This window comes from Ruegeria sp. HKCCD7181, assembly GCF_057221055.1.
Genome location: NZ_JBWVBC010000001.1, coordinates 566323 through 681665 on the forward strand (window position 1 = coordinate 566323; position 115343 = coordinate 681665).

Consider the following 115343-nt stretch of genomic DNA (forward strand, 5'->3'; position numbering starts at 1 on the left):
CTGCCGCCTTTGAAACCGATGGCCAGCAACAAGTACAACGACATGAATTTCACCGCTCCACCGGGAATCGACAGATCGCTACGCGCAAAGGCTGCTAGCAGCCCAAGAGCAAAAAACAATATAGTCGGCACCAGCAGATTACTGGAAAGCGTCTCGATAACCCCTGGCATTACAGGCTCCTGTTCCCTCGTTCCGGGCTAGGTGCCTTGCAAAATCGAACTCAACAAATACTATCTTGCTAAGATTTGGTTAGGTTGAAACTATAGATATGCGGCCCACTCTGCGTCAGTTGGAATACATCGTCACTGTCAGCCGCCTTGGACGCTTTAGCCTGGCCGCAGAGGTGCTGAATGTCAGCCAGCCCAGCCTGTCAGCCCAGATTGCGACCGTGGAACAAGAGCTTGGCGTCCGAATATTCGATCGCAACCGGGGCGGCGTTCACGTGACGGCGAGAGGCGAGGACTTCATCGCGCGTGCGCAAAAAATCCTGGCGGACGTGAAAGACCTGCGCCATGCCATGACCAGCGAGACACCGGTCGGCGGGCGCCTTCGTTTGGGTGTATTGCCCTCAATCGGACCCTATTTGCTTCCGCAAGTGATCAAAGAGGTGCACCAGATGCGCCCCGGCCTCCGCATCATCGTTCGGGAAGAAAACACCCGCGATCTGGAGCTGGGCCTGAAGTCAGGCCGCTTTGACTTGATCCTGTCGACTCCCGAGGATCACCCTAACACGATGCAACAGCGGCTGTTTAACGAAACCCTTTGGGTTGCCGTGGCCGTGGATGACATACTGGCAAGCGATCTGCAGGGGGCTACGGCTGCCGATCTCAAAAACCGATTGTTCCTGACACTGGACCAGAGCCACCGCCTGTCCCGTATCGTATATGCGCTTGCTGCGGAATGCGGCGGTGTGGTTTCGGACGAATATGAAGGCACAACTCTGGATTCCATTGTTTTGATGGCGGCCTCGGGCGTGGGGGTGGCTGTACTGCCCGATCTCTATGCGCGCAGGCAGGGTTTCTACCGGGATGAGGTGCGTCTGCGTCCTTTGAGCATAACTAACGCCAATCGCGATATTGCGTTGCTCGCTCGTCGAACAGAAAGTCCCTTACCGGGTCAGGCGGTTCTGACGAACTCGTTGCGTGCGGTCGCCAAGGCAATGGGGCTATCAGTCATCAACAAATAAAAAAAGCCCGCGCAAACCGGCGCGGGCTTACAGTTGCCACAGGGAGATTATTACCAGTCCATCGTGCCTTTTTCAGCAAAGGACTCGACAAGAAAATCAATGAATGCCCGTACCTTGGGTTGCGTAAAGCGGCCCGGCGGGTACACGGCGTAAATGCCCTGAACCTCATCCGGCAGCGACGGCATCGCGTCCACGACCAGACCGGATTTCAACGCGTCTGCATAAAGATAACTTGGCAGATGCGCGATCCCCAGGCCCGAGATAGCTGCATTCAGCAACGACTGCCCGTCATTGACACTCAGCCAGCCGGCAGTGCGCACCTGCCGCTTTTCACCGGACGGCGCGGTCAGCTTCCAGACACTGCCCGAAGACTGGCTGGAATAATGCAGCAGCTTGTGCTCGTTCAGATCATCAATCTTCTGAGGGCGGCCGAATTGCTCGATATATTTCGGCGCCGCGACCATGCGTTTTACGGTCTCGGTCAGTTTGCGCGCGCGTAGGGTGCTGTCTTCCAGCTCGCCAATACGGACGGCAACGTCAAATCCTTCGGAAATCAGCTCCACATAGCGGTTATTCAGCACCATGTTCACTGTAATGTCGGGGTAAGACGTCAGAAACTCTGAGAGAACCGGAGACAAGTGGTTTACGCCAAAATCCGTCGCGACACTGATCCGCAACAAACCCGACGGTGCAGATTGCATCGAAGTCACCAACGCGTCCGCTTCGCCTGCGTCATTGAGAACGCGTCGGGCGCGATCATAATAGGCCAAGCCAATCTCGGTTGGTGAAACCCGGCGCGTCGTCCGGTTCAGCAGCCGTGCACCCAATCGTGCCTCAAGGCTCGATACGTGCTTCGACACTGCCGATTTGGAAATGCCCATTTTTTTGGCCGCGTCGGTGAACCCCCCCTGGTCCACCACGTTGGAAAAGGCCTCCATTTCGGTTAGTCGATCCATTCTCGTACCCCAGGTCTTCTATTGGTTGTCTCACTATTGCGCTCAATCTGGGCGAGAACGGGGCAGACATGGGATAATATCAGGGTTTTGATTTGGATCGTCTTCAACTGGGAAACGTGGAAACGGTGGTTTCCAAAACGCCTATCGACCTTGTGAGGCACGGTTTTCCGGATTTCTGTTCAACTGTGCTATGCTGAGAATGGCAAATTTGTGACCTGGGAGGAGATCATGAAAGCCTTTTTATTAGCCGTCTTTTTTAGTCTGACCGCCACTTTTGTCTGGGCCGGCGGTGAAACACCGTCAAACTCCGACGCAAAGGTCTATTTCGCGAATCTGTCAGACGGGGACACGGTAACCTCGCCTGTCACTGTGGTTTTTGGACTCAGCGGAATGGGCGTTGCGCCTGCGGGAACTGAAAAGGAAAACACCGGCCACCACCATCTGCTGGTCGACCGCCCGCCTCTGGGCGAGGGTGAAGATGGCGCCGATGAGCTGGCCTATGGCTTGCCATCAGATGACAATCATCTGCATTTCGGCGGTGGGCAGACCGAGGTGACATTGGACCTGCCGCCCGGCGAGCACACATTGCAGCTGGTTCTGGGCGACGCCGGACACGTGCCGCATACGACGCCGATTGTGTCCGAGGTGATTACGATTACTGTGGAATAGGTGCCCAGCGGGCGATTGTTGCCCAAGCCCCAACATTCCGACAGTGTTTACATTCCCCGGTGGATGGGGAACCTTGCAGGCAACTGTTCTTTGAGGGGCGTGCATGTCGCTGGAGTTCTTTCTCACATCGTTGATTGTCGTGCTTTTGCCTGGTACCGGCGTGATTTACACTTTGGCCGTCGGCCTCGGGCGTGGGTTCCGGGCAAGTCTTGCTGCCGCCGCTGGGTGTACACTTGGGATCGTGCCCGCTGCTGTCGCCAGCATCGTCGGCCTCGCAGCGTTGCTGCATACCAGCGCGCTCGCCTTTCAGTTCATCAAGTATCTTGGCGTGCTCTACCTGTTTTATATGGCCTGGGGCATTGTAAAGGATGGCGGGGCGATGGAGGTCAACGCCGAGAAAACGAGCAAGGGGTATTTCAGAATCGCAGTGACCGGAACTTTGATCAACGTCCTGAACCCGAAACTTTCGTTGTTCTTTCTGGCTTTCCTGCCCCAGTTTTTGCCCGCTGACACGATGCATGCAGGGCTCGAGCTGGTAAAACTTGCCCTTGCTTTCATGGCCATGACCTTTGTTGTTTTCATCGGGTACGGCGCGTGCGCTGCCCTTGCCCGGGACTACGTCATTCATCGCCCATCCGTCATGGCGTGGATCAAGCGTTGCTTTGCTACGGTTTTCGGAGCGCTGGGCGTCAAGCTGGCGTTGTCAGATTAACCCTTACTCGAACACGCCAAATTGTGCGTTTCATAGGTCTGCAGCCAGCCGCGTCCCTTGATCGATCGCCCTTTTCGCGTCCAGCTCAGCAGCAATATCCGCGCCGCCAATCACGTGCGGCGTGACCCCGCGTTCGATCAGGGCATCCGCAAGGCTGCGTTCAGACACTTGACCAGAGCACAGCACTATCGAATCTGCCGCGATCATAGTCGGGTCTGCGCGCTCTTCTCCAAAACTGATATGCAGACCTTCGTCGTTGATACGCTCGTAATTCACTCCGCCAACGAAATTGACGTTCTTCATCTTCAGCGTAGCACGGTGAATCCAGCCCGTGGTCTTGCCCAGCCCCTTGCCGTGCGCCTGTTTCTTGCGTTGTAGCAGCGTGACTTGACGGGCAGGGGCGGCAGGTTGCGGGCCTTCGGGGGCCAAGCCGGACCGATGTTCTTCGGGATCAGTCACGCCCCATTCCTTCATCCAAAGCGGCAAATCGGTTGTCGCGCTGTGCCCGTTTTCCAGCAGGTATTCTGACACGTCGAACCCGATACCCCCGGCTCCGATCACGGCAACGGACTCGCCAACCTCGACCTTGTCGCGAAGCACATCGACATAGCTGAGCACATTGTCCCGATCCTGCCCCGGAATTTCCGGGTCGCGTGGGCTCACGCCAGTGGCAATGACAACCTCGTCAAAGCCCGCTAAGTCATCTGCGTTGACGTTCCGGTTTAGCTCAAGTTTGACGCCAAGATCGACGATCATTGTGCGATACCAGTCGACCAGCCCCCAGAACTCTTCCTTTCCAGGGATTTGTTTGGCCATGTTCAGCTGCCCACCGATATCACTGGCACGGTCGAAAAGTGTCACGTCGTGACCGCGCTGAGCGGCCGTCATGGCGGTCGACAAACCGGCAGGGCCAGCGCCAACTATGGCAATTTTCTTGGCGATCTCAGCCTTAGCGATCACCAATTCGGTCTCGTTGCAGGCGCGCGGGTTCACCAGGCACGTCGTCAGCTTGCCGCTGAATGTGTGATCCAGGCAGGCCTGATTGCAGGCAATACAGGGCGCTATTTTTGCGGCCTCGTCCGCCTCGGCCTTTGCCACGAAGTCTGCATCCGCCAACATCGGCCGTGCCAGCGACACCATGTCGGCGCAGCCGGTCGACAAGACCTCTTCGGCGACTTCAGGCGCGTTGATACGATTCGAAGTGATGATCGGAATAGACACCTTGCCCATCAGCTTCTTGGTCACCCAGGCAAAGGCTGCGCGCGGCACGCTGGTGGCAATGGTCGGAATCCGCGCCTCGTGCCACCCGATGCCGGTGTTGATAATGGTCGCACCCGCTTTTTCGATCCGTTGAGCCAGTTCAACAACCTCGTCATGCGTCGATCCATTTGGCACGAGGTCAATCATCGACAGGCGGTAGATGATGATGAAGTCGGTGCCCACGGCTTCACGTGTGCGGCGCACGACCTCAATGGGCAGACGCATGCGGTTTTCGTAAGACCCGCCCCAGTGATCGGTGCGCTTGTTGGTATGGGTCACAAGGAACTGGTTGAGGAAGTACCCCTCGGACCCCATGATCTCAACCCCGTCATATCCCGCATTCTGCGCCAGAACTGCGGCATTCACGATATCGCTGATCTGTTTTTCAATGCCCTCTTCGTCCAGCTCATTCGGTGGGAAGGGAGAGATCGGCGATTTCACCGGGCTGGGTGCGACGCATTTCGGGCCGTAGGCATAGCGTCCTGCGTGCAGGATCTGCATGGCGATCTTGCCGCCCGCGTTGTGCACCCGGTCGGTCACGATGGAATGGTTCGCCACGTCCTTTTCTGTTGTCATCATCGCCGCCCCCGGCAAAACTGAGCCTTCAAGGTTCGGCCCGATGCCGCCCGTCACCATCAGCGCGACGCCACCGCGCGCCCGGTCAGCATAGAATTCGGCCACCCGGTTCCAGTCACCGGTTTCTTCCAGCCCGGTATGCATTGAACCCATCAGGACGCGGTTCTTCAAAGTGGTAAAGCCCAGGTCCAGCGGGGCCAGCATGTTTGGGTACGCAGTCATGGCGGAACTCTCCCTCCCGAATTTGGGTGTTAGATTGACGTTCGCGTCAACATTGTCACGCGAAACCTAACGTCATCCCCTTTGCGTTCGGTGCAACGCTTGCTACAGACGCTGCAAAGCATGTTCACGAGGCCGCGCATGACCCCTGAAGAGATCGCCAAACTGCCATATCGTCCCTGCGTCGGGTTGATGCTGATGAATACCGACGGCAAGATTTTTGTCGGCATGCGCAATGACGGCCCCAAAGATGCGTGGCAGATGCCTCAGGGTGGTGTCGACAAGGGCGAAGACGCACGCGATGCAGCCCTGCGCGAGTTGTGGGAAGAGACCGGGGTGACCTCGGATCTGGTTGAGATTGTTGCCGAGACCGAGGGCTGGCTGCCCTATGATCTGCCGCATGATATCGTGCCGAAGATCTGGAAAGGCCGCTATCGTGGGCAGGAACAGAAATGGTATCTGATGCGGTTCAGCGGGCGGGATGATCAGATCAACATTCAGACGGACCACCCGGAGTTTGTTCAGTGGAAATGGCAGGACCCGACGCGGTTGGTTGACGAAATCGTTCCTTTCAAGCGAGAGGTTTATGAGCAGGTGGTCGAGGCATTTTCAGCATATCTGAAGGCGTAGGTCGCCTGAGGCCCAATTCCCTTTACAGCGTCAGACCAATCGCCTGATTGATCTCAATGCCCTTATTTATCGCATGATAGGTGGGAAACGGCGCGCGGCCTGACATATCAAAGTCGCGGCGCAGCCACGCCTGTTCTTCTAACTGGTGCAGCGATTTCGACAGCGCACGGTCGGTAATCGTAATCAGGTCCGATTTGAGGGTTGAGAATCGCCGGGGCGTTTCTGTCAGTGCCAAAATCGGCAGAGTCCAATTGCGTCGTACCAAGGTGAACTCAGAGACATCCGGAACTGCACGGACAATCCTGCTGGCCAGTTCGGCTGCTTCGATCCCGTCACGGGTCAGCCGAAATTCCGGACGTAGCGGATGGCCGTGACCCGGGTTCCGCTCAAGAAGCCCAAGATCGACAAGGTGTTCCAAGCTTGATGCAAAGGCTGTCCGGCTTGCGCCGGTCGCCGCAAGCAACGGGGCTTGCCGCCCTGGAACACGCGCATGCAGCGCCGCAAGTATACTCAGAGACCAAGCACGGGAGGTGAGCTTGACAAGTGTCTTAATGTCCATAAAGTATAGTTACTATATTTTAAAACTAAAGGAAAGCGCATGCCACTTGTTTCATTGGAAAACACCATTACGCTAGCAATCTCTGTGCGCGATCGCCACGCCAGTGCCGATTGGTATACCGACAAACTCGGGTTCGAACTTATCCACCACATTGATGAAGCCGGTTGGAGTGAGATGCACACTAAGACTGCGGGCGTAACCCTTGGACTTGGTGAACAGGCGGAACCGGCGCCGGGCAATACCGTTCCGGTATTCGGTATAGCAGATATCGAAACCGCGCGCGGCGCACTTGAAACGGCAGGTGTCAGTTTCGATGGCGCAACCGAAACCATCGAAGGGATGGTCAGCACCGCGACCTTCTATGATCCGGATGGCAACGCGCTGATGTTGGCTCAGGACCTGACGGGGGCAGGCTGACCCGCCCCACAGACTTCAATGTCCAGCGGTCAAAGCAACCCTTCGGCCCGCAGCAACTCCAGCATATTCGCTTCGGGCCTCGGGCCGATATGGCTGATGACCTCGCGGGCGCAGACATTACCTATACGTGCGCACGTTTCGTAATCGCGGCCAGTGGCCATCCCGAACAGGAACCCGGCAGCGAACTGATCGCCCGCACCTGTCGCATCGACCGGCACGACCTTTTCGACCGGTACGTCGATGCGGGTGCCTTCGTTCAATACGGTCACACCATCGCCCGACCGCGTGCAAACAACCAGAGGGCAGATCGCGGCAGTCTTGGCCAGCGCCTCTTCCAGATTGTCGGTCTCGAACAGCGATTTGATTTCCGCCTCATTGCCAATGACGAAATCCAGTTCGTTCTCGATCAGCAACAAAAAGTCGACGCGATGCCGTTCAACGCAGAACGGATCGGAAATAGCGATACCTGTTTTGCCGCCGCCCTTGTGGCAGTCGCGTGCGGCCTCAAGGAACGCGGCCTTTCCCTTCTCTTTGTCGAACAGATAGCCCTCAAGAAACATGATCTGGCTGTTGCCGGCCACGTCGCTGGATACGTCGGCAGACGACAGTTCCGAGGAAATCCCCAGATAGGTGTTCATCGACCGCTCACCATCTGGTGAGACGAAGATCATCGAACGCGAGGTGGGCAACTCGCCGCCGGGGACTGGCGGGTTGACGAAATCCACACCGTCCTCGTTCATGGCGTCGGCATAGAAGCGCCCCAGAGCGTCGTCATGCACACGACCGATAAAGGCCGCGTCCAGCCCCAGCGCACCTGCGCCGGCAATCGTGTTTGCGACTGAACCACCGGGAGTTTGAACGCGGCCTTCCATCGCCCCGTACAACACTTCGCCCCGATCCCGCTCGATCAGCTGCATGATGCCTTTTTCGATGCCCATCAGTTCCAGAAAGTTGTCGTCGGCTTGCGAGATGACATCCACAACGGCATTTCCGATGCCGACAAGCTGGTAGGTTTTCATAGGTTCTTGTCCTCAAATTCGCAGAGATCGCGGATGATACAGGTTCCGCACAGCGGTTTACGCGCTTTGCAGTGATAGCGGCCATGCAGGATCAGCCAGTGATGTGCATGCAGCTGAAAGTCGGTTGGAATGTTGTCTTCGATGGCGCGCTCAACTGCGTCGACGTTCTTTCCAGGGCAAATACCCGAGCGGTTGCCGACGCGAAAGATGTGGGTATCCACAGCCTGCGCCGGGTAGCGCCACCACATGTTCAGAACGACATTCGCGGTTTTGCGCCCCACGCCGGGCAGCGATTGCAGCGCCGCGCGTGAGTTCGGCACTTCACCGTCGTAGTCTTCAACCAGAATACGGCTTAGCTTGATCACGTTCTTGGCCTTCTGGCGGAACAGACCGATGGTCTTGATATGTTCGATCAGGCCCTCTTCGCCCAAATCCAACATCTTTTGCGGCGTGTCGGCGATCTTGAATAATGCGCGCGTGGCCTTGTTCACCCCCGCATCTGTCGCCTGAGCTGACAGAGCGACGGCAACGACGAGGGTATAGACGTTCACATGCTCCAGTTCGCCCTTGGGTTCCGGGTCAGCCTCGTGAAAGCGGTTAAAGATCTCGCGGATCGTGTGATAATCGAGTTGTTTTGCCATCCGGGCCTTAATGCCGTGCAGTGGTGCAGGCCGCAATTGAAAACGGCATGCAAAACATCAGGAGTGTTCCTTTCGATACTGTTTCGCAAGCTCTACTGCGGCAATTTCTGCAGGGGCCTCGTTACCTTTTGCGATAAAGCTTGCCACATACAACCCATTTGCGGTGTCCGGAAAATGGGCGACAAGATTGGCTGAGAACGGGCCGCACCCAGCGTGGCCGACGATCCGTCCCACATGCTCTGCGCGACCAATCATCAAACCCGATCCATATCCGGTCTTGCTCCAGATTCGGTCGGGAATTGCCGATCCTTCCATCGACAGCGTCTGCATTTGAAGCCTACTCGCCTCGGACAGAACTTCGCCCGCTAACACTGCCTGCAACAGTCGCAACGCATCCGATGCAGTGCCCATCAGGCAGCCGTGATAGACCCAACCCGGATGGTAACCGCGCGCATCCCATTCTAACCGATCAAAATCCTCGTGCGTCTCTGCTATGTGCGCTTGTAATCCCAAAGGAGCGCAAATTTGGCGTTGCATAATTTCAGGTAGCGAGGCGCCGTGCAGACGTTCCAGGAACTGGCGCAGAAGCAGATAACCAATGTTCGAATACAACCAGTTCTCTCCGGGTGTATAGGCGAGCTTCCGGTAATTGGTCTCAGCCAGCAACCTTTTTACGGACCAGGGCTCTTCACCCGCCGCCACGGCCTCACTATAGGACGGAAGCGGGCCGTAGTCCCATAGCCCGGCACGATGCTGCATCAATTGGCGCAACGAAAACGGGTAGTCTTCGTAAGGCGCGTCCGGGTCGCAAAGGTGCTGTTCTTCTGCCTGCAATACCAGTGCAGCTATGGCGGTTTTGGTGAAGCTCCACCAAGGGAACAAGGACTGACCGCCTTCGTCCAGAAGTAATGTGCCTGTGCGATCCATAGCTGCGGAAACAATCACGTTTGGTCCTGACTTGTTCGACTGCCGGTCCGAACGTAGGTCAGAAGGATCACGAAGTGAACGCGGATGCGCAAGTTTCGGGTCGCTCTGATGCGCCTTGACCGGCTATGATCAAATCAACATCGAATGAGGTGCGACATGAATGTCCAGAACACAGAGACCGGTTATCATTATAACGTCATGCGACGCGCGATAGAGCTTATTGATCAAGGCGGCGAAACCCTCAGCCTGGATGAGTTGGCCCGCCAGATGGATATGAGTCCGGCGCATTTTCAGCGGCTTTTTTCGCGCTGGACCGGCGTGTCGCCGAAGCGCTACCAGCAGTATCTGACGCTTGGCCACGCCAAGTCGCTGCTGCGGGAGCGTTTCACCACATTGGAAACCGCCCATAATGTCGGCCTGTCCGGCAGCGGTCGCCTGCACGATCTGTTCCTGAAATGGGAATCCATGAGCCCCGGCGAATATGCCCGCAAAGGCGAAGGCCTGACGGTTTACTGGGGTTGGTTCGAAAGCCCATTTGGTCCAGCGCTGGTCATGGGTACCGACAAAGGCATCTGCGGCATGGCTTTTGGCGCCGAAACCGGCGAGGAAGAGGCGATGGAAGATATGCTTTCGCGTTGGCCCAAGGCGGAGTTCGTCGAAGATCCGATGCGCCTGCGCCCGTGGGTCCTCAGCGCTTTTGGCGCGGCCAGCGACCGGCTGAATCCCACGCCGCTTTATCTGATTGGCTCACCTTTGCAGATCAAAGTGTGGGAGGCGTTGATGCATATCCCTTCGGGTCAGGTCACTACCTATTCCGAAATCGCGCAACGCGTGGATGCCCCGCAAGCGGTAAGAGCTGTGGGCACTGCGGTAGGGCGCAACCCGGTCAGTTGGCTGATCCCGTGCCACCGCGCCCTGCGCAAGTCCGGAGGGTTGGGCGGTTATCATTGGGGCCTGCCGGTCAAGCGCGCAATGCTGGCTTATGAGGCGGCGCAGGCAGACGCCTGATTGACAGCGCTTGTTGCCAGAGCCCATTAAGACGGCAGGTTCGGGTCTCCTGCCGTTCGCGGCCTCAGGTCTTGGTGAAACCCGGTAGATTGAACATCTGTTGCCCTTTTCCGGCGCGCGGATGGCAATGCGAACTCCGTCCTGATCTCGCGCTCGTTGAAGGAAACGAGGAACAGTATGACACGATCCAAAACCGTAGCGCCGGTTGAAGAGCTGAAAGCACAAGCCAGGCGTCTGCGGGAACACTTGCAAGGAACCGGTGTCGCGCTAACGCACAGCGCCGCATTGGAGATGCTGGCCCGTCAGCATGGCGTGCGAGACTGGAATACGCTGCACGCGATGGCTGGAAGCCGGATGCAATTGCGTGTCGGGGATCGGGTTGAAGGGCGGTACTTGGGCCAGCCCTTTAGGGCGGAAATCCGTGGTTTGACCACGCTGGGTGACGGTGCACAGCGCCGGATCACCCTTCAATTCGACACAGCGGTCGACGTGGTCCAATTCGACAGCTTTTCCTCATTCCGTCGCCGCGTCACCGGCGATATTGGCTGGGATGGCCGATCTCGGAGGCACACTTCAGATGGAGTGCCGCAGTTGATAGTCCGACCTGACTAAGCAAAAAAGGGCGAGGCATCGGTATTGCTTCGCCCAAACTGTACGAGCCGTCGGGGTTATTCCGGGGCCCAGCCTCCCACGGCTTTGACTTCAAGGAAATCCTCCAGACCCCACACGCCACCTTCGCGCCCGTTTCCAGACTGTTTCATCCCACCAAAGGGTGAACCCGCGCTGCGGGACTGGCCGTTCATTTCAACCATGCCCGACCGCAATACCCGCGCCAAGCGGTTAGCGCGGTCGCCATCCTGAGTCTGGACATAATTGGTCAGGCCGTAGGGCGTGTCATTGGCGATCTCGACGGCCTCTTCTTCGGTATCGAAAGGGATCATGGTCAGGACGGGCCCAAAGATCTCCTCGCGCGCGATTGTCATCTGGTTGTTGGCATCTGCGAAGATCGTCGGGCGGACGTAATAGCCTTTGTTCAGACCTTCAGGTCGTCCGGTGCCGCCTGCAACCAGACGGGCGCCCTCATCAATACCTTTTTGGATCAGCTCCTGAATCTTGGTCCACTGCACCTCGTTCACAACGGGCCCGATGTGACGGCCTTCATCCAGCGCGCCGCCAACGGTAAGCTTGCCCGCCACCTCGGCTGCAGTCTCAACCGCCTGGTCATAAATCGGCCGCTGCACCAGCATGCGGCTGGGGGCATTACAGCTTTGGCCTGTGTTGTTCATCATGTGCAGAATGCCGCGTTTAACCGCCTTTTCATCCGCATCCGCAAAGACCACATTTGCACCCTTGCCACCTAACTCCAGATGCACTTTTTTCAGTGTGTCTGCTGCGTTTTTCGAGATCGCAGTCCCGGCGCGGGTCGAGCCGGTGAAGCTGACCATATCCACATCCGGGTGGCAGGACAATTGAGAGCCGACACCGACACCATCACCGTTGACCAGGTTGAATACGCCCGCAGGAAAACCTGCTTCGTCCATCATCTCGGCAAAGATCATCGCGTTCAGCGGGCTCTGCTCCGAAGGTTTCAGCACCATGGTGCATCCGGCAATTGCTGCCGCACCGACCTTGAGCGTGACCTGGTTCATCGGCCAGTTCCATGGGGTGATCAGAGCAGCAACGCCGACGGCCTCATAGATGATCCGATCATTTGGCGCGTGCTCGCCCAAGGGACGTTCGAACTGAAAGCTCTTCGCTGCCTGGATGAAACTCTTGAGATGCCAGATTCCTGCACCGACTTGCTGGGTACGGGACATGTCGATGGGCGCGCCCATTTCCAATGACATGGCCTGCGCCAGATCCTCTCCACGGCTTTTGTAGATGTCGACCAGCTTTTCGACCAGTGCAATGCGCTCTTCTACCGGTGTCGCCATCCAGCCGGGCAAGGCAGCTTTGGCTGCGGCCACAGCGGCGTTAGTGTCTGCTTCGGACCCAAGGGAAATTGTGGCGCAGGGTTCTTCGGTCGACGGGTTGATCACATCGAAATCGTTAGTCGCCGACGGGGCGACCCATTCGCCGTTGATATAGAAATTGCGTTTTTCGATCATGGTTTCCTCCGGATCAGAATTTATTCGACCGGTCGGTCGGTTTTAAGGGCACTCTGTCACCCCGAGGCCAGTGGGGCAAGCACAATTAATAATTTGATCAAATTATTGAAGCAACCAAAATATCGGCTACTTCCACTTGAATAGTTTAACCTGAGCGCAAAGTGTTTAGGTTTATGGCAACCGACTCGGTTCAAACACAGGAGAGGAGATGCCCCATGGGTTTGCGCATCAATGACACCGTCCCGAATTTCACTGCCGAAACGGATCAGGGAACCGTCCAGTTTCACGACTGGATCGGCGACAGCTGGGCCATCCTGTTCTCGCACCCCAAGGATTTCACCCCGGTCTGCACCACCGAATTTTCGGCGGTTGCACAGCTGAACGACGAATGGGCTGCACGCAACACCAAGGTGATGGGTGTTTCTGTGGATGGCGTTGAAGACCACAAGAAGTGGAAGAAAGACATCGAAGCTTATGGCAATGCCAACCCGGGCTTTCCGATTATCGCAGACGATGGTCTGGCGGTATCCAAGGCTTTCGACATGTTGCCGGCCGAGGCGTATATGCCCGATGGCCGCACCCCCGCCGACAGCGCCACCGTACGGTCGGTCTTTATCATTGGGCCGGACAAACAGTTAAAGCTGTCGATGACTTACCCGATGACAGTAGGGCGGAATTTCGCAGAAATCCTGCGTGCGCTGGACGGCTTGCAGATGAGCGCCAAGGGCGTGGCAACTCCAGCCAACTGGGTGCCGGGCGAGGATGTGATTATCCCGCCGACCGTTTCTAACGAAGACGCCAAGGCCAAGTTTGGTGAGTTCGAGACGATCTTTCCCTATTTGCGTAAGACCAAGGCACCCTCGTAAGACCTTGCGCTGCCAGGGGGCTGTCTGCCTCCTGGCGTGTAGCCGACTAATTCTCTAATTGATTGTTCCGCCAGCTGAGGCAGGCGGGATTGTCGGCAGGGTTGGGGCATGTCCCCGCGGCCATGGCGCGGGGACATGCAGAGGGGCGGCGAAACCGGAGAAAACACCCACCCCTTAAGGGTCAGAAGCTGTAGCGCAGGCCGAAATTCAGGCTGAACGTGTCCAGATCATCTTCGACCGTTCCGGTGGAGGCGCCGTTTGGCGCAAAACGTTGGCTCGAGACGTCGAATGCGCGTGAATAGCGTGCGTCGACGGTGAACGCGGTGGTTGAATTGATGTCATAGGCAACCCCAGCGATCAGCTGAGCCGCGAAATTGGTATCACTGTCATCCAACGCGACACCCGGGCCGTAAACGAAGTCGAGATCCGAATATGTCGCGCCCAGGCCAAACCCGGCATAGGGGGTAAAGGCGCCGTTGCCTTTGAAGTCGAACAGCACATTGGCAAACAGCGAGGTCTGGCTGACATCACCCGAGACATTGCCCTCGGAGCCCGGCCCGTTGCCGCTGAAGTTCACGCTATCCACATCGTTGTCACGATAGGACAGTTCCAGTTCGAGCCGCGTGCCGATCGCGTCGCTGGACCATTGAGGGATTTCCCTGCCCACGGCTACACCCAGACCGAAGCCCGCATCAAAATCGGTATCGACCGTTTGGGTCGCTCCGCCGATACTGCCCGAGAAATCGGTGTCCTGAAGTTGGCTGTATCCGAGAAAACCCTGGATATAAGCCCCGTCAGTCAGGCTTTGCGCGGCCAGAGCCGAGGCGCTTAGGCTCAGGGCAGTAGAGGTGAGAATGAGACGGGTAATCATGATCAGGTCCTTTGTTCCGCAAGATGCATGGCGAACATGTGGTCGAGCGGAGAGCAAAGGGAAGGCACCGGAACTTCACTTCGCGTAACAGGTCTTTTGACTGTTGTGAGTGAATAATTCAGACCGTCAGAATTGAAGCAATCAGTGACGTTCAGCGTGCGGGGATGGGCTTAGGGAACTGCTCCGATTCCTGCAGGCGTGACCTTGGTTTCACCGGCCGGACCCTATCGTAAGCTATATGAAACACATAGGTGTAAATCGTGTAGGTCAGGGTCAGGCCGACGTTTAAGGCCAAGGCCGACCCAAGAGAATGACCGCCGACGTACATCAGCAATGGGCAGGTGATCAGGACAGCTGTGACCTCGTGCAGAGTGGCGTGAACAAGGCGAAGCCTATGTGGGCGCTTGCAGGCCAAGCGGCAGGTTTTCACCTTTTCTATTACGTCAAATAAGGTGTTGAAAATTGGCGACCAAATCAGGATCACAATAGACAGCAACGTGATTGTTGCCAAACCATGAGACACCGAAGTGCCTGTTACATAGACATAAAGAGGGGAAACAAAGGCTATACCAATCAACTCGAAACTACCGGTTTGGATAACACGTTCCTTGAGTGACCTTACCGCCATATGCAAACCCTGGAAAATATCGGATAGGAAAAAGCCGTTCTTCAATCGGCGCCGAGGAAATGGTTCAAAATAAATCAATTCGCGCATTTCAGCGCTCGGGGGCACATTTGCACATTGCAGTTAAGTTGAATGTGAAGTCGCACACATATGCGCGTAGCTGGTAAGTTGCAGATCGGACAGGTTTAAGCTGTTATTAAAAAACAAAAAAACCCCGGCCTGAACCGGGGTCTTTCTTTTTTGGGAAGTTGGTAAGGCAGATTACTCTGCGCTTTCCTCTTTCTTTTCTTTCTTCTCGGGAACGATCTCTTCGCCGGTTTCCTGATCGACGACTTTCATCGACAGGCGGACCTTGCCACGGTCGTCAAAGCCCAGCAGCTTGACCTTCACTTCCTGACCTTCCTTCAGAACATCCGAAGGATGGTTCAGGCGGCGGTTTTCGATCTGGGACACGTGGACCAGACCATCGCGCTTGCCAAAGAAGTTCACGAAGGCACCGAAGTCGACGATCTTGACCACTTTACCGGTGTAGACCTGACCTTCTTCTGGTTCTGCCACGATCGAATAGATCATGTCATAGGCCTTCTTGATCGATTCACCGTCTGGCGATGCGATCTTGATCACGCCGTCGTCGTTTATGTCGACCTTGGCACCTGAGGTTTCCACAATCTCGCGGATGACCTTGCCGCCCGAACCGATCACTTCACGGATCTTGTCGGTCGGGATGTTCATGGTCTCGATGCGCGGGGCGTGGACCGAGAATTCGTTGGTCTCGGACAGGGCTTTGCCCATCTCCCCCAGAATGTGCATCCGGCCGTCCTTGGCTTGCGCCAGGGCTTTCTCCATGATCTCGGGCGTGATGCCCGCAACCTTGATGTCCATCTGCAGCGAGGTGATGCCGTTTTCGGTACCCGCAACCTTGAAGTCCATGTCGCCCAGGTGGTCTTCGTCACCCAGAATGTCCGACAGGATGGCATAGTCGCCGTCATCTTCCAGGATCAGACCCATGGCCACACCGGCAACCGGTGCTTTCAGCGGAACGCCTGCATCCATCATCGACAGAGAGCCGCCGCAGACCGACGCCATCGAGCTGGAGCCGTTGGATTCGGTGATCTCCGACACGATACGGATCGTGTAGGGGAAGTCGGTCGCCGCAGGCAGAACCGCCTGCAGGGCGCGCCATGCCAGCTTGCCGTGGCCGATCTCACGACGGCCCGGGCCACCAACGCGGCCAACTTCACCAACCGAATACGGAGGGAAGTTGTAGTGCAGCAGGAAGTTCGATTTGAAGTTGCCGTGCAGCGCGTCGATGAATTGCTCATCGTCGCCGGTGCCCAGCGTGGTCACGGCCAGCGCCTGCGTTTCACCACGGGTGAACAGAGCCGAACCATGGGTCCGCGGCAGCATCGAGGTTTCTGCAACGATCGAACGGATATCGGTGGTCGAACGACCGTCGATCCGCTTGCCGCCTTTGACAACGTCGCCACGCAGGATGCCTGCTTCCAGCTTTTTCATCGCCGAACCCAGGTTGCCGTCTTCCAGCTGTTCCTCGGTCAACGCTTCCTTAATCGCTTCACGGGCAGCGGCAACAGCGGCGGTGCGCTCTTGCTTGTCGGTGATCGCGAAGGCGGCGCGCATCTGCTCTTCACCGGCGGCCTTTACGGCAGCGGACAGCTCGGAGTAATCCGGGGCTTGGAAATCGAACGGCTCTTTCGCGGCTTCTTCGGCCAGCGAGATGATCAGGTCGATGACCGGCTGAATCTGCTCATGCGCAAAGTTCACCGCGCCCAGCATTTCCGCTTCGGACAGCTCGTAGGCTTCCGATTCAACCATCATCACGGCGTCTTTGGTGCCGGCAACAACCAGGTCCAGACGCTGCTCGGGGTTCAGGCGCAGGTCCTGCATGTCGTCCACGGTCGGGTTCAGAATGTATTCGCCATCCTCGAAACCAACACGGGCACCAGCGATCGGGCCACGGAATGGCGCACCAGAAATGGTCAGCGCAGCCGAGGCAGCGATCATCGCAACGATGTCGGGATCGTTGACCAGATCGTGGCTCAGCACGGTGCACATCACCAGAACTTCGTTTTTGAAGCCGTCAACGAACAGCGGGCGGATCGGACGGTCGATCAGACGCGCGGTCAGCGTCTCTTTCTCGGTCGGGCGCGCCTCGCGCTTGAAGAAGCCACCCGGAACCTTACCGGCGGCATAGTATTTTTCCTGATAGTGGACGGTCAGCGGGAAAAAGTCCTGACCCGGTTTTTGCGCCCGTGCAAAGGTCACGTTTGCCATGACGCTGGTCTCACCCAGCGTGGCAATCACGCTGCCGTCGGCCTGACGGGCAACCTTGCCGGTTTCCAGTGTGAGCGTTTCTTCGCCCCACTGCATAGATTTCTTTGTTACATCAAACATATGCGTATCCTAGATGGGAGCACTCCCGCCCCTGCGGGTCTCCCGTTTGCATGGCGGCCCCATTGCCGCCGATCCCATTTTTACTTTCGTCTGAGTGCCGGGATCAGGGCACAACGTCTCAGATATCGCGCGCATACATGAGATTGGGTCCAAAGGAAAGCGAAACCGCACCGGGCGGGCAGCATGTGCAGCCATCTGCCACCGCCCGCGCCGAACCAGATGATCCCGGTGAAGCTCAACGGTAAATGGACACCCAGGTATGCTCACGAACCTGTGCACCCGGCCGGGCAGCTGGCCATTGATCCCTCGGATCATGGGTTGATCGTGATCGACGGGCTGATGCCGGCGTCCGAGGGCTGTTAAATTCCAAAAGATGAATGAATTTTGCGAATTTTTGATTGCGGTGTAAGCTCTTAGGACAAGACAAACGGTCGAATTGACGGGAAACGCGCCAAGGGATAACCGAATATTTTGCCGTCCACCGACCGAAGACCTTGGCGTTTGCACGCAGCAAACTGAGGGAAAGTCGAATGGCACAATCCAAGAAAATGCTGGATCCGGATCCCCGGATTTATGATTTTGAGACTGAATATGAGCTGGGGCAGGATAACGTCCGGCCATTTGGTTTGGATATTCACAATCCTGTCTTTCTGATCTCGAGCATTGTGATCTTTGCGTTCGTCCTTTTGGCACTTGCAAACCAAGAGGCTGCCGCAACCCTGTTTGGCTGGCTAAGACCTTGGCTTACCAGCACATTTGACTGGTTTTTGGTCCTTTCCGTAGATGCAATCACCTTGTTTTGTCTGGTCCTGATCATCCTGCCTGTCGGCAAGGTCCGGATCGGTGGCAAAGATGCCCAGCCGGACTATTCCTATGCTGGGTGGATTGCGATGATGTTCGCCGCCGGTATTGGCATCGGGCTGCTGTTCTTTGGCGTGATGGAGCCGGTCTATTACAACTTTGCTGAAGACGGTAACGCAGTCCCGCTGGGCATTGATATCGCGGTGCCAGGCAATGAATATGCCGGTGTTGTCGGCACCATCCATCATTGGGGGCTTGAGGGTTGGGCGGTTTATGCCGCAGTGGGCCTCAGCCTTGCGATCTTCAGCTATAACCTTGGCTTGCCGCTGACTCTGCGATCCGCTTTCTACCCGATACTGGGTGAACGCGTCTGGGGTTGGTGGGGCCATCTCATCGACACGCTGGCCGTCTTTGCCACGTTGTTTGGCCTGACCACATCGCTGGGTCTGGGCGCGCAACAGGTTGCGGCGGGGCTGAACGAGGTGTTCGGCATCGAATCCAGCCCGACTGTTGTCGTATTGTTGATCATCGGTATCACCCTGATCGCCTTGGGCTCGGTCCTGCTTGGCATGGATGCGGGCGTCAAACGGCTAAGTGAGATCAACATGATCATGGCCGTGGGGCTGTTTCTGTTTGTGATAGCGGTTACTGGTGTCGGCACCGCCATATCGCGGTATTTTAACGTGATGACCGATTATGTACTGCACCTGCCGGCGCTCTCGAACCCATTCGGACGTGAAGACACCAGCTACTTCCATGGCTGGACGACTTTCTACTGGGCCTGGTGGATCGCTTGGTCGCCCTTTGTGGGCATGTTCATCGCCCGCATCTCCAAGGGTCGTACGGTACGCGAATTCGTCATCTGTGCGCTACTGGCCCCCACAGCGGTCTGCGCCCTGTGGATGTCGACTTTTGGTGGTGCCGCAATCGACATGCTGAACGCAGGCGGAGCTGAAGGTGTCCGCGCCACGGTAATCGATAGTTACGCCCCCGAAGGCGCGTTGTTTGGCTTCCTGAAAGAGCTGCCTCTCTACGGTATCGTGGCTCCGATCGCGTTGGTCCTAATCGTGGTGTTCTTTGTCACTTCGTCCGACTCGGGTTCGCTTGTGATCGACACGATTACCGCAGGCGGCAAGATGGACGCGCCGGTAGTCCAGCGCGTGTTCTGGTGTACGCTTGAAGGTCTTGTCGCCATCGCATTGCTGCTTGGCGGCGGGCTGAGCGCACTACAGGGGGCGGCTGTGTCCACCGGCATCCCGTTCACACTGGTTGTTCTGATCATGTGCTATTGCCTGTGGCTGGCGCTGAAATCTGAACGGTCGAAGATGTAGTCGAACGTCCCAATAACACGAAACGCCCGCCGAATGGCGGGCGTTTTATTCGAAGGGGCGATCAGGCCAGTAACTCTGCTTCTGAATCCTCAATAAACGCGTAGGAATGCGTATTTATATCGCCGCTCCAACGCCAGAGTGCCACAAAGCCCTCTGGACCTGTGCGAAAGGCATGAGGCATCAGGCTGGGATGGTGGATCATGTCGCCCGGCTCGCGCATCCGGATGTCGTCTCCTGCGGTCCAGAGTGCGCGGCCTGCGATGACAGCATAGGTTTCATCAGCATCATGAAGGTGAAGCGGATAATAGCTGTTGGGGCGCATATACACCAATCCAAGCCGAACATCGGGTGCCGGAATTGGGCCTTCCGGCCCCATCAGGGTCGCGACACTGATCATCGCGGCAACGCCTGCTTCGGTGTTGCCTTCCACAGGGTTGGAGCCCCAGGGCAGCAGTGATTGTGAGCCAAGAACTGCGGCTGCGGCAGGATGGCGGCTGTTGGCAAGGACGGCACGAATACCATCATCCATGAGGCATGGGCAGATCGTGTCGAATGTGCCGCTTGGTGGTGTTTTCAGAAGGGTCCTGGCCGTATGTGGACCCATCGGATCATCCTCGGCTTGGTATACGCCTGATATTGCCTGCCGCATTTTCTGAAAAAGACTGTTGTGAACCATGGGGCTGCGCACTCCTGTGACACCCCCATCTGACGGTTCAATATGCGAGAATCTGCCACTAAAACGACTGAGGCAAGTCGGAATCGTGCCTAGTAGAATGCAAGCCGGCTTGTCCGCCCAATCTTACAAGCGTTCAATTCTGGTAGCGACACGAAGACCGCTGCGTTCAGAGACGGGAAAACAGATACGCCCGCCAAAATGGCGGGCGTGATAATCAAGCTAAGCTGGATCGAAAATCCGAAAAACGACCAAAGGTCGCTTAGCGGCGGATCCCCAGCTTTTTGATCAGGTCCTGGTAACGCGCTTCTTCTTTGCCTTTCAGGTAGTCCAGCAGCTTGCGGCGCTGGGCAACCATTTTCAGCAGACCGCGACGACCGTGGTTGTCTTTCTTGTGGGTCTTGAAGTGCTCGGTCAGGGTGTTGATGCGCGAGGTCAGGATTGCAACCTGGACTTCAGGCGAACCGGTGTCGCCTTCTTTGGTTGCGAATTCTTTCATGACTTGTGCTTTATCAGCGGCAGTAATCGACATCGGGGTCTCCTTCGAAGGTTAGAGTTAATGGCGCAGGCCGGGATGTCGTCCAGCACAGGCCCATGGAGAAATCCGCACCGATTCCGACGCGGATGGGCGCGTATAAGCGCTTTCACAGGAAATGGCAAAAGGTTTCTGGCGGTTCAGACGGTCGCAGCGTATTGTGTCAGATGTGCTTCGGTCACAAGCTGGATGTCCTGCTCCGTCAACCCTTCGGCGCGGTAGAGTTGCGCAACGTCTTGACCATTGATCTTGACCCGTGTCAGGTCCTCGTTGTCCGGGTCGGTTTCGATGGTTATCTCTGGGTCATCCTGATTGTCCCACGTGACCAGCAGTTTATCCTGGCCGACCTGAAAATCCATTATTGTCACGCTTTGCTCTGCGTCCGAGGAGCTCAGGACAAATTCATCCGCACCATCGCCGCCCTGCAAGGCATCATCCCCGTCCCCGCCAAGCAAAACGTCGTCATCCTGACCGCCGTAAAGCTCGTCGTCGCCGGTCCCGCCAATCAGTTCGTCTTCACCGAAATGCCCATACAGGAAATCGTCTCCGGTTCCGCCGTCCAAGGTATCATCGCCGTCCTCGCCATGCAGTACATCCGCCCCTGCGTCGCCCGAAATATCGTCTGACCCGTCACCGCCGTGAAGCACGTCGTCTCCGAAGCCGCCATCGATACGGTCATCGCCGCCAAATCCGTTGATCTGATCGTTTCCGTCCTGACCTGTGATTTCATCAGAGCCGTCGTCCCCAGCGATGACCAGATGCCCGTCAAATTCCGAGATGACCTCGCCAGAGCCAGGAGATTTGGTGTCGACCTGAGTTGGTTCGTCGATATTTTCGCCATCATCCAGCAGGTTGCCCTGCGGGATGTCCTCGGCCCCGGTTTCGTCGATCCGGTCCTCCTCCTCCTCGTCGTCGGAAAAGAAAACGTCGCCCATCGCGTAAGCGGCGCCACCGATGGCGGCCAATCCAAACAATCCAACCAGAAACATGGGAGTCCTCCGAAAGCACACTGCTCCGAGTTTGAAATATCCCATGCATTCAGAGGGTTGGTCAAAGCCAAGCTGAGGTCGTGGTTAACCCTTTGTCACCCGGACCAGGGTTTGGGCTGTTGCGTATACGCGATGTATAGCGGGTGTTTTGGATGTCCGTCCTTGGTCAGCCCCAGATGGTACAGGGGGTGACCGGTCCCGCGCAACAACTGCTCCACGGCTGGCCCGCGCTCCAGATGTGCACCGTGGGTGCCCCAGCCTGCGATGACCTGATCGGCCCAATCGACACCTGACAGGATGGCGGCGTCGTTTTCCGGCCCCACCGGATCGGCGGCGGCGCGCATCTTGCGCGGATCGGTGTCGCGCCAGGCAAAGATGTTGGTCACCTGAAATGCCCCGAACCCCAGCGTCCGCGCACGACGTTCGCAGCGTTCGACGGTCGGGTCGTTCTGCACCTCGGTCGCCGTCGACGGGTTCAGCATCACGAACAGGGCCTTGCGCCCGTCAGAGTCCCAGATGCGGGTCAAGCTATAGCGATACTTCTCGCAATCGGAATAAACGGCGGTCGAGGGCGCGTCGCCCTTGGTGTGGGAACGGGTGATCATGCCCATCGCCTAGCACGGCTCTCAGTCGACGAACACCCGGCTGGGGTGCAATTCGCCGGATTTATAGATACCCACGGCCACGGCCCTGCCATTCAGCGATGCCCAGGCTTCATCCCCGTATTCGACGTCCGACGCCAGAACCATGCCAGGGTTGCCGTTGCGCAGGCGGGTGGCGCCTTCAGGTGTGCATTTTAGTTCGGGCAGGTCGTTCAGACCAGTTTCCAACGGATGCAGATACTCATCCAAGGCAGTTGTTTTGGCCATCTCATCGATCTGTTCGATGCTCAGCCCGTCTTCGGCCTCGAACGGGCCCGACCAGATGCGGCGGAGTTCTTTCACGTGGCCATGGCATCCCAACGCCGCACCCAAATCGCGGGCGATAGAGCGGACATAGCCACCTTTGCCACACGTCATCTCCAGCACGACGTGATCCTCGTCGGGGCGGTCGACCAGAACTAGTTCCTCAACCCAAAGCGGGCGGGCGGACAGTTCTACTTCTTCGCCGTCACGGGCCAACTTATAGGCGCGCTGGCCGTCGATCTTCACGGCCGAGAACTTCGGGGGCACCTGCGTGATTTCGCCAATGAAGGGCGTCAGGGCGTGTTTAATGTCGTCGTCGGCTGGGCGCGCTGCGCTTTCGGCGATCACTTCGCCTTCAGCGTCGTCAGTATTGGTGGCCTGACCCAGCCGGACAGTGAAGGTATAGGCCTTGAGTGCATCAGTGATGTAGGGAACGGTTTTCGTCGCCTCACCCAAAGCCACGGCCAGAACGCCGGTCGCTTCGGGATCCAGCGTGCCCGCATGGCCGGCTTTTTTGGCGTCCATCGCCCAACGCACTTTGTTGACCACAGCAGTCGAGGTCATGCCCGCTGGCTTGTCCACCACCAGCCAACCGGAAATGTCGCGACCCTTGCGTTTGCGTCCCATACTGCACCTTGAATCTTGTCGAGGCGCGCGACCTAACGGATCGGTCGGGCGCTGTCAATTTAGCATGAAGAGGTCTGTTGTCAGGGAATATCCTGCACCACGCCCACGATCGGCCCGAGAGAAAACCCCACATCTGACCGATTGCTCGCCCGGTCATACATGCGAGAGATGTTACCGTCGAAGAACAGTGCGTTCGGGGTATTCAGCACGTCCCGGAACAGGCTGCCGAATTCGTGAAAGGTGACGTAATCTTCCGAGATCGCGAACACGACGCGCGTTCCGTCGTCGCTGGTCCCAACTCCGTTGCGGATATAAAGCGAGGTCGAATCGGGCAGGAAGCGTGGGTGCAACTCTCCATCAACCACCAACATCGGGCCGGATTGCGTGGCGAAACGGCAATCGGGGCCCTGATCGACATAGTCCAGAGTTTCGAACACATCGGCACGCCCGTCACGGATGCAGAACACACCGTTGGGCAGCAGGCCAAAGTTGCCGGGGCCGGCATTGGGGATCACGCGCATGACCTCCTCGCCCTCTTCGACATAGTGGCCGACGGGCGAGCGGTCGTCATGATACATGCCGCCGTTCATGGCAAAGGACAGCTGTTTGCCATCTGGGGCCAGCGCCTCATTCACCGAAGAAAAGTGGCCAAGTACTTCGCCATCTTCGCCGTGTAGAAACAGACGCAGGTCTTCTTCGGCAGCATCCACTTCGCAGATGGTGTACCGCTTATCCGCGTGGGTCAGTTTTTCGCAAGTGACCGCAGAGGCTTGCACGGCCCAAAGAACCGCGCCCAGAATGACAAGCGTACGGATCACTCGTCCAGATCGCGGCGCACCGCGTCCTGACCGAACATCCGGCGGGTATCATCCAGACGGTCGAACGTGTCATCCAGACGGAACCGCAGATCGGGTGAGAATTTCAGGCCGACCTTCTTGCCGACCATGCGCCGCAACTCGCCCTTGTTGCGGGCCAGCAGTGCGATCACATCCTCTTGCCCCTTGCCGCCCAAAGGCAGCACATAGGCAGTCGCGATCTTCAGATCGGGCGAGGTGCGCACCTCGCCCACAGTGATCGACATGCGGTTCAGGTCGGGGTCGTGGACATCTCCGCGCGCCAGAACTTCGGACAGAGTGCGGCGGATCAGTTCGCCGACGCGCAGCTGTCGTTGGGACGGGCCGGGGCCATCGTGGAATTTGTTCTTTGCCATAAACCCCGATCTAAGGGCAAAGCAGGGCTTTGCCAAGCGGGCGCGAACCGGGTAGGAGGCTTTGAGCCGAATTGAGGAAAAGGACCAGCGCAATGACCCATATTCCGGGGATCGTGATTACAGGGGCTTCGGGCCGCATGGGGCAGATGCTGATCAAGACCGTCACCGACAGCGATCAGGCGCGTCTGGTTGGTGTGGTCGAGCGTAAGGGTCACGATTGGATCGGTCAGGATGTGGGCGAAGCGATGGGCGGTCAGGCGCTTGGGGTCAAAGTCACCGATGACCCGTTGGAGGCGTTTGCTCAGGCGCAGGCGGTGATCGATTTCACTGCACCCGAGGCAACGCTGGAATTTGCCGCCCTGGCCGCGCAGGCACGCTGTGTGCACGTGATCGGCACGACCGGAATGACGGATGAGCAAATCGCAGCGCTGGAACCGGCCGCGCGCCATGCGGTGATTGTCCGCGCCGGCAATATGAGCCTCGGCGTGAACCTGCTTGTGCAATTGACCAAAAAGGTTGCCGCCGCGCTGGACGAGGATTTTGATATCGAAGTGATCGAGACGCACCATCACCACAAAGTCGACGCACCCTCGGGCACGGCGCTGATGTTGGGTGAGGCTGCCGCCGAAGGGCGGGGCGTCAAGCTGGCGGACGCCTCTGATCGGGGTCGCGACGGTATCACTGGTGCGCGTAAACGCGGTGACATCGGATTCCATGCGGTGCGCGGCGGAGACGTTGTCGGTGAGCATGACGTGCTGTTCGCCGCTCCTGGCGAGCGGATCGTGCTGCGCCATCTGGCCTCGGACCGTGCAATCTTTGCACGCGGGGCGCTGAAGGCAGCGTTGTGGGGGCAGGGCAAGGCGCCGGGGCAGTATGATATGGTGGACGTCCTCGGCCTTTGATGTGTGCGAATGATGGACGCCCTCCTCAATGGCGTTAAGATTCCGCCATGTGGAAATCGAAATCGGGCATCCTGACACCGCTTCTGCTGGTACTGTTTTACCTGACCCTACTGCCATTCATGCTGAACGCGTTTCACATGATTGGCGTGGGTCTGGGCACCGATACAGCACTTCCGAGTTATCTGTTTGTGAAAGGCGAAACCGTCGGGAACTGGGCGATGGTGCTTCACATTCTCGCCGGATCGGTTCTGGTCGCGCTGGTGCCTCTGCAACTGGTTCGAAGGCTCCGGCTGAAATACATTCGTTTTCACCGGGCACTCGGCAGGATGCTGATCGCATTGGCACTGATCACCGGGTTGGCGGGGATGACTTATATACCGCTGCGCGGAACGATCGGTGGGCCGGTCATGTCGGCGGCATTTTTCTTGTACGGCGTTCTGTTGTTCTGGTCTGCGCTGATGGTCGCGCGGATGGCCATCTCAAAAGACCGAGAGGGACACTGGGCTTGGGGCCTGCGGCTGTTCTGGCTGGCGCTCGGTTCGTGGCTGTATCGGGTTCACTATACGCTCTGGTACATTTTGACCGGCGGCCTTTGGTCGAACCCGGAATTTACAGGGGCCTTTGATCTGGTTCAGAATTTTGCGTTCTTTGTGCCGTATCTTCTGATTGCCCAGATCTGGATCGGCATGCGCAGGTGCACGCATCAAGGAACACTTGTTCAACCGGGCTGAGCATCCGAGTATGACGAAATCAAAAGTCTATCGCGATCCCTTTTTTCTCCCAATCGCCGTAGCGCGCCGGATCAGGGCCATCACGCCCACCCAGTTCCTTGGGCATTTCTTTAGTCTCGGCTTCGGCTTTGCGGCGGCGCTCTTCCGCCTCGGCCAAAGCGCGCTGGGCCGCGGGAGGCAGGTCTTTGCGTGTATCGCTCATGACTTCGGGTTCCTTTCCGTGCAGGTGCTTGATATACGCCCCCGTCCGCCAATGACAATGCGGGCAGAGGTCACACAAAGGCAATACAATGTCGGACAACCCAACAGCCGCGCGGCGCAGCGCCATCTATCTGCTGGATCAGATTTTGGGCGAGGGGCGTTTGCTGTCCGAATGCCTTGCCGCAGGAGCTTTGGATAGGCTGGACCCCGAGGATCGCGCGCGGGCGCAGCGATTGACGCTTGAAACGTTGCGCGGGTTGGAGCGGGCAGATCGACTGGTTGGCAATCACCTGAACCGCACTCCCGCCCTAACGGTGCACAACGCATTGCGTCTGGGGGCGGTCGAGCTGTGCCATGGTGCAGCGGCGCATGGTGTGGTTAATGCAATGGTCGAGATTGTCGGAAGGTCACGCAAGCACGCGCGGTTGAAGGGTCTGGTCAACGCTGTGTTGCGCAAGGTGGCCGCGGAAGGCCCCGATGCCTGGCCCAAAATGCGCGTGCCGCGCCTGCCGGAATGGCTGCGCGAACCGCTTGTCATGGCCTGGGGCGATGAAGCCGTCAAGGGCATGGAACTGGCGCATTTCGACGGGGCGCCGTTGGATTTGACTGTAAAGACGGATGCCGTCGCGCCCGACGGAGACCTGTTGCCAACCGGATCGGTTCGGATGCACGGCGCAGGCCAGGTCTCGGCCCTTCCCGGCTATAAGGAAGGCGCATGGTGGGTGCAGGACGCCGCGGCGGCATTGCCCGTGCGCATACTGGCGCCCAAAGCCGGTGAAAATGTACTGGACCTGTGTGCAGCTCCCGGCGGCAAGACGCTGCAACTGGCCGCCGCCGGGGCCAAAGTCTCGGCATTGGACATATCTGAAGGGCGTATTGAGCGCGTCCGCGAAAACCTCGCCCGCACCGGATTATCCGCAGAGGTGATCGTGGGCGATGCGCTGGAGCATCAGGGTCAGTATGACGCGATCCTGCTGGATGCACCCTGTTCCGCCACCGGGACCATTCGGCGCCACTCCGATCTGCCTTTTGCCAAGGACGGGTCCGAATTTGGCGAATTGATCGAGTTACAGACCCGTATGCTAGGCCACGCATGGTCCTTGCTGAAGCCCGGTGGGCGGCTGGTCTATTGCACCTGCTCGCTTTTGCCGGATGAAGGCGAAGTACAGATCGATGAGGCTCTGGCCTTGTACCCGGACATGCACGTGGACCGGGATGCCGCGATGGTAGCAGGTGTCGAGCCCGAGTGGATATCCGAGGAAGGCGGCCTGCGCCTGCGACCGGATTACTGGCCGGACCGGGGTGGAATGGACGGGTTCTATATCGCCTGCCTGAACAAATCCGCCTAAGGGTACTCTTTTCGATGACTTGACGTTCAGACCTGTCTATCGTTGGTTCAGGCGCCGACAGAGCGTCGGGGGCAGAGTAACGAGCGTCATGTCACAGTCAGACACCATGGCAAACCGGTGGGTGCGGTTTCAAAATCGTCTTTATGCGCGGCTTGCTCAGCGGCGCAAGGCGGTGGCCGGGTTTGTTGGTCAGCCGGAACCACGCACCGTTGGTTCGTTCGCGCGTGGACGGCAGCTGGTGGCCGGAAACTTGCTGTTTGCCGGTTATCTGGTCGAGGCTGAAGACACCGCCCTTTGGGATGTGACCGCCCCCAGTGCAGATTTTGACGACGAACGCCACGGATTTGCATGGCTGGACGATCTGGCCGCAGTTGGTGACATGCGCGCGCGGGAGAAGGCGCAGCGCTGGGTCTGGGGGTGGATCGAGGCGCATGGACGGGGTCACGGCCCTGGCTGGGCGCCGGACCTGACAGGTCGAAGGGTCATGCGCTGGACCAATCACGCACTATTTCTGCTGCGCGGCGCGGACGAGGCGCAAAGCGAGGCATTCTTCCGTTCTCTGGCACAACAGACGTGGTTTCTGTCGAAGCGCTGGTCTGCGGCGACGCCGGGTCTGCCAAGATTTGAAGCGTTGGCCGGTCTTGTGCAGGCCGGACTGGCTCTGGAGGGGTTGGAGCGGATGGCCGAGCCAGCCTTACGTGCGCTAGCGCGAGAATGCGTTCGGCATGTTGACGCTCAGGGTGGCATTCCCACACGCAACCCTGAAGAGTTGCTAGAAGTCTTTACCTTGTTGTCATGGACTTCTGCCGCGCTCAGCGAAATTGGCCGTGGGACACCTGCCGCGCAGACCGAGGCGATCAAACGTATTGCTCCGACTCTGCGAAAACTTCGCCACGCGGATGGTGCTTTGGCCCGGTTCCATGGTGGCGGGCGCGGCCTCGAAGGGCGTCTGGATCAGGCTCTGGCGCAAAGCGGCGTCAAACCGCATCCAACCACTGGCCTGTCCATGGGGTTTGCGCGTTTGGCCGCCGCGCGCACCACGGTGATCGTGGATGCAAGCGCGCCGCCTACCGGCGCGGCTTCGTACAACGCGCATGCCTCGACGCTGGCGTTCGAGCTGACTTCGGGGCGGCGACCGCTGATCGTGAACTGTGGATCGGGGGTCAGTTTTGGACAGGACTGGCGACGCGCAGGACGGGCGACGCCGTCGCATTCCACCCTGTGCGTGGATGGTTATTCCAGCGCTCGTCTGACCGGACCCATCAAAGGCACCTCTTACGAGGCTATGGTTGATGCCCCGAAAAACGTCCCGGTCGAATCCGAGCAGGCATTCGAGGGAGAACGGTTGATGGTCGGTCACGACGGCTATGTCCGAGTGTTCGGCCTGACCCACGCCCGCACATTCGAGCTGCGCTTTGACGGTCGTGAACTGGTGGGCGAGGACATTCTGCTGACCACGACCGACAAGTCCAAAAAGCAATTTGATCGCGCCATGGATGCTGCAAGCCTGAATGGCATCCCCTTTGACATCCGGTTTCACTTGCATCCGGACGTGGACGCTGCGTTGGATTTGGGCGGTACGGCGGTGTCCATGGCGCTCAAAAGCGGAGAAATCTGGGTGTTTCGTCATGATAACGTGGGAAAATTGTCAGTTGAGCCAAGCGTTTATCTGGAAAAAGGGCGTTTAAAGCCACGCGCGACAAAACAGATCGTTCTATCTGGCCGCGCAATGGAGTATGCGACGCGCATCCGGTGGACGCTGAGCAAGGCACAGGATACAGCCTATGCCGTGCGCGACCTGCACCGGGACGAGCCCGATTTCGACTGACGCCAAAAGGACCTTTGGACCCATGACCGACCTTCACCCCGTGCGCCGCGCGTTGCTTTCCGTTTCCGACAAGACCGGGCTGATCGAGCTGGGAAAGGCGCTGGCCGAGCGCGGGGTCGAGCTGTTGTCCACCGGTGGTACTGCCAGGACGCTGCGCGATGCGGGTCTGGGCGTAAAGGATGTCAGTGAAGTGACTGGCTTTCCCGAAATGATGGATGGTCGGGTCAAGACGCTGCACCCGATGGTTCACGGGGGCCTGTTGGCTCTGCGCGACAACGATACACACGTGGCCGCGATGACCGAGCATGGCATCGGCGCGATCGACCTGCTGGTCGTGAATCTCTACCCATTCGAGGCCACCGTGGCCAAAGGTGCGGATTATGACGAATGTGTCGAGAACATCGACATCGGCGGCCCTGCGATGATCCGGGCTGCGGCCAAGAACCATGCCTTCGTCAACGTGGTCGTGGATGTTGAAGATTACGACAAGCTGCTGGGCGATATGGATCAGCATGGCGGCGCGACCTGTCCTAAATTCCGTCGTAAGCTGGCGCAAAAAGCCTATGCTCGCACCGCCGCCTATGACACCGCCGTGTCGAACTGGCTGGCCGATGCGCTGGAGCTTGCAGCGCCCAAGCGCCGCGCCTTCGCCGGCGAGCTGAAGCAGACCCTGCGCTATGGCGAAAACAGCCATCAGCAGGCAGCATTCTACACTGATGGTACCAACCGTCCGGGCGTGGCGACCGCTGTGCAGCATCAGGGCAAGGAACTGAGCTACAACAATATCAACGACACCGATGCGGCCTTTGAACTGGCCGCCGAGTTCGATCCCACCGATGGTGCCGCCTGTGTAATTATCAAGCACGCCAACCCGTGCGGCGTGGCCAAAGGTGCAACTCTGCTCGAGGCCTACAAGGCCGCGTTCGATTGTGATCGCACTTCGGCCTTTGGGGGGATCGTGGCGTTGAACCAGCCGCTTGACGCTGAAACCGCGCAGGAGATTACAGGTATCTTCACCGAGGTTGTGATCGCCCCCGGCGCGTCGGATGAGGCCAAAGCGATATTTGCCGCCAAGAAGAACCTGCGCCTGCTGACGACTGAAGGACTGCCTGATGTCACCGCAGGCGGCAAGACCGTGCGCCAGGTTGCAGGTGGTCTGCTGGTTCAAGACAAAGATAACGGCTTTGTCGGTATGGATGACCTGAAGGTCGTGACCAAAAAGGCTCCATCCGATGAACAGATGCGCGATCTGCTGTTCGCCTGGAAAGTTGCCAAGCACGTCAAATCCAATGCCATCGTCTACGTCAAGGACGGCGCGACTGTGGGTGTGGGCGCAGGCCAGATGAGCCGTGTTGACTCGGCTCTGATTGCCGCGAAGAAAGCTGAACGTATGGCTGACGTACTCGGCCTGCCGCAACCGTTGACGATTGGCTCGGCAGTAGCTTCTGATGCGTTCTTCCCTTTCCCCGACGGGTTGATGGAGGCTGCCGAAGCCGGTGCCACCTGCGTGATCCAGCCCGGTGGTTCGATGCGTGACGACGAAGTGATTGCGGCCGCCGACGAAGCAGGGTTGGCCATGGTCTTCACCGGCATGCGGCACTTCCGGCACTGATGCGGTATCGCATGCTCCTGTGGGCCGGTCTGGCGGCATTGCTGATCGACCAGATCAGCAAGTACCTGACCGTCCATGTTATGCGTGTGGCCGATCATCCCGGAGGAATCGACATACTGCCGCCCTTGGTTGTTTTCAAATACGGAGAGAATCGCGGCATCAATTTCGGCCTTTTTCAGGGTAATACCGAGGCCGCCCGTTGGGTGTTGATTGGGATATCTGTTGCCATCTGTATCGGTGTGCTGATTTGGCTTGGCCGTACGGTACCTAGTAAATTCATGCTGTTCTGCGGTGGGCTACTGATCGGCGGTGCACTGGGAAACGTGGTAGACCGGGTTCTTTACGGTTATGTTTTGGATTTCCTCAACATGTCTTGCTGCGGTATCGACAACCCGTTCGTGTTCAATCTGGCCGACGTGTTCATATTTGCGGGCGCCCTGGGCCTAGTGCTGTTCGACGGCAAAAAGCACTCGTGACGCGCCGGATGATATGCGATAAAAGCGCCTGAAACTGGCTGGAGACCATAATGCGGATGCCGCGCGCCATACTTGCCCTGACACTTGCTGCCGCGGTTGCTGGCTGCTCTGACATCGGTTTGCGCAATCTTCAGCCGCCGGGGCCAGGACCTGATGAGTTTTCGGTTCTGCCGGTCAAGCCGCTGACCCAACCCAAGGATTATGCCTTTCTGCCCGCACCAACACCGGGCGGTGGAAACCTGACCGATCCCAACCCGCAGGCCGATGCTGTCGTTGCTTTGGGTGGCAATGCCTCTGCGCTGAACCCAAATTCGGCGATTCCCTCTTCTGATGCGGCTCTTGTGACGGCATCCAGTCGCTATGGCGTGCCGGCTAATACTCGGCAGGTGACCGCGCAGGAAGATGCGGAATTCCGCAAACGCAAGCAGCGCTTCACCCGTCTGCGCCTGTTCCCAGTCGACCGTTATTCGCAGGCTTACAAGGGCGAGGCGCTCAATGCCAACCTGCAGAACGAAGCGGCGCGCAGGCAAGGGCTCGAGACACCTTCGGCACCGCCGGTGGAATGAATTCTTCTTAACTTTCCGTCATCGGTCTTGAACCCGCGCGGCGCCACCGTAGTTTGAACACCATAAAACGAAACGGAGGACGCCCCATGGTTCGGGCCCTTGCATTGTCGGCTGCCCTATTTGCTGCCACCCCTCTCTTGGCCAGTGAAGGGCACGAGGCGGTTACGACGTTCACATTGGATAACGGCATGGATGTCGTTGTGGTCGAAGATCATCGTGCGCCCGTTGTGCAGCACATGGTCTGGTACCGGGCGGGCTCGGCGGATGAACCCATCGGGTCGTCCGGAGTGGCGCATTTCCTGGAACACCTGTTGTTCAAGGGCACAGACACACTGGCGCCCGGCGAGTTTTCCGCCACTGTTGCGGCCAATGGCGGCAACGACAACGCGTTCACCTCTTATGACTACACTGCCTATTTCCAGCGCGTCGCCGCCGACCGGCTTGAACTGATGATGCGGATGGAGGCAGACCGGATGCGCAATATCCGCCTGTCCGAAGAGGATATCGCCACCGAACGGGACGTAATCCTGGAAGAGCGTAACCAGCGCACCGAAAACAACCCACGTGCCCTGTTCGGCGAACAAATGAGTGCGTCGCAGTATCTCAATCATCGCTACGGCGTCCCGATCATCGGCTGGAAGCATGAGATGGAAGAGCTGGATATGGAGGACGCGCTGTCGTTCTATCAAATCCATTATTCCCCGAACAATGCCATTCTGGTTGTCACCGGCGATGTCGACCCCGAAGAGGTTCGCGCACTGGCCGATCAGTATTACGGTGTGATCCCGGCCAACCCAGATTTGCCGGAACGGGTGCGGTCGCAAGAACCGCCGCAAACCGCCGAGCGCCGTCTGACTTTCAAAGACCCTCGGGTCGCGCAGCCCTATGTTCAGCGCAGCTATCTGGCGCCGGAACGCGACGCGGGTGCACAGGAAAAGGCCGCCGCGTTGTATTTGCTGGCCGAATTGCTCGGCGGCAGCACGACGTCCTACCTGAATGAAAAACTGCAGCTTGAGCAGCAGAAGGCTGTCTATGCCGGCTCGTTCTACCGTGGTGTCTCGCTGGACGATACGACCTTTGACCTGATCGTGGTTCCGGCAGAGGGCGTGTCCCTGCAGGAGGCCGAGGAGGCAATGGATCAGGCCGTTGCCGATTTCATTGCCGAAGGTGTGAACGAGGAAGACCTGGACCGGATCAAGATGCAGCTGCGTGCAGCCCAGACCTATGCGCGCGACAATGTGGACGGGATCGGCAATCGCTATGGGCGGGCGCTGACCAGCGGGCTTACGGTCGAGGACGTGCAAGCCTGGCCTGATATTCTGCAGGCCGTGACCGGAGATGAGATCATTGCCGCGGCGCGTGATGTCCTGCAACCCGAAGCATCTGTAACCGGGTGGTTGATGCGCGACGATGAGGTGACGCAATGAAACGGTTTTTCGCATCTCTGATCGTCTGTCTCATCGCTCTGCCTGCTTGGGCAGAGATAAAAATCGAAGAGGTCACTTCACCTGGCGGCATTACGGCTTGGCTGGTCGAGGATCACTCGATCCCCTTCACTGCGCTGGAGTTGCGGTTCCGCGGCGGCACTTCGCTGGACGATCCGGACAGCCGTGGTGCCGTTTATCTGATGAGCGGTCTGATCGAGGAAGGTGCTGGGGACATGGATGCGCGCACCTATGCGCGCGAGCTGGAATCTCTGGCAGCATCGTTCAAATACCGTGCCACCGATGACTCGGTTGCCATATCTGCGCAATTTCTGACCGAAAACCGTGATGATGTGATTGACCTGTTGCGGACCACGATCCACGAGCCACGCTTTGATCAGGATGCGATCGACCGGGTGCGCGCGCAGATTCTGTCGGGTTTGCGTTCGGATCAGACCGATCCGAACGATATAGCAGGGCGCAGCTTTGCTAAGATGGCCTACGGTGACCACCCATACGGGTCCGAAGGCAAGGGAACGATCGAAAGCGTTTCGGCGCTGACCCGGGAGGAAATCATAGCCGCCTATGACGGCGTCTTTGCCAAAGATCGCCTGTATGTGGGTGCCGTGGGTGACATCACCGCTGAAGAGCTTGGTGCGTTGCTAGATAAGCTGCTGGCGGATTTACCCGAGACCGGAAAACCAACGCCCGAAAGGGCGGATGTGAACATTCCCGGTGGCGTCAGCGTGGTGGAGTTCGACACTCCGCAATCTGTGGCCCTGTTTGCCCAGAAAGGCATTGATCGGGACGATCCCGACTTCTTTGCCGCCTACCTTCTGAATCACATTCTTGGTGGTGGTGGCTTCGAAAGCCGCCTGATGCAGGAAGTGCGTGAGAAGCGTGGCCTTACCTACGGTGTATCGACCTTTCTTGTGCCCAAGGATCTGGCCTCGGTTTATTTGGGCTCGGTGTCTTCGGCCAACGACCGGATTGCCGATGCGGTGGATGTGATCCGCGATGAATGGGCCCGCGCGGCAACCGAAGGTGTGACCCAGAAAGAGCTGGACGACGCCAAGACCTATCTGACCGGTGCCTACCCGCTGCGCTTTGATGGGAATGGGCAGATCGCCGGGATAATGGTCGGGATGCAGATGGAGGATTTGCCGATCGACTATATCGCCACGCGCAACGATCAGGTGAATGCTGTGACCCTGGAAGATGTGAACCGCGTTGCAGCCGAACTGCTGGACCCCGACGGTCTGCATTTCACCGTCGTCGGGAAACCCGTTGGATTAGACGGTTGATCGTTATTGAGCGATAACACCAAACACGGCCCCGCCCGGCGGGTGGGCCGATGCCTGCCCAGGTAAAACGCGCAGATTTGGCAATTTCAGGCGTTACTGGCTGTGTTCTGAAATCAGCCCAGGAACTGGCCTTTAGTCATGTTACCGTTTTTGCCCTAATTGCCTTTGCAGTTTGCGAGTAAACAATTCCCTCAGTCCGGCTCTCATTGTCGACAAGCTGAGTGCTGCTGTTCACGTAAATTATCTGAGAGAATCGCCCAATTCGCCTGAATCTATTGTTCTTCAAGGGATATGCCCTCAAAGCGGCAATTCAGTGGGTGTCGGGCCTAGTGACATATGAATTTGCCATTGCTAAGACTGAAATCACTTTTGAAAAGGGACCTAATTAATGAAAATTGAAGAAACCGCATTACCGGGCGTTATCGTTCTCACGCCGAAGCGGTTTTCTGACGCACGGGGTTTTTTCAGCGAAAGCTGGAACAAGAAAACGCTGGCCGATTTAGGAATTGAATTGGATTTTCTACAGGACAACCACTCATTGTCGGTAGAGAAGGGCACCTTGCGCGGACTACATTTTCAGGCTCCGCCGCATGCTCAGGATAAACTGTTGCGCTGCGGGCGTGGGCGGTTACTGGATGTGGCCGTGGACGTCCGAAAGGGCTCACCTACTTTCGGGAAATGGGTCAGTGTTGAATTATCCGCGGAAAACGGGCGTCAGCTGCTGGTGCCAAAAGGCTTCCTGCACGGGTTCCTGACGCAGGAACCGAACACTGAGCTCTGCTATAAGTGTTCCGATTATTATGCGCCAGAGTGTGACAGCGTGGTACGCTGGGACAGTTGCGGTGTTGATTGGGGTCTGACAGGTAACCCGATCCTGTCCGAAAAGGATGTCAACGCCCCGGTTTTCGCTGAGTTTGACAGCCCCTTCGTCTGGGAGGGCCCGACGTGAAGCTTCTGGTGACCGGAGGGGCTGGATTTATAGGGTCAGCTGTGGTGCGTCAGGCCATTGGCGAAGGGCATCAGGTCATCAATCTGGACGCACTGACCTATGCTGCCTGTCTGGACAACGTGGCAAGTGTTTCGGGTTCTCCGGGCTATACATTTGTCGAGGCTGATATCTGTGATCGTCCCGCAATGGACCGTGCCTTTGCTCAGCATCGGCCGGACGCGGTGATGCACCTTGCCGCGGAATCTCATGTAGACCGTTCAATCGACGGACCCGGGGCATTTGTTGAGACCAACGTCACCGGCACCTATACACTACTTGAAGCGGCGCGCGCGTATTGGCGGTCTCAGGGACAGCCTGATGACTTCCGTTTTCACCACATATCCACTGATGAGGTGTTCGGCTCGCTTGCCGAAAACGGCGTGTTCACCGAGGAAACACCATACGATCCGCGCTCGCCCTATTCCGCGTCCAAAGCGGCTAGCGACCATCTGGTGCGCGCCTGGCACGAGACTTATGGGTTGCCGGTTGTGCTGTCCAATTGTTCGAATAACTATGGACCTTACCACTTCCCGGAAAAACTCATCCCCGTTGTAATCCTGAATGCGTTGGCCGGTCAGCCGATCCCTGTCTACGGCAAGGGCGAGAATGTTCGCGACTGGCTGTATGTCGAGGATCACGCGGACGCGCTGCTGACAGTATTGCGGAAGGGTCAGGTTGGAAGGTCCTATAATATCGGCGGCGAGAATGAGGCCCGCAATATCGACCTTGTGCGGACGATCTGTGCAATTCTCGACGATAAACGCCCTAAGGATCGACCGTATTCCGAGCAAATAACGTTCGTAGCTGACCGCCCGGGCCACGATCTGCGTTACGCGATCGACCCGACGCGCATTCGCACCGAGCTTGGATGGCGCCCGTCTGTTACGCTGGAAGAAGGCTTGGAAAAGACAGTACAGTGGTATCTGGACAATGAAAGCTGGTGGCGCACCCTACAAAACCGGCATGGTGTTGGAGAGCGGTTGGGAGTGAGGGCGTGATCCTTGTATTCGGCAAGACAGGCCAGGTGGGGCAAGAGTTGGCAGACCATCCCGGCGTCTTGTGTCTGGATCGGGCAGCGGCGGACTTGTCGCGACCCTCGACCTGCGCGGAGGCTATTCAACGGCATCGGCCTACCGCAGTGATCAACGCCGCTGCTTTCACAGCCGTGGATCGGGCCGAGGACCAAGAAGCAGAAGCTACCGTTACAAACGGTGATGCACCTGGTGCCATGGCCAGCACCTGCGCTGAACTGGGCATCCCGATGGTTCAGATTTCCACCGACTACGTGTTTGATGGCAGCGAAAACACTGGGTGGCTGCCTGGAGATGCAACCGCGCCCTTGGGGGCCTATGGCCGCTCTAAACTGAAAGGCGAGCAGGCTGTGTTGGAACAAGGTGGGTGTTACGCGATATTGCGGACCTCCTGGGTTGTTTCGTCTCATGGGAAGAACTTCATCAAAACGATGCTGCGGTTGAGCAAAGAGCGGGATGAGCTGACAGTAGTGTCCGATCAGATCGGCGGACCCACCCCGGCGAGGGATATTGCAATGGCCTGTGTGGCAATCGCGAACCAGCTTATCGCGGACCCCGGGAAAACAGGCATCTACCACTATTCCGGCACACCAGAGATCAGTTGGGCCGATTTCGCGCGTGAGATTTTTATGCGAACCGGAATGGACTGTCGTGTTACGGACATTCTGACACGTGACTATCCGACGCCAGCCCGGCGGCCGCTGAATTCACGTTTGGATTGCAGTTCCTCCGAAAAGGTTTTTGGTTTGGACCGCCCGGATTGGCGGCCTGGTTTAACGAGTATTTTAAGAGATTTGGGAGAGATCTGATGACAGGTCGCAAGGGGATCATTCTGGCCGGCGGCAGCGGGACACGTTTGTACCCGATCACCATGGGGCTGTCCAAACAGCTGCTGCCGATTTACGACAAGCCAATGATCTATTACCCGCTGAGCGTGCTGATGCTGGCAGGGATTCGCGAGATCTGCATCATCACGACGCCGCAGGATCAGTATCAGTTCCAGCAAACACTGGGGAACGGATCGCAATGGGGGGTCGAGCTCAGCTATCAGGTGCAACCCAGCCCGGATGGTCTGGCACAGGCCTATATTCTGGCCGAAGAGTTTCTGGACGGTGCGCCATCGGCGATGATCCTTGGAGACAACATCTTCTTCGGTCACGGGTTACCACAGCTGATGTCGGCAGCGGATGAGAAACCAACTGGGGGAACCGTTTTCGGGTATCACGTTGCCGACCCTGAACGCTATGGCGTGGTCGCTTTCGACGAAGAGGGCAGGGCGCGGGAGATCATCGAAAAACCTGCTGTGCCGCCCTCCAGATATGCAGTGACCGGTCTCTATTTTCTGGATGCTACGGCTTCGGAACGGGCGCGCGCTGTAGAACCTTCAGCGCGTGGAGAGCTTGAGATTACCGAGTTGCTGCAATCCTATCTTCAGGAAGGGTTGTTGCAGGTAGAAACCATGGGGCGGGGATATGCGTGGCTGGACACTGGCACCCATGCTTCGCTTTTGGATGCCGGCAACTTTGTCCGTACTCTGGAAGAACGCCAGGGGCTTCAGACTGGCTGCCCGGAAGAGATCGCGTACCAACAGGGATGGATCAGTCGCGAAGCGTTGAGCCAAGAAGCCGAGAAGTTTGCAAAGAATGGGTACGGGGCCTATTTGACTGGTCTTCTGAACTAGAGAACTGGCCAATCGACCTGTTTGCATTGCACTGGCTCAGCGACCTGAACGCACCTCTTAACCGCAAGCAAAAGTTCATGCCTTGCCCTTGTCCTAGGCTGTCGGATTTTCGCGCGAATTGACCCGAGCGGACACACTGGGTAGCGCCCGGTTTCTGTTTGGTACATAATTTACATTATTTTCTTTGAGCAGGGTCAGCACCGTGAAACGGACTGGTCCGGAATTGTTGTATTGATGGTGGGTTTGTTGGTGAAAGATAGGGCTCGGACCGAGCAAAGTGTGGATCAGGATTTTGCGGACCCGCAGCAAAACCCTTATCGTCAGGCCATAAGAGCGATGCGCCCTACATTGGGTCTTGTGGGCTTGCTCAGCGCCCTTATCAACATCCTGATGTTAACGGGCCCGGTTTATTTGGTTCTGGTTTATGATCGTGTTTTGCCCAGCGGGTCAGTTTCGACCCTGAAACAGCTCTTTCTGATTGTGGTGATCCTTTTCACCTTACTGGGCCTATTCGAATTGCTGCGGTCCAGACTGTTGTCGCGAGCCAGCTTCAAACTTGATGAAAACCTGCGTGAGAAGATATGCGATTTCTGGCTCGTGAGCGCCATTGACGAGAAGACCTTTCCGAACAGCCCGCTGCGCGATCTCGAGATCGTTCGAAGCTTTGTCAGCGGTCCGGCGATCCTGGGTTTGTTCGATCTGCCCTGGATTCCCATCTTCCTGGTGGTTGTCTTTTGGATACACCCCTGGCTGGGCATGCTGACCGTTCTTGGCGCCCTGATCGTGGTTGCCGCGGCGCTTTTCAATCGTTTCTCGACCCGAGATTCCATTAAAGGGGCTGCCCAAACTGACGAAGTCGAAAGGGCATTTCTTCAACGCACGTGGCGCAACGCCGATATGGTTACGGGCTTGGGAATAAAGCAAAGCGTAGTTCGGCATTGGTCGACTTTGCGCAAGGCCAGTCTTTTCCATGTGCGCGCGGGGGCTGAAAGGTCAGAGTATTTTGCAGCGTTTTCGAAGTCCTTCAGGTTGCTGCTGCAATCGGCGCTTTTAACGGTCGGCGCGTATTTGGCGATCATTCAAGAGATTTCGCTTGGCACGATAATTGCTGCCTCGATCCTGGCCGGACGTGCGTTGGCTCCGATGGATCAGGTCATAGGTCAATGGCGCTCGATCGGACGGGCGACAGAGGCTCATAAACGCTTGTGTGACACGCTTGATCGGTTCGTAGAGCAACCATCTGCGACAGATCTGGGGATACCTGAGGCCAGGATCGTTGTGCAGAACCTGAGCAAGACTGCGCCTGAAGGCTGCCCGCACTCAACGAGACCTCGTATCCTGGATCAGATCGAGTTTTCCCTCGGGCCCGGCGACGGTTTGGTCGTGATTGGCAAGAGTGGTGCGGGAAAGTCCAGTTTGGCGAAATTGCTGGTTGGGGTATGGCAACCGGATACTGGCGACATACAGATGGATGGGCAGGCAGTCGACAAATGGCAATCCAGTGCGTTGGGGCACCATATCGGGTATTTGCCGCAACAGGTGGATATGTTGCCGGGAACAATTGCTCAGAACATCTCGGGCTTTCGTACGAACGCAAATGAAGAAGACATTGCAGAGGCGGCCCGTATTGCCGGGGTGCATGATCTTGTCCTGGAAATGGCTGATGGCTTTGCAACCCAAATCGGAACCTCTGCGCAGCCGCTGTCAGGCGGGCAAATCCAAGGGTTGGGATTGGCGCGCGCCGTTTACGGTATGCCAAAACTCGTTGTACTGGACGAACCGAATTCGAATTTGGATGTCGATGGTAATGATGCCCTTGTCGCGGCGATAAGGAAACTGCGCGCCCGTGGATGTGTCGTAGTCATCATGGCGCATCGCCCAAACGTCATTGAAGCCGCGAACAAGGTTCTACTGTTGCATGAAGGCCGGATGGTTCGGATGGGCAGCAAGGTTGATGTTCTCGGAGGGGCGCATGCAAGATCGAAAGGTGGCGCAACTGTGAAAACCAAAAGGGGTGTACCTGCGCAGCCATTTTCCATGCGATCGGTTGATATGACCGGGGACTGATTGCATGAAGCGGACCATGCCCCGTAGCAGGAGTTCTGTGCGATTGCTGGGCCAATAAAACGGCAGTTCGAATTAAAAGAACCTCTGTCATGGGTGCCATGCCGATTCCTCTGGACTGCCAGAAATGGAATCGATCAGCGAGCCGGATAAAAAATGTTTGGTTGCAGCGCGCCAGGCTGATTCCACCTTAGGAAGATTCGTGGGATTGTTTCTTGTCGTGGGGCCAATCTTGTGGCGGAACCCTGCCGATTGGTCTCTATTTTGTTAAAATAAGCGGTTACGATAAGCAACTAGCCACCGATCATTCACAATATCGGCTCCTTTCTGCCGTAATCCGCCGAATAATCATCACCCATGATGCACTTTGTTTCCAAGCCGCATAACCATTCAGTGGGGCTGGAAATCCGAGCAGGAGCTAAGGACGGATGACTGTTTATAACGTAAGTACCGCGGCAGAACTCACTGCTGCGTTAGGAAGTGCAAGCGGCGGGGATGAAATCCGCCTGGCTAGCGGAGACTACGGGAGTTTGAACTTGAACACTCAGTTCAACTCCGAGGTTCGGATCGTATCAGATGATCCGAGCAAACCCGCGAGCTTTTCATCAATGAACCTAAATGGAGCGTCGAACCTCACCTTTGATGGGGTGACCTTCGACTATACCTTTAATCAGGGCGACAAGATCTGGGATACACCCTTTCAGATCAACAACAGCTCTAACATTGCCATAGTGAACTCGACATTCGATGGGGATGTCGCAAGCGGTTTGACTGTGGAGGACAATGGGTACGGTGCCGCCAAGGGCTTAACTGTCAATGGTTCAAGCGGTATCACCTTGGCCGGAAACGAAATTTTCGATTTCTGGAAAGGTGTCCATTTCACGGACAGTAAGAACCTTAACATTCAGAACAACGAGCTGCATTCACTGCGCTCTGACGGCATGAACTTTGTCGATGTACAAGGCGTTCTGATCGAAAAGAACTATATTCACGATTTCGAGGCATCCCCCACCTCGGGCGATCATCGCGATATGATTCAGTTCTGGACCAACAACACAACCGAGGCGACCTCGGATGTGATCATCCGGGACAATACATTCGATGTTGGGCAAAGCGCCTGGACCCAGACAATTTTCATGCGGAACATTGAAGCGGAAAAGGGGAATACGGCCCTTTACTACCAAAATGTTACTATTGAAAACAACGTGATCTACAATTCGCATCCCCATGGGATCACTGTCGGGGAAACCAACGGTCTTGTTGTCAGCAATAACACTCTGGCATTCGCGGATGGGGATACCAGTTTTGTGGATGCAAGGGCTGCTATTGCGCCGCCACAGATCAACATCGCCTCTGGCTCTACGAATGTGACCATCGATCAGAACGTCACGTCCAAGATCAACGGGTACGGTGGTCAATCTGGTTGGAACGTTCAAAACAATGCGCTTGTTCAAAACACCAATCCGAATGGCGCGGGCTATTACGGGGATGTGTTCACGGACCAATCGTTGAACGCTTCGACACCGTATCACGACTATGTTGTGGAGCCGGGCAGCATCATCGATCAGTTGAACGCTGGTGCGTCGTTGGCTCACCCCGAGGATAGTCAGGCGTCAAACACGACGCCTACGCCGACACCAACACCGCCGACAACACCCACTGTCCCGGTGACGGACCCGACACCAACGGACCCGACACCAACGGACCCGACACCAACGGATCCGATACCAACGGATCCAGATCCAACGGACACGGCGACGACCGACCCGGTTCCGACGGATCCGGACCCAACGCCGGTTGATCCTGCAACGCCGCCTTCCGGTACTGCTGGAATCGACGTTAACAAGATCGACACCTTCGTCATGGACTTTGATGCTTTGGCGGCGTCGAACGCCTTGAAAGGTGATGCCAGTGTTATCACAACGGCATCTGGTGATCAGGCGCTGTATCTTGATGGTTCTAACGACAAAGCGTTTTTGGGACGACTGAAAGAGTTCGAAAACTCTGATCAGCTGTCGTTCTCGATCGATTTCCAGCGCGACTCAGCAGATGGCGCAACGGAAAAACTGCTCTGGAACCACAAGAAAATTGGCGTCTCGCTGGTTGGTGACGGCCTGGAAATCCAGGTTGGGAACAACGACAAAAAGTTCCATGACGGATTTATTCTGGAGGACCTTGGCCTGAATGACACGGATCAGCATCAACTGACCGTGATTATCGATGCCGATACGGATCGACTTCAGGTCTTTGTCGATGGCCAAATGGTGCTGGACGATCAGAGCCTCGATCTGGACATCGTCGGTGCCGGCGGACGTGAATGGGGATGGTCCGTGGGTCCAATGTGGGGCAACGGATTTGATGGGGAAATACATGATTTCCGCATCGATGACGAAGCCGATTTCTATGACCAACCGGTTATCGTTGACGATACCATGGCCGTGTTCGGTTGATTACAAAGAGCGCTGGTTTTCCAGCGCTCTTTTTCTTTTGCAGGATGCGGAACGATAGGGCGGTATTCGCGGAAATTATTTCCAGCCATTCATCAATGATTTAGCGATTTAACAAACTTACAGACTAGGTGCGGGAAATCCTGACAAGCACGCTGAAAACCTGCATATAAGGGTTGGTTATCTTGTGTTAGTAAATTTGGATGAGTGCAACAGTGACACAGTCGGATCACAGCGGATCCCCTCGGGTTTCCATTATTGTCATCAGCTACAATACCCGCGAAATGACATTGGAATGTCTGCGCTCCGTTCGGGATCAAACGCAGGTTCCGTACGAGTTGATTGTCGTTGATAACGCTTCAACAGATGGATCGGCACAAGCTATTGCCGACGAGTTTCCGGATATCCAGTTGATGGCTGAGTCCGACAATCACGGATTTGCGCTGGCCAACAATCTTGCCGCGATGAAGGCGAATGGCGAGTATCTTCTGTTGCTCAATCCAGATACGGTTGTTTTGGACCACGCGATCAACCACTTGCTGGAGTTTGCAGATGAACGCCCGGAAGCCAGAATCTGGGGTGGTAAAACGTTTTATGGCGATTTGTCTCTCAACCCGACTAATGCCTGGAACCGTATGACGCTTTGGGGCGTCATTAGTCAGGCGCTGGGCTTTTCAAGTCTGTTTCGAAAAAGCAGCCTGTTCAATCCCGAAGCGATTCCGGGCTGGGATCGCGACAGCGAGTACGAGGTCGATATCGTAACGGGGTGTTTCTTCCTTATCAAACGGGCTTTCTGGGAAGAGCTGGGCGGCTTTGATAAGGCATACTTCATGTACGGAGAAGAGGCCGATCTGTGCCTGCGCGCCCGTGCGAAAGGAGCGCGGCCGCGAATTACGCCAGAAGCCAAGATAATCCACTATGCCGGGGCATCTGAAAAGGTGCGTTCGGACAAGATGGTGAGGCTCTTGCGTGCCAAAATGACGCTTATCATGCATCATTTCCCGAAATGGCAGCGGAAAATTGGTCAAGCCGTATTTCGCCTTTGGCCGTGGTCGCGTATGGTCGGGTTAAGTATTTTGCGACGGCCGGAGGCCGCTGATGTCTGGCGCGAAATCTGGCATAGGCGCCGGGAATGGCAGGACGGATACTGACGCGCAGAAAAAAGATCATTTGATAGATGTCTGTAACGCACCTTGAAAGATCCTATCTGAGGCCAGAGAAAGCGAAGGCCGGGAACCGCCTCAACTTTCTGATCATTGTCTTTCTGGCCAGCCTGCTTGTCCCCCTCACGATCGAGTTGGGGCAATTCAAACTATTGGCCTACCGGGTCGCAGTGCTGCTTCTGTTTATACCGGCGATCTGGGCCTGGGCCAGGGGGGACGCCGGGCGACGTACTCTGGCTGACTATCTCATGATCTTGCTGGCCATATGGGTGGCCATCGCGATTATTGCTGTTCATGGCATAGGCGTAGTTTGGCAGGGGGCAGGCATTCACACGGCCGAACTTCTGGGTTCCTATATGCTTGGCCGGGCTTTTATAAGAACCCCGGAGCAATTCAAGAAAGTCACGAAAATACTTGCTTTCGGGTTTATTCTGCTGTTGCCCTTTGCCCTTATCGAAGCTCTGACTTCCGAGAATGTTCTGCTGCGACTGTGGAGCTACGTCGGCCAGGCATTTCCAGATGTCGATCATGAACAACGTTTGGGATTTGATCGTGTCCAAGGCCCGTTCGAACATCCAATACACTTTGGCGTTTATGGCGGCGCTCTGATCGGTATGACTTATTATGTCGTCTCATACGGCACCAGTGTTTGGGGACGCATCTGGAGAACGGCGTTGGTCAGCGGCACCGCCTTCTTTTCGTTGTCCTCAGGACCGCTGGCGGCGATGACAGCTCAAATGTGTCTCATTGGCTGGGACGTTGTCCTGAAACGCCATAAGAACCGTTGGTGGTGGTTGGCCGCACTGGTTACCATAATGTACATCGCAATCGACATCCTCTCGAACCGGACCCCGGTCGAAGTATTCATCAGTTACTTCGCACTAAACGCTCAGACCGGCTATGGGCGCATCCTGATCCTTCAATATGGAATGCAAAACGCCTTTGCCAATCCCATCTTCGGAATTGGTTTCAATGACTGGGTGCGTCCTGCCTGGATGACGGACAGCGTTGACATGTTCTGGATTTATTACGCGATGGTGAGCGGATTGCCAGCGGGCGTTTTCCTTCTGGGATCCTTTTTGGCCATGGTAATTTCGGTAATCCGGCGCCCTTTCACCGACGTACGCATACGTCAATACCGGATGGGTTGGCTGGTTACGATGTTTGGCCTATTTATGGCGGGTTGGATGGTCCATTTCTGGAAAGTCCCATTCGTGCTGTTTTGCTTCCTGCTCGGGACTGGTGGATGGTTCCTTAGCTATCAGCCGAAGGAGGATAATTCTGACGCTGCAAGGGCAGACGACCAAAAGCGCAGGCTTCACTACACCAGATTCCCTGTCAGATCCGGCCGTCGATCCCAGCCGTCAGAGTAATGCCACTGCTGCATATTGTTGCCGCGCTTGCGCGGATTGGATGTGAGATTTCCCTCGATACCCGTGCGGTCGTTATCTGAGAAAAACATCTTTACGCTGGCATGATCCAGAATCGAAATGCCCGTCATAAAGCTGGGGTGCACGCGTTTCCTCAGGCGAGGCGGGCGATCATCTGATCATTCGGAATATTGGGTAAACACTCGTCGTGCGACATAGTTCCGCAAGTCCTTCATGGTTGCCCAGCAACAGACCAGCAAAATACTGGCGCCCGCAAATGTCCAAAACAAAGAGAATCCGCTGAGAGTTGCTTCCAACACTGGCGTCGCTGCCAGTAGCAGGAAAGCAGCGCAAATAGGTATCGCCATTGGCCGCAGAGGTAAATCAAGCCGGTTGCGCACCAAAATCAGCGACGTCGCGAAACCTAGCACCTCTCCGGTTGTGGCGATTACAATGATCACCAACAGATCGGCGCCCTGAATGGCCGCGTACCAGGACAGAGGCAAGGATAGCGCCCGGAATGCATTGGCAAACATGGCGTTGGTCGTCCGCCCTTTGGCCAGGGCAACTGTGGCGCTTCCGGTTTTGAAAACGCGTACGGCTTGCAGGATCGCGAGCGGGACGAGGTAAGGGATCAACGGGGTGTACTTGTCGCCCAAGACAAATGTGACAAAGACCGCCCCCAATACCAGAATGATGCCTGCAGGCAGCAGACCGTTCATAAGGCTGGCCTGCATGGTCGCATAGGCCAAGTGGCCAAATTTGTCATCTTCACTTTTTACAGCAGACAGTTGAGGTAGGAAAAAGCTCTGGGTACTTTTCGCCAGGATCAGAGTGGGCGTAAGTGTCAGAGTGAAGCCCATCGCAAAGATAGCCAGATCCGCCATCCCCATCTCTCGACCCACGACCACTTTCTCACCTTCAAATACAAGAACGAGAAGGACGTTGTTGATCAGCAATGGCCACCCAAAATTTAGGGCATGGCGGATTCTTTGCCCCTCAAGTCGAAGCTTGTAGCGGCGCTCGGCCATCAAATGCGAAAGAGCAACCGTAGTTACACCCTGCAAAAGCACAGCATACAGCATCACGCGATAGTCGCCGAGTTGCTTAAACAAAGGCCACACAATCAAAACAGACAGAAAGGCTGGAAGCGACGTGCTTAGTACCAGTGGCTTGAAGATCTGACGGCGCTGCAACCTGTAGATATCGAAATGAGTGAAGCCATTCAGCAGGGGAATGAGTGCCAGAACTTGATAAGCCCACGCAACTTCAGGAATACCGAGAAATTGCGCAATGGGATGAGCGAGAACGAATAGCAACGCGGCTGAAATAACGGCTCGCAGGGCCTGAAAGCCCTGTAGGCCCGCCTGCAAGTCCTCGTCGTTTCCGTCTTTGTCCTGAATGATCAGCTGCTGGAGCCCTAGATTGGATGCAAGCTCGACAATGGCCATGCTGATCGCGAAAGTAGCTGCAATACCATAGTCTTCAACACTGACAAGGCGAGCGACCAAAAGGTTGCGCGCGAAAGTCATCGCAGAGCCGAACGCGTTTCCGGACAGTATCAACAGAGCGGATTTGAACATGTCGCGGAATTCCAGAAAGTCGCGCTACTCTATAACCAAAAAACGATAAACCGCTCCTTCAGTCACCTATACTCTATATGATCGCCTTTTTTTAGGCGATCATAATTGCGTGTCGACCCTGGGCGAGCCCCAAACCCCCACTGATCTGTGAACAATACCCCGCGTTAGCGCTGAACAACGAATAGTCGGTCCAGGGTCACGAAGATTTCGTTGGACTGGGCGGTACCGACACCTTCTTCGAAGCGATGTCTGTACTCGTAGCCAGCTGAAATGCTCCAATCCTCTGTCAGAGACCGCGTATAGGCGGCGCGGAACGTGGTGTTGTCAGTATTTGTCACCGCTTGTGTTGGCGGTCCAGCATTGTCTACCGCGGCGTAGGCAACCGTGAAGTCGAGGAACGAAATCGAGTTGATAGTTGCCAGATACCCTAATGACGCTCTGGTCACGCGGATATCATCACCTTGCGAGTCGTTCCGGAAGTCTCGTGATAGCGAAGCATTAAACACGTGCCTGGGGAGGGCATAAGTGTAAGCAAGCGAGTAAATAGGATCGACATCCCCTGTCGCCCCTTTTGACGCACCCAGGGACACGTCAAGTGAACCGCGGGGAAGGAGCATTGAGCGCGAAACAACCGCATTTGTCCGGCGGCCTGTGATTGCCAAATCAGAATCGAAACCGATCGCGGCAGACCCGTTATTCAGAACTCGGGTGAGTGTTGCCCCATAAACCGCCCCATCTTCCCTTCGCGCAGGCAAAATTGCTTCAGTTTCATTGACTTCCTTGTACCCAAGGAAAGCCGCCAAGCTGGTGGCCGCGTCAATCTCATGGGTCAGGTCAAAGATAACTGTGTTTTCTTCGCGCTCTTCCTGAATGGACTGGTCACCATCGTAGTCCAGGTACACATAGCCCAGCCGACCGTTGGTAACTGGAGAAAAGACAAAAGTCGCAAAGATATTTGAGCGGAACGTATTGTTGTCGAACAGACCGGGATCGGTGGTGTCTTTGTACTGTTCATCAAAATACTGCAGGTCGAAACCAAAGCCGAAAGGATCGTTGATACCCGTTTCATACAAGATATTTGCGGTGCTGGTCGTGCGCGTACCGTCGTCGATGATCAAGCTTTGCGAGTTGATTTGGTCCAGTTCGCGAAGTGGGTCGTCGAAGTTCAGGTCAACCTGACGAACGCGGAGATCGCCGGAGAAGCGGCTGTTCCCGACGTCACGGGTGTAAGCAAGGAAAGCATTCGGATCGTCGAATTCGACGGTTTCCGTGCGGCCGGGAACTTCACCCAGTCGAAGAATGCCGGACAGATCCAATTGCAGAGTGTCGATCTGCGTTTCTTTCAAAAGCCCGAAAGACAGAGTGGTATCCAGTATGATCGTGTCCCCCGGGGGGGTCGTGTCCAGACCGAAGTTGTCATTTGCGCGTAGTGCCGAGCTAATCCCATACGTCAAAGTCAGCCCACCGGGGGCTGACTGTGTACCTGGAGCTGACTGGCCTGTTGCTGTAGTTGCCGATGCAAGTGCAGTCGTTGCTGCCAGCACCGCAGTCAGATACTGTTTTTTGTTCACCTTGGCCCCCTGCTCTTGGGCAATGGTTATTCGAGATGGTTATTCGAAGAGTTTACGTTGCGGGATCACGATAACGTCACCTGCCTGAAGTGCAACATTACCGGTATTGGTATAGTAATTGTAGTTATAGACGTTGCTTCCACGACGCAGTTGGATGCGTTTCCCTGCTGCAAACCGGGTCAAACCGCCCGCTTCGGCAATGGCCTGCAGGATTGTTGCGTTGCTGGATACGAGAATCTTGCCGGGAATGGTGACTTCACCAGTAATGAAAATGTCCCGACCGTTCACAATGCCCGTTTGCAAAGTTGGCGTCGCCAGAGCGCCTACGGATACGAATACCGTTGGTGGTGCTGCAAAGTTTGGCGCCAGACGACTGGTCAGAGTGCCACGCAGTTCGCCGACGGAAGCCCCGGCAGCTGGAATGGATCCGACAATCGGAAGGTTGATCGACCCATCAGGCAATACCAAGGCTTGGCGGTTGAGGCTGGCATCCTCGAGAACTTCGATCTGCAAAATGTCGCCGGGCTTGATCCGGTATCCTTGCGCAGAAGCGTCAGATGTCATCAGGCCTGTGGCCATCAACATAGTGATGACAAGGCTGCAAAGGAGTTTTTTCATAACGTCTCCCCCGGGTGTTGAAGGTTTTGTAAGCTTAACCCTAAGTTGGGCTATGTGAAGAATATTTTCGTAGTCTAGACGAGACATGAGGCAAAAATACGGCTCGTTGTTTAGTGTGCTACGTCGTCCTTGCGTGTTTCGCCGACCCTCCCTTTGTCGGCATCCAGACTGGCTGGCTTTCTTTTCAGAGGCGACATGACGGGCGACTTGCCCGGTCAGTGCCCGGTGCATCGCAAGACAGCACCAACGGTTTTGAACAGTATCAGCAGGTCATTCTTGAAGGACAACGTTTCGCAGTAGCGCGTGTCAAAGTTTGCTCTGTCGGCAAAAGTCGTTTCATTTCGATCTGAAACTTGCCACAGGCCGGTTATGCCAGGACGCATCTCGTAATATGCGCGATCGGGATACAGAGCCTTTTGGCTGACCATCATCGGGCGCGGGCCAATCAGCGACATATCTCCTCGCAGAACGTTCCACAGCTGGGGCAACTCATCCAGCGAAGACCGGCGCATGAAGTGTCCAATGGACGTAATGCGCGGATCGTCCTTCAGTTTCTGCGTGCTATCCCACTCCACGCTGGCAGAAGGGTTATCTGCCAGGTAACGCTCCAGCCGATCATCGGCGTCGTTAACCATTGTACGGATTTTGAACATGGTGAAGGTGACGCCGTTACGGCCGACTCTGGACTGCCTGTAGAACGGCGCAGCCCCGTCACGCGACGCGATCAGCGCCAGCACGGCGATCAACGGAACCGCGATCGGAATTGTCAGAAGGATGAATGCGATATCCAGCGCTCGCTTGAGGTAGTCTCGATAGAATCGCGCGGATGTGCGTGGGCGGACCTGCTTCGCGCGAACATGCCGATGAGAGGCAATATCCTTGGCAGCGTCGAAGTTTTGCATATGTGTTGCCATTACCAACTTTACTCCAAGCACTTGAGCACACAGCACGCTCAGGCTTTACTCGTTACTTGATCGACAAACGATCACTCTCAAAAAAGTACCAAACTGATCTTGCTTTGTATTGTCCGCTTTTCCGCAAGAATGTCGCCATAATTTTCACCCATTTCTAAAAAAAATTTCCGGAACCTCATTAAGCAGCTGATAAATAAGGTATTGTTACCGCAAAATGCAGGTGTCTTCAAGTCGAGATTGTTTCTCGGCTGAATGTAATTGTGTTCGGCGCTGTTCATTGATGCGCCGGGAGGGGACTCAGGGCCCGTTTCGAAGCAAGGGCTGAATCTAACGTGATCGCATCCTTGGATACTTTTCGCTGATATCTGTCGTGCCACGTCCGCTGTTTAACCTTCAGATTTTCCCCAAGATCTCCGAGTGAGGCCGAGGTTGAGTTCATTCTGTCCACGCAACTGGTTTAGCGGCACTTGGCAACAGAAAATTAACGACTCTGGCTCATTGGTGAGGGATCGTGAAAGAAGGCGCCCAGCAATTTGACCGCAAGCGGGTGATGTGAGCTTGCTGGCTCACGCGTGGAAGAATTGGGTGCCAGAAAGTTGCGGGCCTTCTCAAATCTTGTTGCAGAGGGCCGCGCCAGCTGTGGCATGAGCGACGTGGACCCAGGGCCGTGAGTCATCGGTCGACGATCTTTGACGCGCATGTTGTCTAAATGCGTGCAAAATTCTCAGGTGAAACCGCAAAGGCGAAACCTGGCTTCAACTGAAATCTCTTTTTGGCAGGGTTTCCACTCGCTCGGTGAATCTTGAGTTGAAAAAATGCCCGCTCTGGTATTGTTTCCATTTCTGACTATATTTCAGTCAATGCCTAGGTATTGAACGGAAATCGAGCATCAACCGCCTGACAATTTGCATCAATAAACTGAATCAGCCAGAAAGCTGATCTAGGGCACGGTTCCAGCGGGTCTTTGGTTATGCTTGTTAGACATTCATGCTATGTTTTTCTGTAGGTTTGGTTGTGTTCGGAGAAAGTCGACATCACAAGATGAGTTCCGATGAGTTGTATACAAGGTTTTTCGGACTGAATGAGCGGCCCTTTACGCTGGTTCCGGATCCGAGCTTTCTGTATTGGTCCGCGCAGCACAAACGAGCGTTTTCGGTTCTGGAGTTCGGAATTATGTCGCGGTCGCCGATCACGCTTGTGACCGGGGAAATCGGCGCCGGAAAAACGACATTGGTGCAGAAACTTCTTTCGCGAGTGGATGACGAACAGGTAACGATCGGCCTGATTTCCAACGCCCAAGGTGGGCGTGGAGAGTTGTTGCAATGGGTGCTGAATGCGCTTTCTTTGCCGTTCGATGCCGAAGAAAGCTATGTAGCGATGTTTCAGCGCTTTCAGGAGTTCATGATCAGCGAATACGCAGCCGGACGGCGCGTCGTTCTTATCATTGACGAGGCACAGAATCTTTCTGCCGAGGGGCTGGAAGAACTGCGGATGCTAACCAATATTAACAGCAACAAAGATGAGCTCATTCAATTGATTCTGGTGGGTCAGCCCGAACTCAGGGATATGGTCTTGTCACCGTCCATGCGCCAGCTGGCTCAGCGTGTCGCCGCCAGCTTCCATCTGGATCGTATGGATGAGAAAACGGTGATTGGATACATCTCGCATCGCCTTGTCGCGGCTGGCGGCACTGGCAAAGAGTTCACTTCTGGTGCGTGCAAGGCCATCTATCAGGCAACGCAGGGTGTGCCCCGGCTTGTAAATCAGCTCTGCGAGTTCGCGATGATGTATGCCTGGAGCGATGAGGCCAAGGTCGTGTCGCTGAGAGTAGTCAAATCCGTTCTCAAGGACGGTGTCTTTTTTGGCGGGCTGTCGTTGGAGCAAGGCAAAGACAACAGCGACCTGCTGTTTCTTCACTCGAGCGATCGCGTGATGCCGGAGGGCAGGACAGGTTAATGCCACATTTGGGTGTTACCGAAATTACTGAGTAAGAGGTTCTGAGACAAGTGTTGGACGTGCGGTACTATTTATCTCTGTTTTTGCGGCGGCTGCCGATTTTTCTGATTGTGGCGGTACTGATTTCCGCTGTGGCGATCACACTAGCTCAGACCTTGCCGCCGTCCTACGTATCGGCTGCCCGCCTTGCAGTGGAACGTCCTAAAATTGACGATCCGTCTGCGCAGTTGGCGCCAGAACTGGCGCAACTACAGATTGCGCAGGGCAAGCTGATGACTCGGGCCAATCTGCTGACGATTGCCGATGTCGTTCGTCCGATGCCTGATCAGGACGTAAAAAGCCCGGATGAAATCGAAGACTGGATGCGCAGCCATACAACACTTTGGAGCCGGGCGCGTCGGGGCGAAGCAACATTCCTGGACATAAGCTTCGAAGCTCGCGACCCGGAGCACGCGGCATGGGTGCTTGAGGAATATCTGGAAATCCTTGCGCAGATCGGGGCCGACGAAGGCATTCAAAACGCCGCACAAAAGCTTCAGTTCTACGAGCGTCTTGAAGCAGATCTGCGTCAAAAGCTGGCGGATCAGAATGCGCGTATACTGGACTTCAAAAGCAACAATCTGGAAGCCCTGCCGGAAAGCCTTGATACAAGGCTGAATCAACAGCGCAATCTGCAGGATCGGCTGGCGCAATACGATCGCGATCAGTCAGTGCTGTTAGATCAGCGCGTGCGCTTGATCCAGATATTTGAATCTACGGGGCAAGTCGCCGGGACACCCGCCGGGCCAAATCTGACTCCCGAGCAGCAACAGCTACGAGTCTTGCGGTCTCAGCTTAACGACGCCATGGCGCTGTATTCCAGCGAACATCCCCAGGTGAAAGTTCTGGAAGCCAAGATCAGGCAGCTGGAACAAGTGGTTCGGCTACAGCCGACTCCGCAGACGAAACCCGGTACGACCGGAAACCCGCTGCTTGACTCACAGTTGGCTGACATTGATGCGCGCGTCGCCGACATCGAGCGTCAAAAGTCGGATGCCCAGATTCAGCTTGCAACCGTGACTACAACAATTGAGCAAACTCCCATTAACGCGATCAAACTGGAAGAATTGACGCTGGAACGGGACAATATTCAGGCTCAGTATTCCGATGTGCGGGCCAAGCTTGCCGACGCTGCAGCCAGTAAAGAGATCATCGCAGGCAATCAGGGGCAGCGCGTGGTCGTGATCGAGCCGCCTTCGATACCGGATTACCCCAGTAAGCCCAACCGGCTGATCATTGCGGCTGGCGGAACACTTATGGGCATAATGACCGGGTTTGCCATGGTTGTCCTGTTGATGATCGTCGATCAGTCCATTCACCGTCCGCAGGATTTGGTAACCCGCCTGAATGTAACACCTTTAGCGACCATCCCCAACATCGTGACTGCAGCGGATCGCGTTCGCGCACGGATACGCGGGATGGCCTGGTTTACGGCAGTAGTAATCGTGGTATCAGCATTGGTCTATGCAGTTCATGTTTATTATCAACCGCTTGACGAAATGTTCCTTCCGTTCATCGAAAAGATGGGTTTCGCGTGATGGGTGTAATTTGGGTATTGGTGCGAAAGGACGGATAGATGGAAAAGCTACAAGCCGCCATTGAGAAGGCCCGGATACAGCGCCAGGAAAATCAGGCCCCCGTCACCGGCAAGGAAGAGGTTCCGCAATCGGCCAATAAGCCTGTCGCAGCTTTGCTTGAGAACAGCGAGTCGGCCTGGGATCTGTTGGCGGAAGCAGATCTCAACCCCAGGATTTTGCGCAAAAACAGAATGGTTTCGTATTCCGGCGGAAAGGATGCGGGGCCCTACGACATGTTGCGTACACGCATTTTGCAACAGGCCCAAAACCATGGTTGGAAGCGGGTGGCGCTTGTGTCTCCTCACAGTGGGTGCGGAAAGTCCACGACTGCGGCCAACCTGATTTTCAGCTTTGGGCGGCAGCAGGATTTGCGGACCATGGTTCTGGACTGCGATTTACGTCGTACCAGCCTGGGCAAACACCTCGGGTTACAGGTCGATCACAACATGAAGTCCGTCTTTGAGGGTAAAGTGAACTTTGCCGAACATGGGCTGCGCATCGGTGATAATGTGGCCATCGGGATCAATGACGGGCCTGTCGGAAACTCGGCGGAAGTTCTGCAGTCCCAGCTTACGACCAAGGTTCTGGATGAAATCGAGAAGACCTATAAACCGGACATTATGCTGTTCGATATGCCGCCGCTTTTGGTAAGTGACGACAATTTCGCCTTTTTGAAAAATGTGGATTGCGCCTTGCTGCTGGTTGAAGCGGGGAAAACAACGGTTAAGCAGGTAGATGTGACGGAACGCCATTTGGCGGAATTGACCAATGTAATGGGCGTTATTTTGAACAAATGTCATTATAGCGAAAGCCCATATGGATACTGATCGGACCGAAATAGATCTGGCGGTCATCGTACCGCATTACAACGACGTGGCGCGTTTGAACCGGTGTCTGGAGTCCTTACTGGCAAACGATCTGCGTAACGTTGAGGTTGTCGTCATCGACAACGGCTCGGATCAGTCGCTGCAACAAGTTGAAACTCAATTCCCGGACGTTCGTTTTGTTGTTGAGGCCGAAAAAGGCGCGGCGACAGCGCGCAATCGCGGAGTTGCTGAAACCTCTGCGCCACTTTTGCTGTTTCTTGATGCAGATTGCGTAGTTGCCAAAGACTGGGTCGCCACTGCGCGCCGGGTTGCCCCGAAAGCCGACCTTGTCGGCGGACGCGTGGATGTCTTTGACGAAACCCCTCCGCCGCGAACTGGTGCAGAAGGGTTTGAGACGGTTTTTGCCTTCAACTGCAAATCGTATGTCGAAGAAAAAGGTTTCTCGGTCACTGCCAATCTGGTCACCCGACGGGAGGTATTCGAAGCCGTCGGTCCATTTCGATCCGGAATGTCAGAGGACAATGACTGGTGCATAAGGGCGCGGGAAAAAGGCTTCAGCCTGATTTATGCCGATGATTTGGCGGTCTCTCATCCCAGTCGCGCTGATTGGCCGTCACTGCGCGGCAAGTGGCAACGCCTGACCCGCGAAAGCTTTGTTTTGTCTCAGCAAAGCTGGCCCGGCCTGCTTGGTCGCGCACGGTGGTTCGCACGTGCTTGCCTGATGCCTGCCAGTGCCGTTGCGCATACCCCAAAGGTTTTACGTTCGTCGCGTCTTCGGGGCGTGAACGAGCATTTGGCTACAGTGATCACGTTATTTCGGCTTAGGTTTTTGCGTATGTTCTGGATGCTGAAGCAGGCCGTTGGTTTATCGGTTTAGAGACCGCGTTGCGGAGAAGTGAATGAGTAAGATGCCGCATGTTATGGCAATTTCGTCGGCCGGGGGGCACTGGGTGCAGCTCATGCGGTTGCGCCCCGCCTGGAGCGGTATGCAGGTTACTTATGTGACCACGGATCCCGGGTCCGAGGTGGTCCTTCGCCGAGAAGCAGTGCAAGCCGGGGATACGCCGCCAGATTTTGCAACGGTGATCGAGGCGAACCGCTGGCAGAAGCTCCGGCTTTTTAGGCAGCTATCACAAATCGTGTTTTTGCTTGTTCGTTATCGCCCGGATGTCGTGGTCAGCACAGGTGCCGCACCGGGGTATTTTGCATTGCGGATCGGGCGACTTCTGGGCGCGCGCACCGTCTGGATTGATAGCATGGCGAATGCAGAAGAGTTGTCCCTTTCCGGTCAGAAAATCGGCAAACATGTAGATCTCTGGCTGACACAGTGGGAACATCTCGCACGCCCCGAGGGGCCTTTTTATCTGGGGTCGGTGCTGTGATTTTCTTGACGATCGGATCGCACGAGCCCTTCGAAAGGCTGATCAAGGCAATGGATGACTGGTGTGCTCGGAACGGCAGTGCGCCAGAGGTATTCGGCCAGATCACCGATCGGGGCATTGCTGACCATCCTCCGCAACACTTTGAAGCTGTGGGAAAGATATCACCTCAGGACTATGAGGAAAAATTCTCGAAGGCCGACCTAATCGTTTCGCATGCCGGCATGGGATCGATCCTGACGGCGCTCAGCAAAGGCAAGCCAATTGTGGTCATGCCGCGTCGGGGGCATCTGCGTGAAACGCGCAACGATCATCAGTTTACGACAGCAAAGCATCTGGGGGACCGCCCAGGTGTGTTTGTTGCCGAAGACGAGACGCAGCTGGCAGATGTGATGGACCGAACACTCGCGACACTTGGGCAGCATCAAAACGCACCAGTATCGCAAGTGGCCCAACCTCAGTTTACAGCTGCGCTTCGTGAGTATCTGTTGACCAACACCTTTGCCCGGAATGATTTGTCCCGGGGACAAAATGGGGAAGAATCTTTTGAAGCATGATAGTTTCTGGGGCCTTTGGGAGAAGCTGGAAAACCAAAGCGCCCATGTCGGTATCATTGGGCTTGGATATGTCGGACTTCCCCTGGCCGTGACAGCGGCCAAACGGGGTATGCCTGTTACAGGTTTCGACATTGATCCGGCAAAAATCGACGCTCTGAACGTGTCAGAAAGTTACATCGAAGCCGTGGCCAGCGAAGATCTCGCGTCTCTGTTGACCGCTGGCACGGTCGCGTGGACGGCGGATTTCGCACGCCTTAGCAATATGGATGTGATCGTCATCTGCGTTCCAACGCCCTTGACGGAATACCGTGATCCGGACCTTTCCTATGTCACGGCAACAACGGAACAGATCGCAAAATACATCAGTGCAGGTACTTTGGTTGTTCTGGAATCGACGACATACCCGGGGACGACGGCCGAAGTTCTGACGCCGATCCTTGAGAAATCCGGTCACGTCCCGGGGCAGGACATCTTTGTCGGTTTCTCGCCCGAGCGTGAAGATCCCGGCAACCAGAATTACCGCACTGCCACAATCCCGAAGATTGTTGCCGGGGATGGTGAAGAGGCAGGAAAGCTGGTCAAGCTGTTCTACGAAAATGTCGTCGATGCAGTGGTTCCCGTTTCGACGACACAAACAGCCGAAGCGGTCAAAATTACCGAGAACATCTTTCGGGCGGTGAACATTGCACTGGTCAACGAATTGAAAGTGATCTTCGACGCGATGGGTATCGACGTATGGGAGGTGATCGACGGCGCGGCGACCAAACCTTTCGGCTTTATGCCATTTTTCCCGGGTCCAGGATTGGGGGGGCACTGCATCCCGATTGATCCGTTCTACCTGACATGGAAAGCACGCGAATACGAATTATCGACGCGATTTATCGAATTGGCGGGCGAGATAAACTCGAACATGCCGAACTATGTTGTGGCCCGATTGCGTGAAACGCTGGATCGCAAACTGGGAATTGGGTTGTCTCGGGCAAGGGTTTTGATCATTGGTATCGCGTATAAGAAGAATGTCTCGGACATGCGCGAAAGCCCGTCGGTGCGTTTGATGTCCTTGCTGAACCAAGCTGGATCTCAGGTCGCGTTTCATGATCCCCATGTGCCAGCCATTCCGAAAATGCGGGAATATCCGGAATTCTTGGGGTGGAAATCGCTCGAATTTGAGAACATCCGAGCGGAAGATTTCGACGCGATCTTGATTTCGACTGATCATGATGACGTGGATTACGACGCGTTGGTAGCAATGGGATTGCCCATCATCGACACACGCAATGCCATTGCCCGCAGAGACCTTTCCGGGGACCATGTTACCAAAGCTTAAAAAAGGCGGCTTGGAGCATTCATTTGTCAGGGTGCCCAAGCTGCCCGCGCTCTCCAAATTTGGTGATACCTGCGGTATCCGGTAATCGTCGAAAACTGCCAGCCGGTTCTTATTCCTTTAGTATCGCTTCAGGGGTGAACGAGGGGTGGGGCGAAGGGGAAACAATTGACCGATATTCCGAGTCAGTGTTGCTATTATCGATCTGATACTTAAGTGTAATCCGCAATAAACATGATATGTGAGATTTTCCCTACGGTTTCCAAGAGAGCCGCGGTAGGATTCCTGAACAGGTGGTGCCGGGATTCTACCCTTTTCTGAGGCGCGTTGTATGCTGAACTCAGATGGGAACAGAGGAAATCCAAAAGCTGGTAGTGACGAGTTCCGAGTTGTCTAGGTATGATTTTGTGTTCAAATGAATAAGCATATCCTCAATAAAATTGTCGACGATCAAACTGTGCTTCCGACTTGCAAGGGCGATGCAGGGTCGACGCCTGAGGACATCGTTTTGCGGTTCAAAAAAACCTCTCGCGAAATGGGCCCCCAAATCGCGGTACGTTTCGGTGACGAAGTTTTGGACTATGCGGCACTGGACATGCGTTCTGACGCCTTGGCCAGTTGGTTGATTGATCAGGGTGTAATGCCTGGCGATTTGGTAGGCATCACGTCGCATCGGTGTTTGATGTTGCCGGTGGCGATTTTGGGGGTGCTCAAAGCTGGGGCAGGGTACGTACCCATCGATATGGCGCTGCCTGCAGAGCGTGTAGAATTCATAGCGGAAAACACCGGCATTTCCATTCTGTTGGGAGATTGCCCCGACCTTGAAGGCTCTGAACTCAGGATTCTGCCGACCGATGCGTTTCCGACAGAGAATTCCACACCGCCCCTTGCGGAAATCACCGAAGAGAGCATCGCCTATGTGATGTATACGTCCGGGACGACCGGCACACCAAAGGGGGTGGTTGTCCCTCACCGGGCGGTCATACGCTTGGTATGTGAATCGAATTGGTTGGATGCGGGTCCGCAGATCGTGACGCTGCAATCATCAGCATTTGCGTTCGATTCATCCATCATTGATTTTTTCGCGCCTCTTCTCAACGGAGGTACTGTGGTTATCCCGAGGGGCGAGCGTCTTTCCATTTCCGATCTGGCCGAAGCGATCAAATGCCACGATGTGAATACCCTGTGGTTAACGTCCGGGCTGTTTCACGCCGTGGCCGATCTGCAATCCGACTGCTTCGCCAATGTGGATCAGTTGCTGGTTGGCGGCGATGTGGTTTCACCGTCGCATGTCGCAAAAGTGCGCGCGCTGTGTCCGGGGCTGCGTGTCATCAACGGGTATGGCCCAACCGAAGGCAGCGTGTTGGTGACGACCCACCTCATCACGGATGAGGATTTGAATAAAGGTCAGGCCCTTCCAATCGGATCTGCCCTAAGAGGTACCGACCTTTTTATTCTGGATGATGATCAGCAGCTATGTATGCCCGGTCAGAAAGGCGAATTGTATATCGGCGGTCGCGGATTGGCGCATGGGTATTGGAACCGCCCGGATCTTACGGCGGAAAAATTTGTGCCGGCACCCTGGGACGACACTCAAATTCTCTATCGGTCCGGTGATCTTGTCGAGGAAGACGTCAACGGCGTCTTCCGGTTCTTCGGTCGCATCGACAGCCAGGTCAAAATCCGGGGGTTCCGGGTCGAACTGGATGAGGTTGAGATCGCGCTGGAGGCCCATCCGTCTGTTGCTCGGGCAGCTGTAGTCGCCCAGCCCGGCGCTGACGAAGCCGACAAGACACTGATCGGTTTCTGCGTCGTGCAGGATGGTGTCGCGTTTGATGCCCAGGCCATTAAGACCCGACTACAGGAAAAACTGCCGATCTACGCCTGCCCGTCGCGCCTTGAGGTTGTCGATCAGCTGCCGCTAAACCAGAACGGCAAGGTGGATCGCAGGGCGTTACTAAACGGTTTGAAATCACAGGCCGTGGGTAAAGCGCATAAAGCGCATAAAATCGAGAGAGGCATTGCTGATCTGATAGCTGGCTTCTTGCAGGATATCCTGGATTACGAAGAGCTTGACCGGCAGGCTAACTTTTTCGATCTGGGCGCCTCGTCCCTGCATCTGACCCGGCTGCATAACCAGCTCGAGACGGCGTTGAATCGGCGTTTTCCGATTACAGCCCTGTTTGACCAAGCCAGCGTTAACGCCCTGTCGAGTTGGCTGGACGACAGCGGACACAGCAAGGCGGTCCGAATTCCCGAGATGGTTGGGCAAGTTGGATCAGGCCTGATCGCCATCGTTGGTATGGCAGGCCGTTTTCCGGGCGCAGCGGATGTCGAAACGCTCTGGCAGAAATTGGTTGCCGGCGAGGAACTGATTACTCATTTCAGCCCGGAAGAGCTTGAGGTTGACCCCGGTTCCGCCGACCCTGATGGCACCTATGTGCCAGCTCGCGGTATCATCGAGGGCGCGGATCTTTTCGATGCCCGCCACTTTGGAATCCCACCGCACGATGCCAAAGCTCTGGACCCGCAACATCGGATTTTGCTGGAGCTGGCGCAAACGGCATTGGACAACGCGGGTCATGACCCGGCCCGTTTCAATGGGCGGATCGGAGTTTTCGCGGGCTCGTCCCAGAATTCGTATCTTCTGAACAACGTGCTGTCCGCTCCGGGGGCGTCCCGGCAGTTTGCGGCCAGCTATCCGCTCAAGAACTTCTCCGAGCTGTTTGGAAACGACAAGGACTTCCTTGCGACACGTGTGGCGTACAAGCTGGGCCTGACAGGTCCTGCGGTCAATGTGCAATCCGCGTGCTCCACCTCGCTACTTGCCGTTGCCCAAGCTTGCGACAGCCTGCGCATGGGACGCTCTGACATGGTGCTGGCCGGTGGCGTGGCGGTGACCTTTCCGACGAAACGGCCGTACATGTACTTGCCGGATGGGATGGCCTCGGCGGATGGGCATTGCCGTACCTTCGACGCTCAGGCGACGGGTACAGTGTTTGGCGATGGGGCCGGATTGGTTGTGTTGCGACGGTTGGAAGACGCCGAAGCTGACGGTGACAATATCATTGCCGTGATCCGAGGGCATGGCATCAACAACGATGGTTCGCACAAAGCGGGCTATGCGGCACCCTCTGTCACGGCACAGTCCGAGGCAATCCGTCTTGCGCAAGCAGCAGCGAAGGTCGAGCCCCAAGATATCGGTTACGTCGAGGCCCACGGAACGGCGACCCCATTGGGTGATCCGATCGAATTCACCGCGTTGTGCGAAGCCTTCGGCGACACGGAGACCCAAGGGTATTGCGCCGTCGGTTCGGTCAAAACAAATGTCGGGCATTTGGATGCGGCGGCAGGCGTAACAGGGCTTATCAAAACCGCACTGTGTCTGAAGCACGGGCAGATTCCGCCATTGCTAAACTACACGGCACCTAACCCACGCATCGACTTTGACAACTCGCCCTTCCGGCCTGCCACGGAATTGACGGACTGGCCCGCAGGTGAGAAGCCGCGCTATGCCGGGGTGTCAGCTTTTGGCGTAGGTGGCACGAACGTACATTTGGTCCTGGGCGAAGGACCGCAGGCAGCACCCGCCGACAAACCGGCTGATCAAAAGCTGCGTCTGTTCCCGGTATCCGCCTCCAGCCCCGAAGCATTGACCAAGGCTGTAAAGGAGTTGGGGCAGTGGGCCGAATTGCATCAGGACGCCAACCCAGACTCCGTGTCTGCTACGTTGCGCGACCATCGGCATGCCTATCAGGCTCGTGCGGTTCTGACAGGCCGGGATATGACCGGACTGGCCCAGTCCGCACTGGAGTTTTCAGGTGCCGGACAGAAGGCAGGAACGCGCGATCAGCTGGCGTTCATGTTTGCCGGGCAAGGGGCCCAGCATGTGGGTATGGCTCGCGATCTGTACATACACGAGCCTGTTTTCCGCGACGCCTTCGACGTATGCATGGATCAGCTTGAGCGCGAAATGGGACTCGATTTGCGTGCTGTTATTCATGCCACTGGCGATCAGGTGGCGGATGCACGCGAAAAGCTGAAGAGTACGGACTTCGCTCAGCCCGCTATTTTCGTGACCAGCTATGCGCTGGCGAAACTGTGGGAAAGCCGCGGTGTTCGACCGGACGTTATGGTCGGCCACTCCATCGGTGAATTCGTCGCCGCGACATTGGCAGGTGTCTTCCGGTTGGAGGACGCTTTGGGGTTGATCGTCCTGCGCGGTCGTCTGATGGCGGACCTGCCGCGCGGCAAGATGCTGTCGGTGCGCGCGTCCGAAGCGGAGCTTCAGGACCATTTGGGTGACGGCGTCGATCTGGCCGCCGTCAACGGGGCGAAGGCCTGTGTACTGGCCGGATCGGATGACGAGATTGCGGCAATCATTCCGGTATTGGAAGAAGCCGGTTTTGCGACTTCCGAACTGCACACAAGTCACGCTTTCCATTCTCCCATGATGGACCCTGCGCTGGCACCGTTCAGGCAGGAACTTGAGAAACTGACACTTGGCGCGCCGTCAACGCCTATCCTGTCGACCGTCACCGGCGATTGGATGACAGAGGCCGAGGCAACAGACCCGAATTACTGGGCGATGCACATGCGTAAGCCGGTTCGGTTTTTTGACGCCATGCAGATGCTGTGGGCCGAAGAGAAATACATCTTTGTGGAATCCGGTCCGGGGCAGACCTTATCGGTTCTGGCCGCGCAGAATCCGGATCGGGCAAAAGCATCCCCTTCGCTGGCGTCGCTGCCACATGCACAATCCGAAGACGCAGATTCTTACCGAGCTATGCATGCAGCATTTGGCGGCTTGTGGGCGTGTGGTTACCCGCTCGACTGGACAGGGATTGGTGCTGATACAAGCGCGCCGCGACAGCACGGGATGCCCACCTATCCATTCATCAGGAAACAGTTCTGGATCGAACCCGCGGATGTCTCACTCGAAGCGAGTGATGTGGCAGAGGTTTCACCTGAACCGGACGCGCCCACGGGTGACTTTGATGCACTAAGCGCCCTGCAGAACTTGATGGCGGATCTGACTGGGTTGGAGCCTGACGAGATCCTTTCAGACGCGGGCTTCATGGAGCTTGGCTTTGATTCGTTGTTGCTGACTCAGGCGACGCGGGAGCTGAGCGATCGGTTCGGAATATCTGTCACATTGCGTGAACTTATTGACGGGTTCCCAACTGTGGCCGCGTTAGCCGATCACATAAAGGCACACGGGGATGTCGGCGGCGCGGGGCCTTCGGATCAGGCTATTGAATTCCCCGAACCGACGTCCGCAAACGCCAGTGAGACTATGCCGGTCTCGGCGCCGATGACCCAGATTGTCAGCAAGGATGATGTGCTGACCGCCCGTCAGAAAGCGCATATTGATCGTTTGGTGGCGCGTTTCAATGCCAAGACACCACGCTCTAAGGCGTTGACCGAGAAACACCGCCGAACCCACGCCGATCCCCGTACAGCTTCGGGTTTCAATCGGTTGTGGAAGGACCTCGTCTATCAGATCGTCACTGTGAAATCCAAAGGCTCGCGTCTTTTGGATGCCGATGGCAATGAATATGTCGATATCCTCAACGGGTTTGGCCCCGGTTTTCTGGGGCATTCACCCGATGGAGTCGTTAAGGCCCTTCACACACAAATCGACGACGGATTCGAAGTTGGACCGCAGAGCGCGCTGGCGATGGAGGCTGCCGAGTTGTTCTGCGAGGTGACTGGCAATGACCGTGTCAGTTTTGTCTGTACCGGCTCCGAGGCCGTCTATGCAGCCATGCGACTGGCACGGACTGTGACCGGGCGGGATAAGATCGTCATGTTCGCTCGCGACTACCACGGCAATTTCGACGAAGTTCTCGTGCGTGGCATTGATGGTAAGGACGGGCCACGCAGTATGCCGATGGCACCTGGCGTTCCGCGCGACGCGGTTAAAAACGTTGTCGTTCTGCCTTATGGTTCTCCGCAGGCGCTTGATTACATCCGCAAAAACGCGGCCAGTCTGGCGGCTGTCATGGTCGAGCCGGTGCAAAGCCGGCGGCCCGAATTCCGCCCGCACGAGTTCATACGTGAAGTTCGCCGGATCACCGAGCGCAACGGCGCGTTGTTCATTTTTGACGAGGTCGTGACCGGGTTCCGTTTTGGCCCACGCGGCGCACAGGGCTATTACAATATCGAAGCCGATCTTGTGACCTACGGAAAGGTCATTGGCGGCGGTATGCCGGTTGGTGTTGTTGCGGGCAAGGCGCGCTACATGGATACCTTTGACGGCGGCCAGTGGTCCTATGGGGATGACAGTTTCCCCGAAGCGCCGGTGACGTTCTTTGCCGGAACATTCGTACGCCACCCGCTGGTTATGGCCACGACCTGCGAAATGCTGCGGTTCTTCAAGTCTCAGCCGGACTTCTTCTGGAAAACAGTCAACGTTAAAGGGGACAAAGTCGCTGGAACAGTGGATCGCTGGTTTGAAGAAAACGACATGCCGTTCGAGATGCCCAATTGCGGGTCACTCATGTACTTGCGCATCGACAAGGATGCGCAGTTTGGCAGCCTAATAGGATCACACCTGAGGGATCGCGGTGTCTTCCTGCTGGAAGGGTTCCCGTCCTACATGACCGCGGCCCATGATGACGAGGACATGGACCATGTCATCGAGGCGATTAAAGACAGCGCCCTTGAAATGCGAGCAGACGGCATGCTGGGTGGTCGTGAGGACCGCGATCCGTATGATGCTAAGATTTCGGCTGTGCCGCCGCGGCTAAGCTTGCCTGGCGGTGAAGAACGGATTGCGCGCGATATGGCAGCACCGCTCGAGCCGCTACATGTTCCCGCTCTCGAAGCGCAGCGCGAGATATTCGCCGCACTTGTCGTTACGCCCGAAGTGGCTGCAGCCTATAATGAAAGCGTAACACTTGAAATCCGTGGTGAACTGAACCGCGAGGCTTTGGTTGAGGCTATTCAGCAGTGTTATGCACGCCATGATGCCCTGCGCGCGACATTCTCCAACGATGGGATGACCATGTGCATCCATCCGGAAATGGCGCATGAGATCCGAATTGTCGATCTTGCTTCGCTGGATGACGCGACCCGCGCCGGGCGACTAAAGGCGCTGCTGACGACCCACGTGGAAACACCTTTTGATCTGGAGAAGGGACCTTTCCTACGCACGGACATTGTAGATCTTGGCCGACAGGGCGGTGTTGCGCTGCACCATCTGGTGATCACAGCGCACCACATAATCTGCGACGGCTGGTCTATCGATGTGATAATGCGGGATATTTCCTTGCTTTACCGTAAGATCGCCTCGGGCGACGTACCTGTGCTCGATGCGCCGCGCAGTATTATCGACTATGCGCGCGCCGAAGAGGAATGGGCGCGTTCGGAAGACGCCAAAAAGGCCGAGGCTTACTGGCTGGGTCAATTCGAAGGTGAAGCGCCAGTTCTGGATTTGCCGCTGGACCATCCGCGACCGGCTGTTCGCAGCGTCAGGGGTGCTCGAATTGACGAGATATTGGACCCTCAATTGGTGGCTGGGCTACGCAAAGTGGCGGGTAAGCACAATGCCAGTTTCGTGACGCTTATGCTGGCGGCGTTCAAAGCCTATATGGCGCGGATTTCCGATTGCGAAGACTTGGTGATCGGAGTGCCGTCCTCTGGTCAGGCGGCCCGAGGAATGGACGGCCTGGTTGGTCACTGCGTTAATCTGCTGTCCGTCCGTACTCAGCCCCGAAAGGCAATGCGCTTTAATGACTATCTTGGGCAGGTTCGCGATGGCCTGTTGAACGGATCGGAACACCAGCATTACACCTATGGCGCTCTGACACGGGCCCTGAAATTCAAACGGGATGCGTCGCGCCCGGGACTGATCTCTGTCGTATTCAATATCGATAACGGGATCGATCTGAGTGAGGTTTCGATAGGATCAGAGGCCGGTAAGTTTGTATCCAACCCCCGCGCTTATGAGAACTTCGAGCTTTATCTAAACGTGATTGACGATGCGGATAACGTGGCGACGGAGTGGAGCTACAACCGCGATCTTTTCGAACCCGAGACGATAAAGCGGCATATGCGCGGGTTTTCCGCAATGCTGGACGACATCGTCAACCACCCTGACGGTCTATTGAGAGATCTGGGGCGAAAGGCGCCGAAGCAAACCCTGAAAGAGTCCGGTCCTGACGATTCAGGGGCATCGGGTGCACGTTTCGAAAAGGGTATTGTCGATGCGTTTGAAGCAGCTGTTTCCTCATATTCCACCAATACGGCTGTGTCCTTTCAGGGCAACACGCTGACATACGCGGAACTGGATCAGCGGTCTAATGCCTTGGCCAACTGGTTGATTGATCAGGGTGTAATGCCTGGCGATTTGGTTGGGATCACGTCGCACCGGTCTGTGTTGTTGCCGGTCGCGGTGTTGGCCGTACTCAAGGCCGGCGCTGGGTACGTGCCTTTTGACGTGTCTCTACCGGCTGATCGTCTGAAATTCATGGCGAAGGACACTGGCATTTCCGTCCTGCTAGGTAATTGCTCTGATCTTGAGGATACAGGGCTCAGGATTTTGCCGACCAATGCCTTCCCGTTGGAAAATTCCACGCCGCCCTGTGCTGAAATCACCGAAGAGAGCATTGCATACGTGATGTTTACGTCCGGGACGACGGGCAAACCCAAGGGGGTCGTTGTTCCACATCGGTCGGTCATCCGGATGCTATGCGATGCGGATTGGTTGGATCTTGGCCCGCGGACCGTGACGCTACATTCCTCGGCGTTCGCGTTTGATACTTCGATTATCGATTTCTTCGCGCCCCTCCTAAATGGGGGAACCGTGGTGATACCCCCTGACGGGCGACTGTCTATTTCAGATCTGGCCAAGGCAGTTGAAAGCCACAACGTGAACACTCTGTGGCTGACGTCCGGGCTGTTCCATGCCGTGGCAGATCTGAAGCCCGACTGTTTTGCCAAGGTGGATCAGTTGATCGTCGGAGGCGACGTGGTGTCGCCGGCGCATGTCGCGAAAGTGCGTGCGCTGTGTCCGGATTTGCGTGTGATTAACGGGTACGGCCCAACTGAAAGCAATGTGGTCAGTGCCCATCTCATTACAGACGACGATATTAAAGAGGGGCAATCCATCCCAATTGGTGCCGCTATCAAGGGGACGGATCTTTTTGCACTGGATGAAGATCTGCAACGCTGTCAGCCGGGGCAGAAAGGTGAGTTGTATATCGGTGGCCGCGGGTTGGCGCTTGGCTACTGGAACCGTCCGGAACTGACATCGGAAAAATTTGTGCCGGTGCCTTGGGACGACCGTCAAACACTCTATCGGTCCGGAGATCTGGTCGAATGTGACTCCGAAGGCGTTTTCCGGTTCTTTGGCCGTATCGACAGTCAGGTAAAAATCCGGGGATTCCGGGTTGAATTGGACGAGGTCGAGTCGGTGTTGGCAAAGCACCCTGGCATTCAACAATCGGTCGTTGTGACCCGCGTTCCGAACGGGCAGAGCGACAAAGTCATCGTCGCCTATTTCGTCCCGAAAAGCGGTACATTGACACGACGCGAGCTCGACTCATTCATGCGCACGCAGCTGCCCGAATACGCGCGTCCCGCGCATATTGTGGAAATGGAAACACTGCCACTAAACCACAACGGAAAAGTTGACCGAGCCAAACTGCCCGAACCCGATTTGCAACGCAAAACCTGCGATCGCCTTCGCCCTGAAAGCCCGGAAGAAACGACCTTGCTTGGCTTATGGTGCGAAGTTCTGGGCAGCCGGAACGTGACGGTCGAGGATGACTTCTTCGAGTTGGGCGGACACTCGCTGCTGGCCGTGCGTCTTTTTGCACGTATTCGTGACGAGTTCGGGGTTGATTTGCCGATCTCAACTTTGTTCCAGAATCCGACAGTTCGTGATTTGGCCGAGCTGCTGGAAACGCAGGACAGCCCCACGACCTTTGACCCGGCAGGCGATTGGGACCCAAGCACCGTGATTCATCCGGGTCCTGCGGGTGGTGGACAACCACTGTTTGTGGTGGGCGGAGTTGGTGGAAACGTCAACAACCTTGTCGAGTTCGGCTCTGTTGTCGGGCAGTATCGCGCGGTGATCGGGTTGCAGACCCGGGGCATTCTCGGCCACCACATGCACCGGACTATCGAGGCGATGGCCAAGGACAATATTCGCCACCTGCGCGGTCACCAGCCCAAAGGCCCTTATCTGTTGGCCGGGTACTCGGGTGGTGCCTTAACTGCGTTCGAGATGGCCCGGCAACTTGAAGCCATGGGAGAAGAGGTCAAGCGGTTGTTCGTGCTGGACACCTATGCGCCGCGGTTTGCAGTTGATTTCCAGTCTCCGATCAAGTTGGGCGCAAGGCAATGGGTTCAAAACGAGGTTGAACTGATGCGAGCCCGAGGCCTGAGCTATTTCCAAGAACGGCTGCACGCCCGCTGGCGTCACGGTGCCGGTCGCAGACTGCTGACGCGCATGTTCCCGGATCAACCTGACCTCGCCCGTATGCGCGAAGTCGAGCGGGGATGGATGGAAGCGGCTCGAAGCTACCGCGGCGGTCCTTATCAGGGGCAAGCCAGTGTAATTTTCGTCGAGCCTGTTTGTTTGAAAGAGCGGTTGGCCTTTGAGATGGATCCTATGTTGGGGTGGGCCAACTTCCTGAATGAAGGGAATTTCATCAGAACGTTTGTCACTGGCTCTCATCTTGGCATGGTCAAAGGAGAAGAGGCCGAGAACCTTGTTCAGCACATGGAAGCCCATATTCGGGGCAGTTCTCATGGCGCAGAGGGCTAGCTGTGTTGGCGCCGGGTGAAAATTCTGACGTTTTGACCGGCGTGCAAATTTGGACTGCTGCAATTGGCGATGACACCACGATTTCGTTGGGCACGGCAAGCGGGTACCTGACTGAAGCAGAGTTGAACCGCGCCAATCGCTTTGTATTTCCGCGTGATCGGGATCGGTTCATCCGGTGCAGGGGCTTTCTGCGGCACGTGTTGGCGGAGTTCACGGGACACAATCCGACGGACCTGCAGTTTTCAGAGGTCGGAAATGGCAAACCGGCATTGGACTTCGGGCCGGAGTTCAACGTGAGCCACAGCCGGGACCGGGCGGTTATAGCAATATCAGATCATGGACCGGTTGGCGTTGATCTGGAATTCAATGACCGAAAACTCTCAAGCCCCGAAATTGCCCGCGAGTGCTTTACTGATCAGGAATGCGCAATTCTGGATGGGCTGACCGGTGGTGCCTGGCAAGAACGGTTTTTCGCGTATTGGACGGCAAAAGAAGCCAGAATGAAACTGACGGGTGAGGGGATGTCGCTTGCTCCGAAGTCCATTGTGCTCGATCTGGTCGATGGATGGCCCGTCGGCATTCAGTTTCCACATATGCCACCATGCTCGCTCGGGTTTGTCGACCTACCCGGGAAGGTGACGTGTTGCCTGGCCCGGCAAAAACAAGGGGACGCATAGTGACCGGGTTGCAAAAGCATTTGCGCATCTACGCCGGTACAATTCTGGAGTTCTGCCTGCCTTGGGTAGCGCGACTGGATAGCGAGCATGGAAGTCGAGCCCGTCAGTTGATTGCCTGGGCGCGGGTCGAGCGTTCCTCGAAGGGCGGCGACGAAGCTGCATTGCAGTCGGCATTCGCCAGCATGTGGAAAGAAGGCATCAGTACACAATACTACGATAGGTACTCTGACCGGTTCGAGACCTGGTTCCAAACAACTCACAAGGGTTTCTTCGACGATTTACAGGAGTTTGCGGTTTCCCATCCATTTCAGCACTTGGTTGAAATAGGGTGTGGGGATGGCAAAGTGTTGCAATTCTGCGGGGCGCAGATGCCCTTGATCGAACGTTTTAGCGGAATCGACATCAACGACGACATAATCGAGCGCAACAAGAATGCCTTCGCGGACAATCCCGACCTTAAATTCACATGCGCAGATGCCCAGGTATGGCTTAAGCAGCATATGGAGCCTGGTATGTTGGTGCTGTTTTACGGAGGCGTGCTGGAGTATTTCACCCAAACTGATCTGGCTTCCATTTATGCGTTGCTGGCGACGCAGCCCGGCACTGCAGTTGCGCTTGTTGAGCCGATAGACCCGGCCCACGATCTGGAAAAAACCACACAAAGCTATAACCATGGTGTCGAGCATTCGTTCTCACATAATCACCGGCACTTGCTGGAACAGGCTGGTTTCGACATTCTATTGAATCGGAATACGAAAAGCGGCGCCGTGACCTGGATCGAGATGATCGCAATGAAGACATCATAACACGCCTGACTCACGATGAGCTCTCAGGGTGATTTTTATTCCTTTATCTTGCCGTGAAAGACAGCAAAACGCGATGAGAAAGCCGCCATGAGCGTATCCCATATCCTGATGATCCTCTTTGGGTTCACTCTATTACTCGCCTTTATTGTTTTTTCCGGTGTCTGGTATTGGTCTACCTACAAGATTTACCGTTTCTCCTCTGACCCGGCACGAGCCGAAAACATAGCCGGGATTACCCGCGTCTTATTCCAAGCGACGGACGGAACCGAACTGCGTGCGTTTGTTTCTGAGATCACTCCGAATGCACCGGTTTTGATAAGTTTTTATGGAAATTTCAGTGGTGTGATCCCTTCCCTGCAGCGCCTGCAACCTTTGATGGACCAAGGCGTCGGGATCGTGATGCTGGAATACCGCGGGTCTGGAGACGCCCCGGGAACACCCGCGGAGCTGGCATTCAATTCCGATGCATTGGCGCTGTACGATCAGCTCGAAGAACTGACAGACAGGGTAATCCCGCCTGAGCAACGCTTTATCCATGGTTACAGTCTGGGCGTCAGCCCTGCCATGGCGCTGGCCAGCCAACGCCCAGCCGCCGGTTTAATCATCGAGGCAGGTTATGACAAAATGTGCCGGTTTCAGGAAACGCGTTTGCGTGGTGTACCGATGTGTTTGCTTATGTGGAAAGAACGCCACGATGTAATCAAACACGCCATTCAGATTTCCATTCCGGTATTGGTAGCCCATGGAACGAAAGACGCAGACGTTCCGCAATCCTGGGCCGAAGCATTGTTCAATGCGCTGTCGGAACCAAAACGTCTTGTGACCTTTCCTGATGGCACACATACCAATCTCATGGAACAGGGGCTGAGCTTTGAAGTTTCGGACTTTCTGGATGATCAGAAAAGTTAACCGTGTTTCGGATCACGCGGCATGTTCTTCGTCATCCGACCGGTCTTCATTCGCTGAAAGCAGCTTTTGGTTTAGTTCGGAACCAATCACAGCGATGGTCGGTTCTGCCATCATCGTGAAGTGATCGCAGTCAAACTCTCGTATATCAACCCGTCCGTTGGTGTACCGACCCCAACCCAGATCCTTACCTGCTGCAATAAACAGAGCACTGGCCCGGCGAGCCTTGAACAATGTTATGTCCACATCAAGCAGAGGCGTATCATAGCGGTTCTGTGCTTGCACGAATGAATCGGTCATTCGCGGGCCGATCAACTCGTCGGGCAATGGTTTGCCTTCGGCCAAAAGCTCTTTGATTTGGCCCAGCTTTTCCCGGCCTTCACGTCCCGTTTTGCGCCTGTTGATCCAATCAAGCGCGTAGTCGAGATCCCATTTGCGCGCTGCCCAGAGTTTTTGTCCCAAGCTCAATGGTCGTTGCGACATATGTGGCGCGATCGTGTCGAAAAAGATCAGCTCATCCACTTCTTCACCCGCTGCACGCAACTGCCGGACCATTTCGAACGCGACAACACCACCGCCCGAATACCCGGCTAGCCGGTAAGGTCCGTGTGCATACGATTTTTGAACGGCTTCGATGTATCGAGCGGCCATATCTTCGATCGTCATATCCACGCTGAGGCCGCCGTCTGACCCCAATGCGCGCAGCCCGGAAAACGGAATGGACGGGTCCAGGAAACCGGCGAGAGGGCGGAAGTTCAGGACATTTCCACCCGCACCGTGGATACAGAACAGTGGTTGCGTGTCTTCGTCGCCTTTAGTGATTTGAACCAACGGGCTCCACCGGGTCGCCACGGGCTGCGCCGGCGCACCCTCGGTCAGACCTGCTGTCCTAAGAACGAGTTCAGTCAACGCACCCAATGTCGGGGCTTCGAACAACGTGGCCAGAGGCAGGCCGACGTCAAATTCCTGCCGGACACGCGTGAACAAACGTACGGCGTTCAGCGAATGCCCTCCAAGCTCAAAAAAGTCGTCTTCAGGCTGTATGTTATCGACGCCCAGAATGTCTTCCCAAATGCCCGCAATCCGTGCGCTGTGCGGGCCCATCTGAGGCGCGGCGCTCTGGCCTCGCTCTGGCCGTGCTTTGGGTTTGGGCCGTGCCTCGACAAGCGCAAGTTTCACGAGATCCAGGGAGACAGGCGAGATAATCTGATGTCGACTGGGATGGGAAAAGATGAGGTTGAACAAGGCATCTGCCTCGGTGTCCCTGATGCCGGTGGCAAGCAACTGGTCGCCCAATCGGGCCGGTTCAGGGGCAGTCGCCAGCGCCTCACGTGATAGGGCCCGCAGTGCCAGATGTTCCAGGATCATGACCACGGTACCAGACGCGTCGCGAACAACCACGTCGAAGGCTGCGAACTGCCCTTTGGTTTCGGCCACTTTGACAGATTGCGCCGTGATCTCCCGGCTGAGCGGGCCAAACACTCGAATTCGGGAGACGGACATTGGCGCATAAAGTGGTGCGGCTTGATCTCTGTCCAGAATGTTCAGGCCGACAGTGGCCGCCATGTCCAGCAGGCCGGGATGCAGGGGATGGTTGCTCAGGTCAGATATGTATTCCTCCGGCAGCGTGAACTGACCTTCGCACCAATTGCCAGAGTGGCGGGCGGGGCCGGATGTGTTCCAGCGCGGGCCAAAGTCTATCAGGTCATCCTGCTTGACCTGCTCGTTTGGAGCGATGAGGTCCATTGGGGGCAAAGAGACCAGATCGCGTGGTATTTGCTTATCCACTTTGCGTATTGCCTGGATTTGCACCTGCACATGATCCACCAAGGAATCGCCCGCCCCCAGTCGGCTGCTGATTTTCAGCTCATAACCATCTTTTTGTGGCATCAGCGAAATGTGCATCAACCGCGGCAGGTCTTCGGCAAATCCCATGGGTTGATTGAACGACAATGCAGAAATCTCAAACGTCGAAGATTTCAGGGCTTCGCGCGCCGCGACTTGAACCAGTTCGATATAGGCCGTCCCTGGCAGAACTGGCAGGCCCGCCACGACGTGACCGGATATCTCCCAATCTTCCTGGGGGTGCATGAGCCGTTCGAAGATGACTTCGCCGTCTGCCTCGTCGCGCCGACGTCCCAGAAGAGGATGATCCTCTGGTCCCGGTTTGTGTTGCCCATGACCAAAGACTCGCGCCGCCATTCCGCTGTCACGCCATGCGCCCCACGCAATCGACAAACCATCGTTCCGGTTTTTAGCCAATGCTTCCAGTCCGGCGTTGGCCGCGACATAAGCCACCTGGCCAGCAGGTCCTGTTTCCACGGAACTTGATGATATGACTGCAAAAGCATCCAAGTCACCTTCTGGAAGCAATTGGTCCAGGATTTGAGCACCTTTTAGTTTTGGCGACATGACCGCGTGGACGTCATCCAGCGTTTTCAGGGATATCGGCCCGTCATCCAGCTGCCCCGCCGCGTGGATCACCCCGCTGACTTTGCCGAAGCTGCTTCGCAGATATGCCAGCGCAGCGGACATTGCATTTTTGTCCGTGACATCCGCTTTCAGGAACATAACGTCACCGCCAGCTTCCCTGATACGAGAGGCAAGGGCTTCGTCTTCGTGGCCAGAGCGGGACAATAACCCAACCTTGGCATGATAGGTTTCGCCAAGCCATCGTCCCAATTGGCGCCCGATGCCGCCGGTTCCACCGGTAATCAGCCAGGTGCCACCAACCTGAATACGGGTTGGCTGAGCGCCGGTCTTCGAATGATCGGCAATTCGCTTGTTCACATGGCGGTTCCCATTGCGCCAGGCAACGTTATCCTCCGCGCTTGGCTGGAGCATTTCGTCGAAAAGCTGCCGGGCTGCGCCCAGGGCATTGCCCGCGCCGGCTATTGCATTTTGCTCGGGGTCGAGATCGACCTGCGTGACCTCAAGCCCGGGTATCTCGCGTGGCGCCGAGCGTATGATCCCAGTCAACGTAGCGAATTCGGGATTGACGGAACCAGGCCCGATGGCGCCTCGTGTGGCCAGTACAAGCCGGTTCGGCCCACAATCTGCCTGTTGGATCAAACGGGCCAAAAGGTAGGTGCTGTCAAAGGCAGAATCGCCATCTTCCGACAGCGGCCAAAGGGACAGGATGCGTGGGGGCAGGCTGTTCCCGATCTTTTGGAACAGGGCTTCAAAATCGTCCGTATCTTCGGGCCTCAGGCAATAGCCAGCCGCTGTTTCTTCAAATCTGGTGCCTTTGGTGACAACAGTTACGTCAGCGTTGTTCTTAGTCAGTGAATCCAGGACAGCATTGGACAGGGTGTCGGAACCTGCCAAAACCAACCAGGGTTCGGCCGCCAACGATGTCGGGTTATGCGAAGCCACGGCCATCTCGGGCCAGTGTATTGTCTCGAACCAATTCTCAATCGGGGTAATGCGTGGCGGGGTGAGCGGATCAAGATCTTCTTCTTTCTCCTTGCCTTGCCCCGGTTCGATCCAGTGCCGAGTTTTGTCGAATGCATAGGTTGGCAGTGAAATTCGGCGCCCGCCCGCGGGCAGGGCTTTGTTCCAATCGATGTTACATCCATTCGCCCACAGCGCACCAAAGGCCGTTAGCATCACGCCAATCTCGTCGCGCGGCTCGCGAACTGATGGGGCGGAATACAACATGGCTTGTGGCGGATGCGGTAATTCCATCGCACCAACCAGCGGTCCCAGAGTTTGTCCGGGGCCAACCTCGATCACGATACGGCCGGGCGCGTCGAGCGCCTGTCTGGTAGCATCGGTGAACCGAACAGTGTGCCGCAGATGGCGGGCCCAGTATTCAGGCGAGGCTAGATCGTTCCCTTGAGCACTGGCCCCTCGTAATGACGATATGATCGGGGTCCGTGCCGGTGCAAAGGTCATACCCTCGAACCCGGCGCGAAAACGATCAAGCTGTTGGTCCAGTTGTCGCGAGTGCGCTGCGACCGCGATGTGAATACGGCGCACGTCATGCCCTTGGTTCGAAAGCTCTGCCTCAAGCGTTTCAACCGCCCCGAGCGGGCCGGAAACAACCGTACTGTCCGGCAGGTTCAACGCTGCAATATCCAGTTCAGAACCGGTCCTTCGGATCAGCTCCTGAGTCTCGGCTTCATTGAACGGCACGGTTGTCATCGCGCCTTCGGGAGCGGCCTCCATGACTTGCCCGCGCAAGGTGACAATTTTCAGTGCGTCGGCCAGGGACATCACCCCAGCCACGACAGCACCCGTGTATTCGCCGACACTGTGTGCAAAGATCAGGTCAGGTTCGACACCCCAGCTTTGCCAAAGTTGCGAATATGCGTATTCCAGGATGAACAGTGCCGGAATGGCATAGTCCGAACGAGATAACTTATCAGTCGCTTCGCGGTCTGAGAGATCGCGGGCAAACATCATCTCTTCCAGGTCCGCTGGAGCGGTTTCAGGTAGCGCGCTGAAACAGTCTTTGACCGCAGCGTCGAAGACCGGAGCGTCACGACGCATCTCGCTGCCTGCACCTGGGTATTGTGCGCCGCCGCCAGGGAAAAGAAACACGATTTCAGGCGACGTATCCGTTTCGGACTTTGCCCGGCCTTGTGCGGTCAGGGGATGGGATTTCGCCTTGATCAGCGTTTGCAAGTGCTTCGGGTTGCGCGCAGCCGCAACGAACCGTTCCGGAAATTCACGGCGACCTTCGCGCAGCGTCTTTGAAACGTCGGCGCTGGCGGGTGCAGATTCAGATAGGAAATCGTCCCATTTGCCGCGCAGGTTGCCCAGCGCCGTGTCGTTGCGGGCCGAGATCGGGAAGAGACGCCATTGGTTATCTTCCGCCGCCGGGGGCACATGTGGGGCTTCCTCGACGATCACATGGGCATTTGTGCCGCCCACGCCCAGTGAGTTGACAGCCGCGCGGCGAATGCGGGGCGTTCTTGACCAATCACGCCCGCGCGCCTGGACTTGAAACGGGCTGCGCGAGAAATTGAACCGGCTGTTGGGGGTGTTGAAATTCAGACTGGCCGGCAGACGTTCATTGGTCAGGCTTTCGACAACCTTTATCAGACTTGCCGCGCCCGCTGCCGTGTCGGTGTGCCCGATATTGGTCTTGACTGAGCCTATGCCAATCCCGCCGATATCTGCGGTGCCATAGACCTCTTGCAGCGCACTCAGCTCGATGGGGTCACCGATTGGCGTGCCAGTGCCGTGGGTTTCGATATAGTCGATATCGCTCGCCTCAAGCCCGGCCACTGCCAGTGCTTCGGCGGCGGCTTCTGCCTGACCATCGACAGAGGGCGCCAAATAGCTGGCCTTGCTGATCCCGTCATTGTTGATCGCAGTTCCAAGAATGACTGCCTTGATGTCATCTCCGTCTTTCACGGCATCGGCATAGCGCCGCAGGGTCAATACCGCAGCGCCCGAGCCGAAAACTGTACCCTGGCTTTCTTCGTCGAAGGCGCGGCAGATACCGTCAGGGGAAAGAATCTCGCCCTGTGAAAATCCATACCCAACGCGATGTGGTAACTCGATCGTCACGCCGCCCGCCAAGGCCATGTCGCATTCCATGTTCAACAATGCGCTGGCCGCCAGATGCACGGCAACTAGCGACGTCGAGCAGGCCGTTTGAACGGCGACGGACGGTCCAGTCAAATTCAACAGATACGAAAGACGCGTGGTCAAAAAGTCTTTGTCGTTGCCGGTATGGCGCAACAAAAACATGCCGATTTCTTCGACCAGGTCAGGGTTGCTGAGTAAATTAAAGGGCAAATAGCTTTGCATGCCCGATCCTGCATAGACCCCAATGCGACCATCAAATTTTTCGGGTATCCAGCCGGCATCTTCCAGTGCTTCCCAGCCACATTGCAGGAAGTGACGGTGTTGCGGGTCAAGAATGGCGGCTTCGCGCGGGGAGAAGCCGAAAAATCCCGCATCGAACATCTCCATATCGGGCAGAATATGAGCGACTTTTACGTAGTTTGGATCGGCCAGACGTTTGCGGCTGACACCTTGCGCCAGAAGATCTGCATCTGACAGATATGTTGCCCCCGAATGTCCCTCGGACAGCATTTTCCAAAAAGCGCGGATATCGGGCGCGCCGGAAAAACGACCAGCACGGCCAATAATCGCGATGCGATTGTCGAAACTACCTGTATTCTCGTTACTCACGCGCTCCATCCCCGGATGTCGCCTACTGTTTCAACGTTGTTTCGTGCGTGCAAGCCTTGCCTGCGCGCGCGCCGCCCCTCGGCTGGCGGCCCGGCTGGGTTGATTGGCTGCAACGCTTTCGGATTTCCCCAGATGCTCGGCCAGCCTGCGCACTGTCGGGAATCTGAAGATGTCGGTCACTGCGACGTCGAGCCCCAGCTTGTTCTTCAGACGTCGCCGCAGCTGCACGACCAAAAGGGAATGCCCGCCCAGATCGAAGAAGTTCACATTCACCGGCACATTGGACACGTCCAGAGCCTCGGCCCAGATGGCGGCAATACCGGCCTCGAAGTCTGTAGCGGCTGCTGCGCCTTCTTCCACCAGACCGGTCATGGGTTTCGGCAGCGCCTTGCGGTCGATTTTGCCGTTCGGCGTCAGCGGCATGGCCTCAAGGGCAACGATCTGGGACGGCAACATAAACTCGGGCAGGTTCCTGGCCAGTTCGGTCAGCAACCCGACAGTATCCGGCTGCGGCCCTGAGGGCGTTACATAGCCGATCAGGCGCGTGTCGCCGGGTCCGAATTCGACGGCGTTGACCACGGCCTGCCTTATGCCCGCAAGGGAACCCAGCGCAGTTTCAATCTCGCCCAATTCCATCCGGTAACCGCGGATCTTCACTTGATGGTCCATCCGACCAAGGAATTCCAACTGCCCGGATGCGGTGCGCCGTACCAGATCACCGGTTCGGTAAAACCGCCCGTCGCCGGTTTCTGTAAAGCGCTCAGCGGTCAGGTTGGGCCGCTTCCAGTAGCCTTCGGCAACGCCGCCACCGCCGATCCACAACTCACCTTCGACCAGATCAGGCAGCTCCCGACCTTGGGCTGATCGAATGGTCAGCGTTGTATTGGTAATGGGATCGCCGAGCGGGATCAGAGGTCCCGGATCGTCCAGCCGGGCCACAGAAGACCAGATTGTAGTCTCCGTCGGCCCATACATGTTCAAAAGCACACCGTCCGGGGCCATGGCGTCCCTGATGCTGCGGGCCAAATCGGGTGGGAAGGCTTCGCCTCCCACCATCATCACATCCAGCTGTCGCAGCGCGGCGCTTCCCGGATCGTCTGCCGCCAGAAGCGAGGCCATTGGCGGCGTGCATTGCAGATGTGTGATTTTACCGGCTGTGATCTCTTCGGCGACAGTTGCCTTTCGGTCAACGCCACCTTCTTCCTCGAGCTTCGTCATCAAGGCTTTGATGTGCGGCAGGTTCTTCAGGACGACATCTGTGTCGATGCCAAAGTCGATCAGGCAGGCGATTTCATCGACACCGACCTGTGCCAGCTGTCGCACCATTTCCCCGGCAGAATCCGGTGTACCAAACAGGCCGGAACTTCGGTAATAACGTTCGAAAGCATGGTCCAGCAGGGCGTCCAATTCGTCTTCGCTGAGCTCTTCCTTCTCGAACATCTCTTGCGGGTTCATGCCCGAGTCCCGAGATCGTTCCGCCAACAGAGGGGACGTCCACGAGGCTTTCTTCAAAAGGTCCACGGATGAACGCAGATATTGCTTCATCGGTTCCCGAGCCAGCTCGCGCACATTGTCCTCATCTTCCGAGACAAAGGTGTGCAACATCAAAACAACGTGGCCGTTTCCCGGATGGCCCGCAGCACGCCAGGCGACGCGATAGGCGCGGATTTTCTCTGCAACCTCCTCGAAGCTTTGTCCCAGAAGATGCGTCAACACTCCGCATCCGGCTTTGGCGGCCTCGGCAAAAGTTTGGGGATTGCCCGCAGCTGTCAGCCACAGAGGGATTTCGCCGCGAACCGGGCGGGGGTGGATTTCCAGCTCGACGTCCCCGCCGTCATGTCCAGGAAAACTCAGCGTTTCACCCTTCCAGAGCGAACGTAAAGTATCGATCCCCTTGACCATTTCGTCCTTTCGGTTGGCAAAAGAACTGGGGTTGAGGATGAAATCATTCGGTTGCCAACCGGAGGCCAGCGCGACACCTGCCCGGCCGTTGGACAGGTTATCGACCAACGCCCAGTCTTCGGCCACCTGAACAGGGTGGTGCAGGGGCAATACGGCCGAACCGGCCCGCAATTCGACGTTTTCGGTTATTCCCGCCAATGTGGCAGCGGCAATCGCCGGGTTGGGGTAAAGCCCGCCAAAGGCGTGAAAATGTCGTTCCGGAGTCCAGATCGCCTTGAAGCCGTTCTTGTCGGCGAACTTGGCTCCCTCAAACAGCAAGCGATAGGCGTGGTGTCCGGTGCCGGATGCCTCGGAGGCGAAGTAGAACAGCGAAAAGTCTGGCAAGACTGTCTCGCTGGCGCCATCGCTTTGCAACACCAGCGTTGCACCGCGCGACAGAATCCAGAAAATCTCGAGCACCGATATATCGAAGGAAACGGAGGTCACGCCAAACAAACGTGCACCGGGAGACAGGGGAACCATTTCATCCATGCCGGCCATGAAATTCATTACCGTGCGATGCGGAATCATCACGCCTTTGGGGCGCCCGGTAGACCCGGAGGTATAGATCAGGTTCACCAGGTCGTCAGCACGCACCCCGACATGCAGAGGTGCAGAGGCATAGTCCCGCTCGGATGCCAAGACTGATCGTTCAGAATCCAGCGCAAGTCGCGCAGCCGTCGAAGGGCTGGTGACAATCAATGCCGCTTCGCTGTCTTCAACCATATAAGCGATCCGGTCTTCGGGATAAGACGGATCAAGGGGTAGGTACGCAGCACCGGTTTTGAGAATAGCCAGCATGGCGATAATCAGGTCTGCGCTGCGTTCAAGGCACAGACCGATGATTTTACCTTGCCGCGCACCGCGAGCGATCAGTACAGCGGCCAGGGCGTTGGCTTCCTGCTCAAGCTCTTTGTAGCTTAACCGGCGATCCTGGACCTCGAGAGCGATTGCGTCCGGATTTGCCTCGGCCTGCTGGCATAACGCTTCGTGAACGCAGGCTGGGCCTTTGATGTCTTCCCCCTGTCGGTTGGCTCGCGTTACAAAGCCCAAAGGCAAACTATCCATTGCCCTTTCTTGCGAAGTCAGGAACGCATGCAGGAACTGACTGAAATCTCGCGCGATTGCAGCCAGCACATCGGGTGAGAACAGACCGGAGCGAGCCACAAGCTTTGCGGGTTGACTGCCTTGCGCTGGGAATAGGGCCAGGTCGACGGGTTCGGTTGGATTGATTGGGGTGTTGGTTCGCAGATCCAAAACAACCGACAGGGCCCGCAATGCAGTGCTGCGCTGGGCGCCCATCCGAAGCGGAAGATCTGCGGCCATGGGTGAGGTGCCGAGAGTGTCGTTCCAAACGGCACGCATGTCGCCCAGAACTTTTGCTGGACTGCTCTTTGGTTCAACTCGCAGGTGCAGCGGGCGATAGGGCGATTGAAAACGCGATGAAGGTTCAATGCAAAGTGTCAGCGACGCTCTGTCCAAACCGCTCAGACCAGTATTCCATGCTATCCAGCCTGCTGCCAATTGTTCAGCGGTGAGATCAGTTTTGCTTGCCAGAAGGTCAGCTGTCAGCGTGTCTTGCGCAACCGTCGTTTCAGCGCGGGCCGTGTGACGCGGATACGGAGGCACAGCGGCGCGCGCTGTCAGAAGTTCCTTGGCCCAACGCCGCTCGGCATCGACGACATCTGACGCAGTATTTTCGTCGGCTTTGATCGGGGGCGGCAAAACTTGACCAATTTCGATGCCGTCAAAGCGCTGTCCGGTCAGGTCCTGAACCTCGCGCAGAAGGAGATCACCATCCATGGATGAGACGGTCAGCGTGCCTTCACCGGCGGCCGCGACCTGCCCCGGAACGCCGCTGGCGGCGCCAGTGATTTCAGCACCCTGTATGGCCAATATTTGCTGCCCGGTCCAAATCTTGGGCAAGGCGATCGGGTTCTTGTAAGAGCCATGATCAAGCGCCCGTATCACCCGCATCAGGTCGGCCGCCGGTTTCCGAAAATCGAGCAGACCTTCGTTTGTGGGCCGTGTTTTTCTGGAATAGAGCTGTCCTGCTCCGGCCAGTATGATCGAAGGTTCGCTCTGTTCCTTCAGTTGTGACAACAATTCCGGGAATGTCTCAAGTGCGGCTTCGTAGCACCGGGCATTCAGGCTGAACGCGGTTTCATCCGGTGCGATATCGAATTCGCGGATCAGAAATGCCCGTTCAGCCGTCAGGCTCGAGCTCATTTTGTGCCAGGTGATCGCGTGGCGCGGTTGGCCTTCGTAGATCGACCATACAGGTACATTCAGTCCTGCCCGAGCAGGCAACGGTCCGTCATGTAAATTGATTGCCGAATATTTGGGTCTTTCGGTCAGGTTCGCAGGCAAAATTTCGGTATTGGCTATGCTGAAAAGGTAATCACATTCAATATTGTCGGCTATCTGATCCTGAGGGTTACCCAATACCGGCAAACCGCGTTCCCGGACCCAATTCACGACCTTTAAGTCCCGGGTAACAACACCGACGATTTCGCCGCCCTGGTCCAGGAAGATTTGGGCGCACTGCAACAGCAATGCTTCATTGCCACAGAATATGGCCCTCACGATGCCCTCGCTCTCTTTTCAAAAGCCGATTTTGTTCGACTCGGGTGTATGGGGAATATGTCCGAAAAATTTGTCAACAATAGGGAGATGATAACCAGTATTTGGCTTGTTTTCTGAACAAGCGTATCGGGCAAGCGCAGCTGGATTTCACTTGGAGTTCAAGCATTTTTTTGGCGTCATATTCTTCCTTGCTTTCTCATCCCAAGAGGTTTTCTGGAATCTACATCTGATTGCTTCGAAGACGATGTATGATTTCGAAATACGATTCCAATGCGACATCCTCGCGCCAGTTTTTTTCAAACCCCGCTTGGGCGTTTTTGCCAAGCGTGGCCGACTTCTCGGGGCTTTCTACAATTTCCTCAAGTTGAGTCCTGAGGTCTTCCGTGGATTGGAACAGAACCCCTCCTCCCGTGGCATTTACGATCTCGGGGTACGGGCCCAGATCTCGGGCTATTATGGGAGTACCGTCCCGGAATGCCTCCAAAACGACCAGTGGGAAGACCTCATAGCAGCGCGATGGCGTGATTGCAGCCAGTGCATCACGGTAATAGCGGCGCAGATCGTCGGGGGGCAGGCGGCCTAGAAAATGCACGTTGGGCCGACCTTTAGCAAGGCGCCGCAATTCGTCTGCGTAGTCGCCGTCGCCGGCAATCAGCAAATCTGCCGGCAGGCTGTCATCGAACGCGGGGATGACATCCTGCAAACCTTTGATCACTTCGAGCCGTCCGGCGAAAAAGAAAAATGGGCGTGAATGGATCGAGGGCAGGTCAGGCAGGTCGGGTGCGTCTGGCAGAAACGAGGGTATGACTTGTGCCGGGGCGGTGAAACCGAACCGGCGATGATTGTCCAGGCAGGACTGGCTGAGCATCAAAAACGCATCCACATTCCGGGCCGCATTCGAGACCAGATTCGTCGCGCGCCACAGCTGCGGAGGGCGCCCGTGCCGCAGGACGCACCGCAGGCACCGGCGTTCGTCGCAGATCTCACGATTGTCGCGCCACAGTATGTGCGATGGACATACCATCCAATGTTCATGAGCTGTGTGCAATTTGACGCCCGTTCCGATTTTCCAGATTCCAGGGCCGCCAATCAGGGAAATGTTGTGAAAGTGAATGACATCGAACCGGTCTGTCAGCAGCTCCTCCAGTTCGCGCTTGTGCGACAGGGGTAGCCCGGTCTGCTGCACGGCCAGCGACCCCAACAATGGAAACCGCGAACCCAGTCGATGAACAATTATGCCATCATCTTCTGGCAGCTCTGGCGTATGTCCAGACAATTGTTTGTAAGCATCCGTATCGTGGATCACTTCGACATGATGACCGCGTAACGCCAACGCCCGTGCCAGGCGTTGAACGTAAATCCCATCCCCGCCAAAATTGAACGGCGGGTAGAAAGTGGTCACCATGGCAATGCGAAGAGGGTCCATGATGCTCACCTGCGGACAGACATAAGATAATTTCGAAGGAGACAATATAACAAAGTAGCCCCATATGGCCGGATCAATTTCAGGATGCTGAAACTGGACTCACCTCCGTCTCTCTGGCGCCAATCGTTAGGTACGACCGCATATTGCCAGCCCCCCAGAACTGCTTTTAGGGACATCTCGATGGTTATATTGAACTGCCCGGCGACCAGGGGTTGCATATCATCGACAACGGCACGCCGGTAACATTTGAAGCCGTTTGTGAAGTCTCGGTATTTAGCCCTTACCAGCCAGCCGATTACAGTATTCGCGACGCGATTGATCACGCGTTTTATGGGTGGATAACCGGTCACAGTGCTGCCCGGGCCGAACCGTGCGCCAAAGGCGCAGTCGGCTCCGTCTGCAATACATGTGAAATACGCCGCGACATCAGCGGGGGAATCTGCGCCATCCGAAGTGACGACAACCAATGCGTCACCGTTGTAGACTTCAATTCCTTTTCGGATCGCAAACCCATATCCGTTGGGGCCGGAGTTATGCACCGCGCGCAGGTTGGGAAATTCCCAAACAAGCTGCTTCAAAATCTCTGCCGTGCCGTCCTGGCTGGCATCGTCAACAACGATCAGTTCGTAGCGGAACTCTGTATCGTTCAGATGTTGGCACAGATCACGGATCGTCGTTTCGATGACGTCCTCTTCATTGTAGGCGGGCATTATGACGGAAAACAGCAAGGCGTCGGTCATGATCTGCGCTCCATCAAAATGAAGGTATCGAGCTCTTCCAGGACAACGAAGTCCTTCAACAAAATTTCACCCAATGCCTGTTTCCACATCCGATACTCAATACCGTTTTCCAGCGCTGTCTGCTGTGCTGTGTTGCCGCTGATCCAGCCGACCAAGCGCCGCCATTTGTCGTCTGATGGCATTTCGGCTTGCCAACCGTCTTGCAGGTCAGCGTAATCATCGACGTTGATAACCACAATCAAACCGTTCATTTCGGCCGTCGCAGCCAAGGGATTGAGGGCATCAGAGTACAGAACATCGTAAAAGGAAAACCCGACGGGACAGATGCCAATTTCGGGTGCCATGGTCCAGATTTTCCCATAAAGGATTACGGGTCTGGTTGCGATGTCAGAAGAGGCAAGTCGTGCGGCCAGTGCTACCCGGTCCGGGCGCGCATGGCTGCGCAAGCTCTGGGTTGTCGGCCCCCGTGCCACGATTGTACCGACTTGGGCGCGGTTGGTGATCTCGTGATACAATCCCCGCAAGTTGCTTGGGATGATCCAGCGGCCCAAAGGTATGTGACTGACTGTTTGCGCGAAGGCCGCCAAAATGATCATCGCGAATCCAAATCGCCGAAGTGCTGGTGTGATCAAAAACAAGGATGCAGGACGGGCGGCAAGCCAGACCAATATCAGGGGGACAAACGGCACAGCCATATGCAGAAAGTCTGCTCTTTGCGTTGCGATCTTCAGTGTGACCACAGCAAAGACCCCAGAACCAAGCAGTAACAAGTCGCCTTCCTGTGCCGCTTTTCTAGGTATGTCCCTGAGCCCCGATCCTGTCGCTACACACGCCGCCGCCAATACGGCGAACAATGCCAGTGTGTGCAGGCTCCAGTAAAAGGCGAATTGTCCAAGCCCATTCTGGCTGGCGCGGGACATCACCTGAGCCGTCAGTTCAAGGTAAGCGGAAATGTCGCCACCCAAAGCCCATAGAGAAACACCAAACCAGCTTGCCAGAGCCACAAGGGTCACTGTAGCCATTCTGAGCAGCATAGAACGGGGGGACATCCAGCTATCAAGGGCAATGATCGCAATTGCGGATACCAGCCCGGCGATCGCGTATTCATGCGAATACCCGGCACCTAGCCCTAAGAAAACCGCCACCAATACGAGTGTTTTCGTGTCCCGTGGGTTACGGGCAAGAAATACGATCGCGAGCAAAGCAGCCAGGTATCGCCAGGCAATCCAGTTGAGCCCCAGCAGCACGTCCATCCAGAACGGCCAGAGCAGGAAGAAGACCAGCCAGCGTTTTCCGGTTTGTGGGATCAGGCGCTGCAGCAGGGCCATGATGATGAGCAACAGCAAGGCCTGCAGGCCTGTATAAAGCCCGTAATAAGTCAGAGGCGAGTACTCGGCCCCCATAAGAAAATATGCAGGGGCGATCATCAAAGGGCCGTAAAGAAACTCAAAATCCTGATACGGTACCTGCCCGCAAAACATGCGGTACAGGGGTGCGAGAAAATAGGAATCCTCTACATGAGGGCCGAAGCGAGCGATTGCTGAAGGCCAGTTGAGAAGCAGCGGAGGCAGTGTCACCACCAACCGCTCGGTCCAACGCTGCAATGCTGAGATGGCGGCTGGGCGAGCGGGGGTGACGGGTAGGATGCCTGATGGCGTACTGATCAGACTTGACGCGAGAATGGTTGACGCGGCCCAAAGAAATACAAGCACCCAAACCAGTCCAATATTATAGCCAAGTATGGCCGCGACATTTGGCAGGTTGGGGTCAGGCGGAAATAATGTGGGTACTGATGCCAGCACCGGTACCAATACGAGCAGGGCTAGAACGATAACGGCGATCTGGGCTTTCCAATTCATCAGAACACTCCCCCTGTGCCAGTATCAGAAGGCCGGTTTCTGAAGATCAACCTGCTGCAAATCAGATAACTGAGTGCAAAGGAAAGACCGGCCGCGATTCCCAATCGCACCGTCGGGTGCAGGTATGCCTGCAATCCTTGTGTTTCCAACCACCAAAGAACGGTAACGCGCACCACAAGCACCACTGCGACTCCGATAGCAAATCGTATGAAATGACCAAAGGAGGCGCGTTGGTTTTGATCGCGGAAGGTCCAGAACGTATGAACGAAGTAGTTGAAGACCATCCCGAACCCGAGGCCGACAAGAGCTGCCACAGGATCGCGAACCCCCCACACGATGATCAGAGCGCTTGCCACTGCCAGATCCAATACTAACCCGCCGCAGGCGGTTATGAAGAATCGGATCATCTGGCCAAATTCCGACAATCGGATCATGCGGCGCATCCCTTGTCGATAAACCTTGTGTCGGCTGTCGCCGCAAGACCTCCATCGCTTTGGAGCCGCTCGAAAAGGTCGTAGATATTGTCGATCTTGCCCCCCATGACCACCATCAAGCCCGAGTGGCGAGCATCCCGTTCCAGAAGGATTGGCCGGCCGTCATCGCGCTCGTTGCGCAACAGTACCGTCTTTGTTTCGTACAAGGACTTTTGCCAATGCGCATCCGACAGTGCCGGCACGTACCGGCTGGCGTCGCGAAGCATATGCAGCCAATGGCTTTGAAGCTTGTCGGTGGATTTGGGCTGCCCGGCCAGCCAGGCACGATGCGGTGTATATCGGACGTGGGTCAGCGAATAGGTGTTCTCGGCCGGAAAGGGCATGGTTGAAAAAAACGGGCCATCCATCATCGTGATGCCGTACCCAGACAGGGCCGTTGGCGGATCAATCAGTGCGACCTCGGCGATCTCGTATTTAAAGCCCAGCCGTTTCCCAAGATCGCTTTCACCGGCCAGGAGGCCATATGTGGCGTCGATCACGATTGGTGCAGAGATTTCGCCGTGCCCTTCGACGGCAACTCTGATCGGGTCGGGTTCTTGCCTGGGATGGACAGCGACAACTTTCGCATTGGTCCTGACGGTTACGCCAGCCCGGTTCAGGCGCTGTTGCAAATCTTTGCGAAGCGCATTGGCGTCAAAAGCATATTCGTTGCAACGCCAGATCTTGGCAACTTCGACCTGGTTGAAAAGCGCCATTTCTGCCGGGCTTGCCGCCTCTATGGGCGCCCCGAGGTCCGCGAACATCTTTTCAAAGCGCTGCGGCGTGATGCGCGAGCCATAGCGCGCAACGCCGTACAGCATTGAGAAATCCCCTACGACGGCATCCGGGAAATCCGAAATGAATCGCGGATACAAGGACAAGGAGCGCCGCGCTGTTTTGAAGTTTCGCGGATAGTGAAATCCGCTATGTATCCGGGCCTGGTTGACATATGACGCGCGTTCAAGCAGCCCGCTGCGTTCCTCCAGAACCACCACATGATCGGCGACCGAACGATAAAATAAGGCAAGACAAGTGCCATAAAACCCGCCACCGATTATGACGACATCGGCCTTTTCGGGATGGTCGTTCATGCGTCTACCCCATCCAGGAGACGACGCAGGAACCTCAGGCTTTCAAACAAGGGCTCAAGTGTTTCATCTGCACGCATCTCAAGCGTGACGTACCCTTTGTAGCCGGCGTTGTTCAAAGTGTCGAAGACAGCTTGGATGAAGTCGGAATGGTGTATGATCGGCCTCAAATGTGGGGCGCTGAAATGGACGTGGCGTATGAATGGCAGCGCTGATTTGAGTGCAGAAGGGTCTTCTTCAGCCATCATCATGTTGCCGGTATCCAGAACCATGCCCACGCCAGGGTGATCGACTTGCCGCACCATGGCGGCCGCTTCATCCAGACGAGTCAGAAAGTCGCAACCATAACCTGTCGCGTTGGCCTCAAGGCAGAAACACGTTCCGGTGGTTTGGGCTATTTCGCCGATCCGTTGAAAAATCGGGACAGCCGCGTTACAGGCAGCGACCAGATCCAGATTGCCGCGTTTTCGGTTGCCGGGAGAGCCAAAAACCAGAGGGCCGCAACCCAACGCCTCAGCCAGTGTCATGACGTGAGTCAGGTAATCTTCAAACGCTTTCACCTGATCCGGCTGGCCAAACATACGCAGTTCGGGTCGCCCGAATAGTAAAGCTTGCATGGAAACAACGGGCAAGTGTAGCGCGGCCCAGTTTCGGCGCACAGCAATCGCGTCCTCTGCGGTCGCAGTCGCGACATTGGCGAACACTCTGCCAGGTGCCACCTCCAATGCCTCGGCCCCGGCTTCGATCAGGTGCTGGGCAATCTCTGCGTCGTGGTCCGCAGCCCATCCAATGTTCGAAACCGCCAGCTTCATGGATGATCTCTGCGCCATTGATCTGCGAAACTGCCTATGTCTTTCAGGCAGTTTGATGCGGTTTCAAGATAAGATCCACCCTGGCCCCATACGTCGCCGTAGCGGGTTTGCATGTCGTACCGAACTGGCGGAGCGGGAAGCTCAACCACGTGTGTCTGCCCGGTCAGGTTTTGCACTATGTCCCTTACGGAAACCGGTTCTGTGGCCAGATTTACCAGCGAAAGATCAGTTTGGCAGATCCGATCAATATCCGTCTTGAGGCGATTCAAATGGTAGAACTGAAATTGCGACCGAGCATCGAAGCCGGACAAGTCCCCACCAGTGAGGGCGTCGAAGATCAGGTTTTTCTTCAACCCGATTCCGTAAAGCCCGGGCAGCCGTAGAACGCGGCAGTCTTCGAAATGTGTTTTCAGCGTGTTTTCTACGCGCAACCTATGCAACCCGTAGGCATGCAAGCCTTTGACAGGCGTTGGGCTGGTTTCGTCGACGCCAACCGGGGATTTGTAAACATCCACGGTTGAAATCAATATTAGGCGGCGAGTTTTGACCGACTCTAAAACTTGAAGCAGGGGCGCAATTCCGGCCCAGTCCGCATCCGGGTTTTGATTGGCCCACCACTTAACGGCCTGAATGCCGGCGCAGGTTACGGTGTCAAATTTCTGCCCCGCCATGTCGTGGAAATTCTTGGAATTGAACCCAATGTCATAAGAACCGGTGCCCCACAGGGTTGAGCCGACAAAACCAGTGTGCCCGATCAATGCGTTTGTCATTTGTCCTCATCCGCCCCTTCAACGTTGAGTTCGGCGCCCGCGTGATACAGATCACCGCCGCTGATTTCGGAAACTAAAACCGTATCGCGATCTCTTCGTCCCTGACGCAGCAGCTGCAGCAAGCCCAGGCAGATTGCGGCAAGAACTCCGAAATTGGCAGCAAACAGTGCAGAAAACAGGACGGCAAGCGATGCCCAGCCCGGTGCAACATCCTGCAGCACAAGCCGTGTCACAACGGCCCCAACTGTTGCCAGCAAGCTGAGAAAAGAAAGACACAGGCATAACAGCGCAAAACTGCGGACGAGCCGCTCGGAGGACAAAGAGACCAGCTCGGCACTTAGGCGCGCCTTGTCTACAAATCCTGACATGAATGGACGGCGAGGGCGGCGGCTGACAAAAATACGTTTCTGCGAGAGATGCGCGGACAGGTCGAGGATGCGGAAGAACTTCAGAATACCGCCCATCTGTTCCAGGCGGGACATGGCGGTGCGCGTCAGTACAAAAGCACGCGCCTGAAATGCTTCCATCTGCTGCCCGGTCATCAGCCGCATGGCTGAGCTCAAAACGCTGGCCATGGCCCGATCTCTACGTCGGACAAGCGAGGGATCAAATACGGCCTTTACGATATCATACTGCCCCCCGGCAATATTCTCGATCAACTGGTCGAGCTCACTTTCAGACGCAGAATCCGGCGCCATGCACATGATGTAGTCGCCGATTGCTTGATGCATCGCCTGTACAACCATGTCTTCGTAATCACTTTGACGGTCGACACTCAGGACGCGCAAATGTTCGACGTCCTGGCCGATCTGGCGCAGCCGGCTATCCCATTCCGGCGGCGGATCGGCGACGATGACAAGTAACTCATGATAGTCGAAGCGGGATTTGGCAAACCGGGACATCTGCATCAGACCCTGTTCGTCGTGCGAGATATTGCCCTCGCAGACAAGGATCAGGGAAACAAGGTTTTCACGACCAAGTTGACCATAAGCTGTCTTTTGTGCCGTGTTCTCAGGACTGATTTCACCAATCTGAGTCATGTGTTGTCCTGTGTTTCAAAGCCGAAATCTTTAAACTTTAAACGCAATGCTATTAGCGACAAACCATAATTTGTTCAGAAACTCATTGCTATCGCCCAGTAATCCTCGGCGGGAATTGTTTCCCTGTCAGCAACAAAATTGTGAATGCGGGGTATTTGGCGCTTAAAACCCCTAGGATTATAGGTGATCTCTGCGGTATTATCCGCGGAATGTGCGCCACATCAAATTATTGCGTGATAGGATAAAAACAGAGTTCAGGATTCCCTTGCCGGTCAGCATTTATTGAGGCTGCCTGGTGTGTATCGATTTAAGAGGTGGAAAATTATGGGATACCACGACCTGCGTTTTGATCAGGGGGACGGGCAGAACCGGTCCGGTCTGGAACGAAATATTCTGGATGGTGAGGTCTACGTTTTTCGTCAGGCCCTGCAAGCCTTCGATCTTTACGATATGTGGCATCAGGCCACGATCCGGGGCATATCGGCAGCGGTTGGGAAAGAGGCCGCAGAACGGGCCGAACGCGATGGTTATCATCGTATTCACGAGTGGGTATCGGCGACCGACATCCCCAAAGTGACTGATGCGGTTTATGCTGAAATTGAGCCTTTGACCCATGATTTTTTGGATCGGTTCATGAAGGGCGCTTTTCCGGACGTTGACACGTTCTTTTACGAGAGGGCACCAAACGTTCGCTTCCACATCCCCTTTGATATCGCCCAAGGCTACAAGAAAGAGTTCAACAAGTTTGCTGAGTCTTACGGGCAGGGGAAAATCGCTGCACATGGACCACACCGCGACAGCTGGCTGGATTGCCCATCGAACGGCATAAATCTGTGGTTTGCGATGGGGCGCATTCGTCCTGGCAACGGGCTGACTGTGTACCCGGATGACTATGTGGGTGAATACAATTATGTGCGCTCGGGGAACATTTCCGACGGCGAAAAGCTGCACAAGACCATGACGTTCGACCTGCATCCCGGCGACGTAGTGATGTTTCATACCGATCACGTGCATGGCTCGGAACTGAACCGCACGGATGAAACACGCTTTGCCATATCCTGCCGTCTGTCGGTGGACCGCCCGGTGTTTCCGCAACTGCACCACCACAACTATGTCTATTCTGGTTGGAGCGGATCGGCGACCTTGCGCCCGCTGGCGGAATGGCCTGCAAAACTGCAGCCCAGTTATGTGACCAGCCTTGCACTACGTGCGCGGAATAAGCTGATCCCTTCTCTGGCGCCCGGTGATCCGGAACCGAACCCGGCAGAAATGATTGGTACCAAAACCGACCGAGGGTTCGAGGTCGCATTAAAAGACGTACCGCCCGGTACTGTGCGTGGTGTCTCGCCCGCAATTTGCGTCGCACACCTGTCCGAGGGCAACGTGGTCGCGCTGACTCGGCGGTGCCCACATCAGGGCGGCGACCTGGCTAACGGTTGGGTGGAAGGCGATACCGTCGTGTGCCCGTGGCACAATCTGCCCTTTGACGCAAAATCTGGTAAGTCCGCCTGCCAATCCCTGCCTATGCTTAAACGCGTGGCATGTGAGATCGACGGTGAAATAATTGTCATTGACCCAAAGACGCAAATTAACACCAAAGAGGATAGCGAAGTTGAGCAATTTACCGAGGCTGCGGCCAACTCGTAAGGAACCCAAAAAGAAGACATAATCAATAGTAAGAGTTGTTCGTTGCTTCCGCCCTTCGGGAGGAATGCTAATGCGAATTTTCTTGGCCGATCTCGGCCACAATCTGGTTACTGAAACTTCCGACACCTATCCGCTGGGTGTCGGTAACCTAGCGACCTACGCGCAGGCGTATGTCAAATCTCCGACCCCAATTGAAATCGAGATTTTCCGAGACCCCATGGAGTTCAAGGCGGCACTGGACAGAGGGATTCCAGAAGTTGTCGGCTTCTCCAGCTATTCATGGAACCATCGTCTGGCCGAAGAATTTGGCGTCTATGTTAAAGACCGTTCGCCTGAAACTTTGACTTTGATGGGAGGTCCAAACTTTCCTCTGACAGAGGAAGAGCAGGATAACTGGATCCGGACAATGCCGCAGATTGATATCCACGTGCGCGGTCCGACCTATGAAGGAGAACGCGCCTTCCTCAATGCCTTACAGCGTTATGTCGACAGCGACTGTTCCATCGAGACTACCTGTTCGGAACCTATTGACGGCGCCCTTTGGGTGGATCGCAGTTCTGACGCGGTGATACGCGGAGGGGAAGTGCCGCGCATTCGGGATCTGGATGAAATCCCGTCACCCTATTTGGCGGGTTACATGGACAAGTTCTTCAACACCGGGCTGTTCGCGCTGATGCAGTTGGCACGCGGGTGCCCGTTTACCTGCGCCTTCTGCAATTCAGCCGTGAAATCCAATTCCAAAGTGTTTCGCCATTCCTTTGAGCGGACCAAAGCGGATCTGGATTACGTGGTCAGCCGTATCGACCGTTCTAGCCCGCTGTGTTTTGCCGACGACAATTTCGGGATGTACCTGCAGGACGAGGAAGTCGCCGATTACCTGGGCGCGTTGATGGATCGGTTTGACTGGCCGAAATATATCCGTACCACAACGGGAAAGAACCGCGGCGACCGCATTATCAAGGTTATGAATAAAGCACGCGGACGACTGCCGATGACGTCATCCGTACAGTCGCTGAATCCAACGGTCCTGAAGAATATCCAGCGGGACAACATCAAGCTGGAGACCTATGCCGAGATCCAGCAGGAACTGCACGCCAAAGGCATGCAGTCTTACGGGGAACTGATCCTGTGCATGCCAGGGGAAACCAAGGCTAGCTTTATGGATGCGGTCGATCAGTTGATAGAAACCGGTGTCAGCAGGGTTGCTGCGCATCAATTGATGTTGTTGCACGGGGCACCGCTGTCGAACCCGGACTCGCGAGAGAAATTTGGGTTCAAGACCCGGCACCGGGTCGTGGCCCGATGTCTCGGTCGCTATACCGGCAACACGGTGGTGGAAACCGAGGAGATGGTCGTCGAAAGCGAAAGCTTTTCGTTCCAGGATTATCTCGACACTCGGGTATTTCATCTGCTGCTGACAATCTTTTATTACGAGGGAAATTTCGAAGAGGCGTTTCATTTCAGTCGTGATCAGGGCATTCGGCCCTATCTGGTCGTTCGGAAAATGCAGGAAAACCTGTTGCAGGCCCCTGCGAGGTTTCAGAAAGCTATTGCGGACTATCTTGAGGAAAACCAGGCTGAGCTGTTTGAGACGCGCGAGGACTGCGTTGCCTGGGCGGATGAGAATTATGACGCACTGATATCCGGAGATCTGGGTGGCAATCTTCTGTCGAAATACGCGATGATCGGTCGTTTTATCATCGTGGATGAAGCACTGGAGTTCCTGGAACAAGCCATTAAGGAACTGCTCCCGCCTGATGACCACAAAGCGCATGCGCAATTGACCAGCATCATCGCTTACTATCGTTCCATCATGCTCAGCACACCCTTTGCGGACAGTCTTGAGGATGCACCGGTTTGGACAACATGGTATGATATCGAGGCATGGCGGGACGGAGATTTCAGCGTTTCTCTGGAGACGTTTCGATTTACCAGACCGCGCGATTTTGCGACTCGGGTCGACCCGCGCGTCAAGTCTGTTCTGCTTGCACGACTGGACACGTTTGGCGAACACCCAACGGGTTTGGGCAGGTTCACTCGGACAATGTTTGCGCGGGATTTCCGACGTGAGGTCGTGGGGCCTTAGCCAAGAAAACACATGAGCAAAGCGAGCCCCGGAGAGCTTGGAAGTAATCCGGGTTAAAAGCGAGAACGCGTTTACGGACTGAATTTATGAAATGGCGACAAATTTGCCGCTGCGTTGTGATTGTCAAAAATGCAGCATCAATGCTGTGGTCAAAGCATCTCACCGTTTCCCCAACTCACACCTTGGGTTAATGTTTCGACATTGTGCTGCCGGATTGTTTTCCCGGTTTTAGAGATTGAGGAAGGTTATTCATGAAATGCGTCATTCTTGCCGGTGGTCTTGGCACGCGCCTTGCCGAAGAAACCGTGCGCATTCCCAAGCCTATGGTCGAGATCGGCGGGCGGCCGATCTTATGGCATATCATGAAGATTTACGCCGCGCATGGCATCACCGATTTCATTGTCTGCCTGGGTTACAAAGGCTATGTAATCAAAGAATATTTCGCGAATTACGTGTTGCACATGTCCGACGTATCTGTTGACCTGGCAACAGGTGAAGTTGAGCTGAGCCATTGTGCGTCCGAACCCTGGCGCGTGACGATGATTGATACCGGTGCGAACAGCATGACCGGGGGACGCCTGCGTCGAGTCATGCCGCATCTGAGAAACGAAGAAGCATTTTGTCTGACCTATGGAGACGGGGTCGGTGATGTCGATGTCACCTCGTTGGTTGAGTACCACAAATCCCATGGCCGTCGCGCCACCGTGACGGCTGTACCGCCGCCGCGTCGTTTCGGCCAATTGGTCACGCAACAGGACAGGGTAGTGGATTTCTCGGAAAAACCTCTGGGAGATGGTGGCCTGATCAATGGCGGTTTTTTTGTTCTGTCTCCTGAAGTCGAAGCCTATCTGGAGGATGATAAGACAATTTGGGAGCAGGGGCCTTTGCAACGCCTCGCAGCCGACGATCACCTACGATCTTACGCCCATCCCGGATTCTGGCAGCCGATGGACACGATCCGCGAACGGGAAGAGCTTGAAGAGCTCTGGGCCTCCGGCCGGGCACCCTGGAAGACCTGGGACAAATGATGAGCCCAAAAGATGTAAGCCACAACTTCTGGGAAGGTCAGCGCGTCCTTGTTACCGGGAACACCGGGTTCAAAGGTGCATGGCTTACGCTTTGGCTCACTCAGATGGGGGCGAAAGTAACGGGTATTGGTCTGGCACCGGACAGTTCTCCGAACCTGTGGGACCTGAGCACGCAGACAGAAGTTGACCATCATCATGTGGATATTCGCGATCGGCAGGCTCTGATCGATCTGGTGCGCGACACTAGGCCGGAAATCGTCCTGCATCTGGCAGCGCAATCGCTGGTGCGTCGGTCGTATCACGACCCTGCGGGAACGTTCGCCACAAATGTTATGGGAACCGTGCACCTGCTCGAGGCGATTGCGTTGACGCAATCGGTGCAGGCCTGCGTCGTTGTAAGCTCTGACAAATGTTACGAAAACGCGGAAGACGGGCGTAGTTTTTCCGAAACAGATCCCATGGGCGGGCTTGATCCCTATTCCGGGTCCAAGGGGTGCACCGAGCTGGCCACAAATGCGTTGCGACACAGTTTCTTTGCGCCTTATGCGCCAGGTGGCCACCATTGCCGTATTGCCTCAGCGCGCGCAGGCAATGTGATCGGCGGGGGAGATTGGTCGGATGATCGCCTTGTACCTGATATCATTCGCGGTTGTCTCGGGGCCGAAGGTCACGTCGAAATCCGCTCACCGAAAGCCCTGAGGCCTTGGCAACATGTGCTGGAGCCTTTGCGCGGATACCTGATGCTGGCACAGAAACTGTGCAATGGAACGGATGGGGTCGACAGCGGGTGGAATTTCGGGCCGGACATGGCGGATGAGCGCCCGGTGATCGAAGTTGCGCGGGCCCTTGTCGGAGCCCTGGGACAGGGGCGGATCGAGATCGATGCACCAGACGATGCACCGCACGAAGCGACGACGCTAAGGCTGAACAGTAATCGCGCCCGTAAGATCGGGTGGGCCCCCAAGCTGAGCTTCGATGATACGATAGAGATGGTTGCAAACTGGTATGCTGCCTGGGCACGAGGCGAAGATGCAAGGGATCTCTGTCTGGCTCAGATTGCTGAGTATGAAAGCAAAGGTTCGAATTCGTAATGCAAGACACACCGACATGCCGTCACTGCGCTGCGCCTCTGACCAGAACCTTGGTTGATTTGGGCATGTCGCCGCTGGCCAATTCCTATGTGCCCTTAGATTGTGCGGACGTTCCCTGTCCGGAATACGAGCTGCACGCGCGGGTGTGTGACAAATGCTTTCTGGTGCAGGTCGAAGATGCAGTTCCTGCTGATACGATTTTTTCCGCAGACTACGCGTATTTCTCTAGTTTCTCTGAAAGCTGGCTGGCACATTGCCGTGCCTATGTCGACTTGATCTCGGCTCGATTGAAGCTGGGCAACGATGATCTGGTAATCGAGATCGCATCGAATGACGGGTATCTTTTGCAGTATTTTGTCGAGCGTGACATTCCCGTTCTTGGGGTCGAACCTGCGGCAGGTGTCGCCAATGCCGCTATCGAAAAAGGGGTGCCAACGCGCATTGCCTATTTCGACAACGCGCTGGCCCGTTCAATGCTGTCCGAGGGTCTGAGGCCGTCCCTGATCGTTTCAGCAAATGTGCTGGCACATGTGCCGGATATCAACGACTTCGTCTCCGGTATCGCAACTCTGCTGGACGGGGACGCAGTTTGGACGGTGGAATTCCCTCACCTGCTGAATCTTATCGAAAAGGTTCAGTTCGATACGATTTACCACGAACACTATACCTATCTGTCGCTTGGCACACTGGAGACGGTCTTTGCGTCTGCAGGCTTGCGGGTGTTCGACGTCGAGGCGATGCCGACCCACGGGGGGTCTCTCAGGCTGTTTGTTTGCCGTGCTGATTCAAGCCGCCCGGAGCGGCAAAATGTTGAGAATATGCGCAAGCGCGAACATCAGGTCGGCCTGAATAGTACCAGGGGATATGAAGGGTTTGATGCTCAGGTTCGATCCGTTCGGCAGGGGCTTTTGTCTTTTCTGCGCGCGGCCAAGGAGGGTAATCGCAGTGTCGCTGCCTATGGCGCTGCAGCCAAAGGCAACACCCTGTTGAATTACTGCGGCCTCACTGCTGAAGACATTGCCTATTGCGTGGACCGCAATCCCGCCAAGCAAAACAAGCTGCTTCCGGGGTCGCATATCCCCGTCAGCCCGGTTGAACGGCTTTTTCAGGAGCGACCGGATTTCGTATTGATCCTGCCATGGAACCTTCGCGATGAAATCGCCGGGCAATTGATAGAACTGGCGCGGAAGGGAACACAATTTGTCGTCCCCATTCCATCTCTGGAAATTTTCACCCCATGAGCCTGCGGATTCTCGTGACTGGTTCAAGTGGCCTGATTGGGCCCCATGCCTGTCGTGCGCTAAAGGTCAGGGGATTTGAAGTCGTCACTGTTGGTCGAAGCGCGCAGTGTGATATCGTTGCTGATCTGCTGGATGACCAATCTCGGCGCGACGCCATCCAAGCGGCGCAAGCCTCGCATCTTTTGCATCTGGCCTGGTTAGATGACCCACGCAATCGTTGGTTTGCACCAGAAAACCTGGATTGGGCAGCGGCTACGATAAACCTGATGCGTGAGTTCTCGTCCGCTGGCGGAGAACGTGCATTGTGTGCCGGCAGCTGCGCGGAATACAGTTGGTCACAAGACGCCCTGAGCCCAATGGGCGTTCTCAGCGAATATAGCCCTATTAGCCCCAGCAGCCTTTATGGACGGGCTAAGGCTTTGACGGGTGAGCTTTTGGTCAAAGCTCAGGCTGAACTTGGATTGTCCTTAAGCTGGGGTCGAATTTTCTTTTGCTACGGTCCCGGGGAAGCACCAGGTCGGCTTCTGAGCGATATCACGGAGGGTATCCTGAACGGAGAGCGCGTGGCTTGCACAGATGGCCTGCAACGGCGCGATTTCCTATATACGCCCGACTTGGGGGATGCGCTGGCGGCGGTATTGACCAGCGAATTGATTGGTCCAGTGAACATCGGTAGCGGAACCGCATCCCTTGTCCGTGATTTGATAATGGGCACCGCTGAACTATTGGGGCGGCCGGATCTGATCGATTTGGGCGCGCGATCACGCCCGGACACGGATCCACCGATTATTTGCGCGGATACCAGAAGGCTAAACAGCATCGGCTGGACGCCTCGATACTCGCTGGAGGACGGCCTGCGTGATTGCATACAGCGAGAGCTGCTTGCCAAGGCCCCAGATAACCTTGAAGGGGGGGGCTGATGCGCTCCGACAGGCGGAGATTTGTCGACTTTGTGTTGGTGGGATTGCTCAACACGCTTGTTGGCTACCTGATATATGTTGCCCTTGTTTATCTGAAAATTCCACCCCAGCCGGCGCTGGCGCTAGCATTCTTCTTGGGAGTGCTTTGGAATTTTTTTACCCATGCCAGATTAGTGTTCTTTGACTCAGACACCGGACTGCGCCGTTTGCCTGGGTACGTATTTTGTTATGTGTTGATCTACGCATTCAATGCGTTTTGTCTTGAATTCGCGTTGAAAGCCAACCTGTCACCCTACGTTGCGCAGGCAATTCTGGCCCCGGTCGCAGCGGTTCTTTCCTTTCTGCTGATCGGCAAGGCGCTTACAGGGCGCTTCCCGTTTACAAAAGCGTAGTGCGCTATCCGGGCTCTTCATCAATGTTTATTCGCTCGCGCTCCACAACGATTGGACCGCGTCGAACCTGGTTATGGATTGAAGTCACGTATTCGCCGAGCATGCCGATAAAGAACATCTGAATGCCAGACAAAAAGAACAGGGCCGTGATGATCGTGGTCACACCGCGCGGTGCCATTTCCGGGTTCAGCAAAAACAACAGAACGTTCAGCAACGCAAAACCGATACAGAAAACTGAAATGAACAGACCGACAATCGTGCAAAAACGCATAGGCGCACGTGTGAACGAGAAAATCCCATTCAGGGCCTGATCAATCAGCATCGGAAAATTGTGTTTGGACAGCCCGCGTTTGCGTTCCTTCCACACGTAGGGAACGATGATGCGCTTGAACCCCAATGACGCGATCATCCCGCGGATATAAGGATACTGATCCTCATGCGCCATGAGCGCATCCATGACCTTGCGATCAAGTAGCTGAAATTCACCTACATTCTGAGTGATCTCAAAATCCGACAGTTTGTTGACGATCCAGTAAAAGGCTTTGCGCAGCGACCGCATGGTAAAGCTTTCTTCGCGCACCGTGCGTGCGCCCGCCACAACCTCGTACCCTTGCTCCCACAAATTGACGAATTCAGGTATCAATTCCGGCGGGTCCTGAAGATCAACCGGCAGCATGACGAGAACGGCATCGCCTGTGGTATATTTCAATCCATTGAATACGGACCTGAAAACACCGAAGTTGCGCGCGTTGACGACGACTTTGACAGCAGGGTCCTTGTCCGCAAGTTCGCGTAAAATCTCGACCGTGCGATCGTTCGAGGCATTGTCGACAAAGATGTGTTCGCGCTTGTATCCGGGCAGTTCGTTTTCGAACAGCTCGCGGACCACTTCATAGCAACGCTGAACATTGTCTTCCTCATTGTAGGCGGGAGACACCAGTGAAATGGTCTTCATATCAATTGGCTTGCTCGTTGATTGGCTCGCTGAATTATCCGGCAACATAGACGACAATGGCACCTAGCACCAAGAATAGGGTCAAATAATAGATTTTGAGAAACAAAAACATGCAGAATCCTGGATTGTTTTGAAATCTTTCGCATTATTTCAGGACTTCTGGGTCGGTTCGGCAAGCTGGGCTAAGAGTTATTTGCCCCCGGCATCCAATTTGTAGGGACGTGTATTAATGGGTTCGATGACCGAAAAACATTCATATTCTGATCCAGGCCCGGCCCAGATCGTGCTTATTCTGATACTGATGTCGCTACTGCCCATGATCGGCGCCTTGTTTGGTCATGGCAACCAGGTCGAACAATTGCCAATCGTTGCGCGGCTTTTGGACCCGTCTTCCATGGCAGGCGATTTCTATACCGATCATGCCGCCGGTTTTGGCCCGCGCATTTACTACGCACGCACTTTGGCCTTCTTGCACACGTTTCTGCCGATGCCGTTTATCATCCATTCGATGATGTGTTTGTTTGCGTTCCTGCTGGGGGGCGTGACCTATCTGGGCGCGCGCCTTATCGTTCAGGCAAGCGTGACGGGCAGCTTGTTGGCGGCAGCGCTGGCCATTGCAAATGGCAGTTTTTCCCTAGGGCTGGCCGGCTATCTGAGATTTGACAGTTTTCAACCTGCTAATATCGCAATCGCCCTGGCGCTGGGCGGGCTGGTCCTGATGTTCCTTGAACGCCCGTGGTTGGCGGTCGTTGCTTTTGCGGCAGCTGCCTTGATGCACCCATTGATCGGAACCGAGATCGCCGCGATCGCTTTTGCTGCCGTGGCTGGAACCAAACTTGTATACCCCGGGCATCGGTCTCGGCTGCAGGCATTGTCTCCGATAGTAGGTGCCGGGCTGGCATTTGGTGTCCTTATGTGGGCGTTCTGGGCCTGGCCTGCCGGCGGGCACGCAGACGCGCCTCTTTCCGATACCGAGTTTTTCGACATTCTGATCGGTTTTCGCGCGCCCCATCATTACCTGGCATTTGAGTTTTATCGCCGCTCGTGGATCGAGGCCGGATTGTTTGTTCTGACGACGGGACTGTTTTTGTTTTGGTTCGCAAAACAGAGGACATTGCCGCAAAGTTCCACCCTGTTGCTTGGGCTGATCTGTGTGATTGTTCTGACTGCCTGCGCCGCCAGTCTGTGGTTTACGGATGTTCAACACAGCCGAATTTGGGCAACCGCTCAGGTGTTTCGTATGCTTATGGTCGTGAAATGGGTTGGATTTTTGTTGCTCGGAAAGCTGGTTGGTGACCTTTACGGCAAGGATCGGATTCTGGCATTGGCGTGCGCCTTAATGCTGTTGTTGGCCAGTGCCGACGGGCAATCCTACGCGATTGTGGTTGTTATGGTTGCCATAGTCGCAACGCAGCTCGTGCGTCACCTGTTTGCCGACCGATGGTCAGGGGTCATCGTTTGGCTGGGGCTAGGCTTTTGCATTGGCCTGAGCGTGGCGTTGGCCTGGCGTTACGGGATTCTTGTGCAGTCGCTGCGCGGCGCGGTGGCTTTTGTTCTCATTGCGCTTATCCTCCTACCTTCACGTCGCATAGGCGTGACGCTGGCCGTGATTGTCGGTGTCGGTCTGCCGGTACTGGCCTATTGGGCGCGCGGGTATCCAGCGTTGGGTCCTCTGGCGGGCTCGATTTACACTTGGTCCGACCACACCGACGCAGAGGCGGATATTGCCCGTCAGGCTGGGGTTGTCAGTGCCGAGGGCTCTATCTGGGCCGTTCCCCCGGATCACGAAAGATTTGGGTTGCTGTCGGATCGTGGTGTCATCGTTACTTTTACGGCCATCCCCTTCAATGATGCCGGTCTCGCGGACTGGCGCCGCCGTATTGAGGCGCTTTATGGCCCGTTCAGCAAGCAGGGGTTTGGTGCGCTCAGGGAAATGCGCGCAGCGCATAGGGCCAACACGGACTGGACATCCGCCGCGCAAAGCATGGGGGCCACCCATGCTGTTCTTTACAAAGACACGCCTTGGGACAGGGCGGTTCTGTACGAAAACCAAAGCTATAAAGCCGTGGCACTGGACGCCCCTTGAGCCCGTTATTCTGAGGGAAGTGGAAAGACCGAAACAACGGCCTGACCCGGAGCGTCCAGCGACACCGGGCCCGTTTCAATGGTCAGTGGAGGCAGATCGCCAGATATCACGCTCTTGTCCGTGTAGGTGACACCGTAGCGTCCGGCAGGCAGGTTCCAGAGTTCAATCTGCCCGGCGCGTGTGGTGCGAATGACCAGAACGGTCCCCGGATAAAGCCCGTCTTCGGGGTTTTCGAATGCCAGACCAAGATAGTCCGCGTTGTCCGTAACCGCCCCGATCCGCTGCGCCCCGCGTCGCACATACCGGAAATACTGAGCCAATTTGCGCCCCTGATGGGATAGCCCCACTTGTCCGTCTTCAGGCGTTCCGTACAACAGAACGCTGTTGGCAGGGGCAGGGGCAGGGGAATCCGGCGGATACCGAGCAATGATCGAATAGAGCTGCCAGGCGCTGGCTTGTGCGACGGTCAGGTCCTGTATCAGATCGTCGACTTGCCCGTTTGTATATTCCAGCATCTCGACCCGAACTCCGTTAGCCAGGGCCGTGTTGCGGATTTCACCCAAGATTTTAGGACGCCGCCCCGCATAGCGATGATAGGACAGCGCTGCGGTGCGCGGCGCAACGCGGGGAATACTCAAGGCAGATTGGAAATAGCGAACTGCATTTGAAGCGTTCACCACCGACGGCAATATCAGTTCAGGAGCTATGCTGTGAGGTTGCAGACGATCTGCTGCTGCTGCGCCGGCCCGCCCGATCTGCCTGCCGCGCCAGCCATTGGTGTTTTCCGGTTCAAGAATGACCTCAAGCGCGTCCGGCACCATTCCATAGCGGTCCTGTAGATGGAACACAGCCTGGCTGACCAGTTCGGCATACTCCTCGGGGTTATGCGCCAGGCTAAAATTACTCAAACTTTCGCTGTCGGATCGGAAATCGACGACGCACAGATTGACATAAAGATCCTCGCCGCGAGCACGCAGGCGTTCTTGCAGAGGGAGGACAACGTTTTGCATTTGAAAGTCGAGAAACGAGAAATGAAACCCTTCGGGACTGGCCACGAAGGGGTCTGAATTATCGTTAATTTTATGATAGAAATGGGCTTTCATCGCGCGGTATCCAATTTCTCCACGCTCGAACTGCGACCAGTAGTCTATCGGATTTTCCATGCCGGACCGGATTTCGATCCGCACACGGTTAATTCCGGCGTCCTCGACCAAAGCGTCCAAGATACGGTCATGAAGCTGTGTGTCCTGGTACCAACTGCCGTCGAAACGATCCAAGCTCTTTGCGTATTCCCAGCCGCGCGCCAATACCTCCCAGCCGTTCATGGTCTGAAAGCGCACGTCATTGTGGATCTTGATTGTCGCATTTTGAGCCGAGGCCATGCCACCAAGAGCCAGCAAGAAAGAAACGCACTTGAACAGTTTGAACATAAGCCACTCTCTCGGTAACAGAATCTATCAATACATCTTCAGATTAGTCCGATCTTTGGAATTCGAGTAGCTGGAAACAATCCCACGACTTCCAACAAACTGATCGCAAGTGCCCGGCGGTATTTGGATTTTCTGGCCTTGCAACTGGATTTCCGCTAGTCCGGTTCAGGATAGTTTAAGATAATTCGGTGATATGCGCAGATCAGTCTCGTTCGATCATCCACCTGTTCCCCCGGTCACGCGCGCGGAATTCCTGACGCTTGGCGTGATCTTGCTACTCGGCCTGATCTTGCGTGTGGTCAGCCTGAACGAGTCGCTGTGGTACGACGAGATCAACACTTTGACGGCTTATGTCAGGCTGCCGCTGGGCGAGCTTCTGACGACGTACGATAGCCTGAACAATCATGTTTTCTTCAGTCTCCAGAGCAAGGGTGCTGTTTCCCTTTTTGGTGAAAGCGCCTGGGCCTTGCGCCTACCTGCTGTACTATTGGGAGTTGCCAGCCTGTGGGCCCTTTGGCTGCTGGGCCGCCGTGTGGCATCCAGGCACGAAGCGCTAATGGCTGCAGCACTTATGGCGGTATCCTATCACCATGTCTGGTTTTCCCAGAATGCACGCGGCTATACCGGATTGTTGTTTATAGGGCTTGTCGCATTGGTTCTGGTCGTAGACGGCATGCGCAGACCAACATGGCGGGTCTGGCTGGGTTTTGGTCTGACGTTTGCCTTTGCGATGTACACGCATTTGTCAGCTGCGTTCTTCTACGCGGCGATCGGTCTGTCTTGGGCTCTGTGTTTGGTTTTGTCCCGAATGCGTGGCCAGATTAATCCCAAGGGTTCGATCATAATGCCGTTGACCGGTGCCGCATTGGGTATCGGAGTGACGGCGCTACTCTATCTGCCGATGTATGAGGCGATGATCACGACGTTTTCGGCAGTTCAGTCCGGGCCCGAGGATGTGGTGCGCCAGCAATCCATAGCGCAGTGGAAAAACCCTCTATGGACCCTGACTGAAATCATACGCGGCCTCGGCCCAATTCTTGGTCCGGTGATGCCGGTAGCGGCGCTTGTCATTGGCGTGGCTATGTTTCGAATGTACCGCTCTACGCCAGTTCTGCCGTTGGTTTTGTTGTTGCATGTCGCGCTGACCATCGCCCTGTTGGTCGCACTGTCCTTCCGGGTCTGGCCGCGGTATTTCCTGAGTGATCTTGGACTGATCTGTCTTTTTCTGATCTACGGCGCGACCGGAATAGGGGATTGGATCAGCAAACGTCTTGGCCTTGAAGGCCTGCGACTGGGGCAGGGTTTGGCCATTGTGGGAATACTTTCAACCCTTGTGCTTCTGCCCAAAAATTACCTTTACCCGAAACAGGATTTCACCGGCGCCAGAGATTTTGTCGAAAAAAACCGCAGTGCGGATGCGAGCGTGATCGCCCTTGGCTTAACCGTTCTGCCATATAGGGATTACTATGCCCCACAATGGGATGGGGCCGACAATCTGACCGAGTTCCAGTCGGTGTATAACCCGGACCGCGAAACCTGGATTGTCTATACCTTTCCAGCTGTTACGAAACGGCGCCATGCAGATATCCTGGATGGAATACAGGATGGATTCACCAAGGCTGCATTCTTCCCTGGCACGCTTTCCGGCGGGGGTATCGTCGTTTTAAGATCCAATGACCTCTGACGCTGGCGAAAACCGGGTCAAAGCCAGGCTCGCCCGTTTCTTTTCGCAATCGGGCCCAAAGTTCCTGCGCGATCTGTTTTCTCTGGCCGGAGGCCAAGCCCTGAGCATGTTGTTGGGGTTCATCACTTTTGCCTATCTGGCGCGGCAGATGGAGCCCGCAGCCTACGGAATGATCGAACTGGCCATTTCGGTTGCAGCATTTGCGACGATCGTCATTGAATGCGGTGCGGGAACAATTGGTGTCAAAGCGTTGGCGACGCGTCCGGGCGATGCGCAGAAGATTGCCAGCCAGGTGGCTGTCGCACGTTTCGTCATGGTGCTTTTCGTCCTGCCGGTCGCGATGCTGTTGTCGCAATTTGCTAATTTGACCCCTGCCGGAAAGGCCCTTTTGTGGGTCTACATAGCCAGCCTGGTTTTTGCGCCACTGAAACAGGAGTGGCTGCTGCAAGGGCTCGAGCATATGACCCTTGCGGCGCTGGCTCGCCCGATCCGTTCGTTGGGTTTTACCTTAGGGGTTATTCTACTGGTGCGACCGGGCAGTTCTCTGGTGACAGTGGGGTGGATAGAATGCGCCACACTACTGCTGGTGTCGATCTACTATGTCGGTGCGCAATATCATTTGCGGTTGCCCTTTCGGGGTGGATGGCCAATGCGCGATGCCCTGCGATTCCTGCGGGAAGGAGCCGCAGTCGGGCTTTCAAACATGCTCTGGGCTTTCATGCTTTATGCTCCGATGATGATGCTTGCGGTTCTGGCCGACCCGACACAGTCCGCGTGGTTGGGAGCGGCCCAGCGACTGGTCATTTCACTGCTTGCGCTAGGGTTCATCTATCACTTCAACCTTTATCCTGCGATCACACGCAGCTTGCACACTGATTTGGCCTTGTGGGACCGGGTGATGCGCGCGTCTGTGCATGTCATCGCTTGGGGCGGAATTTTCGTGGCACTGGTTCTGACTCTGTTCGGGCGCCAGATCATGGTCTTGGTATTCGGAGGTGCTTATGAAACTGCAACTCCTGCTCTGATCTGTCTGGCTTGGGTGTTCCCGTTGCGACTGCTGAGTGGCCATGCCCGTTGGTCGTTGATCGCAAAGAATGAGCAGAACTACCTACTGCGTGCTGAATTGTCCGGAGCAGTGGCGCTGCTTGTTACGGGTATTCTGATCATCCCCCATTTGGGGGCTGTAGGCGCGGCCCTGAGTTTTTTCGCCGCCAATCTAACCAGTGCATGCCTGACGCAAGTTGCCATTAATCGTCGCGTCGGGCCGCTTTACATTATTTTGCCATGTCTGATGCCCCTTACCGCAGCATTGGTAGCTGTCTTGCTATGGACCATCAGCGGAATGGAACCCAGTGCCGGTTTTGCAGGGCTGTCTTTCTTTTTGGCGATGGCCCTTGCACGAAGAAAAGTCCTTGCCGCGGATATCATTCGGCTGGCTTATTCGAAACCTCAGGTCGGCCGCGCGAGTTGAGAGATCCGCTAATCCCGTAGACCAAGGAATTGCGATTTTGTGCATTCAAGGTGGCTGGTATGCATGGATTTCGGCTTGGATCTTCTTATACTTGGTTTCGCTCCAAGCTGTGTTGCCGTGAATTTTGATGAAGTCAAAAAAGTCCATTCGTAATTTTGTGTTCTGGTTGCACACGTGGTGCGGGCTCAACATAGCCCTCTATCTGGGTTTCCTGTTCTTGTCCGGCACCCTTTTGACATTAACTCCGGAGCTTGAGGCCGTATTTGACGGCAATCGTCAGGCAGAAGGCCCCCGTGGCCCACTTCCGGTTGCAGCTATCTACGACAATATTCGAACCGAATGGCCGGAAGCGCGCTTTGTGCGTATCGAGCGCGGAGAATCCGGTTTTGTGGCGGATTACACAACTCTGCTGACGCCGTGGGGAGAGCTTGCCGAGGTTTGGACAGACCCCCAAACCGGAGCGATCACGGGTTTGACCGGCACGCTTAGCTTCAAGGAAATCTTGCGGATTTTTCACGACAGCTTGCTGACCCAGCATTGGATCGGAACTCTGCTTGTTACCATAAGCGCGCCAATATTGATCGTGTTGATCATCACAGGCCTGGTCAGCTACCGCCGGTTCTGGCGCGGATTTCTCCGACTTCCGTCGCGCGACCTCAGCGCGCGCGCATTTTGGGGCGGGATGCACCGTTTGGTAGCCCTTTGGTCACTGCCATTTCTGGTGTTGACGGCCGCAACCGGCCTGTATTTTTTCTTGGGCGTGCTGGGATTGACGTCTTACTCCTATCCGAAACCCGCCGAGCCAGCGGTCCGCAGTCAGCCATTGCCGGACGGTTTCACTGGCGCGGATTTGCAAAGGGCCGTCACGATCGCAACGGGCGAAATCCCCGGGATTGTGCCTGAAGGCATCGAACTGCCAGCCTTTCCCGACCAAAGCCTGATCGTTCGGGGGCAAGGCAGTGCCTGGCTTGTGGACCAGGTCGATACAGTGACACTTGATCCCACAGATTTTTCGATTCTCGGTTCATACCGTGCGGAAGATCTAAGCGGATTGACCCGCATCCGCGAAGCGGCCGACACCCTGCATTACGGGACCTGGGGCGGTACTTTGACCCGGGTGCTGTGGTTCCTGTTCGGCGTCATGGTGACCGGTTTGTGCTTTTTTGGCGTCATGGTGTACGCCCGCCGCGTGACCGGTGCGATCAATGAAACAAACCCTGGCGCGTTGCGCGTTGTGTGGCGTGGGATGTTTCCATTGAAATGGCTGTTGCCGTTAGGTTTGATCATGGGACTAGGTGCCGGAACTTACCTGTACGTTACCAAAACGGATCGCTGGAAACGTGTCCCCGCGTATGAACAAGCTTTGCAGGCAGACGGCACTGTTCGACTTTTCGCGCGCGGGAAGTTGCGGGCGGGCCAGATTCTTCCGCTTCGCCTGCGTGTCAAATCCGCCGACGTTGCCGAAGTTGACGTGACACTTGCGGGGCAAAGTCCGACGCCATTGCGGCTGGAGTCAAACTCGGAATGGCAAGAGGCCCATTTTGAAATGGCGGCCAGTGACAGCGACAATCCTGTGACAATCACATTGCCGGACGGAACGGTTTTGACCTGGTATCTGGGCCGCCCCGTCTTTTGATGAAATGAGGGGCAACACTGGCCCCAATTGATGACCGGGAGACTATTTGATTTCACATGTGATTTGAGTGCGGGGTAAATCTCAAGCGCTTTGGTTTATGTCTTTCCATGCTGCGCTTTGTTGTTCGGGTAAAAGAACGTAGTTGAGATTGTCTACAAGCCATTCCGCCTGCACCTCATCCATACTGAGTACGCGCGCGCCTTGGTCCAGGCTAGCAAACAACTGCTCCAATTTTCCATTTTGTGCGGGACAGAATTCAATCCCAAACGTTGGGATTTTCTGCGACAAACCCATAAGGCATCCATGGAAGCGCATTGCGACAACCGCGTTTAGGCGGCGCATCAAATACAGTATGCCGTCTACATTCAGAGGGGCTTCCAAAACCCGCAGGTCGGCTTCCGCGCCAACCTGCCGATGTAACCGATAGGCGGCTTCCAGATCTGATGCTCCAGATGGAATCAGGTTCACTGAGAAAAAGACAAACGTGATGGGTTCGGCACTGGACTGTGCCAGCCGGATCATCGCATGACTGCACTCTTCAATAAATCGATCTTCTGTTGTCGGGAGAACATCTTTCGCCAGCTCGGCCCATTGTTGTCGAACGGGGTGAAGGTTTATGCCCACCAGATGTCGCCCTTCGGTACCGGCCAACATTCGGTCAACAAACTGCTGCTCGGATGCTGCTAGTTTGCCGAGTTCCGCCGGCCGGCTACCGAGATATTCGAAGGCAGATTCGTCTCTGATGCTCACGTTAATGCCACTAAGCACCGGCGCCTTTGCCGATTGGTTTGTGCACACCGAGAAAACAGAAGCGTGTAACGCGATCTGACGTGCCATCCAACGTGAAAGCCTGCGCTTGTATGATCCAACATCTACGTCGCGACCTATGAATGGCTTTCCCTGAACAGTTGCCAAGCGTGCCGCCTTGAGATGCATCGCCAGCGTTCGAGGCACGTCTTTTAATTGCCCCCCAGCCAAAACCAACCCGTCGGTGCGAGAGATTTCGTCCCGAATTTCCCGATGTCCGTAAGGAGCGACGGTCACTTCAACCGGAGTTTCAAGACTGTCAGCCATGCGTTTGGTGTGTTTTGGCCGGGTGCTCAGAATTGTGGCGCGCGTTGTGCCGAAATCTTGGTTGAGACCCAAGAGTATGCCGCCCAAAGTGGCCGCATCGCCAGCATGTTCTCCGCCACAGGCGCCGATAAGGACGACGGAAGGCAGTGGCCCGATATCAAGTGTCGGCCCCGGACCGAACCCAAAGAAAGCCATCGTTCCGTGTCGCAACAGGGATAAGCCATCCTGCAGTGCTGAAGATGGTTTATTTTCGACACGTGGCGTGGAATTCAGAAATGATTGGCGGAACTCATTGACGAATTCCGCTTCGCGCGCGTCCAGGCCCTCAGAGGGCAGCAGTTCAGGTTTCAACCCTTTTTCCGCAAGAAGCTGCCAAATGCCTTCAAGATTGAAAACAGTTTCTGGCGTGACCGGTAATTTTACGACCTGACCAGCTTTGGGATTGCGTAACAAGCTATCCAGCGGCGTCGAATCGCCACCTAAATACGCATGCACACCGCGCATCTGCTCGGGCGTCAGGATGATATCCGCCATGCGCCCTCCTTTTGATGCCGCGCCCCATCACCCGAATTAATCCTTCCGGGCCGGGTATCAAATGTGATGGTCGGCCGATGCAGCGATTGCACTTGCGACTGCTTCAAGACCCAGTATCGGTCGCGTTCCGGATGGACATTTAGGGCCAAGGTCAGTGAGCGTTTCATAGGGATCGCTCCCACGGTTTGGAGCTGAGATCCCGGGCGGCGCGCAAGCCCCGGCGCAAATTCAGATAGGGGCGTCCTTTTCCCTTAAGATGTGTTCGCAGACGCTCAGGGTTGCGGTAATAGTACATCTCCAGTCGGGGCAGACTGTACAGGTCGCTATCCACGTTTGCCTGCTCCAACTTTGTTTCGACCGAAGTTGAATAATGGCGGGCGATTATCGCGCGGACCCGACGGCTGGAGCGGCCGTAAGGCGGAGCAAAGTGTCGAACGGAATGTCCGGTTTCCTGCTCGATGGCCTCTCGTGACCGCGTCAGTTCCGATGTCAGTACAGCGTCGTCCATCACCACAAGGTCAGGGTGAGTTACCGTATGGCTACCAAACTGAACGCCTTCTGCAGCAAGGTTTCGAACCACATCCCAGCTCATCAACTGGCGAGCGGGGGTGTTCGCGCCGCGCCAGTTTTCAATGCTGCCCATACAGCCCGAGGGCAAATAGACCATGGCCGGGATGCCGAGCGGCGCCATGATTGGCCAGGCTGTTCTGGCGAAATCCATGAACCCGTCATCAAATGTAACGATGCAGGATCGCGCGGGCAGGTCTTTCCTGCTCGCCAAGTCGTCCAAGGTAATCAGAGCCACGTCTGAAGCTGCCAATATCTTCATTTGCGCCGCAAAAATGTCGGGCGCGATCGACGTTGGTCCACCAGCGTCGGAAATCGAGTGATACATTAGGATATCAACAACGGGCCCGGTCACATGCCTAATCCTCTACAACGTGGTGAGAGAACTTTTCGCGGTATTGCGTCCACTTTTCGCGGTCGAAATCACCCGTTGAAGACAGGCAATCGGCAACCCCGAATGACATTGCGAAAGCATGGTGAGTATTGTCATGCGCAAATAGCCCCTGACGCCCGTAATTGACCAGGCCATCCAGCGATTCCAGCCAGTTGTCGACAGCCTCAAATCGGTCCGAGTAATCGATGTCATAGACGGGATAGGCGTGGGACAAACGGCGGGTCACGACCGATCTGACCGGAACTTTCACGGGCAAATCGACGTGTTCCAACCAGGTACAAAAAGCTTTGCCCAGATCGTCATCGGACATGTCCCACCACTCTTCGCCTGGATCGCAGGGAAGTTCTGCGCAAAGCACGGTCCGACCCTCGGGTGTTGTGACATTGTTGTAGTTCTTGGTTTCCGACATGCGGCTGATCGGGATGGACAGTTCTGGGAAATAATGTGCGTCGTATTCCGTGAACTGGCCGGTCTCCAGAACCATGTAGATCAGGATCATGCCGCGATACCGAACGGCCTTTGCAGCCTCGATTACCTCGGGCGGCGGCGGCGGATCCATGACGCCCAGTAGCGCCGTCAGAGGGATGGTCGACAGGATCTGGTCACTTTCGTGGCGCGTTTCGACACCGTCCTTATCTTTGGTGATCACGGCCGTGACGTTCATTCCGTTGCGCTCGATCCGTTCGATGCTGTTTTCTAACCGGATATTGGCTCCGTGCTGGCGCGCGCTGTCCTCCATCGAGCTGCAAATCTGACCGAAACCTTTGAGGGGATAATAAAACCGCCCCGTAGTTTCACTGCGCAGCCCCGGCAGCATGCGCGCCATCTTCATCAGGATTTTTGTCACAGACGATCCGGACACTCGGCGCTCTGCCAAAGTGACCGCCAGATGATCCGGGTCAAGTCCCCATAGTTTGCGTACATATGGAAAGTAGAAATTCTTCGAAATGGTCGGGCCCAGCCCCTTAAGAAGAACGCTGGAAAACGTTGCCGTTCCATTGTGAGCGGGGCGAAGCGGGCCGGTGATCATGTCCCGAATAAGAGATGCCGCAAAAGGCACGGGCAACGATATCAGGGCGTTGCCAAGCTTCAGCGGGAAATGAATCCATCGTCCGCCCAGTCGGATACGCCCATGGCGCGGCCTGAGTAGCAGCTCGTCCCCGAGCAACCCTTTGACCTCGGCCAAAATCTCGGGATCGGCTGCCGGGTGAAACCGGTGCGAACCAAAATCAGTCGTGATGCCTTCGACCTGAAATGACCCCGCATTACCGCCAAGCCGCGGCGCGCGATCAATCAACGAGACATCCGCATCCGTGTCGCGCGCCAGAAGATGCGCGGTCATGATACCAGCCGGCCCACCGCCCAGAATTGTGTATGCCGTCTTGTTTTTGGTCTTGTTACTCACCACTCACCACATCCTTTTTTCCGTTGAAGGACAGACCCTTCCCCGTCATTGCCAAAACCAATGCGCCACACGCGCCGGCTGTAAACAAAACCGCTTGCCACATGAGACCCGCCGCAACGACTGCGGCGGCGTTTGCCCCGAAAGGAAGTAGGAAGCTTGCCAATGTTGCTTCGCGCAAACCAAGACCGTTCAGGGATACAGGAAGAACTGCTACGAGCTTTGCCAGTGGCCAGGCGAATAACCATGGGCCAAATGCCACCCCGGCGCCTGCAGCAACGGCTAGCCACCAGGCGATTGAAACCAGAACCAACTGCACTGCGCATGACGCCAGGAAGACGCTAGCCAACAGGGTGGGGCGTCCAGCCAACAGTCGGAAACTGTTGCCCAGCCTCTCGGCAAATCCGCGCCCTGGAAGTGCGGGGATCGCGTTCCAAAGGATGGGCAAAAGCCTGGGTAAGGCCAAAAAACCGACAACGGCGATCACCAGAAACGCCAGCGTTTGCAGGATGATCGCAATATTCGTACCAGCGCCACGGGCCAGAATGATCCCGATAGCCGACAAGGTCAAAAGCGCCAGCATGTCGATCACGCGATCCACGAGCGCGACTGCAACCACTCGGGGTCCATCTTTCAAAGTTGCTTGGGCGAGGCCTGCGCGCACGGCGTCTCCTCCGATTGCGCCCGGTAAACACAAATTGGCTGCAAGCCCGGCAAAATGAGCACGAATTGCAGCGCCAGCTGGCATGTCCGGCCCCAAAAGCAGACGCCATTTCAGCGCAGCGCCCAGATGGGCCAGCAAGAATGCCACGAAGACCGAAGTAAAGACTGTCGGAGGTGTGGATTTGAACCCAGCTATGACTGCATCCCAAGGCAGTAGCCAAAACAGAATGATCAACAACAGGGCTGATCCCGCAGCCCGGATCATCCATTTGCGGCTTATGCGCGGGTTATGGTGGTCCTGTACCATCTCAGGGCCTCAGGTGCAGTCTCGAAATCATATCGGCGATCAATCCTAGCGACCAGACCATGATCGCTGCCAGAAATGCAAACACTGCAGTTTCCGACAGGTTTCCGATATAGATGTCATAGATCAGTTTAACGAGACCCAGCGCCATTAAGGCCAATCCCAATGGGATAAACACACGCAGCGGGTTGAACAGCGTCGAGATGCGCAGGATCAGGATAATGAAATTGATGAAGTCAATCGGCCGGATCTTTGATTTCCCCACCCGTTTTCCATACTCGATGGGCGTGTAAATCATTCGCTTGCCGTTCGATGTCATGCACAGCGTGATTGTGGTCGTGAACGAGAAATTCTGCGGTAGCAACGGCAGGAACGGGACCAGTTCCGAGCGTCGAAATACCCGCAGTCCCGAATTCAGGTCATTGATCTTGCGCTCCGCCAAAAACGACGCGAATGCAAACAGAAACTTTTTCGCCGGCCTGCGCAACAGAGGCACGTTCTTCATTGCCGCGCCCCGGTCGCCCACTACCATGTCCTGGTCGCGACACAACTCCAGCATTTCCGGAAGGTAGCGCGCGGGGTAGGTTCCGTCGGCATCCAGAATCGCTACGTATTCGTATTGTGCCTTGCGAACGCCTCGTTTCAGGGAGGCCCCATACCCGGAATTGACCTGATTGCATTCGACAATCACGCCTGTTGCCTCGGCCTCGGCGCGGGTATTGTCCTCTGATCCGTCATCCACAACGATGATTTCATAATCAATGTCGAGCGGGTCCAGATGATTGCGAACATCGTCCACCGTAGCGCGAACGGCCTTTTCTTCGTTATAGGCAGGGATAACGACGCTTAAGGACTGAGGTGCCTTGGCCCGCTCAGCTTTGGATCGGCTGGCAGCCTTCGATGCATCTTTGTTGTCGTTTTGTACAACACTCTTGGTCATTTCTTGTTTCAGCTCCTGCCTTGCTAATTCATTCGGCAACTGCGCGATCCTGAAGCCTGAACCAGTCGATCAACTGGGCAAGGCCTGTTTCAAATTTCGTTTCCGCGCGAAAATTCATTTCACGCTCGGCTTTTCGGGGGCAGCCACATGACGAATGGATTTCGCCAGGGCGGATTGGGGCGTATTCGTAGGACAGAGGGGTCCCGGTGATGCGGCCAATGCTATCGGCCAGATCATTCACTGAAACAGCGCTGCCCGAACAGATGTTGAAGACGTCGCATGTTCCGGCCTGCGCGCGCTTCATGGCCAGCATCAAGGCGCGCACCACATCCTCGACATACACAAAATCCCGTGTCTGAGTGCCGTCGCCGAAAATCACTACGCTGTCACCGCTCAGCCAGTGGTCCAAAAAGACGGTGATCACACCTGTATAAGCCGAGGCACGAGACTGTCCGGGTCCATAAACATTGAAAAACCGCAGCCCGACGGATCTGAGGTCAATGGCCTCTGCCATGGAGCGCGCGTGGTATTCACCTGACAGCTTGTCGGCCCCATACCCCGAGATTGGCCGGGGTTGGGTAGCTTCATTGATCGGCAGGTCTTTGGCCGCGCCATAGACGGCGGCGGAACTGGCATAGACAACCGGCACATTTTCTTGGGCAGCGGCAGCAAAAACGGCCAGCGTGCCGCCCAAATTGACTTGTGCAGATTCGATCCAGTTGCTGACATAAGCCTGAACCGAAGAAACGGCCGCAAGATGAAACACTCCATCCATTTTGCGCATAAGTTGCCGCAAAAGTTCGGGGCAATTGATGTCGCTCTCGCGAAACTGCACGCCAGGCGCCAGGTTTGCCCTTCGTCCGGTCGATAGGTTGTCAAGGATATGCAATTCGTGCCCTTGTTCCAAAAGAGCGCGCGTCAGATGCATGCCGATAAACCCGGCGCCACCGGTGATCAGAAACCGCGCCATTGCGGACCTCCGTCACTGAAGGTGATCCTGAGAAACTCATGGCACATGCAAACGGTTCCTTCGACCAAGGATATGGTACTCGAACAGGCACCAAACGAAGGCGCAGGCCGAGTATAGATAGTAAAACTGGTGATAAAGCAGCGCCTTGATGGCAAATATCAGGCCACCCGCTTTCCACATGAACTGAAAGAGTGCGGCGTTTGTTGCAAAAATCAGCAATAGCAGGAATGCCAGCAGCGGCCACGACGCAGGTTGAACGACTGTTGCAATCAGAGAAATCGCCGCAAGCCCTGCCAACCCGGCGCGAATTCTCTCCATCCATCCAGTGTTCAGGTCATCGCTCAAGCCTTCGCGGTTGATAATAAGGCGCGCCCACGGCAAGGCCCGGCAAAAGATATCCGTGTGGACGGAGTTTCGGACGGACCAGATCTTGAGGTGTTTGCCCTGCAATCCGGGATCAACGACGATATCACCCCCGGCTGCGTGAATGCGATAGCCGAGCTCGATATCTTCGATCGAAGGGATGCGGTAAGTGTCCACATCGAAACCACCAACGCGCTTGA

The 115343-nt window shown here is 56.0% G+C and carries 91 protein-coding genes (2 of these 91 only partly in view); 49 read left to right on the forward strand and 42 right to left on the reverse strand.

All coding sequences use genetic code 11. The annotated features are described in order from the left end of the window. Positions 1–170 carry the beginning of a sodium-dependent bicarbonate transport family permease gene (locus AC2TCY_RS02815; protein ID WP_480845320.1) on the reverse strand. The gene continues 793 nt to the left of window position 1, outside the view, so the window shows 170 of its 963 coding nt (coding positions 1–170); the start codon lies at positions 168–170; its stop codon lies off the left edge, out of view. Positions 171–268: 98 nt separating this feature from the next. Between AC2TCY_RS02815 and AC2TCY_RS02820 the strand changes: the two genes are divergently transcribed. Beyond that, positions 269–1186 (forward strand): hydrogen peroxide-inducible genes activator, encoded by a 918-nt coding sequence (locus tag AC2TCY_RS02820; protein ID WP_480845321.1) that lies wholly within the window; start codon positions 269–271, stop codon positions 1184–1186. Positions 1187–1236: 50 nt separating this feature from the next. Here AC2TCY_RS02820 and AC2TCY_RS02825 read toward each other — a convergent pair whose 3' ends face one another. Beyond that, positions 1237–2142: a LysR family transcriptional regulator gene (locus AC2TCY_RS02825; RefSeq protein WP_480845322.1), complete on the reverse strand. Its 906-nt coding sequence runs from the start codon at positions 2140–2142 to the stop codon at positions 1237–1239. Positions 2143–2370: 228 nt separating this feature from the next. On the opposite strand from AC2TCY_RS02825, the gene AC2TCY_RS02830 reads away from it, so the two are divergent. Beyond that, positions 2371–2811: a DUF4399 domain-containing protein gene (locus AC2TCY_RS02830; RefSeq protein WP_480845323.1), complete on the forward strand. Its 441-nt coding sequence runs from the start codon at positions 2371–2373 to the stop codon at positions 2809–2811. Positions 2812–2914: 103 nt separating this feature from the next. Continuing rightward, complete coding sequence (locus AC2TCY_RS02835; RefSeq protein ID WP_480845324.1) at positions 2915–3523, forward strand: LysE family translocator; 609 nt, start codon at positions 2915–2917, stop codon at positions 3521–3523. 30 nt (positions 3524–3553) lie between these two features. Here the strand turns inward: AC2TCY_RS02835 and AC2TCY_RS02840 are convergent, their stop codons facing one another. Further along, a complete protein-coding gene (locus tag AC2TCY_RS02840) occupies positions 3554–5581 on the reverse strand; it encodes an FAD-dependent oxidoreductase (RefSeq protein ID WP_480845325.1) in 2028 nt (675 codons plus the stop codon). Positions 5582–5719: 138 nt separating this feature from the next. On the opposite strand from AC2TCY_RS02840, the gene AC2TCY_RS02845 reads away from it, so the two are divergent. Next, a complete protein-coding gene (locus AC2TCY_RS02845; RefSeq protein WP_480845326.1) occupies positions 5720–6208 on the forward strand; it encodes an RNA pyrophosphohydrolase in 489 nt (162 codons plus the stop codon). A 22-nt stretch (positions 6209–6230) separates the two neighbouring features. On the opposite strand, the gene AC2TCY_RS02850 is transcribed toward AC2TCY_RS02845, so the two are convergent. Further along, positions 6231–6767 (reverse strand): winged helix-turn-helix transcriptional regulator, encoded by a 537-nt coding sequence (locus tag AC2TCY_RS02850; RefSeq protein WP_480845327.1) that lies wholly within the window; start codon positions 6765–6767, stop codon positions 6231–6233. A gap of 39 nt (positions 6768–6806) precedes the next feature. Here AC2TCY_RS02850 and AC2TCY_RS02855 point away from each other — a divergent pair, with 39 nt between their 5' ends. Further along, positions 6807–7184: a VOC family protein gene (locus AC2TCY_RS02855; protein ID WP_480845328.1), complete on the forward strand. Its 378-nt coding sequence runs from the start codon at positions 6807–6809 to the stop codon at positions 7182–7184. Positions 7185–7213: 29 nt separating this feature from the next. Here AC2TCY_RS02855 and AC2TCY_RS02860 read toward each other — a convergent pair whose 3' ends face one another. The 3 genes from AC2TCY_RS02860 to AC2TCY_RS02870 are packed head-to-tail and all read right to left on the reverse strand — an operon-like array spanning position 7214 to position 9789. After that, entirely contained in the window at positions 7214–8203 is a 990-nt protein-coding gene (locus tag AC2TCY_RS02860) for an adenosine kinase (RefSeq protein ID WP_480845330.1), read from the reverse strand. Beyond that, complete coding sequence (gene nth / locus AC2TCY_RS02865) at positions 8200–8844, reverse strand: endonuclease III (RefSeq protein ID WP_480845332.1); 645 nt, start codon at positions 8842–8844, stop codon at positions 8200–8202. Before nth ends, AC2TCY_RS02860 begins: the two co-directional genes overlap by 4 nt. A gap of 57 nt (positions 8845–8901) precedes the next feature. Next, positions 8902–9789: a serine hydrolase domain-containing protein gene (locus AC2TCY_RS02870; RefSeq protein WP_480845333.1), complete on the reverse strand. Its 888-nt coding sequence runs from the start codon at positions 9787–9789 to the stop codon at positions 8902–8904. Positions 9790–9927: 138 nt separating this feature from the next. Here AC2TCY_RS02870 and AC2TCY_RS02875 point away from each other — a divergent pair, with 138 nt between their 5' ends. Both AC2TCY_RS02875 and AC2TCY_RS02880 read left to right on the forward strand, forming a co-directional pair. Then, positions 9928–10779 (forward strand): bifunctional helix-turn-helix domain-containing protein/methylated-DNA--[protein]-cysteine S-methyltransferase, encoded by an 852-nt coding sequence (locus tag AC2TCY_RS02875; protein ID WP_480845335.1) that lies wholly within the window; start codon positions 9928–9930, stop codon positions 10777–10779. 177 nt (positions 10780–10956) lie between these two features. After that, positions 10957–11391, forward strand: coding sequence for a glyoxalase superfamily protein (locus tag AC2TCY_RS02880; RefSeq protein WP_480845336.1), 435 nt, complete (start codon positions 10957–10959; stop codon positions 11389–11391). Between the two features lie 56 nt (positions 11392–11447). Here AC2TCY_RS02880 and AC2TCY_RS02885 read toward each other — a convergent pair whose 3' ends face one another. Beyond that, positions 11448–12887 carry an aldehyde dehydrogenase family protein gene (locus AC2TCY_RS02885; protein WP_480845338.1) on the reverse strand — a complete coding sequence of 480 codons (1440 nt, stop codon included), beginning with the start codon at positions 12885–12887 and terminating at the stop codon, positions 11448–11450. A 215-nt stretch (positions 12888–13102) separates the two neighbouring features. On the opposite strand from AC2TCY_RS02885, the gene AC2TCY_RS02890 reads away from it, so the two are divergent. Next, positions 13103–13753, forward strand: a complete 651-nt coding sequence (locus AC2TCY_RS02890) for a peroxiredoxin (RefSeq protein WP_480845339.1) — start codon at positions 13103–13105, stop codon at positions 13751–13753. A gap of 181 nt (positions 13754–13934) precedes the next feature. Here AC2TCY_RS02890 and AC2TCY_RS02895 read toward each other — a convergent pair whose 3' ends face one another. The 3 genes from AC2TCY_RS02895 to pnp form a co-directional block, all read right to left on the reverse strand. Continuing rightward, positions 13935–14624, reverse strand: a complete 690-nt coding sequence (locus AC2TCY_RS02895; RefSeq protein ID WP_480845340.1) for an outer membrane protein — start codon at positions 14622–14624, stop codon at positions 13935–13937. A gap of 151 nt (positions 14625–14775) precedes the next feature. Continuing rightward, complete coding sequence (locus tag AC2TCY_RS02900; RefSeq protein WP_480845341.1) at positions 14776–15339, reverse strand: PACE efflux transporter; 564 nt, start codon at positions 15337–15339, stop codon at positions 14776–14778. 171 nt (positions 15340–15510) lie between these two features. Beyond that, positions 15511–17661, reverse strand: coding sequence for a polyribonucleotide nucleotidyltransferase (gene pnp, locus AC2TCY_RS02905; protein WP_480845342.1), 2151 nt, complete (start codon positions 17659–17661; stop codon positions 15511–15513). A gap of 183 nt (positions 17662–17844) precedes the next feature. On the opposite strand from pnp, the gene AC2TCY_RS02910 reads away from it, so the two are divergent. After that, positions 17845–18024: a DUF3299 domain-containing protein gene (locus AC2TCY_RS02910; protein WP_480845343.1), complete on the forward strand. Its 180-nt coding sequence runs from the start codon at positions 17845–17847 to the stop codon at positions 18022–18024. Positions 18025–18191: 167 nt separating this feature from the next. After that, on the forward strand, positions 18192–19793 hold the full coding sequence (locus AC2TCY_RS02915; RefSeq protein ID WP_480845345.1) for a BCCT family transporter: 1602 nt from the start codon (positions 18192–18194) through the stop codon (positions 19791–19793). 61 nt (positions 19794–19854) lie between these two features. Here the strand turns inward: AC2TCY_RS02915 and AC2TCY_RS02920 are convergent, their stop codons facing one another. The 7 genes from AC2TCY_RS02920 to rbfA form a co-directional block, all read right to left on the reverse strand. Next, positions 19855–20469 (reverse strand): dimethylsulfonioproprionate lyase family protein, encoded by a 615-nt coding sequence (locus AC2TCY_RS02920; protein ID WP_480845346.1) that lies wholly within the window; start codon positions 20467–20469, stop codon positions 19855–19857. A gap of 259 nt (positions 20470–20728) precedes the next feature. Then, positions 20729–20998, reverse strand: coding sequence for a 30S ribosomal protein S15 (gene rpsO, locus AC2TCY_RS02925; protein ID WP_480845347.1), 270 nt, complete (start codon positions 20996–20998; stop codon positions 20729–20731). 143 nt (positions 20999–21141) lie between these two features. Beyond that, on the reverse strand, positions 21142–21990 hold the full coding sequence (locus tag AC2TCY_RS02930) for a calcium-binding protein (protein WP_480845349.1): 849 nt from the start codon (positions 21988–21990) through the stop codon (positions 21142–21144). A gap of 95 nt (positions 21991–22085) precedes the next feature. After that, the gene (locus AC2TCY_RS02935; RefSeq protein WP_480845350.1) at positions 22086–22595 is read right to left on the reverse strand and encodes a DUF1643 domain-containing protein; all 510 of its coding nucleotides are present in this window, start codon (positions 22593–22595) and stop codon (positions 22086–22088) included. Between the two features lie 21 nt (positions 22596–22616). Beyond that, positions 22617–23522, reverse strand: a complete 906-nt coding sequence (gene truB, locus AC2TCY_RS02940; protein WP_480845351.1) for a tRNA pseudouridine(55) synthase TruB — start codon at positions 23520–23522, stop codon at positions 22617–22619. 80 nt (positions 23523–23602) lie between these two features. Then, positions 23603–24340 (reverse strand): phosphodiester glycosidase family protein, encoded by a 738-nt coding sequence (locus tag AC2TCY_RS02945; protein WP_480845352.1) that lies wholly within the window; start codon positions 24338–24340, stop codon positions 23603–23605. Next, entirely contained in the window at positions 24337–24732 is a 396-nt protein-coding gene (gene rbfA, locus AC2TCY_RS02950) for a 30S ribosome-binding factor RbfA (RefSeq protein ID WP_480845354.1), read from the reverse strand. Before rbfA ends, AC2TCY_RS02945 begins: the two co-directional genes overlap by 4 nt. A 92-nt stretch (positions 24733–24824) precedes the next feature. Between rbfA and dapB the strand changes: the two genes are divergently transcribed. Then, positions 24825–25634 carry a 4-hydroxy-tetrahydrodipicolinate reductase gene (gene dapB, locus AC2TCY_RS02955; RefSeq protein ID WP_480845355.1) on the forward strand — a complete coding sequence of 270 codons (810 nt, stop codon included), beginning with the start codon at positions 24825–24827 and terminating at the stop codon, positions 25632–25634. A gap of 47 nt (positions 25635–25681) precedes the next feature. Beyond that, entirely contained in the window at positions 25682–26365 is a 684-nt protein-coding gene (locus tag AC2TCY_RS02960) for a DUF2306 domain-containing protein (RefSeq protein ID WP_480845356.1), read from the forward strand. 19 nt (positions 26366–26384) lie between these two features. Here the strand turns inward: AC2TCY_RS02960 and AC2TCY_RS02965 are convergent, their stop codons facing one another. Next, positions 26385–26567, reverse strand: coding sequence for a DUF1674 domain-containing protein (locus AC2TCY_RS02965; protein WP_480845358.1), 183 nt, complete (start codon positions 26565–26567; stop codon positions 26385–26387). 88 nt (positions 26568–26655) lie between these two features. Between AC2TCY_RS02965 and AC2TCY_RS02970 the strand changes: the two genes are divergently transcribed. From AC2TCY_RS02970 to AC2TCY_RS03040, 15 genes are all read left to right on the forward strand, one after another. Beyond that, positions 26656–27915, forward strand: coding sequence for an RsmB/NOP family class I SAM-dependent RNA methyltransferase (locus AC2TCY_RS02970; protein WP_480845360.1), 1260 nt, complete (start codon positions 26656–26658; stop codon positions 27913–27915). Positions 27916–28003: 88 nt separating this feature from the next. Beyond that, the gene (locus tag AC2TCY_RS02975; RefSeq protein ID WP_480845361.1) at positions 28004–29743 is read left to right on the forward strand and encodes a heparinase II/III family protein; all 1740 of its coding nucleotides are present in this window, start codon (positions 28004–28006) and stop codon (positions 29741–29743) included. A 22-nt stretch (positions 29744–29765) separates the two neighbouring features. After that, positions 29766–31355 carry a bifunctional phosphoribosylaminoimidazolecarboxamide formyltransferase/IMP cyclohydrolase gene (gene purH / locus AC2TCY_RS02980; RefSeq protein WP_480845363.1) on the forward strand — a complete coding sequence of 530 codons (1590 nt, stop codon included), beginning with the start codon at positions 29766–29768 and terminating at the stop codon, positions 31353–31355. Continuing rightward, a complete protein-coding gene (lspA, locus tag AC2TCY_RS02985; RefSeq protein WP_480845365.1) occupies positions 31355–31831 on the forward strand; it encodes a signal peptidase II in 477 nt (158 codons plus the stop codon). Before purH ends, lspA begins: the two co-directional genes overlap by 1 nt. Before the next feature lie 50 nt (positions 31832–31881). Next, entirely contained in the window at positions 31882–32397 is a 516-nt protein-coding gene (locus AC2TCY_RS02990; protein WP_480845366.1) for a DUF3035 domain-containing protein, read from the forward strand. 86 nt (positions 32398–32483) lie between these two features. Continuing rightward, positions 32484–33824 (forward strand): M16 family metallopeptidase, encoded by a 1341-nt coding sequence (locus AC2TCY_RS02995; RefSeq protein ID WP_480845367.1) that lies wholly within the window; start codon positions 32484–32486, stop codon positions 33822–33824. After that, complete coding sequence (locus AC2TCY_RS03000) at positions 33821–35125, forward strand: M16 family metallopeptidase (RefSeq protein ID WP_480845369.1); 1305 nt, start codon at positions 33821–33823, stop codon at positions 35123–35125. The genes AC2TCY_RS02995 and AC2TCY_RS03000 overlap by 4 nt, the downstream gene beginning before the upstream one ends. Before the next feature lie 388 nt (positions 35126–35513). After that, positions 35514–36074 (forward strand): dTDP-4-dehydrorhamnose 3,5-epimerase, encoded by a 561-nt coding sequence (rfbC, locus tag AC2TCY_RS03005; protein WP_480845370.1) that lies wholly within the window; start codon positions 35514–35516, stop codon positions 36072–36074. Then, positions 36071–37111, forward strand: a complete 1041-nt coding sequence (gene rfbB / locus AC2TCY_RS03010) for a dTDP-glucose 4,6-dehydratase (protein WP_480845372.1) — start codon at positions 36071–36073, stop codon at positions 37109–37111. Before rfbC ends, rfbB begins: the two co-directional genes overlap by 4 nt. Next, complete coding sequence (gene rfbD, locus AC2TCY_RS03015; RefSeq protein ID WP_480845373.1) at positions 37108–37953, forward strand: dTDP-4-dehydrorhamnose reductase; 846 nt, start codon at positions 37108–37110, stop codon at positions 37951–37953. Before rfbB ends, rfbD begins: the two co-directional genes overlap by 4 nt. After that, a complete protein-coding gene (rfbA, locus tag AC2TCY_RS03020) occupies positions 37953–38825 on the forward strand; it encodes a glucose-1-phosphate thymidylyltransferase RfbA (RefSeq protein WP_480845374.1) in 873 nt (290 codons plus the stop codon). Before rfbD ends, rfbA begins: the two co-directional genes overlap by 1 nt. A gap of 234 nt (positions 38826–39059) precedes the next feature. Continuing rightward, positions 39060–40892 (forward strand): type I secretion system permease/ATPase, encoded by a 1833-nt coding sequence (locus AC2TCY_RS03025; protein WP_480845376.1) that lies wholly within the window; start codon positions 39060–39062, stop codon positions 40890–40892. A gap of 425 nt (positions 40893–41317) precedes the next feature. After that, positions 41318–43339 (forward strand): right-handed parallel beta-helix repeat-containing protein, encoded by a 2022-nt coding sequence (locus AC2TCY_RS03030; RefSeq protein WP_480845377.1) that lies wholly within the window; start codon positions 41318–41320, stop codon positions 43337–43339. Between the two features lie 212 nt (positions 43340–43551). Further along, positions 43552–44487 (forward strand): glycosyltransferase family 2 protein, encoded by a 936-nt coding sequence (locus AC2TCY_RS03035; protein WP_480845378.1) that lies wholly within the window; start codon positions 43552–43554, stop codon positions 44485–44487. A gap of 26 nt (positions 44488–44513) precedes the next feature. Continuing rightward, positions 44514–45872 carry an O-antigen ligase family protein gene (locus tag AC2TCY_RS03040; protein ID WP_480845379.1) on the forward strand — a complete coding sequence of 453 codons (1359 nt, stop codon included), beginning with the start codon at positions 44514–44516 and terminating at the stop codon, positions 45870–45872. A gap of 176 nt (positions 45873–46048) precedes the next feature. Here AC2TCY_RS03040 and AC2TCY_RS03045 read toward each other — a convergent pair whose 3' ends face one another. The 4 genes from AC2TCY_RS03045 to AC2TCY_RS03060 form a co-directional block, all read right to left on the reverse strand. Further along, positions 46049–47452 carry an oligosaccharide flippase family protein gene (locus AC2TCY_RS03045; RefSeq protein WP_480845380.1) on the reverse strand — a complete coding sequence of 468 codons (1404 nt, stop codon included), beginning with the start codon at positions 47450–47452 and terminating at the stop codon, positions 46049–46051. A 164-nt stretch (positions 47453–47616) separates the two neighbouring features. Further along, positions 47617–49023: a porin family protein gene (locus AC2TCY_RS03050; RefSeq protein WP_480845381.1), complete on the reverse strand. Its 1407-nt coding sequence runs from the start codon at positions 49021–49023 to the stop codon at positions 47617–47619. A gap of 39 nt (positions 49024–49062) precedes the next feature. Next, on the reverse strand, positions 49063–49641 hold the full coding sequence (locus AC2TCY_RS03055) for a polysaccharide biosynthesis/export family protein (RefSeq protein WP_480845382.1): 579 nt from the start codon (positions 49639–49641) through the stop codon (positions 49063–49065). A 215-nt stretch (positions 49642–49856) separates the two neighbouring features. Further along, positions 49857–50555 (reverse strand): sugar transferase, encoded by a 699-nt coding sequence (locus AC2TCY_RS03060; RefSeq protein ID WP_480845383.1) that lies wholly within the window; start codon positions 50553–50555, stop codon positions 49857–49859. Between the two features lie 1173 nt (positions 50556–51728). On the opposite strand from AC2TCY_RS03060, the gene AC2TCY_RS03065 reads away from it, so the two are divergent. The 11 genes from AC2TCY_RS03065 (at position 51729) to AC2TCY_RS03115 (ending at position 71383) form a co-directional block, all read left to right on the forward strand. Continuing rightward, positions 51729–52511 (forward strand): ExeA family protein, encoded by a 783-nt coding sequence (locus AC2TCY_RS03065; RefSeq protein WP_480845384.1) that lies wholly within the window; start codon positions 51729–51731, stop codon positions 52509–52511. Between the two features lie 59 nt (positions 52512–52570). Beyond that, complete coding sequence (locus AC2TCY_RS03070) at positions 52571–54088, forward strand: GumC family protein (RefSeq protein ID WP_480845386.1); 1518 nt, start codon at positions 52571–52573, stop codon at positions 54086–54088. A 38-nt stretch (positions 54089–54126) separates the two neighbouring features. Continuing rightward, positions 54127–54954 (forward strand): CpsD/CapB family tyrosine-protein kinase, encoded by an 828-nt coding sequence (locus AC2TCY_RS03075; protein ID WP_480845387.1) that lies wholly within the window; start codon positions 54127–54129, stop codon positions 54952–54954. Beyond that, positions 54944–55831: a glycosyltransferase family 2 protein gene (locus AC2TCY_RS03080; protein ID WP_480845388.1), complete on the forward strand. Its 888-nt coding sequence runs from the start codon at positions 54944–54946 to the stop codon at positions 55829–55831. The genes AC2TCY_RS03075 and AC2TCY_RS03080 overlap by 11 nt, the downstream gene beginning before the upstream one ends. 22 nt (positions 55832–55853) lie before the next feature. Continuing rightward, a complete protein-coding gene (locus AC2TCY_RS03085) occupies positions 55854–56336 on the forward strand; it encodes a UDP-N-acetylglucosamine--LPS N-acetylglucosamine transferase (protein WP_480845389.1) in 483 nt (160 codons plus the stop codon). Continuing rightward, positions 56333–56890, forward strand: a complete 558-nt coding sequence (locus tag AC2TCY_RS03090; RefSeq protein ID WP_480845390.1) for a glycosyltransferase — start codon at positions 56333–56335, stop codon at positions 56888–56890. The genes AC2TCY_RS03085 and AC2TCY_RS03090 overlap by 4 nt, the downstream gene beginning before the upstream one ends. Then, complete coding sequence (locus AC2TCY_RS03095; protein ID WP_480845391.1) at positions 56865–58217, forward strand: nucleotide sugar dehydrogenase; 1353 nt, start codon at positions 56865–56867, stop codon at positions 58215–58217. Before AC2TCY_RS03090 ends, AC2TCY_RS03095 begins: the two co-directional genes overlap by 26 nt. A gap of 505 nt (positions 58218–58722) precedes the next feature. After that, positions 58723–68991: an amino acid adenylation domain-containing protein gene (locus AC2TCY_RS03100; protein WP_480845392.1), complete on the forward strand. Its 10269-nt coding sequence runs from the start codon at positions 58723–58725 to the stop codon at positions 68989–68991. Between the two features lie 41 nt (positions 68992–69032). Further along, the gene (locus AC2TCY_RS03105) at positions 69033–69668 is read left to right on the forward strand and encodes a 4'-phosphopantetheinyl transferase family protein (RefSeq protein WP_480845394.1); all 636 of its coding nucleotides are present in this window, start codon (positions 69033–69035) and stop codon (positions 69666–69668) included. Next, on the forward strand, positions 69668–70474 hold the full coding sequence (locus AC2TCY_RS03110; protein WP_480845395.1) for a methyltransferase domain-containing protein: 807 nt from the start codon (positions 69668–69670) through the stop codon (positions 70472–70474). The genes AC2TCY_RS03105 and AC2TCY_RS03110 overlap by 1 nt, the downstream gene beginning before the upstream one ends. A gap of 87 nt (positions 70475–70561) precedes the next feature. After that, positions 70562–71383: an alpha/beta hydrolase gene (locus AC2TCY_RS03115; protein ID WP_480845397.1), complete on the forward strand. Its 822-nt coding sequence runs from the start codon at positions 70562–70564 to the stop codon at positions 71381–71383. Positions 71384–71395: 12 nt separating this feature from the next. Here AC2TCY_RS03115 and AC2TCY_RS03120 read toward each other — a convergent pair whose 3' ends face one another. The 10 genes from AC2TCY_RS03120 to AC2TCY_RS03165 all read right to left on the reverse strand — a co-directional run bounded on the left by AC2TCY_RS03120 (position 71396) and on the right by AC2TCY_RS03165 (position 90265). Continuing rightward, positions 71396–77530, reverse strand: coding sequence for an SDR family NAD(P)-dependent oxidoreductase (locus AC2TCY_RS03120; protein WP_480845399.1), 6135 nt, complete (start codon positions 77528–77530; stop codon positions 71396–71398). Positions 77531–77560: 30 nt separating this feature from the next. Continuing rightward, a complete protein-coding gene (locus tag AC2TCY_RS03125) occupies positions 77561–82057 on the reverse strand; it encodes a MupA/Atu3671 family FMN-dependent luciferase-like monooxygenase (protein WP_480845400.1) in 4497 nt (1498 codons plus the stop codon). A 220-nt stretch (positions 82058–82277) separates the two neighbouring features. After that, positions 82278–83483, reverse strand: coding sequence for a glycosyltransferase family 4 protein (locus AC2TCY_RS03130; RefSeq protein ID WP_480845402.1), 1206 nt, complete (start codon positions 83481–83483; stop codon positions 82278–82280). Positions 83484–83488: 5 nt separating this feature from the next. Next, complete coding sequence (locus tag AC2TCY_RS03135) at positions 83489–84223, reverse strand: glycosyltransferase family 2 protein (protein WP_480845403.1); 735 nt, start codon at positions 84221–84223, stop codon at positions 83489–83491. Beyond that, positions 84220–86082, reverse strand: coding sequence for a hypothetical protein (locus AC2TCY_RS03140; protein WP_480845404.1), 1863 nt, complete (start codon positions 86080–86082; stop codon positions 84220–84222). The genes AC2TCY_RS03135 and AC2TCY_RS03140 overlap by 4 nt, the downstream gene beginning before the upstream one ends. Beyond that, positions 86082–86516 carry a GtrA family protein gene (locus AC2TCY_RS03145; protein ID WP_480845405.1) on the reverse strand — a complete coding sequence of 145 codons (435 nt, stop codon included), beginning with the start codon at positions 86514–86516 and terminating at the stop codon, positions 86082–86084. The genes AC2TCY_RS03140 and AC2TCY_RS03145 overlap by 1 nt, the downstream gene beginning before the upstream one ends. Then, positions 86513–87646 carry an NAD(P)/FAD-dependent oxidoreductase gene (locus AC2TCY_RS03150; protein ID WP_480845407.1) on the reverse strand — a complete coding sequence of 378 codons (1134 nt, stop codon included), beginning with the start codon at positions 87644–87646 and terminating at the stop codon, positions 86513–86515. Before AC2TCY_RS03150 ends, AC2TCY_RS03145 begins: the two co-directional genes overlap by 4 nt. Continuing rightward, positions 87643–88455, reverse strand: coding sequence for a sugar phosphate isomerase/epimerase family protein (locus tag AC2TCY_RS03155; RefSeq protein WP_480845408.1), 813 nt, complete (start codon positions 88453–88455; stop codon positions 87643–87645). Before AC2TCY_RS03155 ends, AC2TCY_RS03150 begins: the two co-directional genes overlap by 4 nt. Next, positions 88452–89225 carry an NAD-dependent epimerase/dehydratase family protein gene (locus AC2TCY_RS03160; protein WP_480845410.1) on the reverse strand — a complete coding sequence of 258 codons (774 nt, stop codon included), beginning with the start codon at positions 89223–89225 and terminating at the stop codon, positions 88452–88454. Before AC2TCY_RS03160 ends, AC2TCY_RS03155 begins: the two co-directional genes overlap by 4 nt. Continuing rightward, positions 89222–90265, reverse strand: a complete 1044-nt coding sequence (locus AC2TCY_RS03165) for a hypothetical protein (RefSeq protein WP_480845411.1) — start codon at positions 90263–90265, stop codon at positions 89222–89224. Before AC2TCY_RS03165 ends, AC2TCY_RS03160 begins: the two co-directional genes overlap by 4 nt. A 324-nt stretch (positions 90266–90589) precedes the next feature. Between AC2TCY_RS03165 and AC2TCY_RS03170 the strand changes: the two genes are divergently transcribed. The 7 genes from AC2TCY_RS03170 (at position 90590) to AC2TCY_RS03200 (ending at position 98670) form a co-directional block, all read left to right on the forward strand. After that, positions 90590–91912, forward strand: a complete 1323-nt coding sequence (locus AC2TCY_RS03170; RefSeq protein WP_480845412.1) for a Rieske 2Fe-2S domain-containing protein — start codon at positions 90590–90592, stop codon at positions 91910–91912. 70 nt (positions 91913–91982) lie between these two features. Beyond that, positions 91983–93998, forward strand: a complete 2016-nt coding sequence (locus AC2TCY_RS03175; RefSeq protein ID WP_480845414.1) for a B12-binding domain-containing radical SAM protein — start codon at positions 91983–91985, stop codon at positions 93996–93998. A 251-nt stretch (positions 93999–94249) separates the two neighbouring features. After that, entirely contained in the window at positions 94250–95026 is a 777-nt protein-coding gene (gene rfbF / locus AC2TCY_RS03180; RefSeq protein WP_480845415.1) for a glucose-1-phosphate cytidylyltransferase, read from the forward strand. Beyond that, complete coding sequence (rfbG, locus tag AC2TCY_RS03185) at positions 95026–96117, forward strand: CDP-glucose 4,6-dehydratase (protein WP_480845416.1); 1092 nt, start codon at positions 95026–95028, stop codon at positions 96115–96117. Before rfbF ends, rfbG begins: the two co-directional genes overlap by 1 nt. Continuing rightward, on the forward strand, positions 96117–97358 hold the full coding sequence (locus AC2TCY_RS03190) for a methyltransferase domain-containing protein (RefSeq protein WP_480845417.1): 1242 nt from the start codon (positions 96117–96119) through the stop codon (positions 97356–97358). The genes rfbG and AC2TCY_RS03190 overlap by 1 nt, the downstream gene beginning before the upstream one ends. Then, positions 97355–98278: an NAD-dependent epimerase/dehydratase family protein gene (locus AC2TCY_RS03195; protein ID WP_480845418.1), complete on the forward strand. Its 924-nt coding sequence runs from the start codon at positions 97355–97357 to the stop codon at positions 98276–98278. Before AC2TCY_RS03190 ends, AC2TCY_RS03195 begins: the two co-directional genes overlap by 4 nt. Before the next feature lie 32 nt (positions 98279–98310). After that, the gene (locus AC2TCY_RS03200; RefSeq protein WP_480845419.1) at positions 98311–98670 is read left to right on the forward strand and encodes a GtrA family protein; all 360 of its coding nucleotides are present in this window, start codon (positions 98311–98313) and stop codon (positions 98668–98670) included. 4 nt (positions 98671–98674) lie between these two features. Here the strand turns inward: AC2TCY_RS03200 and AC2TCY_RS03205 are convergent, their stop codons facing one another. Beyond that, on the reverse strand, positions 98675–99625 hold the full coding sequence (locus tag AC2TCY_RS03205; protein WP_480845421.1) for a glycosyltransferase family 2 protein: 951 nt from the start codon (positions 99623–99625) through the stop codon (positions 98675–98677). A 229-nt stretch (positions 99626–99854) separates the two neighbouring features. Here AC2TCY_RS03205 and AC2TCY_RS03210 point away from each other — a divergent pair, with 229 nt between their 5' ends. Next, positions 99855–101711 (forward strand): DUF6798 domain-containing protein, encoded by a 1857-nt coding sequence (locus tag AC2TCY_RS03210; protein ID WP_480845422.1) that lies wholly within the window; start codon positions 99855–99857, stop codon positions 101709–101711. Between the two features lie 5 nt (positions 101712–101716). Here AC2TCY_RS03210 and AC2TCY_RS03215 read toward each other — a convergent pair whose 3' ends face one another. Further along, positions 101717–103141 (reverse strand): hypothetical protein, encoded by a 1425-nt coding sequence (locus tag AC2TCY_RS03215; RefSeq protein WP_480845423.1) that lies wholly within the window; start codon positions 103139–103141, stop codon positions 101717–101719. 193 nt (positions 103142–103334) lie between these two features. Here AC2TCY_RS03215 and AC2TCY_RS03220 point away from each other — a divergent pair, with 193 nt between their 5' ends. The 3 genes from AC2TCY_RS03220 to AC2TCY_RS03230 all read left to right on the forward strand — a co-directional run bounded on the left by AC2TCY_RS03220 (position 103335) and on the right by AC2TCY_RS03230 (position 107932). Then, positions 103335–104825 (forward strand): glycosyltransferase family 39 protein, encoded by a 1491-nt coding sequence (locus AC2TCY_RS03220; protein WP_480845424.1) that lies wholly within the window; start codon positions 103335–103337, stop codon positions 104823–104825. Further along, positions 104815–106296 (forward strand): oligosaccharide flippase family protein, encoded by a 1482-nt coding sequence (locus AC2TCY_RS03225; protein ID WP_480845426.1) that lies wholly within the window; start codon positions 104815–104817, stop codon positions 106294–106296. Before AC2TCY_RS03220 ends, AC2TCY_RS03225 begins: the two co-directional genes overlap by 11 nt. Positions 106297–106423: 127 nt before the next feature. Continuing rightward, positions 106424–107932, forward strand: a complete 1509-nt coding sequence (locus AC2TCY_RS03230; RefSeq protein WP_480845427.1) for a PepSY-associated TM helix domain-containing protein — start codon at positions 106424–106426, stop codon at positions 107930–107932. Positions 107933–108013: 81 nt separating this feature from the next. Here the strand turns inward: AC2TCY_RS03230 and AC2TCY_RS03235 are convergent, their stop codons facing one another. From AC2TCY_RS03235 to AC2TCY_RS03265, 7 genes are all read right to left on the reverse strand, one after another. Beyond that, positions 108014–109540: a polysaccharide pyruvyl transferase family protein gene (locus AC2TCY_RS03235; protein ID WP_480845428.1), complete on the reverse strand. Its 1527-nt coding sequence runs from the start codon at positions 109538–109540 to the stop codon at positions 108014–108016. A gap of 163 nt (positions 109541–109703) precedes the next feature. Next, positions 109704–110462, reverse strand: a complete 759-nt coding sequence (locus AC2TCY_RS03240) for a polysaccharide deacetylase family protein (RefSeq protein ID WP_480845429.1) — start codon at positions 110460–110462, stop codon at positions 109704–109706. A 4-nt stretch (positions 110463–110466) separates the two neighbouring features. Further along, positions 110467–111906: a protoporphyrinogen/coproporphyrinogen oxidase gene (locus AC2TCY_RS03245; RefSeq protein ID WP_480845430.1), complete on the reverse strand. Its 1440-nt coding sequence runs from the start codon at positions 111904–111906 to the stop codon at positions 110467–110469. Next, positions 111899–112873, reverse strand: coding sequence for a lysylphosphatidylglycerol synthase transmembrane domain-containing protein (locus AC2TCY_RS03250; RefSeq protein WP_480845431.1), 975 nt, complete (start codon positions 112871–112873; stop codon positions 111899–111901). The genes AC2TCY_RS03245 and AC2TCY_RS03250 overlap by 8 nt, the downstream gene beginning before the upstream one ends. Position 112874: 1 nt before the next feature. Next, positions 112875–113810, reverse strand: a complete 936-nt coding sequence (locus tag AC2TCY_RS03255) for a glycosyltransferase family 2 protein (RefSeq protein ID WP_480845433.1) — start codon at positions 113808–113810, stop codon at positions 112875–112877. A 28-nt stretch (positions 113811–113838) separates the two neighbouring features. Continuing rightward, positions 113839–114780: an NAD-dependent epimerase/dehydratase family protein gene (locus AC2TCY_RS03260; protein ID WP_480845434.1), complete on the reverse strand. Its 942-nt coding sequence runs from the start codon at positions 114778–114780 to the stop codon at positions 113839–113841. A gap of 36 nt (positions 114781–114816) precedes the next feature. Further along, on the reverse strand, positions 114817–115343 hold the 3' portion of the coding sequence (locus AC2TCY_RS03265; protein ID WP_480845435.1) for a glycosyltransferase family 2 protein. It continues 481 nt past the right edge of the window; the window shows 527 of its 1008 coding nt (coding positions 482–1008); its start codon lies beyond the right edge, outside the window; it ends in the stop codon at positions 114817–114819.

Excerpts from the sequence above, each read along its gene's own strand:
- AC2TCY_RS02970 (WP_480845360.1), top strand. The coding sequence starts at position 26,656 with ATGTCGGACAACCCAACAGCCGCGCGGCGCAGCGCCATCTATCTGCTG.
- AC2TCY_RS03175 (WP_480845414.1), top strand. The coding sequence starts at position 91,983 with ATGCGAATTTTCTTGGCCGATCTCGGCCACAATCTGGTTACTGAAACT.
- AC2TCY_RS03080 (WP_480845388.1), top strand. The coding sequence starts at position 54,944 with ATGGATACTGATCGGACCGAAATAGATCTGGCGGTCATCGTACCGCAT.
- AC2TCY_RS02840 (WP_480845325.1), bottom strand. The coding sequence starts at position 5,581 with ATGACTGCGTACCCAAACATGCTGGCCCCGCTGGACCTGGGCTTTACC.
- AC2TCY_RS03250 (WP_480845431.1), bottom strand. The coding sequence starts at position 112,873 with ATGGTACAGGACCACCATAACCCGCGCATAAGCCGCAAATGGATGATC.
- AC2TCY_RS02960 (WP_480845356.1), top strand. The coding sequence starts at position 25,682 with ATGTGGAAATCGAAATCGGGCATCCTGACACCGCTTCTGCTGGTACTG.
- AC2TCY_RS02850 (WP_480845327.1), bottom strand. The coding sequence starts at position 6,767 with ATGGACATTAAGACACTTGTCAAGCTCACCTCCCGTGCTTGGTCTCTG.
- AC2TCY_RS02995 (WP_480845367.1), top strand. The coding sequence starts at position 32,484 with ATGGTTCGGGCCCTTGCATTGTCGGCTGCCCTATTTGCTGCCACCCCT.
- AC2TCY_RS03030 (WP_480845377.1), top strand. The coding sequence starts at position 41,318 with ATGACTGTTTATAACGTAAGTACCGCGGCAGAACTCACTGCTGCGTTA.
- AC2TCY_RS03140 (WP_480845404.1), bottom strand. The coding sequence starts at position 86,082 with ATGAATTGGAAAGCCCAGATCGCCGTTATCGTTCTAGCCCTGCTCGTA.
- AC2TCY_RS03205 (WP_480845421.1), bottom strand. The coding sequence starts at position 99,625 with ATGAAGACCATTTCACTGGTGTCTCCCGCCTACAATGAGGAAGACAAT.
- AC2TCY_RS03060 (WP_480845383.1), bottom strand. The coding sequence starts at position 50,555 with ATGGCAACACATATGCAAAACTTCGACGCTGCCAAGGATATTGCCTCT.
- AC2TCY_RS02895 (WP_480845340.1), bottom strand. The coding sequence starts at position 14,624 with ATGATTACCCGTCTCATTCTCACCTCTACTGCCCTGAGCCTAAGCGCC.
- AC2TCY_RS02835 (WP_480845324.1), top strand. The coding sequence starts at position 2,915 with ATGTCGCTGGAGTTCTTTCTCACATCGTTGATTGTCGTGCTTTTGCCT.
- AC2TCY_RS03055 (WP_480845382.1), bottom strand. The coding sequence starts at position 49,641 with ATGAAAAAACTCCTTTGCAGCCTTGTCATCACTATGTTGATGGCCACA.
- AC2TCY_RS02825 (WP_480845322.1), bottom strand. The coding sequence starts at position 2,142 with ATGGATCGACTAACCGAAATGGAGGCCTTTTCCAACGTGGTGGACCAG.
- AC2TCY_RS02915 (WP_480845345.1), top strand. The coding sequence starts at position 18,192 with ATGGCACAATCCAAGAAAATGCTGGATCCGGATCCCCGGATTTATGAT.
- AC2TCY_RS03000 (WP_480845369.1), top strand. The coding sequence starts at position 33,821 with ATGAAACGGTTTTTCGCATCTCTGATCGTCTGTCTCATCGCTCTGCCT.
- AC2TCY_RS03230 (WP_480845427.1), top strand. The coding sequence starts at position 106,424 with ATGAAGTCAAAAAAGTCCATTCGTAATTTTGTGTTCTGGTTGCACACG.
- rfbC (WP_480845370.1), top strand. The coding sequence starts at position 35,514 with ATGAAAATTGAAGAAACCGCATTACCGGGCGTTATCGTTCTCACGCCG.
- AC2TCY_RS03135 (WP_480845403.1), bottom strand. The coding sequence starts at position 84,223 with ATGACCGACGCCTTGCTGTTTTCCGTCATAATGCCCGCCTACAATGAA.
- AC2TCY_RS03225 (WP_480845426.1), top strand. The coding sequence starts at position 104,815 with ATGACCTCTGACGCTGGCGAAAACCGGGTCAAAGCCAGGCTCGCCCGT.
- AC2TCY_RS03145 (WP_480845405.1), bottom strand. The coding sequence starts at position 86,516 with ATGATCCGATTGTCGGAATTTGGCCAGATGATCCGATTCTTCATAACC.
- rpsO (WP_480845347.1), bottom strand. The coding sequence starts at position 20,998 with ATGTCGATTACTGCCGCTGATAAAGCACAAGTCATGAAAGAATTCGCA.
- AC2TCY_RS02885 (WP_480845338.1), bottom strand. The coding sequence starts at position 12,887 with ATGATCGAAAAACGCAATTTCTATATCAACGGCGAATGGGTCGCCCCG.
- AC2TCY_RS03235 (WP_480845428.1), bottom strand. The coding sequence starts at position 109,540 with ATGGCGGATATCATCCTGACGCCCGAGCAGATGCGCGGTGTGCATGCG.
- AC2TCY_RS03095 (WP_480845391.1), top strand. The coding sequence starts at position 56,865 with ATGGGGAAGAATCTTTTGAAGCATGATAGTTTCTGGGGCCTTTGGGAG.
- purH (WP_480845363.1), top strand. The coding sequence starts at position 29,766 with ATGACCGACCTTCACCCCGTGCGCCGCGCGTTGCTTTCCGTTTCCGAC.
- rbfA (WP_480845354.1), bottom strand. The coding sequence starts at position 24,732 with ATGGCAAAGAACAAATTCCACGATGGCCCCGGCCCGTCCCAACGACAG.
- AC2TCY_RS03150 (WP_480845407.1), bottom strand. The coding sequence starts at position 87,646 with ATGAACGACCATCCCGAAAAGGCCGATGTCGTCATAATCGGTGGCGGG.
- AC2TCY_RS03040 (WP_480845379.1), top strand. The coding sequence starts at position 44,514 with ATGTCTGTAACGCACCTTGAAAGATCCTATCTGAGGCCAGAGAAAGCG.
- AC2TCY_RS03085 (WP_480845389.1), top strand. The coding sequence starts at position 55,854 with ATGAGTAAGATGCCGCATGTTATGGCAATTTCGTCGGCCGGGGGGCAC.
- AC2TCY_RS03195 (WP_480845418.1), top strand. The coding sequence starts at position 97,355 with ATGAGCCTGCGGATTCTCGTGACTGGTTCAAGTGGCCTGATTGGGCCC.
- lspA (WP_480845365.1), top strand. The coding sequence starts at position 31,355 with ATGCGGTATCGCATGCTCCTGTGGGCCGGTCTGGCGGCATTGCTGATC.
- AC2TCY_RS03160 (WP_480845410.1), bottom strand. The coding sequence starts at position 89,225 with ATGACAAACGCATTGATCGGGCACACTGGTTTTGTCGGCTCAACCCTG.
- dapB (WP_480845355.1), top strand. The coding sequence starts at position 24,825 with ATGACCCATATTCCGGGGATCGTGATTACAGGGGCTTCGGGCCGCATG.
- AC2TCY_RS03210 (WP_480845422.1), top strand. The coding sequence starts at position 99,855 with ATGGGTTCGATGACCGAAAAACATTCATATTCTGATCCAGGCCCGGCC.
- AC2TCY_RS03115 (WP_480845397.1), top strand. The coding sequence starts at position 70,562 with ATGAGCGTATCCCATATCCTGATGATCCTCTTTGGGTTCACTCTATTA.
- AC2TCY_RS03130 (WP_480845402.1), bottom strand. The coding sequence starts at position 83,483 with ATGGACCCTCTTCGCATTGCCATGGTGACCACTTTCTACCCGCCGTTC.
- AC2TCY_RS02920 (WP_480845346.1), bottom strand. The coding sequence starts at position 20,469 with ATGGTTCACAACAGTCTTTTTCAGAAAATGCGGCAGGCAATATCAGGC.
- AC2TCY_RS03045 (WP_480845380.1), bottom strand. The coding sequence starts at position 47,452 with ATGTTCAAATCCGCTCTGTTGATACTGTCCGGAAACGCGTTCGGCTCT.
- AC2TCY_RS02830 (WP_480845323.1), top strand. The coding sequence starts at position 2,371 with ATGAAAGCCTTTTTATTAGCCGTCTTTTTTAGTCTGACCGCCACTTTT.
- AC2TCY_RS03025 (WP_480845376.1), top strand. The coding sequence starts at position 39,060 with ATGGTGGGTTTGTTGGTGAAAGATAGGGCTCGGACCGAGCAAAGTGTG.
- AC2TCY_RS03215 (WP_480845423.1), bottom strand. The coding sequence starts at position 103,141 with ATGTTCAAACTGTTCAAGTGCGTTTCTTTCTTGCTGGCTCTTGGTGGC.
- AC2TCY_RS03260 (WP_480845434.1), bottom strand. The coding sequence starts at position 114,780 with ATGGCGCGGTTTCTGATCACCGGTGGCGCCGGGTTTATCGGCATGCAT.
- AC2TCY_RS02890 (WP_480845339.1), top strand. The coding sequence starts at position 13,103 with ATGGGTTTGCGCATCAATGACACCGTCCCGAATTTCACTGCCGAAACG.
- AC2TCY_RS03065 (WP_480845384.1), top strand. The coding sequence starts at position 51,729 with ATGTCGCGGTCGCCGATCACGCTTGTGACCGGGGAAATCGGCGCCGGA.
- AC2TCY_RS02975 (WP_480845361.1), top strand. The coding sequence starts at position 28,004 with ATGTCACAGTCAGACACCATGGCAAACCGGTGGGTGCGGTTTCAAAAT.
- AC2TCY_RS02855 (WP_480845328.1), top strand. The coding sequence starts at position 6,807 with ATGCCACTTGTTTCATTGGAAAACACCATTACGCTAGCAATCTCTGTG.
- AC2TCY_RS02910 (WP_480845343.1), top strand. The coding sequence starts at position 17,845 with ATGTGCAGCCATCTGCCACCGCCCGCGCCGAACCAGATGATCCCGGTG.
- AC2TCY_RS02845 (WP_480845326.1), top strand. The coding sequence starts at position 5,720 with ATGACCCCTGAAGAGATCGCCAAACTGCCATATCGTCCCTGCGTCGGG.
- truB (WP_480845351.1), bottom strand. The coding sequence starts at position 23,522 with ATGGGACGCAAACGCAAGGGTCGCGACATTTCCGGTTGGCTGGTGGTG.
- AC2TCY_RS03255 (WP_480845433.1), bottom strand. The coding sequence starts at position 113,810 with ATGACCAAGAGTGTTGTACAAAACGACAACAAAGATGCATCGAAGGCT.
- AC2TCY_RS02990 (WP_480845366.1), top strand. The coding sequence starts at position 31,882 with ATGCGGATGCCGCGCGCCATACTTGCCCTGACACTTGCTGCCGCGGTT.
- AC2TCY_RS03155 (WP_480845408.1), bottom strand. The coding sequence starts at position 88,455 with ATGAAGCTGGCGGTTTCGAACATTGGATGGGCTGCGGACCACGACGCA.
- rfbA (WP_480845374.1), top strand. The coding sequence starts at position 37,953 with ATGACAGGTCGCAAGGGGATCATTCTGGCCGGCGGCAGCGGGACACGT.
- AC2TCY_RS03190 (WP_480845417.1), top strand. The coding sequence starts at position 96,117 with ATGCAAGACACACCGACATGCCGTCACTGCGCTGCGCCTCTGACCAGA.
- rfbG (WP_480845416.1), top strand. The coding sequence starts at position 95,026 with ATGAGCCCAAAAGATGTAAGCCACAACTTCTGGGAAGGTCAGCGCGTC.
- AC2TCY_RS02880 (WP_480845336.1), top strand. The coding sequence starts at position 10,957 with ATGACACGATCCAAAACCGTAGCGCCGGTTGAAGAGCTGAAAGCACAA.
- AC2TCY_RS02820 (WP_480845321.1), top strand. The coding sequence starts at position 269 with ATGCGGCCCACTCTGCGTCAGTTGGAATACATCGTCACTGTCAGCCGC.
- AC2TCY_RS02965 (WP_480845358.1), bottom strand. The coding sequence starts at position 26,567 with ATGAGCGATACACGCAAAGACCTGCCTCCCGCGGCCCAGCGCGCTTTG.
- pnp (WP_480845342.1), bottom strand. The coding sequence starts at position 17,661 with ATGTTTGATGTAACAAAGAAATCTATGCAGTGGGGCGAAGAAACGCTC.
- AC2TCY_RS02875 (WP_480845335.1), top strand. The coding sequence starts at position 9,928 with ATGAATGTCCAGAACACAGAGACCGGTTATCATTATAACGTCATGCGA.
- AC2TCY_RS03075 (WP_480845387.1), top strand. The coding sequence starts at position 54,127 with ATGGAAAAGCTACAAGCCGCCATTGAGAAGGCCCGGATACAGCGCCAG.
- AC2TCY_RS02930 (WP_480845349.1), bottom strand. The coding sequence starts at position 21,990 with ATGTTTCTGGTTGGATTGTTTGGATTGGCCGCCATCGGTGGCGCCGCT.
- AC2TCY_RS02860 (WP_480845330.1), bottom strand. The coding sequence starts at position 8,203 with ATGAAAACCTACCAGCTTGTCGGCATCGGAAATGCCGTTGTGGATGTC.
- AC2TCY_RS02935 (WP_480845350.1), bottom strand. The coding sequence starts at position 22,595 with ATGATCACCCGTTCCCACACCAAGGGCGACGCGCCCTCGACCGCCGTT.
- AC2TCY_RS02900 (WP_480845341.1), bottom strand. The coding sequence starts at position 15,339 with ATGCGCGAATTGATTTATTTTGAACCATTTCCTCGGCGCCGATTGAAG.
- AC2TCY_RS03220 (WP_480845424.1), top strand. The coding sequence starts at position 103,335 with ATGCGCAGATCAGTCTCGTTCGATCATCCACCTGTTCCCCCGGTCACG.
- AC2TCY_RS03170 (WP_480845412.1), top strand. The coding sequence starts at position 90,590 with ATGGGATACCACGACCTGCGTTTTGATCAGGGGGACGGGCAGAACCGG.
- AC2TCY_RS03165 (WP_480845411.1), bottom strand. The coding sequence starts at position 90,265 with ATGACTCAGATTGGTGAAATCAGTCCTGAGAACACGGCACAAAAGACA.
- nth (WP_480845332.1), bottom strand. The coding sequence starts at position 8,844 with ATGGCAAAACAACTCGATTATCACACGATCCGCGAGATCTTTAACCGC.
- rfbF (WP_480845415.1), top strand. The coding sequence starts at position 94,250 with ATGAAATGCGTCATTCTTGCCGGTGGTCTTGGCACGCGCCTTGCCGAA.